We start from the raw sequence: 115,343 nt of genomic DNA, 5'->3' as shown, positions 1-115,343 counted from the left end.
TTAACATTTCCCATCAAACGCTTCTGCATTTCTTTGTCCTGCCTGCCGAGGGCTAAACTTAAAGCAGAACCGGCACCCACCCCGATCAAGGAGCCTAGTCCCAAGCTGATCTGGGTTAAAGGATAAGCTACCGAAACCCCAGCCAGTGCTTCCTCTCCGACAAACCTTCCCACAAATACAGCGGCGATAACCGCATTTAAGCCATAGAGGACCATTGCGATGATAGCGGGCCATGATAACTGGACCATAATATTCCATAGATTACCGTTGAGTATAAAATGCGTCTGCTTGTCTTTGCTGTTGTTTATCTGTGTTACTGTGTTCATAATATGAATTTTCTCTCCTTCTTTTGACTGAATATGCAAAGTCCTCGTTCAAAAACTATACGGGACTCCCTGCATTAACTAGTCTATAAGACATGTTGACTAGCAACTACCGCAAAAAGGATTGTTTCTATCTCATATAGGATTTTATCTTTGAATTTGTAAATCCATACTTGATTCATAATCTTTAGAAGCTTTTACAGCACAAAAAAAGAGCACCTTATACCGCCCGGCTCGGAACTTAAGCCTTAGCAGAAAGGTGCCCCCTTAATACTTCAGAGCAGATTACAGTGCGCTATCTTTAGCCATTGGAGCTAATTTTTCAGTCCCGTCAACGTGATTCCTTCTACGAAATATTTTTGACCAATCAGATAAAAAATGACACCCGGCGCAAAGGACATACACGTAGCCGCCATCGTCAGCGACCAGTCCTGCTTTAGTTGGCCTCTAAAGGCGGTTAATCCCAAGGCTATGGTATACTTATCGCTTGAGTTTATGTAAATCATCTGTTGAAGTAGATCATTCCATAAACCGATAAAGATAAATAATGCGACGACGATCATAGCAGATTTAATAGCCGGCATAATAATGCTGAACAAAATGCGGTAATATCCAGCGCCATCGATCGTTGCTGCTTGATCAAGCTCTCTCGGAATAGACATGATAAACTGCCTAATCAAAAAGATATTAAAAGCGCCACCACCACAGAAATAAGGCAAAATCAACGGTAGATAGCTGTCATGAATTCCTAAGCCTCTCGTCCATCCAATATATAGCGGAATGAGTGTAACCATGGCAGGTAGAAGCATCGAACCGACACAAAGAGCCCAAATCAATTTTTTGCCCCGAAAACGCAGTCTTGCAAAGGCATAACCGCATAAGGTCGCTGTAAAGGTTCCTGCCAAACAAGCGGGTACAATAATAATCATGGTGTTCCATAAATATTTCCAAAACTTAAAAATCTCCAGCGTTTCTGCATAGTTTGAAAACAACCAATTTCCTGGCAGCAGTGAAGGCGGATATTTGTATATCTCGGCATTCGACATGAGCGACGTGCGAAATATCCACCAGATTGGAAAGAGCACGAGTATAGTAAATAAAATAACAACGACAAACGAGATCAGGTTCATCCATTGATTATTACGTTTTTTGCTCTTTAATCTTCCGTATGTGGCTACACTCATTTATCATCGCCTCCTTCATTAAAGATCCATAGGTTGGAGGTTTTGAATAATACACCAGTAAAGCCTGCAAGAATAACAAAAATAACGGCCGTTGTCGCACAAGCATAACCCAATTTATAATTTACAAAAGCTTGATCATACATCAGATAAGTTAAAAATCGTGAAGAATTACCCGGACCGCCATTCGTTAATGAAAGAGCCGGCGTAACAATTTGGAGATTGGCAATCAAGCTCATTAGCAAATTATAAAAGATAATGGGCGACATGCACGGTAAAGTGATATGCAAGAATCGTTTCCATCCATTCGCACCATCCATTTCAGCCGCTTCATGGTAGACAACCGGAACATTCTGCAGCCCAGCTAAGAAAATAACAATTAAGTTACCTGACAGCCAAACCGAGATCAAGGATAGAGATGGAATGACATAGCTGGAATCCGCGATAAAAGAAACTTTGTTCAAACCAATCTCAGAGAGAATAAAGTTAAAAAATCCAAAATTAGCTTCGTATAACCAAGACCATCCTACATATATTGCGGCTGCCGGCAAAACGTACGGTACATAGAAAACAGCTCGGAAAAACCCTCTTGCCGGAATTTTACGATTCAGTAGCATCGCAATAAAAAGTGAATAAATCATACCTCCAACAACCGATAAGACGGCAAAGTAGACCGTAGCTATAATAGAATCTTTAATATAAGGATCAGTGGTAAATAGATTAATATAATTCTCGAAGCCAACAAATTTGGGGTCTGAAAGTCCCGTCCAATTCGTTAAGCTGATCCCGAGCACCCCAATAAGAGGTAGATACGTTAGAAAGATCAGGCCAATGAAGGCAGGGATCAATAATATATACGCGGCTCGTGCCTCACCTGCATGAATACGTGAATTACGTTTCGGAGATTTAATCATTTCCATCTCTATCTCCCCACCTGAAGATCATAATATGGCCGCCACGTGTGTGAGCTTAGCAGCGGCCATTCTTTTACAGACTTTACTTATTGCCTGAATGGGCTGCTTTCAACGCATCGAGATTCTTAGAAATAGCATCCTTAGCGGTCGTCTTTCCCGTCCATACATCCCCTAGCACCGACCCGAGTAAGGTGTTAAACTCCGTCGTATGATTCGTATAGAACCACGCTGCGGGCTTCACAGCAGGTGATTGCGCATAATCGACTACTGCAGATTTATATTCGTCATAAACAGGGAAGTTAGGATTTTCGACCCATTTACGCGTAAGGGTCTCATCCGTGTACCACTTCTCCAGCGTCGGCATCCAGATCCCCGAGCTAATGAGGCCCCAGTTATTTTCTTCTGAGTTGTACCATTTCAGCCACTCCATCGCTTCTTTTGGATGCTTAGTCTGGGAGAAGACGACATTGGCGCCACCCGTGTTGAGAGTAACCTTTTCCTTCATGTAAGGTAATACTGCAACGCCATAGTTCAAGCCTTCATTTTTGGCCGTATTCAGACTAGTTCCCACGTTCCACGCACCGTTAGTAGCCATGGCAACAGTTCCCGCGATGATGGTTCGTTGAATGCCATCATCAGTCTGTCCGACAGACAACGGAGCAACATGATCCTTCAAGTAAAGATCTGCAACCTTCTGAATTCCCTCTATACTGGCGTCTTCTCCAATTCTCACCTCAGTCCCATCACCCGAGTAGAATCCACCACCATTACCAAGCGCCCAGGTCTCAAGCTGCCATGGTAAGTTTTCAACAGATGCGCCAAACTGTACGATACTCTGCTCATTAAAGCCACTCTCATCAGGATGTTTACCATTTTTATCAAGGGTCAGCTTCTTTGCTGTTGTTACAAATTCGTCCCATGTCCACGCTTGGTCTAAAGCGGCAGGGGGATAGGGTACATTGGCTTTGTCGAACATATCTTTGTTGTAATAGAGGAGTAAGATTTCATTGGCAGCCGCGTAGGCTACGGTTTTCCCTTGATATTTGTAGGCTAAGCTATCGAGTGGTTTGCTGTCGCTTCCTTCGTACATTGTATTTACATCATTCAGCATGCCTTGGGTAGACCACTGAACGACCCCATCTTCTCTGAGCATCCCTGTATCAGGCAATTGCTCTGCTGTAGCCATTGTATTCAGCTTAGTCATGTAGTTTTCCCAAGGAATTGCTTGTACTTCTACTTCAATTCTGTCTTGAGAAGCATTAAACTTATCCGCCACTCCCTGGGTTACATTTCCCTCTTCCGCACTTCCCCACATCGAATAGGTAATCTTGACCTTCTCCTCAGGCTTGGAGGTTGCGTTCTCAGATGCTTTGGGTGCATCAGAGGCCTTGGTTGCTGTGTTTGTCTCTTCTTTCGCGCAGCCAATGACACTTAATGCTAGTGCAGTTGAAAGAATACTTACCCCGAATGCTTTACCTACTTTCATTTCCCTCTCCCCCTTCATAATTACATAGATATGTCCAACCGTTTGACCCCCTAAGTGATTGAGTTAAACGTTTAGTACCAACTTTTTTAATAATTTCAACCTTTGCTTGGAATCCGAAATTTCGGCCAGCGGATACGACTTTTAATATCGTAAATATTTTCAAAAAGTGGTATAGAGTCTTCATGAACTTGGGATGTTTTAATGAAGTAAGCGCTTTATTGTTATTGTGTCATGATTTTCTATTAGGGAAAATAGCATTTTTCAACCTGATTTTTAAAAATTCCAACCTTTAAAGAATCATCTTTTTCATAAAAACGGCAGAATCAGCTGATCCAAAATATTCACTTGCAGTAACGACAATAAGCAGAGCCGCCCTCCTACCCCAATGGTAGAAGCACTGCTCTGCCTATTTAGCATTTATACACATACACTGCTGTATGCAGCAATGCCGTTTTTCTCTTCTCGAAACATAACTGCGTGAGATCTCCAGCTCCTTAGTGATTTCCCGCTATGTTATCGAATTTCTTGAGGTTGTGGACACGAACCAACGTCAAGAAAGAGGACGTCTCTTATTCGTTCCCCATCGTGCTGATGTCGATGACAAACCGGTAACGGACATCTGAAGCAAGCACACGCTCCCAAGCTTCATCAATCCGGTCAGCAGAAATGACCTCGATTTCAGAAGCAATATTATGTTCAGCGCAGAAATTAAGCATTTCCTGCGTTTCACGGATTCCGCCAATCATCGATCCGGCAAACGAACGGCGGTGGCCGATCAGCGAGAATACGTTAACTGCCAATGGATCAGCGGGCGCACCAACATTGACTAATGTACCATCCAATGCCAGAAGTGAAAGATAGGCATCAATATTAATTTGTGCGCTTACTGTATTCACAATAAGATCGAATGAACCGGCAAGCTGCTTAAATGTCTCCGGATCACTGGTCGCATAATAATGATCCGCTCCTAATTGCAATCCGTCTTCCTTCTTCTTCAGTGACTGTGATAACACAGTAACCTCAGCTCCCATGGCATGAGCAATCTTCACAGCCATGTGCCCAAGCCCGCCGAGACCCACTACAGCTACTTTTTTACCCGGAGCGGCTCCCCAATGACGCAGCGGTGAATAGGTAGTGATTCCTGCACACAAAAGCGGTGCAGCCGCGTCAAGCGGAATAGCGTCAGGAATCCGGACCACGAAGTCTTCTGTTACAACGATGTGCGTGGAATATCCGCCCTGAGTATAGTGACCATGCCGGTCGATAGCTCCATAGGTGCCCGTATTTCCACTCAGGCAATACTGCTCCTCACCTTTTTGGCAATTACTGCACTCTCCACAGGAGTCAACCATACAACCTACCCCTACACGATCGCCAACTGCGTACTTTGTAACTTCGGAACCGACCTGGCTGACAATACCGGCGATCTCATGCCCTGGAACAAGTGGATACTTAACCGGTCCCCACTCCCCGCGGGCTGTATGAATATCCGAGTGGCAAATGCCCGCGTATTTAATCTCTATAAGAACATCGTGCGGCTGCAGATTCCGGCGTTCGATTGTAGTTAGCTTGAACGGGCCTTCCTGACTAAATGTAGCGCGTGCATTAACTTTTATCATAGTGAAACCTCTCTTCTAGTTAATATAAAAAACTGTAATGCCGACTTTACAAAACCTATGTTATTACTTAAAGTTAACTCTAAGTCAAGCACAAAATATAATTAAGACTGGAGATAGATGATGAAGACATACTCCATAAGTGAAGTTGCAGAATATTTTAATATGACATCACATACCCTGCGTTACTATGACAAGGAGGGGCTTTTGCCTTTTATAGAAAGAACCCCCAGCGGTAAACGCGTTTTCAAAGAAACGGATATGGATGCTTTAAAAGTAATTGAATGCCTGAAGTCATCCGGGATGCCGATTAAGGAAATAAAACATTTCATTGAGTGGTGCTCTGAAGGGGACTCCACCTTGCAGCAGAGATATGACATGTTCCTGGAGCGGAAAGCTTCTGTAGAAGCACAGATGGAAGAATTGAAAAAAACGATGGAAGTCATAGACCATAAATGCTTCTACTACAAGACCGCCTTGGATAGCGGCACGGAAGATGTTCATAAAAAAAATAACATTAAGAGTGCATTTACTCATTAAATATGGACCTTCAAATTACAGTAAAGGCGGGGCAGATTGGTCTGCCCCGCCTTTCTTAATTTGGACGTTTTTTTGCCAGCAGCTTCTCCGTAAAATTCACATCAAAAAAATGAATAATGGGTCCCAGACCAAGTGCAGACACTAGAGTTCCTAAGCCTATAACGCCTCCTGCCAGGAAGCAAATCAAAGCACAAAGAGCATCCGTAAACATCCGGTGCCAAAAATAAGATACTTTCGGGACGTTATCCCTCATAATCAGGGACAAGCTGTCGTAAGGAGCTACTCCCACAGCCGATGTCTGATACAGGGATACCCCAAAACTGCATACCACCACGCCAATCGCTACGACGACCACCCGCTGCCATAACAGCTGAGGTTCGCCCAACAGAGATAGCCAAGTACTATGAAAGAACGTAGCGATATACCCCAAAAAGATTGCGTTTACAAAAGTCCCTGCTCCAATATACCTTCGTCCGGTTATGAATTCGATTACAAACAATACCAGGTTCAGCAAGATCAGAAAATTTGCATATGCTATACCCACGCACTCTGCAAGTGCCATTACCATGCCGCTAAAGGGATCATTCCCCATACCGGACAGCTTAAAAATACTGATTCCCATACCCAGAAATACATTGCCGATAACCATAATAATCAATCGTTTTTTATCCACGTTATAAAGATAACCCTTCATATTGCCCATCCTATTTTTCATATTAAAATTGCACCTTACAACAACCACGTCATTATATCATATATTCTATTATTTGACGGTTATCTTTATTGATAGTATTCAATGACTTGGACAAGCCGATCGGTCAGGACTATATTGTTTTGATGGGAACTGAAAAAAACAAAAGCAACCCGTCCGCAGATAAGTCGCCTTTGTAAAACTTTAGTGTTAATGGATCTAACTTATGACTTTAAGCTAAGCGCTTAGCCTTTTAAAAATCACGATAAAGCTTCATAAGAGTATATTTCATTCCACCGGGTTCTATAAGTTAATTTCAGACTTCTCTACTTCATGCCATTGAAAAAGCTGTCAAATTCGCAAGCCATAGCTCCCCATTCTCATCTAGTTGCATTCTCCACTTTCCGCTGGCAACAACTTTTTCCTGCTCCATAAGGAAACGAGCCTCATCATATGAAACTTCAATTCCTTTATTACGCTCTATGAAATCAAGGGCAGCTTGGTAATTACGTTCTTGCTCTTCTTCTTTTTCTGCAGTAAAAGCTGAATCGTATACCTCTGAGAAATCTAAGCCCTTAAGGACATGTAGTTCCACTAGTTGTTTAAATGCGTCCGTTACAAAAAATTGAACGATAGCTGTTTCCTTTATTTTGAACAGTCTATAATCAACACTACCCAAGCAATCTGTCACTTCTCATTATTTTATTTGTGTTCAAAACTCCCCGTTCTTTGCCAATGATAAGGGTAGAAAAGTCTCCATTGCCCGCCAGCTAGAGGCCGATTCTATCCATCCCTTCAGCAAATGGTTCAAACAAGTGTCTGGCTATCCGCCAGGCAAGTATCGCAGCCGCAACAGGATAATTTAATATAGAAAACTGTGCTGCATCAGTGCAGCGCTGCTGTACCATTGTCAAGTTTGATCACAGCATCCAGCCAACCTCCCTGTAGGCCCTCCAATGCGCCTGAAAAGATAGCGACTGTGCCAGGTGTCATTTCGTACAATGTGTCTAACAGCAGGAAACGAATCTCGATATCCATGCCATAGAGAGGCTCATCCAGCAGCAGAAACCATGGATCAGCAAGCATCGCCTGAGCAATCATAAGCCGTTGCTTGTTGCCGCCTGACAACTGCTGTATGGGCATCTTCCACTCGGGAGTAAGCCCGAGACGTTCACATAGCTCACGAGATCGTTCCTCAATGGTCGCCCGTGGCATCAGCTTCATCTCACCCACATAACGCAAGTACGCCTCGACGTTCATATTGTCATAGTATGCTGCCTGCTGTGGCTTGTAGCCCAGATATGACTTGAAAGCATTCCCTGACAACTCCACGCCATGAAGCTGATAGGTAATCAGGCCGCGTACAGGCTGGTATAGACCAGCTATCGCTTTGAGCAATGCTGTTTTCCCACTGCCATTGGCGCCCTCCAGACCATACCAGCCTGGCGGCAAAGCCAGATTCACATCCCCTAGCAGCAGGTGACCATTATCTGCAAGAAGTTCAACCGCGGTAAGTTTTAGCTCAGCTCCTCGCACCACTCTTCCCTCCTATCCATATTGCTTGTAATAATGCCGATGGCGCAGCAAAATACTTGTTATAACACCCAGCGCTATTGCCAGACTAACAGCAACAAGCTTGCTTGCAAGCCAGTGTTCGGACCCGTATTCGCTGAACAATTGAAATACGCCAAGCCTCTCGCCAGCGGAAAACTGGATGACGCCCACTGCGAGGACAACCGCGGTACCAGGCCATGTCCCGAAACGAAGCATTGCAGCCAGCGCTGCAAAAGCGCTCAGGCAGATCGGCAGTAATAGATCTGTGATCAGTAAAGTAGTGTTAGATCCGAATTCACCGCTGGTACCCGTCATAACGAGTATTCCATAAAACAACAGCGCCAGAAGGAGGTCATATAGCAGTATGGTTCCTATTCTGGCTACCATAAGCTGTACGGGTGTAACAGGAAAGGTCGCCTCAAGCTCACTCATTGGCGTATGCATGGATCGGAGTGAATAGGCCACACTGGCTACAGGAAGCAACAGAATCGTAAATAAAAATACATCCGGCTTGGCAGAGCTACTGAACCATTCACTTGCTACCAGCCCCTCAACGACTGCTCCTATGCCAATCATAAGCGCTGATGTAAGCCAAAACAGCCAATGCATCGTCCTTACCTGAGCTGCCATGCGTTGCATAAGCCTTACTGGTAAAGATATAGCGACAGTTGCTTGCCGCCCAGGCCTGTCGTGTCTTGCCACTCGCTTGGAAGAGGGTACAGCAACCGCCCACTCAGGCTGTGTGGCATATGTGGCGGCAAGCGCCAGCAGAGATTCCGTCTGCTGGCCGTTGGGACCATCGACGGTATAGCGATCCAGTTGGCTGAATACGGCTCCGATCTGGTCATGCTCCCATCGATCCGCTGCTGCTTCACCCTTTTCCTCTAGTTGCCGCTGCTCTTGCAATTCCCTGTGCAGTTGACTGTCGCGACTAGCCTTATCGGCGCTACCGGCTCCGGATATGTAACTCATCCTGATCCTCCCCTTTCTGCAATGTATGGGCCAGTCGCCTGAACGCCCGATACAGCTTGGACTTGACCGTTCCAAGCGGCAGTTCCAGCAACTCGGCTATTTCATCCAGCTTGAGCTCCTCATAAAAACGCAAAATAACAATTTGCCGCTCCTCCTCAGGCAAAGCGCCAAGGGCAGCAATGACTGCTTCACGCTCATATTGCTTGTCTAAAAAAGACGCTACCGTATCCTTACCGCCATCTGCCGCATCATACACTCCGGTATCCTTAGCCGCTACTTCATAACGATAAGCTCCGGACTTCCATACATCACGGCACAGGTTCGTCGCAATTCGATAAATCCATGGTCGAAACCGTTCAGGCAACCGACCATCTTGCAAAGCCGTGAATACTCTGACAAAACACTCTTGCACCAAATCTTCTGCGAGCTGACGCTTGCTGGTCATTCGGTATAAATACGCATAGATGGTCTGATGATACCGATAGACGAACAACTCCAGCACGGCTGTATTCCCTTGCTTGTATTGCTCGAGCAGTTGCTCATCCGTAACAACAGCCCTGCTGTTCACTTGACTCCCTCCTTTTTCGCTCAGCACTATTGCCTGCACACGAGCCAACCTCTGCCTTTCCCCAATAGAAGCATACAGCAGAAAAGCAGTATTCCAGCTGCCGCAAATAATGCGTTAGCGTTATGCGATTTATCTGCGAACCGACTCACCGGCCAGACGGCTTGAAATAAATAGTACCGATTGAGCGGCATACTGGACATAAAATACTCCAGCAGCCACACCGTTACCCCCACTCCTAGCCCGACAGCCATATTGCGCCCTAGCAGACTGCCCAATGCCGCCAGACCGCCAAGGAACATATTCACACTGAGGCTATGTTTAATTATGTAAGCTAGTTGTGCCGTACTTAAAGCGATCGCCCAGCGGTCAATTGCCCAGAGCAACGCTGCTTCATAGATAACTAGCAATAGCGCAGCGACCGCTCCTCGCTCGGCGAACACGAGTAATTGTGAATATGGATAGCTGAAATGATGGGCAAAAGTACCCTCACCGAAATCATCGGCGAACAAGGCCGCACTTAAAGCAATCGTAAGTAAAGGCAGAATAAAAATATAAACCATTTTGACTTGATAAAAACCTGGAGATGGTAACAACTCTGGCAGCATGAGGCAACCAGCTGCTATCAGCGCCGCAATAATAGCTATAGCTAGCAAGTAGCCGCCCCATAGGATGCGCCAAGCATATTTTGCACGGGACAAAAGAATGAGGGCAACCTTCATTGTCCTCCCTCCATTTTCCTTTGCAAATAGCCTCGCAGAAGCGCTTCCATTTGTTCATCACTGTCCTCGATTAGCTGCTCTGTGCCAATACTGTCATAGACAAGCTTGATGACATCGTAGACACTTTCAATACCGTACTGGCTGTATATGGTATTCATAAGGTCATAAACCTGATTCGGTGTACCGTTCAAAAAATAGCTACTAACAGGTTCGAACAGTCGATCTGGCAGTTTCCCTCCGACCAGCTTGAGCTCGTTATAAGCCTGAAAAAAGTTATTCAGTGTATATTGGGCGTTTAAATTTAACATTCTCGCATTTCTAATCTCTCTACGTTTGGCACTGTAATCAAGCCAGTACTGCCCCGTTCTCAGTTGGATATTCCCATTTTTCCCTCGATCAATTTCCGCCCCAAAATAACTTGACACAGACACCTTAGACAAAAAGTGGACATCGCGAGCTTCCGGACCTCCAACTGATGCATCTACCATGCCAAGGGTGCTCATACTCACCATATTCAAACTATAATACGGATAATCGGCAAGTGCCATAGTAACCGTCTGGGGAAAGCTCGTTGCAGCTTCTCCATCCAACATTTTCAAAGTACGCGCCGCTTGGGCGTAATGCCTGGCTGCGAACTGTGCTGCTTCTTCGACAGAACGGGTAGGCAATTGACCAGATGCCAGCAGACGCAACGTCTTGTCGTCTGCTGTCGCTTCTGCAAGTTGCAGATCGCCCCCAAATAATGTAAGTCCGCTTGCTTTATCCAGCTCCAGGAGCGTGACTGTCGCTCCCTTCTCTCCAGCCATCTTACTAGTAATGACAGAGGCGTTGGAGAACAGTTTCAAGCCACTTGGCCCTGTAATAGCAACTTCAAAGCCCGCCATAGGGCGCGGCAATTGTGTGTCCAGAATATCTGTAGCGTGACGCCCCCATTCATAGTGATCGGTAAGCAATTCCGATAGCCGGCTATTGCCGATAACAGGGTACCAGCCATAGAAAGCTGGCAGGAAAATCCTGTTATCGTCGACAACAGCGATCTGCTCCCAGCTATCCCTGCTAGGAGCGACGGAATAATAATGCCGCCAATCATTTAGGGTACCGCTATATGTCATCTCGATCTCCAGATGCTCCCCAGGCATAACATCCGTAGCAGGCTTGATCCAAAGTACATCTGTAGCCTCTTCCCACTCATAGGCAGCAGCAGCACCGTTCACCTTCAGTTCCTGTACATCAAAGATATGTCGCAGCATGATTGGGAATCGCTCTAGTGTTGCCGCTTGTCCATTGCTTGCTTGCATCGTCGCCTGTATTTCTAACCCATGCCGCGGCAGTAATTCCAACTCCAGCTTGTAGCTGTTAATGTGTAGATCCTGGAACTTCATTCCGACAAGCAGATCTTTAATATGCGATACCGAGAGCGGATTGCTGGTATTCCCGTTTGTGTTAAGGGTGATCCGAGACATTTCCTCAATATCCGCCTCCGAATATTTACCCGCTGCAATTCCAGCAACGAGCAGTTGCTCCAATTCACGCTGTTGCGTGATATCATTGGCTGAAGTAAGACGTTCGCGATAGAAACGTTCATTGGCATCCGCAATATCTACCCGTTCCTGCAGGTATCCGTACATCGCACTACCTGCCCATAACAATGCTGCACCTAGAATCAGCATCGTGGGATAGACCAGCCATGCCTTGACCCGTTCCCGCCTGCGTCTACATACTACAAGTAGAACAGTCATGACCATTCCTGCTGCTAAAGCTGCAACGATGCCGCGATGCAGCCAAAATACCGGATCATATATAAATCCCCACATACGTGAGTAAGACTTACCAATATATTTAACTAGTGAATAATCGAACCAAATCTGCGTATGAGGGGGTAATGAAAAAGAAGGGCGATCGGTCTTAAAAAATTCCGGTAAAATAATTGCCAAGCTAAGCAACAGGACGAAGCTGATCAAGTAACTATATCGATTGCGGATAAGGATACCTACTAAGTAGGCAATTACAGTTGCAAATAACATCGGGATGGCAAAGGAAGCCAATACAGCAGAGGTATACCATTCACGCATTCCCCATGAGATGCCATCATTTACGACCAACCATACATAAGCCCCCATCGGCACGAGCGCAGCTGCTAACGGAAGGGTTACAGCACAGAGCAAGCGTGCAGCCTCCATTTCCCATGTTCGATACGGAAAGGTAGCCATCATGGTTGCTGTCTTCCATTCTTCATCCCGCCGTGCTATCGCTGTTGCCAGCAAAGGCAAAATAATGAGGGCTACAAGGCAATACACCTCAGAAATATCCATCACGTTTACTGCACGATCCAATTTGGCATCGGCGGTCTGAAACATCAAATACAGGATGCCGACCACAGTTGCCAGCATTAGATACAAGCCTGGGCCACGCAGCAGTAGCTTGCACTCTGTTTTGTAATAGCGAATCAGGCTCATTGGCTATTCCCCGCTCTCATGACCGCGATATATCCGTCCTCAAGTCCTGCCTTTGCCTGGACTGCTCCAGGTAATGGGACAGAACTGGCAAGAACACGCGCCTCATAGCCGGCTCCTGAACGCTTTGCAGTCACGATGGCTGCAGTTTCTTTGAGCTCTGCAAGCTTCTCATCACCCACTTGGACCGTCCACACTTGTCCCTGCACACGCTGGAGCAATTGTTCTTGCGTACCGTGAAATACGATGCGCCCTCCGCTCATAATCGCCATACTCTTACAGTTATTATCAATATCGGCGACGACATGTGTAGACAGTAGCACAGTACGATCTTTACCCAGCTCAGTCAGCATATCACGAAATCGCATGCGTTCTTCGGGATCAAGCCCTGCCGTAGGCTCGTCCACAATAATGAACTGCGGATCACCTAGCAGCGCCTGGGCAATACCGATGCGCTGCCGCATCCCGCCAGAATATTTGCCTATACGCACATGGCGCTTCTCCTCCAAATTGACTCGGCGCAACATTTCGGCTACTGCTTTCCTCCGGGCTTTTCCATTTGTAATGCCCTTCATGGACGCGACATAATCGAGATATTCTGCGCCTGTCAACTTGCGATATACGCCAAACTCTTGTGGCAGGTAGCCAAGCAAGCCACGAATTTCACGTTCATCCCGCCCAAGCTTGCAATGTCCAATTTGTACATCCCCTGATGTTTTCGGTATTACTGTTGCCAATATTTGCATCAATGTTGATTTTCCCGCCCCATTGGGACCGAGTAAGCCGAACATACCCGTACCCAATGTCAGGTTAATTCCGTTCAGTACTTGTTTACTGCCATATTTTTTGCACAATTGCTGGATAACTACATGCATCATTACCTGCCTCCATTCGTACTTGGCCAACTACCGTGCGCACGAGTAGATTGTCGAACAGTATAACGACCCTCCCTTCTAAAAGTTTAAAAAACAGGTGATTTTTTAAAATAATAGTATCCTTGCGCTGCCAATATGACATTTGTTCGATGTGTCTACTACGACAAAAAAACCTCCAAACCCGTATATGCGGCTTCGGAAGTTATTCATTAACCTGCATTTCGCAGTTACTCTAAGTACAGAACCCCAAAATCACAGCTTCTATGAAATTCTGGTTTGTTCGAATGAACTTTGCTCCATGTTCCAAAGTGCGGATAAACCGTTTCATCGCCGCACTTGTAAAAGTTTCCTCTTATCCTTTTTCCCGGCACTGCCCGAAAATCCGAAAAATAAGATTGTACCCATGCCCATGAGATCGAAAAGCTTAATTCCCAATACGCTTCCCCTTTATCATTAATCTGATCCGTGGTGGATAGGACTTGGAAAAGTGCTGGATTGATAGTGATTGGGAAGCGATCATACCGATCCGCTCCTATCTGCAAGAGAATTGCGCCATTCGCATTAAATTCGAAATTCATATAGCGCTGGTCCGAATCCGGAGTAGGCTGAAAAAAGAACTCGATGCAGCTATCCTTATACACAGGATCATTCATGTTTCTATATGTTCGTATTGGATTCTGTTCGTAAACCTTAAACTGAAGCTTCAGATCCTCCTGACTGTAATTTAATCTTGCTGTAACGACCGGGTTATATCCTTTAAGCCATTGATACTGTTTAATGATCTGGAAATCTTCTGTAACTGAAACATCCGTCTGATTTATCAGGCGGGAAATCACTAAGGTTTCTAATTTTCTTTCCATGGTTCATTCCCTTCGGTTGGAAATCCCACTAGGCTAACACAGCAAAACAACCCTATTAATTAACTTGATTATTTAGACCCGCGACTTACCGGTTTTCCAATACGCAGTCTCGATCCCCGAAATTTCGCACGGCCGTCTGCCGTTACCTGTATTGGCGGATGATGGAACTGCACACTCTATATCCCCTCGGGCGCATCCCCCACTTCCCGATCGATGGTCAGATCCCCCCGTATCCGTTCTCCTGCAATGCGGCGAAATAGGCGTCGAAATCTACCTTCACCTCGCCGAATGGAACCTCCCGGAATATGGCTCCGGAGCTTACTAGCCCTGCAATCCGTTGATGATCCAGCGGGTGGTACCCGACGGCACCGTATACATCCCTCAGTTCGACTGACTGATGTCGGCTGCCGTACTTTGCATGGGTGTGGACAATTTATTCCTCAGCAGGTGTACACCATGCACCGGTTCATCCCCTGTTACCACCACCATGTTGGTCAACCCTTATTTCGCGCAAGGTAACGTAATTCCTTCATGGATCGCCCGGTCGGCTAAGAGAGCGATCTCCATCGCCCGGCAGGCTTCCTCCATTGCCGGTATAGGGGGCAAGTTGTTCTCCAGCATGGACAGGAAATAGTCCAGCTGGGCACCCGTAGGCTTTACGGAGAAGTCCATATTGATCTGCCGGACCGCTCCTTTCTGGTAGTCTTCGACCTCGATCAGATTCCCCAGATGCTGATCCTCTCGCGGTCGTTCGTTCTTGTATATGATGCGAATCCGGCCTGCCGGTCCGATAAATTCCTTCCGGTTATCAGTCGGAAGTCCCTTGCCCCACCCTGTCTCAAAGTAGCCGATGGAGCCGTCCGACAGACGGAGGGTCATGAGTCCGTAATTGTAAGTATACGGCGGGACTTCTTCGTAGAGACGCTGCCCGATCCCATTGACGCTTACTACGTCCGCCCCTGTAGCCCAACGCATCACATCGATATAATGGACGCCGCAATCCACGATCGGCGAGACGTCCCGGAGCAGGGATAAGTGGGAAGCCCAATTTTTGGAGGGCTTCAATTGGGATAGCCGGATGACCAAAGGGAAGCCGATGGCGCCCTCCCGGATCATCTTCATAACCGCCTGGTACGTAGTGTTATGGCGAAGGATGTGACCGATCAGCACCTTGGTTTTAGCTCCACGGGCCAGCTTCATGAATTCCTGTGTTTCCCGTGCATTGCCCGCCATCGGCTTCTCGCATAGGATATGCTTCCCTGCAGCGAGACAATCTTTTGCGATCCCCAGATGGGAGGACGGGTACGTGGCGATAATGACCAGATCCACATCATCACGCTCTATCAAGACCCGGTAATCCGTGCTCCAACACTCAGCTCCGTATTGGCTTGCCACTAAGGAGGCCCTGTCCCGGTTCCAATCCGCCACGCCGATCAACCGGACCCGCACCTGTCGTGATATCGCGTCCAAGTGGAGAGAGCCCATATAACCGCAGCCTATCACGACCGCCCCGTACCTTTTCATGATGCATCCATCCTATCCTTCTCACTCGCGGAGGTTATTTTATGTTGATCCAAGCTCCTTGTTATGATACCTTGTCACCTTTATTATATAGGAATGATGGATATTTTTATTTAGCAAAGAAAGTTACTTTTTGCACGATTCCGTTATTCCTTCTAATTCTATGTAGGGGAGGGGCTCGGTTCATAGGTTCTTTCTTCTATCGTTTGCCGCAAGGTCTGCCATTTTTGTACGATGTATGCGGAACTTCAACCCTATAGATCGCCAATGCTGGGCGCACATAAAAAAGCAACTCCCTTTTTGCAAGTCGCTTTTAAAACACTCTATAGTGAATCTTAAGTTATTATCTAATATCCTCACCGCTTCGCCTTATAAAACTCATGATACAGCTTCAGAGCCAAGGATATCGATAAGTGTAATTTCATTACCTTCTTTGTCCGTCCCAATTGGATCATGCAGAGATACATCTTTACGAGTTTTCTTGAGCGAACGTAGGTGCATTAGGATTTCGTTTTCAATACAACGTGCTGCAAATGTGGCTAGTTTGGTTCCTTTGTTCGGACGATAGCTCTCGATGGCTTTAATCAAACCAATGGTTCCGATGGAGATTAAGTCCTCCATGTCTTCTCCGGCATTATCGAATTTTTGAGGTTGTGGACACGATACGATGTCAAAATCCACTTTCTTGATAGAAAAGCGTTGATAGAAGTATGAAGGTTTTACCGGATGGATGGCTCTTTTTTGTTATTCATTGTCCTTTTTTAATAGTCACTTCGTTTTCTTAAATTTTCACTTGATATCAACAACTTAAAGAAAACAGTTGAAAGACATGATATTTAACATAGTTTGAACATGTTTACAGTCACATCCGGGAAAGAATTAGCTGTGTTACGATATATCTTATTACTCTAGAGGAGTATTAATAATGTCAACAACTTGCAAAAGAGGTGTGTAATTGAAACTTCCAACAATCCAATTCGGACATATTAAATCGAGAGTTCCTGTTATTCAAGGTGGAATGGGTGTAGGCATATCCTTAAGTGGACTAGCCGCTGCTGTAGCCAATGCAGGCGGGATCGGCACCATCTCTGGTACAGGGATCACTCCTGATGAGCTGAGAATGCATATTCGCAAAACAAGAGAACTCTCTAAAGGGAATGGCTACATCGGTGTGAATGTACTATTCGCAGTGAAGGACTTTGCCGAAAAAATGAAGATTGCTTTGGAGGAAAAGGTTGACTTTATTATTTCCGGAGCCGGAATTTCTAGAGATATTTATGCTTGGGGTAAAGAATATGGTACTCCTGTCGTAACTATTGTTTCATCCGCCAAATTAGCCCGAATTTCCGAAAGACTTGGTGCCTCCGCAGTCGTTGTGGAAGGGTTCGAAGCTGGAGGCCATTTAGGTACAGACAGATCCATGTTTGATATCCTTCCTGAAGTCTTAGAGACCGTTTCGATTCCTGTTATTGCTGCCGGTGGAATTCTAACAGGGGATGATATCGCAAAAGCCCTTCGGATCGGCGCATCTGGTGTTCAAATGGGTACCCGTTTTGTGGCTAGCCTTGAGTGTGATGCTCCCTTAGCCTTCAAGCAAAAGTATGTAGATGCTCAGCAAGGAGATACTGTCCTAATCAAGTCTACTGTGGGTCTAGAAGGTAGAGCGATTCGGAATGAATTTACGGACCGGATCAGTAATGATGCCAAATTAAAGATAGTCAAATGCTATAATTGTCTAAAGGTTTGTTCACATCGCTTCTGTACAATGGAATCCCTGCTCACTTCCCTTAGAGGAGATGTTAAGAACGGATTGGTTTTTGCTGGGTCCAGAGTTCATGAGATTAAAGAGATTTTGTCCGTACAGCAGATTATCGACAATTTAATGGATGAGTATCAAGGGGCACTGAACCCGACAACTTAAGGTTGTTATAAGATTCAAAAGCACGATTAACCACTTAAGCAAGCTTGGGATTTCCGAGCATAAGTGGTTTTTTTATTTCGCTTGATACTCAAATTTAGTTATATTTAATAAGCTTTTGTGTTGTATTTAACCAAAGATTTCCGTACCTTTCTTTTTAATTGCAACAACAGCTAAATATCTTCACAGCCAAAATGCAATGTGCCCAATCCCCAGGATAATCGCAAAAGATGACTGGATATATGTACTCTTCAGAGCACCACTTAACAATTTGCCCTCTCCCTTTCTCATGTATTTTTATGAGTTGGTTTAATACAAAAATTCGCTGAACTATATCTTCTCTAAAAAATTCTAATATGGTCCTTGAAGCTTTCTATGTATGCCGGTTAACGGATACTACCTTGTGATTATGAGTTTACCGCTTAGCCTTATAAAACTCATGATAAAGCTTCATGAGCGCCCTCTTCTCTATCCTCGAAACATAACTCCGCGAGATCCCCAGCTCTTTGGCAATCTCCCGCTGCGTCATCCAGAATATCAAGGTTACGATATATCTTACTCTTTTCGATCTTCAGATCGACTTCTTTAATGACATCATCAGCTTCGGAGCCAAGGATATCGATAAGTGTAATTTCATTACCTTCTTTGTCCGTCCCAATTGGATCATGCAGGGATACGTCTTTACGTGTTTTCTTGAGCGAACGCAGGTGCATCAGAATTTCGTTTTCAATACAACGTGCTACAAATGTGGCTAGTTTGCTTCCTTTGTTTGGACGATAGCTCTCAAAAGCTTTAATCAGGCCGATGGTGCTAATGGAGATCAGATCCTCCATGTCCTCCCCATTGTTATGCGAATTTCTCGAGGTTATGGACACGATGTGAGGTCAAAAAAATAAACCAATTACGATCGATTCTGATTCGAATTGGTTTCCTTTTGCATATTATATTTAATTTGTAGTTTCCGATTGAGTTCTTGTGTACATCCTGGTAATCCATTTAAATAACACTTTACTTGATCAATCAACTCTAAGTGAGATATCAGATTATTCATACTTGTTAAATTGCGTCTAACAATATCCTTGGTTTCAATATGATAGCCACCGTTTTTCACACGTAGAGCGATACATTCAATATTTAGCCGAACATTTGCTAGTCCCATATAAAACACAATAATTTCAAAGCCTTGTTCCTTTGCATCCTCATCTGCCTTATAACGTTACCACCCGCTAAAATGGTTTCCACAATGAAATCCCACTTATTCCAGATACACTACCTGGCTATTCTTATGGCTTCTTTCCCAGCAGATATTTTACTCTTTTCAGGATGCCCATTAGTGATCTTACGGCTATGCATCTGGAATCATCAGTGATTCTGCTTTATGCCATACTCCGATATAGAATCTTCCACTTTCATGAAATGAAAAACATAATATTCTCCGTTAATTTTTAGCTATTCCTTTTCTTTTTCATTTCGTCAAATTCACATAGAGATAAGTGAAATTCAAGGTTTTTGGTGATGCAGCTGGATGATGATACTCAATATCCTATGGATTCTCCAGAAACTATCATTAAATGTAATATATTTAATGCATTAGTTTACATATACATTACATAAAATAATTAAAAGAGAAGTCTTTTTCTTTTTACAAACTTAAAATATATTAAATTCATAATATTCATTGACTGAAACAAATACTAGTGTTATATTTCCTAACATTAAATAATAAAATACATACAGGAAAAGGAGATTACGCACATGAATAAGTTCAAACGTCAACGTGAAACTAAAAGAGAGCATTCTGGTTCCACCCGCTCTGAATATTCACCAGCAAAAAAAAATTGGAGTAAAAAGCAATTTATAGCTACTTCAATTGTGTTATCTGTTATTGCTACGAGTGTAATTCCGTTCCAAACAGCTGACGCTTTAACTAGAGTTACTTCAGAAAGTGGCACAGTATGGGAGATTCACGATGTTTTTGCTCCTAGCTTAGACACAGGAAGTTTACGTACAGTTGGTGCTACACAAGTACAAGGTTTCGGCAATATCTTTGTTAAAGTGTCCTCGCCTTCAGCTCCACTGATGAATGGTCAAATGATGCGTGGGTTTGACTTGAAATATGACGGCGTTAATAAGTTTACTTCGGCTCAATCTGTAAATCTAGGAAATGTAACTGTAACACGTGAGGTGTATGTGGATACTATTCATAATCGAACGAGATTCTTTGATACTTTCACTAATAAAAATGATGTGGCAATAAAAGTTGATGTATCATTCGGTGGCTCTTTAGGATATGGTACAACAACAAATGCTTCAGTAGTTAAGGCAACCTATTCAGGCGATCTAAAGGTAACTACAGATGATTCATGGATTGTTGTAGATAGTAGCGCCAAAAACAATAAGCCGCTAGGCGTTGCAGTGGGATCTCCAAAACCGTTTGATAATGGATTAACCGGTCTAGGTAATCAGCAACAGGATCCATTCACAATACCCTTAGCTGAGCATGGAAATGAAGCGAATTTCTATGGGTTCATTAACACATTAAATATTAGGCCGGGTGAGTCGAAGTCCCTAGTAAATTATGTACAAGTTGGAGAAGCTGGTGAAGAAGGATTAAAAAATCTGGTTGCTAGTCTAGATGGACTTAATAGTCTGCTAGACGTAACCGGATTAACAAACGCACAAATTCGTTCAATTAGCAACTGGGATATATCTGCTATAGAGGGACTTGATACTGGAGATCATCTGGTTATTCCAAATGCTCCTGCACCTAAAGAATTAGTAACTTCATCGCCGTATGATGTTAAGAATAAATCCATTGCAGAAATGCAGCAGGATATGGTTACTGGCAAAACTACTTCTGTACAAATTACTCAAGCCTATTTAGATAGAATCAAGGTATACGATGAGGGGCAATTGGGATTCCATGCCTTCCTGCATGTATCTGAAACTGCGCTTAACCAAGCAAAGGCTGCTGACGATGCCCGTGCACAAGGTGTAAAAGGTGATTTATTGGGTATTCCAATTGCGATAAAAGATATTTATGATACAAAGGATATGCCTACTACCGGTGGCAGTAAAGCTCTTGAAGGCTGGCAGCCTGATTCTGATGCATACCAAGTGAAAAAACTGCGGGAAGCTGGAGCTGTAATTATTGGTAAAGTAAACACTTCTGAGTTTGCTAACAGCGGAAGCTTTAGTGAAAGCGGCTGGCAGCAAACATGGAATGCACTCTATCCATCGAAAACATCTTTTGGCTCAAGCGGCGGGTCTGCAGTATCTGTTGCAGCTGATTTTGCAGCAGCAGCAATGGGATCGCAAACAGGGGTATCTCTCTATGCACCAACTACAGGCGCTAGCTTAAAAAGCTTCCGGGGTACAGACGGTATAGCAAGTACTACAGGTGTACTGCCACTCACTTGGGGACAAGATTATGCAGGTCCCATTGCTAAAACAGTAACTGACCTAGCCATTATATTGAATGCTACAACGGGTACGGACCCACAGGATATTTTCACAGTCACTGCTGATGCAGATCATAAGCGTCCAGTGGATTGGAAGGAATCTCTGGATGCTAATGCATTGAAAGGAAAGAAAATTGGATACATTCCTGCATCCTTTGTATCTGCATATGCTGATGATGATACTGGACAGGCAGTGATGGATAAGTTCTCAGAGCTTCAAGCAGCGGGTGCGACTATGGTTGAAATGTCAGCTGTACCATCAGGCCCTAGTCGTCCTTCAGGTATTAATGGATCTACTGAAGGTTGGGCACGTTATATTGAGCTTCATAAGGACTTCCCTTATATTGATGGAGCAAGTGTACTAGCTTCAGATAAAGTGCTTATCTATAACCAAAGAGGATATAGTACCCCAACTCGTATGACTGAACAGGCTGTACAAGATTACATTAAGTATAGAACTGACTATAAGGAAGTTATCAAAGGCTGGATGGACGCGAATGGTGTTGATGCTGTTGTTTATGCAGGTTTTATTAGCGACATATATAACAATGACGCAGCAGCTTCTCAATTAAGTTCAGACCGTAATACAGGCGTATTAACCTCTACTATGGGACTACCTACGGTAGTTGTTCCTGTAGGAACGAATGACAGCGGATATTCTATCTCTATGCAACTGGTTGGTAGAGCATGGGACGATGCAAAAGTTTTAGGCATGAGCTACGCTCTTGAGCAACAAAGTCAAGCTAGACTACTTACAACATTTGCTCCAGCACTTCAATACGTTTCAAACACTACTAATCCTGATCCAAACACAGATAATGGACCAACCCATCCAAATACTGGAGGAGGTACAGTGACACCTCCAGCAATAACAACGCCTATAGAAACACCGGCACCTGCAGAAACAATAACACCAGCAGATAAGCCGAAAGTTGTTAGTTTTGTAGATACAATGAATCATTGGGCAAAAACAAGCATTGACGCACTAATTGCTAAGGGATTATTGACGGGATATTCCGATGGAACATTCCGCCCAAATTCAGGTTTGACTCGTGCGGAAGCCATCAAGGTAATTGCAACGCACATGGGACTTGAAGGACATGAAAGTAACTTTACAGATGTAGCTTCAACTCATTGGGCGAATAAGTTTATCGGTGCAGCTGCCGGATCAGGCTTGATGAACGGATATAGCGACGGAAGCTTCCGTCCAGATGAGAAGATTAGCCGTAGTGAATTAGCGGCACTAATCACTCGAGCCTTTAAGCTAACTGGTACTGGAAACACATCATTCAAAGATGTTAAAAGAAATGCATGGTATTATGATTCCATCGATGCACTCGCATCCAATAATATTATTACAGGGTACGCAGACAGTACATTTAAGCCTGAAAAAGATATTACTAGAGCTGAGTTTGCAACTATTGTATCCAGATTACTAGAAACTAATAATTAAAATAAGTTCAATTATAAATGACAGAGTACTTGAGTAACCATGTTTACAGGAAGGGCCATCCCGAAAGGGATGGCCTTATAACTTGCCGTTACAGATAGTGCGATGAACTGTATCATAAGTAGGGCGAACCCTATCCACACACAAAACGACTCATCCGTAGATAAGTCGCTTTTCAAGTTTTATTATTAATGGATTATTACTGTGTAATTGTCATCAGTCTTACCGCTTCGCCTTATAAAACTCATGATAAAGCTTCATTAACGCCCTTTTTTCTATCCTCGAAACATAACTCCGCGAGATCCCCAGCTCTTTGGCAATCTCCCTCTGTGTCCTCTCTTCTCCACCTGTATCCAGCCCAAACCTACCCACCACAACTTCTTTCTCCCGGTCATCAAGAATATCTAGGTTACGATATATCTTACTCTTCTCGATCTTAAGATCGACTTCTTTAATGACATCATCGGCCTCGGAGCCAAGGATATCGATCAAAGTAATTTCATTACCTTCCTTGTCTGTCCCAATCGGATCGTGCAGAGATACATCTTTACGAGTCTTCTTGAGCGAACGCAGGTGCATCAGAATTTCGTTTTCGATACAACGGGCAGCAAAAGTGGCCAGCTTTGTGCCTTTGTTCGGGCGGTAGCTCTCGATAGCTTTAATCAAGCCAATTGTTCCGATGGAGATTAAATCCTCCATGTCTTCGCCGGTATTATCGAATTTTTTGAGGTTATGGACACGATACGATGTCAAATAATTTCGTTTATTCAATTCAATAAGTTTAAAACCACTGGTAATTCACTTCTGTGATTAAGAAATTCCACGCAGAAATGTATAGTGTATTTCCTCACTGACTTTGGTTTGTTTCATGTCCATCTATGTAATAAACCTCATCGTCTCCGAACATATGGAATACACTGGATTTTCCGCATCATCCTGTTCCAGAACGGATGGTTGTCGATCTGTGATGCATTCACCTAAAGCGTCCAAAACACAAACTCATAAATTCACACTATCTTCTCCAATAACAATCTGTAATCCTTATTCATTTACCGAGAACCTTCATAACTTGAACCGTAAATCATGCGAATCGTTATCAAACAATACTGTCAATTTACAACTGCACCAAGGGATAATTTTTTTCATTTCGATTCATGAGCATAGATTTCCGGATGACATTAGAATATAAAGTGTTAGACTTCATGTGTTGATCATACGATGTTCTTGAAAATTATATTGTCAGAGAGATATATAAGTATTAGACTGACTCCAGAAATAAAACAGAAGCAGCCGGCATCTATTCAAGGTCACCTGTAGCTGCCGTGTCAATCGTTACACGAACCAGAAGCAGCATGAGCACATCAACTCGGAGTCGACCGCTGTCGCCGGCATGTGTCGAGCAGGACATTGTGAGCGCCAAAATAACAAAGTAATCGATCAGTAACAGTTCGGACATGCAGTTGAGCCGGGAAAACCTATGAGATCAATCGCAGATACTCGGAGCTAGCTGCCTGCGCTCTGATCGAAACTGCTCGGGATCCAGGTTGCCGTGCAAATTGAACTAGAGAGAGACACCGATTCTCATGTCAACACGTGATCATCGTGGAAGCTGGGGGACAAGAATCCGAAAGCACGAGTGGCAAGGCATACTGAAAAAAAGGCAAACCAAAAATTCGAGCGATCATCTCATAGAAAATCCTATGACGATGGGTGTAAATTAAAGATGCTAGATCAGCACTTCATGGGACGGTTGCCCCGTCGTGAGCCAGCGAAAACATGTCGGCAAATTCTTCAAAATTTTAATAGATCTTACGAGGTATTGGGACTGATTTGGAAAACACCATCTATCATTTATAATTAGCGATTTCATAAATGCCGTAAGCACTTTAATCGACCAACTATGAGTTAAATTTTAATATATTACTGAATTATTGTACTTAGAAGCAACAGTAGGATTTTTTTAAGGCTACTATTTGTATAGAAAGGGTGGATTTAGTGGGGTATACATTTAAAGATATAACTGATGAGTTGTTTAAGCAAATCAAATCAGAAGACTGGACTGAGCAGGATGTAGTCCATAATTTCTATATCAGTCAAACGAAAAACTTTAAAGAAATAATTAGTACAATTAATTTGGAAGAAGAAATTGAGTGGATAAAAACTGGTGGGAATTTTTCATTTAATGAGAGTGATCGAGATTTTTGGATCAATGTTTTAAAGGATTTCACGAAAAAAATGGATCCGCTAAGACGTGCAGATTATAGTAAAGTTGATAATGGATTCGTTGTTTGGCTATTCGAAGGGGTTATCGAGGTATTCCGTAATGCCGGTTTAGAGGATGACAGACTTGAAATAGTGGCGAAAAAAATGAATACTCGAGTTAATTATTCAATGAGAAAGCGTAGATTTATAATTGAATCTATGCAGGTTAGAATGCAGGAGCTTATTGAAGAAAATGTCGATAGTGTCTCATGCTATTTGGGGGTTACAGAGAAATATCAGTGGCTTCTTGGTTTGGAAAATGATTTTTATCAGTTTATCTCAAAGTGGTTAGATTTGTTTTATCTCATGAAAGAAATAAGGTGCTGTGAAATGGGAGATATTATTGAACAAGCAGCAAATGAAATGAGCCTAGCTGAAACTTATGAGGCACATGTAGATTTTGTTATTGCAGAGGTACTGTCTAAAAGACTCAATGAAAATACAGAATACTCCAGTCTGTATGATCAAAGAAATAGAATGTTAGGAATTTCTGAGAGCATAGAGGAAAACCTTGCTTTATCTAATGGTGAGAGTCTACCTAAAAATAAACCAATAAAGAAGCCACACGTTGCAAAAGTAGAAAGGAAGTTTATGGAGATTAATAAAAGGTTGCAATATCTCTTCATGGACATAAGACAACAAGTTATTAAAGAGTTTTTCCCAAATTACACGAAGGAAGCTTATGAAGAAAAGGATCCGGATTATTCTTCTTTGATGCCTGTTGAAGAACTACTAGAAATGGCAATAAAACAACAGAAAGAAGCACAGGAAGATGATGACATGAGAAAAACGAATCCATCCATAGATCTTCCTGATATTGATTTTGAAGCACTTAGAAAACAATTGGAATATCAGAAGCTGTTGTGAATTCTGCATAAAATTTTCACAATAGTAAATTGTGTTGAGTCGATGATAATATTATTCTTGCAGGTAGGAAGGGCCCCCTACTGTGTAAATTTAGGGAAGTGATTTGCGGCGGATTGCAACTGAAGCAGTTTACGTACCATTATAATAGCTGGGAGGAAACCGAAATGTTTACGCAAACTGATACCTATAACATCGTACTCGCCAAAAAGCTAGAGCTGGATTGGGAGGAACAAGATAATCTGCAGCAAGCATATGACACCTACATTAGTCTCTCAGAAATGAAGCAGAAACAATTCGACAATTTGATAGACCAGGCTCTAAAACAGTGTAAAACTGACTTTGACTGTTTCCCGGAAAGTTATCCTGACGCAGAGTCCATGGAGCAACGCGATGAAATAATTAGTGATATAATCGCAAAGTTAGAGCTAATCTTCGATGAGTATCTTGAATAAAATTCGAAACAAAAACATCGTCATACTGACGATGTTTTTGTTTCGAAAATGGTGTTTTCTGATAATAATATGTTTTTAGATTCCAATAACGACTACACTAAACCTGCGTTCACCTCCGGGACGATTTAATGACCTAAAGTTATAGGAGATTTGTCCATGCTTGTCTTTTCCGCAGCCGACATCGCGCTCATCCCCCTGAAAGTTCTCTAAATTATTAAGAAGATGTTTCATCACCTCCTCTTATGCTGAACTAAACGCAAGTTCAAATTCAAACCTTTTTAGAATATTTAAATATATCCGAAAGTATACGTGGATTCGAGGTTCATTTAACAAGCATCCGTTATACTTAAATAGATAGATAAATAAAAAAACATCGTCCGTATTTGACGATGTCGAATTATAGTTCAAATTCCTTCAGTATTTTCTTCCAACCAGAGACTTAGTTCCCCTAATAATTCAGAATAACCCACTATACTTCCGTCATTAACATCCGGGAACAACTGAATATATACAAGCGGCTGTTCTGTTTGAACGATATCTGCTCTACGATCCCGACTATAGACGCAAATCACTCTATCCACAACAGTACGACGTTTGTTACGACTAGTGGTGTTTTCTCCGCTATAATTGATACTTTGATATTTTGAAAGTTGGGTAAACACATCGTTAGTGTATGACTCATTGTACAAGGATTTGTACCTACGGTGTTTGGCATCCATCGCCACACAGGAAATAAACGTCGGTTCTAGTCCCTTCCTATATAAATCAATACGAATATCTGGCTGGATAACCTGACGAGAATAAAATGGATCTCCAGTGCGCGCAGCATCCTCCCTCATTTCAACGTATCGATCATACCATATATGAACAATCCACCCTTCGTTTTCAAATTTCAAGCAGTATCCGGAATCCAGCTGCTGCAAAAGCTTCAGTTTGGCACCTTCTACCACACTGAATCCGCATCTTTGAATCATATTTACCACCTGAAAAAATACGAATTGTTCATATACTTTCCAGGTTGGCTTTAATACCCGTACAGTATGCTTAGCCGCTTGATTACCAAGCAATACTTTACGTCCGTCTTCCACCCATTTGCTGATTAAACGGTAGTGCAGCTCTTTTAATGGCGGCTTATACTTACCGCGAGGAACTTCTTTAAAATTCGTAGACAACAAAATATAGGTCAAACGCCCAGTCATATTTTCCACTGCTACATTCCATCGTGAGAGAACTCCGATTTCTCGTTGCTTTTTGTTAATTTCTTCCTCTAGACGACTAATTCGAAATTTCATGGCGTTTCTAGATTCAAAAGAGATATCATGGGCATGAAAAAAACGGTGCTTGTGCTCTTCACTGGCTAGCTTCTCTTCTTCTTTATGGCTAATGACAGCTCTCGCCTGGTTCAAATCGGAACTAATAGCCTTTCCAACAGCTAACAACTCGTGTTTCCAAACTAGGAGAATATGTACCATCCAGCGGTTTTGTGGGATGTCCATAGACAGCAATTTACGTTTGTTATACTCAGACTGGCCTCCACGGACATCCTTCCAACGTAAACTTTTATGGTCTTGTTTCTTCTCGAACTCATCGATCGAATAGGCAGTTTTTATAGCATCTAACGGATTTCGCTCTAATTGGATCAAAGAAGATGACAACTGATCCTTCTGATCGATTAGTCGAAGAACATAATCATAATAAGCTTTATTTTTCAATATTTCGTGCTCTTGACTCGTTGAAGTTTGGGTATATATGAGATCATAAATCATCCCATCAATTTCTTGTTCTAAAACAGAATGTATGTGTTGAACTTGTTCTTGTGTCAAATGTATAGGAGACACGGAGATCCCCGAACTATATATCTTATCTTCTAATTGAACTTCAAAAAAATAAACTCCCAAACGCCAGGGAAATTCAGTACTGTTTTGTGAACGATACACATATTCCTGATGATCCCTACTAGTTAGAGGTACAATCATTTCTTTTTGTTTACCATGCTCATCGTAAATACTGGTTTCCAAGACCATCTTCACGCCATCCAATGGCTCTCCATTTTTTGAGTAAAGTCGAATTCCTAGCGACACATTTTCTTTCACGGGAGTTAAAAGATGGATGGAAGTAGGGACGTGTTGTCTACTCCAAAAATATCTGACTGGAATTCGCTCAGAATATTCAGTGAAAAACTCCAAGACAAAAGGCAGATCTTCCGCATTAAAGTGCATAGCCGTTCCTCGTTAATTCCCTTGCTTTTTGCTTCAAGAACGTAAGCGAGGATAGAAAAACTTCTTCACCTTCTCCCTCTTCCATTAGCAACTGCGCAATATATCCCCGTTGATAGCGGTTTTCAGAATCAAACATGCCAATAAGCTCTTGTACCTGCTCCCTATGTCCTCTTATTTTAGTTAGAATGCGTTGCTTAATTTGATAATCAAAAGCTGTACTTCGTGTTATCAGAGGGTTGCCGTCAGAGTCAGTTGGCACATTTGATAGGTACCTTTCTATTCCCTTGTATATCCTGAAACTCACCCCAATTTGGGCATCAAATTCACGCATTCGATCATGAATTCGATCCAATAGTAAAATTTCATGATCTTCCATATCGTTTACTGGCTTAGTCCAAACTGTTCGAAAAACGTCTCGGTTTACTACGGTCGTAAGATCCAACTCAACCTTCTCTTGTTCTTTTGGTACGCTTGCTTCCCCAAAGGTTAATTTTTCCAAAAATATGACATTGGTCCTGTCCAGCATACGGTTAGAGAAATCTTTAGTTGTTTCATCAAAATTAGCCGTTCCGACAAACAAGACGTTATCACGAATAGGAATACAACCCTTTGCCAATTTTTTATTGTGACAAACAGAATTCTGGCTATAAATTCGTAAATCACGCTGATCTTGCGGAAGCTCCATAAGAGAAATAAACGGAGAGAAATAGTGTTCTACTTGCCCTAAATTCATTTCATCAAATAAAACCATGAAAACTTCATCTGGGCATTGACTTGCCTGCTCTAAAAATGATACAAGTCCTGTTTCACTCTCCATAAAAAGCCCCAACTGTGGATTTAAGTATCCCAATATGTCAGCTGGCTCCGTATAAGAGGGTGAGATGGGTACATACAGTAAATTTTCGTCTTTTTTGAGACCCAAAGCTTTAGCATATAAGAGAGCTAATTGAGTTTTCCCTGTGCCGCTCATTCCACCTAATATAGCAATACTCCCGGTTTTTAGGGAGGTGTGGAAATTTATAAGTGCTTCTTCTTCTTGATACACTAGTTTCTCTTCACGTGCATAATGTTTTAGTCGGGCAATAAAGTCGATTTCAGACAAAATATCCCTCGTATCTTGAGACGCTGGTGCCTCTTTCTTATCATCTTCTTTTAATGGAGCGTCTTGTATAAGCAATGGTAAGCCCTTATGATTCAAAATGTCTCTTAATTCACCTGCTTTTTTGTCGGTTATAAACCCAATTTCTCGATAGGCACACTTAAGGTTCCCCCAGAAATCCTCAAAATCGGTAACCGCCATTTTACGTATCGATTCTGGTTTCAAAGCATAGTAAGTTGTCATATTAACTTCGCTACCCTTTAAAATATCTTGTTCCGGGATGAAATACAAAAATCCGTCACACAATATAAATTCAGGTGTTTCCATATGGTTTGGATATTCGGGAAGCTGAAAAGGAGTACCTTCCAAGAGAGCCTTTTCAAAGCGAATAGCCGGCAAACCTTTTTTCACTTGAGGAACGGCCACATAAAAATTCGCCTCACGATTATCTTCCGATACAAAAACAATATCAAAATTGTAATGATACGGGTGTTCTGTATTGTCATGCCTTAGATTTAGCTTTGGTTTAAAGAGTATTAGCTTACCTTCCAAGTGGTCTCGTAAAAACTCCACTTTATTAGTTTGTTCGTAGTATTTTATCGTACGTAAGTATCGCTCGTTACGCTCATCAAAAGAAACGTAACAATCCTTTTCATGTTTAATTTCTTTTACCGGTTTCGGCTCTTCGCTTATCGCCTGTATGTAAAATACAATTCCTCTATCTGACCGATGAGTGAATGTTACACTTTTTCGCTCAAGCCCTAAAGCTGGTATAAATGTTGGGTCATTATCATCGGCAAGCCTACCAACGATGTAACAACTGCTTAATTCACGCTGTGTTTTTGGATTTAATAACATAATTTTTCCTCCATCACTCTGTCCTGTAAGATTCTTGCGCATTCCTGTATTAGTATTATGTCATCATGAAATTCTTCAAATGAAATATCGTTATTTGTAAAAAAAAGACGAAGTTCCATCCACTCTTTCGTATTAGTGAAACAATTTCGATCAATCATCCAAATTGTTTCTTTTATCTCGTCTATGTTCTCTTTCCGTTTTTCGTATATGTATGCTTTCGGGACGATCATTCCCTCGAATAACTTACAGATTCTTTGATCTATTGTCTCTGTAACAATGATAACCTTATTGGATCTAGGTAATAATTCATTCCACAATTGATGAAAGTTTTCTAATTCCATACGTTTAGAATTTTCCTCCCTCAACTGAGTTTGTAATTGGTCTATTAGTTCATTGGAGACATCATCATTTGATTCGGCAATACGAATGTTGGCATAATACGAAAATACTACTGACCCCAATTCCTTAATATCAGGAAGCAAAGCTAACTGCCCTAAAAATCGCCTGTTGCCTGATAATGTGTTTACGTATTCGATCTTTGATATATTGTCTGGCTTACCTTTAAGAACTTCCTTAATCTCTAGATAGTTGAGCTCGAATCCTTTTTCCTCTACAAAGCGTTCATATTGACCTAAGGTTGGATATGTGGTCTCGGAAATCATTAGTTTAACAATTGCTGTCTCATCGACTTGGTACACACCAAGAAACCAATCTACTTTCGCTTGTGCATTTTGTACAATCTGATTGTAATGCATTGTGTAAAACTCCCGATTTCGGTCATACAACACCGCTAATCGCTGATAAGGTCGTAATGAACTATCCATCATTATACGAGGTAGCAATGTGTAAAAATCATCGTGATTCAAATCTGACCTTCCCCTAGTGACATCCATGGCAATATCTTCATAAAACACATTAATTGGGATTGCAGCATTCCTTCTTTTTTTTCTTCCAATTCCTAGTTTTAACGCATTAGAGACTACATTACGTATGTTCATAACAGGCCTTGATGGTAAACTTGCAAGGCGAAAACCATCTTCAGACAAACTTAAAATATTGCAGATATGAATTAACTCAGATTTGAGTAGCACTTTCGGTAGCCAGTCACTTTCATGCATGTCATAACCTCCCTTCCATATCTTATCAACTCTATCAAGATTCGACAATCAAATATCCCAGTTTAATTAGGGTTTTTACACTAAAAAATAAATATTTGATGTTTTGAACTACACTGATAGGTCTCACGTATGTGTAAATACAAAATCTTTTCTTCTAGCACATTTTTCTTAATAAATAACAGTGTTATATCAATGCTCCTATCACCATAGCAAGAAAAAGAAAGAGTAATATTTTTTTAAAAAAGGACTATCTATAAAGGAGATAGTCTCAGAGTGTCGAGAAACCCAGGTCATTTTAAGATCTTGGGTTTCTTTTCATGTTTAGGTAGTTGTAAAATCGGGGGAACAAGGGATTACCCCTGCTTTTCCAGGCGATGCAGGTGGATCGCCATCTTCTTCATGTTCTGCACGGCTGCCGTCATCAGTTCCTGTTCACTGACGTTTCGGAGTCCACGCAAACGGCAATAACGAAACCCATGGAGCTCTTTAGCATCCGCTAAGTTTCGCTCAATCGTCTCTTTTCGTTTGCGGTACAACTGCTTGCCAGACTTGCTGAGCCGGTTGTTCCGGACCCAATCTTTACTGTCCTCCCAAACGTGCCGGGTTACCACCTTCCGGTGATTTCGGGACTGTGTATATTGGCCCAGCAACGGGCAACTCTTGCAATACTCCGGATCGGAAGCATACTGTCGGTAACCCTTGCGGTCTGTGGTTCGGTATTTCAATTCGTGACTAGTTGGACAAACATACAGATTACGTTCGGGATCAAAGGTAAACTTCCACTTTGGAAACAAGCCTTGCTTGGGATGAAACCTCCGGTGAGCAATCACGGCAAAAATCTTTCGACTTTTTAGACCCCCACAAATTGGTGTAGTCAAATATCCTGAATCGAGTGCAACAGCCTCAACAGCAAACCCAAAACGTTCTTGCTGGCGATCTAAACGCGACAAATAGGGCACGGAATCATGAACATTTCCGGGCGTTACGTGCACATCGGTAATGAGATTGTACTTGGTATCGACCGTACGGTGGTCCAAATAAAAGAAGCCTTCTGGTTTACCCTCCCGAATCATATATCCACTGTCTGGATCGGTTGTGCACACTTTAATTTCTTTCTCTTCGTCCACTTCCTCTCTGGGTTTCAGGGCTTTTTTCCATGTTCTTTCCGGTCTTCGGCCACGGCGGCATTGAGTTCGTCTACGTAATCTTTGGTATTTCGTAGCACTTGTTGTTTGGTGTACTGGTGTTTATTCGCATTGGCTTTCACATGGGTCGAATCGGTCACGAGAACACGTCCGCCAATCATTCGGTGTGAAATGCCTTGGAGAACAATCTCATCGAAAATATCCTGAAAGATAGTTGTATCTTTAAACCGGGTCCGCCGGTTCCAGCTAATCGTTGTATGGTCGGGAACCTTATCGCCCAACCCTAGTCCTAAAAACCAACGGTAGGATAAGTTGGTTTGGATTTCTCGCTCCAATTGACGTTCAGAACGAATACCGTAAAAGTATCCAAGAAAAATCATCTTAAATAAAATAACTGGATCTATAGCTGGGCGTCTGTTATCGGCACAGTATGCGGTCGAACCTTTTCATCGATAAAAGAAAAATCGATATATTTATCCACCTTACGAACCAAGTGGTCTTCGGGGGCCAAATCTTCTATGGAAACAAATTCGTAGGATTGTTGTCTTTCTCGGTTGGAACGTAACATTCAACACACCATCCGTTCTATAAATAGTTTCCTATATTTCAGAACATTAACGCGATGTCGTCTTAAATAATTAGAGCGTAAAGAAGGCTGTCGAGAGCTTCTCGACAGCCTGGGACTATCTATAAAAGAGATAGTCTCTTTATCTATTATTTATTTAATAGTTTGATTTTTCCGAATTTTCAAATTCTCACGTCCTCTTTTTTAGACTTAGCTTCCTCATACCCGAATAGAATAAGTTCACGAATAACCTCTTTAATATAGGCTCTATCCATCATAAGTCTGCTTTTCAAATTGACCATACAAGTTACAGTTTCTTTTCCTAAAACTACTCACTGGTCTGTGGTATCACTCCTACCGTGTAGAACATTCTGCTACTATTCACCTTTGCATAACATTACATGGCCAGAGAAGACAGAATTTTCATTTGATTCGTTAATGAGTCTATTATCTGATTATTGCCTTCATAAAAATCTCTTTGAAGTACATTTCCCATAATAAATAATTAGTAGAAATGTAAATCTTCTTTTAAAGTATCTTTCTGAACACCACTTAATCTTTAGTTTTCTACTTTTCTCATGAATTTTTAATAGCTGATTAAGAACAAAAATTCGCAACTATATCTTCAGCTATAAAAAATTGTCTCCTAATTTTTTATTTGTGTCTGATATGGACCTTGGTGTTTTTCACTATTTTCATATACAAGAGACAATTGAATATAATGATCATATATTTCTTTGTATGTCATAATAATACCTTCAGCAGTTAAAAAGTTAATTTTCTGAATATGCTTTCTTATATTTTTTTAGCATCAACTACTCTGACTTAACAAAAAAGCAACTTCCTTGTTGGCAAGTCGCTTTTAAAATGCTCTATTGTGAACCTTTAATTATTATCTAAATTACCGTCTAAATCTTATCGCTTCGCCTTATAAAACTCATGATACAGCTTCATGAGCGCTCGCTTCTCAATCCGTGGCACATAGCTGCGACTGATACCAAGCTCCTTGGCAATCTCTCTCTGAGTCCGCTCTTCTCCACCTGTATCCAATCCAAACCGACCCACTACAACTTCCTTTTCCCGGTCATCCAGAATATCAAGGTTACGATAAATCTTGCTCTTTTCGATCTTCAGATCTACTTCTTAAATGACATCATCCGCTTCTGAGCCGAGGATATCAATGAGTGTAATTTCATTACCTTCCTTGTCTGTCCCAAACGGATCGTGCAGGGAAACGTCTTTCCGTGTTTTCTTCAATGATCTTAAGTGCATCAGGATTTCGTTTTCAATACAGCGAGCCGCAAAAGTGGCCAGCTTTGTGCCTTTCTGCTAACCCGAAATGCTGGAGCCAAACGTATGGGAAATCCTCTATAAACGTGTCAATAAAGGGCACTTAGGCAAGGAACGGACGCTTCAAGAAATTGCGGATGAAAAAGGCATCACACGAGAGTGTATCCGCCAAATCGAGATTAAAGGATTCAAACAGCTCATGTTCCGTCACATGCCATTGCTGTTTACGCTCTATGAATCGGTCAGGGGTAAGCTCAATCTGCTGACAATCGAAGAAATCGTGAACAGCCCAGCTATAGTTCCTCATGCTCTGCAACTAAAATAAAATACATATATTTCTGACTTATATAGAAGTGATTCTGTCATCATTAACGTCCTACTTCCCTTAATATTTTCCCATCCAATTATTTGACTCAAACAACTTCTGTTCATGTAGTATTCTTGCCGATAAAAAAGGACGCTCCCATGCAATTTCTTGGGCTACATCCTCCTACTATATTACCTGTGATGCGACTTCTAAAGCGCTTATTTTCTTGTCAGTCGACGAAATATTTATTTATCCTTGTCAGGTATTCACCTACGCCTTTCTTGTATAAAATAACTTAGCTATTCTTCGAAATAGATCTGCAATATAAGTTTTTAATTTAGCTCTTATTTTATAACAATATCCCTTTCTAAAATCCAGAAAAACTTTTCCTCTTTCTTCACGATAAAGACCATCTAAGATTATGATTCATCTCTAGTCCTAGAATTTTATTGTTTATATTGTTATCACTTTTACATATACTATTCAACAAAGATGGAATCAACTCATTTTCCAACACTACTATTTCATCAATGCCTTCAATAATCCTATTTATAATTGCAATATCTTTAGTAAAGTTATATTTTATAAATAAATTTCTATGTGATAGTGATTTTTTTTCTATCATCTTATAATTTTCTAGAATTTTATCACTCTTAATTATATATCCATTATCGATCATAAATTGTATTCTCATCACCATGATCTTTTTGTGTTCCCATAAAGCATGAAATGGCCTTATATCAAAAATTGCTTCATCATGTGTTAGCAGTGCTATATATTCCTTCAAATTATTATATACTTCTAACCCTTTTACACATCCTGAAAAAGATTTGCTCCAATTAGATGAGCGAATCTCAGGTGAAGCGGATTTCCAATAGCCATGTAGCGTGTCAACTACACGAAGTAAGTCAAATTTTTCATGACTATTAGATTTTTTTCGTAACAAACATATTTTAGAATCTAATCGATCTTTACGTTTTTCTAAAGAAAAATATGCTGATTCAAACTGCGAAAATGAACATTTACTAAATCGGTATTTGCCACTAAGATTGTCTGCAATATAGAAAACTTTCTCGTTTTCATTGAATCCATATAACATTACGTCGTGGGGGTATGAGTACTTCCCAAATCCATAAGATCCAGGAATATAATATTGTTCTAAAACCATAAACAAATAATACCCATCTCTAATTAATGCTTTCATACATTCAACAATATTTGTTTTATTTTCACTCTCAATAATCTCTTTATTCAAGATATTAATATCTAAAAAGGGACAAAAATTAGTCTTAGCTGGAAACCAATCAGGCTCGTCCATATTTATGACCAAACCCTTGTTCTTTTTTACAGGATCAGAGAACAATTGTCCAAAGCGACTTAAAAACCACGGAATATATGAGTCCTCATCAGTACCAATTATTGAAAAAACACTCCCAAAATGAGAATAGCCATTTATTATAGGATGGACTACAGGTAACTTAATTTCGCTTAGCATATCAGTAACTCCCTACTATAGTTTTTAGATTATGTAAAAAGAATTAGATCAGATAACGTTTCTAGAAGAGTCATTTTGAACAGCAGATATTTTGATGTCAGTTGCTCCATCCTCAATAAAATAAGTAAATATAAGTTATTACCTATAATCTCTTCTGGCTGACTTCTATTTCTCATTTTGTAAATAATATATGTATTACTGTTAAGCTCGTTATCTCATCAAGAATAGTTGTGCTTCACCTATCGCTTACGACTTTCAAATAGAATTATTATTGCGGAAAAAATTTGAATAATAATAAGTGAACTGTTCTTTCCTCTACCACTAGCAATTTGTAAATTATTACATGATTATTTTTTTTTGAATTCATCATACCAAGATTCATAATCTACAACTATTATATCATCTACATTTCTTTTCCTTGAGCAAACAGCTATTACATAACCTTCAATAGCATACTGATAAAAATAATAATCATCTATTTGACCTTGATGTTTACAAATAAAATCCTCATCGTTTTTTATTATCGAAAATGAGTTCAAATTAAGAAAAAATCCAGTGCCAATAGTTTTGATGTAACTTTCTTTAAGAGTCCAAATTTCAAAAAAAGCCTTGAATTTATCCAAACTATTATCTATATAGGTATTTTCTTCATATGTAAAGAATCGTTTAGCAATGGTTAAATCAATATTAGTTATTTTCTCGATATCCACTCCTAACGGCTGATTGTCTATGACGACACAGATCCAACTACCTGAATGTGAAATATTAAAATGATACTCCTCATTCTTTAAGAATAACTTTCCATAATCATTACAATAAAATTCTAGTTCATTAATGCTTTTCTGTAATTTTAGACTTAAAATCCAACATGAAAGTGCATTAGATAACAACGACCTTTGCTTATCTATTTCTTTCCTCATTTGTTTAATCTTACTTCTTTTAAATTTAGGTATAATCTCCATAAACTTATCGTCAAGCACCAAATTATTTGGTATTTGCATTAAATATAATTTTGTCAATTTATCATCTTCTTATTTAAGATATTCGGTCTGAGAAAAATTAACTTTATTTTTAGGGATAATTGAGCTAAATAATGGTGTTTTTGAAATATGAATGACTGTTTCAATTAATAAACATGTAAGTTTGTTTGTAATTGACAAGCCAAATTCCTGCTTACCTTTCGAACTGAGATTTCTAAAATAATCTGATACTAATACCGTATTTTTATAAAAATGAGAGATTTATTTCCAGCTTTGGTTTAATTAAAGTTATGTTTATGCGAATTGTCTTTTATACCTTCTGAACATTTAATTTCATAAATCGTAACAAGTTTAAACAAACCTTACATAATAATTCTTGTTGAAAGATGAGTTCCAGCATGTGATTATATTCTGTCATAATTCTTTAAATTGTTCTCACAGAATCAGCAAGGTTTACACACAGAGAACTCATCCTCCCAGTTTTTGAAACGCAATAATCAATTTAAAACAAATAAAAAAAATTTGTCTAATCCATATTAATTAGACTCTCAATAGAACAATTAAGTTTACGTAATGTATTTAGATTTTCGAATTCAAGTTCTTCATCTACAAACTCAATGTTGTATGTTTCCTCCAAAGCAACCAATAGGTGTATAAAATTAAGGGAGTTTATTCCAAAATCCGCTAAATCATCGTCAAGTCCAAGTTCAAGTTCAAGTTCAAGTTCAAGTTCAAAAGATTCTACTTCATGATCCAATACTTCGTTCATCAATTCTTTAATTTTGAGAACATAATTATCTTGCATCTTTTTAATCTCCTTGTTAAATAATAATATTTTGAGCGAACTCCTTCATTTTTGAGAAAAGGACAGGGAGTTTATTTTCGAAAGGCTTTCGAATACCATTGTTTTTTAAAAAAAAATTTATATACCATATTTGTCTTAATAAAACAAAATAAGGAATCATCTCATAATCCTTAGGATTAATTGAATTGTTTTCAGTATAAGAATTTAAATAAGTATTCCAAATCTCCTTTTTCTTCTTCATACTATATTGACAATTAAAATGCAATTCCCAACAAAATACAGAAACGTCATATATTCTCCAAGAAAAACCAACAAACTCAAAATCAAAATGAGTTATATTACCATCCTTTCCAATATGCATATTATAGCCATGTAGATCTCCGTGGCAGATCCCCATGGGAGGATGAGAATCAGTATATAATTTTATTTTTTTTTCAATAGACTGGCAAATTTTCACTAGCACCAGCCGGTCTTCACTAGATATTTCCCTAATTGATTCTTGGATCTCATACAAGCTATCAAGTACATTAATACTATTAATTTTTTTATTATAATTAAAATTGTCTAGTATAGAATGAACTTTAGCAACCGATTCACCAAAAATGTGGGCATCCTTTCTTAAATCGATTTCCCTCCCTTCAGCATAAGAGAACAGTGCAGCATACCTACTACCTTCGGGTAAATATAAATTTGTTAGATAACTACGATCCTGCTTCTGTATAGGATAAGAAACTGTCACACCATCGGTGCTTTTTAAATATTCAAGCAAAGAAATTTCAAAATTGATTTGATCAATTGACCTTGAATTTGTTCCATATAAACGAAATATAAATAAATCGGTGTCTGCTTCTATTAAATATGTGTCATTCACACTAGCACTAATTAATTTACAATTATTAACAATTAATTTATATTCATTAAATAAAAATTTTATAATGAAAGATGGATGCAACAAAGACTGCGATACAACTAGTTTCAATACCTTTTCCCCCATGTCACACATTTGATTGAGAAGAGTATAGTTTTGTGTAGCGACCACCGTTTTTCAAAAGATCTTCATGTGAACCTGATTCAACAATTTTTCCATCTTCTAATACAATAATCATATCAGCGTTCTGGATCGTTGTTAAACGATGTGCAATAATAATTGCAGTCTTGTTCTCAAGAAGATTATCTATGGAGTCATATATCAACTTCTCATTTTCGTGATCTAGTGCAGATGTCGCTTCGTCCAACACAATTATTGGTGATTTCTTAAAAAATGCCCTGGCAATTGCTAATCTTTGACGTTGTCCTCCAGACAGTCTCCTTCCATTTTCTCCAACATTATAATTTAAACCACCCTGTAAATCATAGATAAAATGCGCATTTGCTAATTTTATAGAAGCATCAATTTCATCGGCGCTCTTATTCGAATCTCCATATGCTATGTTTTCAAGTATTGTTCCAGAGAATAGGTATGGTGTTTGGGGAATATAACTAATGTAAGAGCGAGATCGTTCAAGATTTTCAAACAAGTTTCTTCCGAATATCCTGATTTCCCCATTAGTGGGTTTCAATAACCCTAAACAGAGTCGAATAAAAGTTGTTTTACCGGCTCCACTTGCGCCTACCACAGCAATCTTTTGACCTTCATTTATTTGTAGAGTTATATTTTTTAAAGTTGCCCCGCTTTCATACTGGAAATTCACATTAACAAATTCAATAGCCGGGGTGGGTGATATTTGCTTTGAAACACAAATATCAGAAGTTGAATGCATCAGCTCATATTCAGATTGCAAATCTATGATAGAAAACACACGTTTAGCAGCTACTATGCCTTCCTGGGCTTTGCCTAATTCTTTGGTTATTTCCTCAACAGGTTGTTGAAGAGAACGAATAAGTGTAATAAAAACCGCGAAAGCACCAACAGTAATATTCCCATCAATTATTGAGAATCCTAAAATTACAAAAACTAATGTACTTATCAATTTACTTAACGTTTCAATTGACTGGATCATGAGATACTCAGTGATTTTTTGACTCTTGATATTAGAGTTTTCAGCTAATTGAGCATTCAGATATTTAGATAAAAAAACTCCCTGCAAATTATAGCTCCGAATCACTTGCATTCCTTGTATAAGTTCTTGAAGTATAATTCTTACTTGGGCCTTAGATTCTTGAACTCTCAAAGATACATGCACCATTTTTTTACTAAACTTCCTACCAATAAATATCAATAAAGGAGTGAAAACAACAATCATAACTGTTAATTTAAAACTGATTCGAGATAAGTACACAAAACTAGAAACAAAAAACACAACCCAAAATAAAGAATTAAAACTAATATAGCTTATTACTTGCGATGCTTTTTGTACATCTGAATTAAGCCTGCTCAAAAGATCTCCTGTATGATTACTTTGTAAATAAGAGAATGGTAACTTGTTAATTTTATCAAACAACTCTATTGAAATTTCCTTTTGAATAAGCTCATTTATATAGTTATTACAAAAAAATAAGATAAAAAAAAGTAGAATTAAAATAAGGGCTCCTGCGGAATACCACATCAACAAGTTGTTAAGCTGATTTCCATTTCCATTGTTTATAGCATTAAGGAAGTACTCTTGGATTGCCGAGTAGGTAATGTAATAAGTAACCTCAACAAATACAAGTAATAAAGCAAACAAAAATAATAATCTAAATGATCTTGTATAAGAGAACAATCTCAAATATATTTCTCTATTTTTCACACCTTTGTCCATAGTACCTCCCATAAATGTGTAACTTAACTTACCAAAGAAATGTTCATTGAACTATTATATTTTCCTTTCAGACTAATTAATTCTTCATGTGTGCCACTTTCTACTACGATGCCATTCTCCAAATAAATAATATTATCAGCATTTTTAATAGTTGATAAGCGATGTGCAATAATAAGTGTAATTCTATCTTTCATCAATCTCTCTAAAGAATTCTGTATTAATCCTTCACTTTCACTGTCAAGCGAGGCTGTCGGTTCATCTAAGAGTAGGATATTAGAATCCTTAAGAAATGCTCTTGCAATTGAAATTCGTTGCTTTTCTCCCCCTGATAAAGTAATTCCTCTCTCCCCTATAACAGTCTGATACTTATTCTTTGTAGAACAAATAAAATCGTGTATATTTGCTGATTTAGCTGCTTGTACAATTTCTTCGTTAGTAGCACTAGGTTTGCCGAATGAGATATTATCGTAAATTGTACCTGAAAATAAATAAGGATCTTGCTCTACAACCGCAATAGACTGCCGTAACTGGTCTATTGGTACCTCTTCAATAGGTTGATTTTCAATGAAAATATCTCCAGAGTCTTTTTCATAAAATCTTTGTAAAATTTTAAAAAGCGTTGTTTTCCCTGAACCACTTGGTCCAACAATCGCAGTAGTACTACCTTTTTTTGCAATAAATGAGACTCCATTAAGTACTTGACTTGATTCAAAAGAGAAAGTTACATCGGAATAGATAATCGCAGATGTACCTTTACAATTTTCTATTTTCAGTTGCTCATTATTTATATCCTCTTCATCTAAAACCATCATTTCAAGAACACGCTGTGCATTTGAAATCGACTGCTGCAAATTTATCCATGTAGAGGAAATATTCGATATAGGAAGTATCGCTTGATGATAAGAAACTGAAAATGCGATTAGTGCACCTATGTCCATAGAACCGTTTAAAACCTGATAACCGCCATAGCTAAAAATGAATACTAGTCCATAAATTTTAGAAAAAGTGTGCATCCTTGAAACGAAACTCTGCATTAGTATGGTTTTCTTTACTGTTTCCAAACGTTTTTCTATAAATTTCCGATAACGAGAGGACATTTGATCTTCTAATGAATAAGTTTTTACAATTTCATTACCTTGTAACGAATCTTGAGCAAATGCCTGCATTTCTGATTCAGTTCTTTGAATACGATCATAATGATTTCTATTGTAACCTGCACCTTTATTCTTTATTAAAGTTGGAACAACAAATCCAATAACTATTGACCCTAATGTAAGTACTGGGTCAAGAAAACTGAGATATGTAAGCATGAATATAATTTGAATAATATTTCCAAATAGATCAAATAGTGTTGTATTCATACCGGCCTGAGCTTTAGTAGAGGATTCCTGTAAACGGTAAATGATATCCGATGAATGATTTGCATCTAGTTCCTTTATTTTTATTTTTAAGACTTTTTTTATAAGTAACGATTGAATATGATAAGTCGATAAATTATTCAGAATCTGAACTCCTACATTTTTTGAAAATTTAAATATAAAATCCATTAAATTTATACCAATCATGATTAATATACTTTGTACCAACAGCACTGTGTCCTTATTTGTTGCAGCATTAATAATTCTACGTAACATCTCAGCGTAAGCAACAGTTAGAAAAGCCACTCCAAGTATTAATCCAGAAATAAATATATACCTTGGAATAAATTTCTGATTAAACCTTCTAAAGTTATTTAAAGCTGTGAGTGTAGAGTATTTTCCTAAATCATGTTCTTTCAAAATCAACACTTCTTTCCTTGAAATATTGTTCAAGTATTAACATATCTAAAAAATGATTTCAGATCTATATTTTGTGAAAATAATAATGTATAGCAATTATAACTCCTAGAGATTGTAAGTGATGCTTGCATAATATGATTCTTTATATTTTTTCCAATCTCACTATCAACAAATATATTGCCTAGTAGGAGTGTCTCATAAAACCTTATAGCCAATGAATCCATGAATTCCATTCTTGTTGCATTCCCCAGAATTGTTATATGATGTTTTTCTAACAAATAGAGTTTATCCACTTCAAAATTACCGTTACGTCCGATAAATCCACTTTTTGAAAGGTATGGAGTAGCAGATATGTAGTATTTACCTTCCTCTTTAATGAGCAATGCAGTATCATCTGTAATAGCCTCATACTTCGATTTCAATGCAATATTTACTAGTGTTGTTTTGCCCGCCCCATTCTCCCCAAGAAATACATGAGCTTTATTTTCTACTATAATTGCAGCGCAATGAATAAATAACGATCTTCTATTAGTAATAAAGGGCATTACTGCAAATCTTTGGATGGCGTCCCAGAAATAATTTTCCGGGATGCCATTAAACACAATATTAGTATTTTGATTAACTTTTACTCGAGAAACAGTTTTATTATTCTCCCAAGTAACATCAATATCTATGCCCTCTTTTGAAATAAACTGGACATTGTCTTTGGATCTCCATTCTATTGAATCTTCTTGTTGATTTTGAGACCAATTATTAAAGGTCCATTCTTCTATATAACAAGTATGGTCGATACTGAAATCGTCTTTCCCCTGAGTTGAATTTTCCAATACATGGGAATACCAATTTAATGCTTTCTGATATATCTCTTCGGTATATCGATGGAATACTACTTTAATTCGGTATGGACCAAGTTTATAGATAAACATAATTACCCTCTTTATTTTTTTTTGGGAGATCACCAGACTATTTGCAAGTAAATCCCCCGTATTATTTTAAAGAAAATCAATAAATAGTTGAAAATATAATGACTCCATTTTTTCAAGTTCTAATAGTTTTATTTTACAAATTTCAAACGATTTCCTAGTGAATTTCTTGGTAATTAAACATTTATTAAGAATACTTCTCACATTTCCTAATATCTTTATTATCTCTTCTAATTTTTCTAAAAGCATTTGATTTTCTAAATCTAATAACTTTAATTTATGCCTATCGAGTTGCTTCTCGATAATTATATTGTGTATACATTCGAAAACCTGTCCAATGTTTTTTTCATTAAATTTATCCTCCAGAGTTTCTACGAACGTATTTATATGGCTGATACCATTTAAAATAATATCTTTATTCGAGATAACTCTTTCCTTATAATAATTAAACCATTCTTTAAAAGTGAAATTATCAGAACCATTTGATATGTATACCGACCTATTTGTAGGATACATACTTCCATTTGGAAACTGTTCTTTAAAACCATCTATTGCTTCCACTATATTATTATAGGGAATTAAACGTTCTTCATATGTCAATGAATCACTGGTAAGTTGCTCAATCGTATAAAACAACTTTCTCTCGTCATCATATCCATAAATTAATATCGCATGGCTCCAATGTTTTTCATGGTACATATCTTTACGAAGTGGGATATAATAGCTATCAACTGATACGATAACCGGTCTGCTTAGATTCAACTGTTCCTTCAGACTATTTAATAAATTATTTACCCCTGAAATCTCATCAAATGCTAACCCCTGATCTTCTAGCAGTTCACCTATCGTTCTGTTTGCTACATGTTCAATTTTGATCAAACCATTCACCATTGTATAATAATAAATGTCATTAAAAAGAAATGGTATTTCAGACTTGTTAAAGTGTCTGATTACAGGGATTAAGGAATGATAGAAACAGTCACGAGCAAATACTTCATTATAAGGAAGAATATTATCTACAACATGTATTTCTCGATTTTGCCCAATTGTAATAAATTCTTGTAGCGCCTTTTTATATAATAGTTCAAGTGATGTTACTGAATATTCTTTATTCATTTCAGCACTAATACTCAATTGGAAATGAAGTCCATTATTATCAATATAACAGTCGATACTTAAGTCATCAGTCCTCTTCTCACTAGGATCAGTTACCAATCCCGAATTAAAGTATTTTACTTTAAATTGGTTTTCTTCAAGGTTTGAAACTTGTCGATAATCCCCAAGAAAATTATAGGTAATATTAGGGATAACAAGATCAAATTCTTCTTTTGAATTCAAAATTCCAAAACCTACCCCATAGTTAGGTATACTCAACACTCTTTCTTTAACTTCCCTTAAAGATTCATCATGCGAATCAGTCAAGATATTCTTAAACAGGAAAGGATATTCACTCGTAAACCAACCAATTGTGCGGTTAATTGAAATACTTTTATCAAAGGTATATCTTCCATGGCTTTCTAGACTAATTGAGAAGCAATCACGTTCTAGCCATTCAGCAAGTGCCCTGCCGGCTGCAGACAATAATAAATGACCTAATTCTACGTCTGCAATTTTGCAAGTCTTCCTTATGTCTGTTTCAACCGATAAGGGAAATGTAAATGATGAGACATGACTTCTCTTTACAATATCCTTTTTAAAAGGGGTTAAATTATAACGTACAATATCTTTCCAATACTGTATTTCCTTACTGCTCAGCGGGTATTTATCCATGTGCCCTACCCACTCTGCATATGAACTAGTTTTAAGTGGTAATTTCAGTTCAATATTAGTTGTACATTGATTATATAAATCAATAAAATCAGAAATGATAAGCTGCCAAGAAACTGCATCTACAAGTAAGTGGTGAATAGCAAAATGCAAATAATCTCCACTTGATGTAATTATATGTGTTACGACAATTAATGGACCATTTTTAATATTTATTCGCTTGTGTGCCTTTTGAATTATGTCATTTATTATTTCATCATTAGATTGTTCAGATTCTACGATACAATATTTATAAATAGTATCATTAGGTGATTTATGAACTGCCGATATTCCTTTATCTGTTTTGATATAATGTAATCGCAAAGCATCATGATGCTCAATTAATTTCGACAATGATTTTTTTACATGCTTATTATTTAATGGTTCTTCCTTGAAGATTAGAGCATCTTGGTTCCAATGATCTTCATTATTAAATGTTTGGCTAAAGAACCATTTCTGAATTGGACTGAGGTTTGAACTACCCTGAATTATTTTTTGATCTACTGCATCTATTATAGGCACTATTTTCTCACTCAATTGATAGATCGTTGGATACTTAAACAAATCCATCATATCCAGCTTATAGTTATAATCTCTTAAATGTGCAGCAATTTGAATGCCTTTAATGGAATCTCCGCCAAGCGAGAAAAAATTATCATAAATCCCAATTTTTTTTGTTACTAGCACCTTAGACCATACTTTAACCATAAGTTTTTGCGTGTTCGTAACAGCTTCTTCGTTAGTTACATCAGCCTTCATTAAATTAGGTTTAGCTAACAACAATTTCCTATCTATTTTTCCTGAAGAGTTAATAGGTATCTCATCTACTTGATTAATCTGTGCTGGTATCATGTAATCTGGTAATATGCGAGATAAAAATTTATTAATATCCGATTTGCTTATAATTTCCTCAGCAACTATAAATGCTACCAAGGTTGTCGAATCATGGTGTTTATTCGGCAAAATAATTGCATTCTTTATACCATCATATGACAAAATAACAGATCCTATTTCGTCCAACTCGATACGATACCCTCTAATTTTTATTTGGTCATCTGATCTTCCAACAAATTCAATATTCCCATCATTTAATAGTCGGACTAAATCACCGGTCTTATATATTTTTTCAGCCTTATTGAAAGGATTGACAATAAACTTTGCATTTGTAATTTCCTCTTGATTGATGTAACCTCGGGATAAACCCAGTCCACCCACGTATAATTCTCCTATTACACCTTCTGGCACCTGTCTAAAATACTCATCAAGTATATATATCTTATGATTTGGAAGTGGTTTTCCTATTGGAACAGTTTGACCATAGGTTTGTGATAACTCTCCTACGGAACAGAACGTAACATCAACAGTACATTCCGTAGGACCGTACATATTAATAAGCTCCGTATTATTATCAAAATAACTATAGAATTCATTTACAAGAGTGCGACTCAAAGCTTCTCCGCCTACTAAAAACTTTTCAATACTTGGTCGAACTCTCATTTGAGATACCGATGTAATAAATAATTTAAGAAATGTCGGAGTACCTCCAATAATATCTATATGCTTCTTAGCTACATACTCTACAAAATCATTATTATTCTTCTTCATTTCCTCTGATATAATATATAATCTACTTCCAAACAATAAAGTTGTAAAAATAAAAGCAACAGATTCATCAAAAATAAAAGAAGATGTAAATGCAATCTTTTTGAAATCAATTGCGTTTCTATAGATAAGATTTGCTTCACTAAATGCCATATTGATTATATTTTTCTGTTCAATCATAACTCCTTTCGGACGCCCGGTTGTTCCTGAGGTAAAGATAACATATGCTAGTTTATTAACATCTACAGGCATCTCTTTATTTCCACTATTTAATGATTTTAACAATTTATCATTGACATCACAGACATTCATTGTAATCGATATTGCTTTTTCTAATAATGCACTACTTGTTATGATGAAATCCGTTTCACACTCTTTCATCATATAAACAATTCGCTCATTCGGATAGTTCGGATCAATCGGAAGGTATGCCATGTTACATTTTAATACAGCAAATATGCTTATAAACATCTCAAAAGATCTATCCAGCATAATAGCTACGAATTGGTTAGTAGTTTGTACTTGATTATTAATTAAATATGAAGCAAGTTGGTTTGCTCTTTGATTCAAATCCTGATAAGTCATAGTATCATTACCATTCACAAGAGCGATTTCATCCGGACAAATAAGAACTCTCTTTTCAAACAGACTGGAGATAGTTTCAGTTTCTATTGTTGAGATTTCTTTAGTTGTAAAATTATAATCACTTAGTCTTTCACTAACATATAAATTTCCTAATTGACATGTCTTTATTAAGGGATTTTTGAGCACCTGATCTAACAATTGAAGATAGTAATTCTTCATTTCAATAATTGTTTCTTTTGCAAAAAGCGGGTACTTATATTCAAAAGTCATCGATAAATAGTCACTTTTTTCAACTACATCTAAAGTAATATCAAATTTGGCTATTTTCGTTTGATATTTCAAAGCACTAAGTACCAAATTATCATTTTCAAGATATATCTCATCTGAAATTTGCATAGAAAAAAAAGCATCAAATAATGGATTTCTTCCAGCCTCTCTTTTAAGATTCAGGTCATTCTTAATATCTTCAAATGAAAAATCATGGTGTTTAATTGCATCAAGCATAATATCCTTTATTTTGGTTATGTAACTTTTGAAATCAATATCATTAGAAACGGAAGCCCTTATAGGCAATGAATTAACAAACATACCTATAATATGGTCAAGTTTCTCATCACTTCTTCCATAGTATGGAACACCAATTATTATGTCTTCTTCATTACTATATCTTGATAATAATACAGAAAAAAGAGATAATAGAATTACATAAGTAGTACAGTTATTTTCAATTGCTTTTAATTTCAATAATGAGTATTGTTCAGCATTAATTTCAAAACTGTAAGTTTCGCCATATTCGCTTTGAGTGCGTATCGAACTATATGGTAATTGAAGTAATGGAATTTCACCGCTTAATTGATCAATCCAATATTTATTGTGATCTTCTCTTCTTCCCTTTTCTCTCCACAAAGTGTAATCGATAAAATTGATATCTAATGGCTGTAAAGGAGCTTCATTATAAAATTCAAATAAATCTTTAATAAAAATTTGAACCGACTTTTCATCAGCTATGATATGATGAAAATCCAGTAACAACAGATGTTCTTGGTTAGATCTTTTATAAATAGCAGCCCTGAATAAATGTGGCTTTGAAAGATCAAATGGCCTTACAAATGACTCAATAATATTATTTTGATGACCTGTTAACTCAACTACTTCAAAATCAATAGTGACTGCCCGACTTTGCATTGGTACATTTTTTTTATACACAAAATAACTTTTCAACATATCGTGCCGTTGAATTAATTTTCTCATACTTTTTTTCAGTCGTTCAATAGAGAAGTCACCTTTAATGGTAACAATATATGGGATGTTATAATGAATTGTATCTGGTAACAGTTTGTATTGAACATACATGTTATGTTGAGCAGGAGTCAGCGGGAATAACTTTCTCCTTGAATTATTCCTTACAATTCTAGACGTTACTAATTCTGAGTTCCTCACATATTCAACTATCTCTCGGACGATTGGTTTATTAAACAAATCTATGATAGTTAATTCTACTTGCAAACTCTTATTTATTTCATTAATAAGTCGAATGGCTCTTATAGAATCTCCCCCAACTTGGAAAAAGTTATGTCCCAATCCAATATTATCCATTCTTAATATGTTGTTATAAATGTTTATAATATTATTTTCTAAATAATCTAGCTCAGTTTCATTCTCAACCTCAATTGATGGGGCTGAACGGTAAGACAACAATGATAACAACTTTTCTCCAGATGCATTTATTAAAGGCAGAAGAAACTTATAGTGTAGCATTTTCTCAGAATCAATTTGATCATCATACCCCGGATAAACAACGTACGAGTGAGATACTTTTGAATTAACGCTTTCCACTATCAATTCTTGTCGATTGTCTGTATTAGTAATTATTTGTTCCTGTTCTTTAAACTTAATATATTCTTTATTTAGATGTGTTTTAATATGGTCACTACTTATACAAAGATCATTGACATCGATTCCATATCGGGGCTCTAAAATACTTACAAATCCTGCTTCAGACAAAAATATCTTAGCTGGAGTATTCTTTTTAGATGCAATATATATTATTTCAATTTTTAAAATATCGTGTTCTATACAGTATTGTTTTACTGCGTTTAATACTGCACCTTCTATACCTTTCCCTAAGACTCTACAGCTTAACAAGAAGGTATCCATACATAACACATTATTTGTAATCTCGTAAATTATTACACCGACTAGTCCATAATTACCATAGCGATCCTTTGCATAAATACTCCAAGAATAATAACTATCATTTGATATTAACTCATTAATTTCTTTTTCTGTTCTTCTTTTAGTACTCATGTTAAATTGATTGGTTCTAAATGTTAATTGCGATATTCTTTTAAGTTCTAACGAACTTGTTTTACTTATTGTCAATTCAATCTCTAAATCTTTCAAAAATGTCGCTAATGTTAACCCAGAGTTACTAGCAAGGAGTTCGTTTCTTTTGCGTTCAGCTAAGTACATAGAAGAACGTTCCCTATCCTCCTGAGTAACTGTTATTTTGTCAAGTACCCAAAGATGTTCTAGAAATTGTGGTATAAAACTGGTTTTTTCAGGTAACTGAAGAGTCAAGACATCTGGACAATTAGCAATCATTTCAGAACATTCAAACGGATTATCATCAATAAATAAAAAGCTATCCAGACCAATATTTAAATTTTTAGACATTTTCAATAAGTTTTTCCATTTATTATCCCAATTTATTGCATAGTCAACAATGTGCTCTCTTTTCAACAGCATTTGTTGATTATGATCAAAAACATTCCATACATCTTGTTCATTATTTTTACTAGCTAACAAAATTAAAAAACCCTCATTTTGTTTTTCAATTAATTTTTTTTGAAGAAGCTGATGATGTTTGGATACATTCACTTCTTCCTCACCGCAAATACCTTGCCATAATGTATTATCACAATCTAATACGATCACTTTAAATATTGGAAAATGAGCCATAACCATTCTACGAGCTATCATTGTCCCTAATGCTGCATAACAAGCCTCACTATATGGCATATGTGATGTAATATCGTTTCTATTATCAAAAATCACTGACATATGGAATAATTCACTTATTTTTTCTGCATTTATATATTGAACATTAGTTTTTCGAATATCAATTTCAAGCTGTCTATATAATTTATATATTTCAGATGTTATTTTAACCCCGAGAAAACTCTCGGGGTTAAAAGGACATCTCACAAATAGCGTTGAAATACTTAAATCAACTCTATTCAGTCCTTCCATTAAAATATTATAATTACTTCTTAGCAATTCACATTTGGCTTCTTCATTTAGTAAGCTACTGTCACGTAACCAATCCTCAAATCTAATCAAAATAACATTTATGCCATCAGCAGGTCTTCTATAAAACATACTTGAATCATCTAATAACTCTTGGAATACTTGATTATAAGCTGCAAAATTAATGGTATGCTTAATGTCAAAATGGTCTAACCAATATTTCAAGTGATCTGAGATTGGTTCAGATACAAATGAAGATAACAAGTAAATATCGCTGACTTCCGGGTGCACCGATAAAACTATTTCCTCCAAATTCATCTTACTCAATTTATTGACCTCCGTTTCATCTTCTTGAAACCAAGAAGTTACCGATAGCTAAGTAATCAATCTTTGTCTTCATAAAAGTATTTACTGCATCTAAAGGGGAACATACAATAGGTTCTCTATCATTAAATGAGGTATTTAATAAAATTGGTACATCGGTTAACTTGAAAAATTCTTCTATGAGTTTATAATATTTTGAATTTTTACTCTTACTGACCCTTTGTATTCGACTTGTCCCGTCTACATGAACAACAGCAGGTATTTCTTTTTTCTTTTCGGGATGACAGCTATATCCTACCAGCATATACTCAGAAGCTATTGATTCTTTTTTAATATCAAACCATTTATCCGCTTCTTCAGTTAAAACGCTTGGAGCAAACGGTCTAAAGTCTTCCCGATGTTTCACTATTCTATTTAGCTTCTCTCTCATATTAGGGTCCCGAGGGTCTGCTAGCAAACTTCTGTTCCCTAATGCTCGTGGCCCGAACTCCATTGCTCCTTGAAACCAGCTTACAACTGCTCCTTCACTAATCTTTCTAGCGATAACTTCTTCAATATTATTCAAGTATGTATATGAGACTTTATTTTCCTTTAAAATGTCCTCAATCTCTTTCTCCTCAAAAGAGGGCCCCAGATAAGCAGTATCAATGTCAAGTCTATTTTGAATTCCAAGATGCTCATGATAAATAATTAAAGCTGCACCTAAAGACGTACCAGCATCATTCGCAGCAGGAGGTACAAATAAATTGTTATATGGACCTTCTTCAATTAACTTGCCATTCGCAACACAGTTTAGGGCCGTCCCTCCTGCTAAGCAAATGTATTCTGTAGGATTACATTCAAAAGCATATTTTGCAAGATGATTAACAACTCTTTCAGTCAATTCTTGTAATGAAGAAGCAATATTCATATATTTTTGTGTCATTTCATCATTAAAATTACGAGATGGCATACCAAAAAATTGTTCCAGAGAACTGAAATCATTTGACCTAAATTTTAATATTGAATTATCAACCTCAAATGCACCTTCAGGCATAAATCTAACTAACTCTCTAAACTTATCCATGAATTCGTTCGGTTCTCCATATGCAGCTAGTCCCATTACTTTGCATGCGTCGTATTCAGAAAATCCTAGATACTTAGATATTTTTTCCCATAGGAAACCTATCGAATTCGGATAATGTATTTCCTTAATAACCTTCAACTGATTTTTTTCTGCTCTTGCTATTAATGTTGAAGCAGTTTCTGCAATTCCATCAACAACAATAATATTAGCTTCCGCAAAAGGCGAAGCATAATAAGCCGAAGCCGCATGGCAAAGATGATGACTTAACCATTTAAATTCGCCTTTAAACCCCATCTCTTTTAGCTTAATGGGGACATTAAGTAACTTCTCATAAAATATTTCTTCTCCACTTTCACTTCCCCAATCACCCTCAATTACTTGATCTGAGTAATTTTTGTTCTTTCTTCTTTCTTCTGGCAACATAGAGAAACCTATATAATCTACATCCTTCATTTCAATTCCGCCTTGTTTGAGACAGAATGAAATGGCCTCAATTGGGAGTTCATCTGGATTAAATATTGTTGATTCTTTAGCATGTTTAATTCTTGAAAATCTCTCTTCTTCTACTGCAGAAATTAACTTTCCATCTTTGATTAGACAAGCCGACGATTCATGATAGACAGAATTGATACCTAGAATATTCATCGAATTATACTCCCCCAAATAATTAATATGTTCATTTTCCCTCAAAATTAGAACCGATACATCAATAGAGTTACTCACCACTGCGGGGCGACTCCTGTGAAAACGAATTTCAGACTTACTGCTTCCACCAATCATATTAACTCTGTATATCGACCTGATCATCAGGCCTGTATTCCTTTATGAGTGGCAGAATAATTGTGACTTAACCGCCTTTCCCTACGTTTAGAATCCTCTCATCGAAACTAGATGATTCAAAATGAAATCGATTTCAATTTATGCATTCCAATATACACAACAATTTTTTCTGAAATGATCTAAAATAAAAAAATTGAAAGGTAACATATTATCCACTCAACTTTCGCGACTGGAAGATATTTTCACAATCCCATGATGCAGTAAGAAAGAGGGCCAAACGACTTGGAGATCCCTGCATTTAGTAGGAATTTGCCCATTTGAAGGGTTGCCAAAAAGCTTGGAAAAGCGAGACTGTTCAGACATGGAATGTTTTATACAACAAAAAAATGTTAATACACCTATTTATTGCATAAATAATATGGGCAACAGCAGTACTATGACCTATGTAATCAACGAGTCTACCTAGTGTAATTGTAAAACATCCATCTAATTCTTTTAGAATGTAGGATTCAGATTAATTATTTATAGATTCAGAGTTTTCAGAAATACCTGTATCTTTATTAGCAATTCTTGCGTTGTTCATAATACACAATCCTCACTTAATATAGTATCTGTAAAAAACTGATATACTACCCTTTCAGAATTCCGTCTTTTAGTCCTACGTGATTACTCCAAGCATTATTACCCAGATAATTTGGCTTTTTAAATTCCCTCCAATATAATTGGCTTTGAAAAACAATAAAAACGTTTTTATTTTCAAACAAGAATTTTAGTTGTGTTAAAATATTACAAAAACACAAGTTTGATTATAACAGATAAAATGGCAATTTTCAACAAAAATTCAGAATAAAAGATATTATCACTGGACAGGAGATAAAGGACATTGAGCAAATACTCGCTCTGTCGATACGTGTTCATATGATACCAACCTACTAAAAGCTCCTTTAAATGCCAATATACATGCTGTACTCAACACGAAACGCCTTTGGGGAAGGTTTAATATTTTGATCAAACCAAGGATAGTGGCAAAAAGACCAAGTTCTTGTCATTTTCGGCAATCAGTACAAGTTCTTGTCTTGAGAAAGGACAAGAACTTACCGATAAAAGAACAAAATCACCCTAACGGGTGAATAAGCTTTCTAGCCAGCGGTCATTCGTCCGCTGGCTCCTCTTTTCTCACCAAGGTTCCATTACAAACTGGACAAAAAACTCTGGGGATTCTCCGTCTTCCAGTCCATCCGAACATTCTGCCACTATAAATTCAGGCACAGGGTCAATCGTTCCACATTCCACCCAGACATAGTCTATCCATACCTCAGGCTCGTCCTCCCACGCTTCCATTTCTCTGCTTTTATCCTGTTCGTTCTCTTGTCCTTCTGTCTTTTTCATGCTTCCTTATCCCCTATTTCCTTTGATTCTCATACTCTCGCTGTTCATCATAATAATAAATCCGTCCATATTCTGCATGCCAAATCGCCACAAGCAACATCCGGTGCCTGCAGCAGGGACACCTCAGCGGATCCCGGTCATACGCCTCTAGCATTCGCTCACGATACGTTCTCTTCTTCCCACGTGTCACTGGAAATATCATCTCTATCTGTTTATGTATCATATATCTCCACAGGTTAATCACCTGCTACGACTCTTTATTTTTCCCACGACTGTAAAACCCATAGCGTCCCACCATCCGGAAATGCTTCGGCGGTATATGCTGCACCAGATCGTAAATAAACTTCATCACTGGTGACACCACATCTACCCCTTTGCCCGTTCGGTGATCCTCGTACCAGTAATGCACCTGGTAGTAGTCATAGATCACCACTCGGTATACCGCAATCGCTAGACGTGCCAAGTATCGCCCGATGTATTTTGCAGCTCCTCGCGCATCCTTCATCCGCTGCTCCGCGTTCACATAAAAGCCCTGCGGATACCTTTGGTAGAGTTCATTGACCAGCGTTTTCACCCGTGCTTCTTTCGGAAACCATTTCATCATTTAATCCAGCAGTAACTTCTACCACGATTTCCGTAAATACTCATACGAGATGTATTCAACCTTTTTCCATTCTTTATGGATATCCAGCGCCCCTTCTGTTATGAGTGCGTGAATGTGCGGGTTAAACTTCAAATCACGTCCAAAGGTATGGATGACCGTGATCACTCCAACCTCATATTTCTTGCTCTTATTTTTCCGTCGGTAGTAGTACTGTATCACCTTGGCTACCTGGTTGCTCAGTTCATTTAGCTTCCGCCGGTCTTGATTGAACACGTCTCGCAATTCTTGAGGCACCGTAGATACCATATGGCGATGGGGCACATTCAGAAATCGCTCTTGCTGCTTCTCCGCCCATTCATCCGTATATTTTTTCCCGCACCCATGACAAAATCGACTTTTGCATGTGAAGCAAATAAACATCTTGAATAGTTTTATTCTAACGTCATATCTTTTTTACTGAATATGTTAAGAATCACTCATGTTGAAGTCATCTCAGATTCATTATTATGATTAACTATAACCTCCTCTTCCTAAGTTCTCTTTTAATTGTACTTTCACTAATTCTAGTTATATCAACAACTTCCTTCATTGTGCGTGTTTGCAACATCTCAATAGCATGATCCAATTGTCTTTTTGTGAATTTTGGGGGTCTTCCTTCACGGAACCCCTCTTTTTGTTTTGCTAGGGCTTTACCAGCTTGGGTTCTCTCAAGAATCATAGCTCTTTTAAATTCTGCAAATGCGAATAGATTGGTTAACAGCATTTTACCGACTGGTGTATCCTCAACAAGTCCCATATTTAGAATGTATATTATTACACCTCTCCTATGCAGCTCTTCAACATATCGCAACCCCTCTCTTACAGTTCTACAGAACCGGTCAAGCTTTGTAACCACTAGAATGTCTCCGGCGATTAAACTAGCAACTACGGAGTTGAATTTAGGCCGATCTTCTTTAGCACCGCTATACTGCTCCTCAATAATAAATGCGTTATTGTACCTACTTCTAATCTCCAGGATCTGTTGCTCCAAGCTATTACCGTCCAGTTGTGTTCTTGTAGAGACCCTTCAGTATCCAATAATTCCACCCATTTACCCCCACCGCCTAATTTGATTTATGACCCCCAGTTATGACACCCGCTAAACCCCATTAAACCGTCTGATTTTCACTACATAAGGAGGGGGCCAAAACTTAAGAGTTTTGAGCCGCTCAAATGACTCAAATCTGGTCAGGTCAATATTATTAATAGTTTCAGCACCGACGAACGCTTTCATTTGCATTTCTATCTCTGTAAGAATCAGGAAGACTACTACAGTAATAAGGAAATTACCAATTGAACACATTGATGTGAATAGCCAGGAAGAGTTTGCGAAAAAATAATTATCCCCATCTTGCGATCGCAAATGTGAAAAATCATACAGTTAATTCATTAATATCACCACATCAGGGCATTCGAATAATTAAAACGATACTTTCACAAAATCTATGTATCATCTTGGGGGCCCCTAAGGGAATTGTTATCTGCATTCTATCCCTCAATTCAAGGCTTATCTTTCAGATTTGATTTTATTCGATTTTTCAAATGACCTATAAAGATCTGACCAGATTCAGAAGGATCGAATTTCTTGATAACAGCTTTATGAATTAATTCGACTTCTTTAGCAAAATAGTAAGCATTGGGTCCAAAACCCCAGCTCCTCTTTAATGGTCTATAGTATTTGATTAGAATTTTCGTAGCCTCTTCTTCCTCATATCCTAGATGTTTAAGTTCACGAATCACGTCTTTAATGTAAGGTTTATCCATCATATGTCTACTTGTTGGATTGTTCATATATTACCTCCAAGATCCCATGTATTAGTTAGTGACTTAAAAATATGTTTTCATTATTTCCGTATTATTTTCACAACATTGCAACTCTTGTAGATATAAGTCTACCGACATTTATAACTACTCTTTTTTTTGCTAACGATCATTTTAGAGTTATCTATCGCTTATTCCTACACAGAAAACATATATTAAATTTAGGCATTATTTAAAGTATTCTTCTGAACACCAATTTATCTTTATTTCTCTACTTTTTTCATGAATTTTTATTAACTGATTTAGAACAAAAATTCGTTGAACTATATCTTCAGCTATAAAAAACTGTCTCTTAAAGTAAATTATTTGCTTCTGATATGGACCTTGGTGCTTTTCATTGTTCTCATATACATGTAACAATTGAATATGGAGATCATAAATTTCTTTGTATGTCATAATAACACCCCTCAGCAGTTAAAAAGTTAATTTTCTGAATATGCTTTTTTTATGTTCATTTATCCCAACTACTTGAATTAACAAAAAAGCAACTTCCTTGTTGGCAAGTCGCTTTTAAAGCACTCTATAGTGAATCTTCAGTTATTATCTCTAAGACCCTACCGCTTCGCCTTATAAAACTCATGATACAGCTTCATGAGCGCTCGCTTCTCAATCCGTGACACATAGCTGCGACTGATACCAAGCTCCTTGGCAATCTCCCGCTGCGTTCGTTCCTCACCACCAGTGTCTAATCCAAAGCGGCCCACTACGACTTCTTTTTCCCGGTCATCTAGAATATCAAGGTTCCGATAAATTTTGCTTTTCTCAATCTTCAGATCGACCTCTTTAATGACATCATCAGCCTCGGAACCAAGGATATCGATGAGTGTAATTTCGTTTCCTTCTTTATCAGTCCCTATCGGATCATGTAATGAAACATCCTTGCGGGTCTTTTTCAATGATCTAAGATGCATCAGGATTTCGTTTTCAATACATCGTGCTGCAAAAGTGGCCAGCTTTGTGCCCTTGTTTGGACGGTAACTCTCAATAGCTTTGATCAGGCCAATAGTTCCGATGGAGATCAGATCCTCCATGTCTTCCCCAGTATTATCGAATTTTTTGAGGTTGTGGACACGATATGATGTCAAAAATAATTGCTTATTCCTCGTTATATCATCAAACTGTAAGGCCTATTCCTCCGAATCAAGCATGCGTAACAGCACATCTCTCATATCCCCAAGGTTGATTCCCTCTGCATTGCTGAGCAGAATGACCGCTGTCCCCTGAGACATATCTCTCCAAATCTCAGAAGAGAAACCATTGATTGCCCCATTATGTGCGTACATCATCCCCATTGGATCGGGTATCCCCCATCCCAAAGCGTATTCATCCAGATTCGGTTTGCGCATCGCTTCCCATGATGCATCACTGATGATTGTCCCGTTCTCGAGCCCTAGAAGCCATTTATAAAGATCTTGTACGGAGGAATATATACCGCCAGCTGAATAAGGGACGGTCATATCGATAGGCCGGGCTATCTCAGAGATGTCGGGAGTAATAAGTGAATACCCAACAGCAATATCTGTATGGTTGTTGTCTTTTGTTAAATAACCTGATCTTTTCATATCGAGAGGTGTAAAAATATGCTCATTCAGATAGTCGCCATACGACTGTCCGCTAACTTGCTCAATCACAGCACCTAGCAGCACATACCCGGAGTTACTGTAAGAAAATCGGCTGCCCGGTTCAAACTCTAGTGACTTGTCTTTGAATTTGGCAATTAAATCGTCAACGCTAATTTTAATGTTTATTGATTTTAGAAAATCCGGAGAATTGGTATAATTGGGGATCCCGGATGTGTGGGTCAACAAGTGGTAAAGTGTGACTCTATCATTAGGGTAATCCTTAATATATGTATTTACGGGGTCGTCGACACTCAGCTTACCGGCCTCTTGAAGCTGTAAGATAGCTGCAGCGGTAAATGCTTTAGTAAGCGAACCGATTTGATGGATAGTATCTCGTCCATTAGGCAGGTTATTATTATAGTCCGCCATATTGTATCCCTTGGAAATTATAACCTTGTTATCTTTGACGAGAAGCACAGATCCCGAATAGTTCTTGGACATATACTGATCAAGCTTTTCTTCAAAGGCATCCTTGTGGACTATTTCATTCGCTTGCGGCAGCGTATCATTAATACTGTTGACGCTGTTGACACTGTTGTCTGAACAGGAAACCAGTACAAAAACTAAACCGAAGATAGCAACGAATTTAAAATAATTTGACAAAAGAATCCCCCCCCTATAAATACATTGATTTCAGCTTTTAATAAGCAATCCGCTATCGAGTTCCCATCAACTCTCACCTTAATATACCGTACGTTATGCTAGAATTCACGTTCCAATTATGTAAAAAAAATCGCCTCGCAAGCATAAGCTTACAGGGCGATTTGGTAGATATTTCTGGACTACACGCTGGAGAGACAGTTCCTATTCCCTAACCGCTTCGCCTTATAAAACTCATGATACAACTTCATCAGCGCCCTCTTCTCTATCCGCGAAACATAACTCCGCGAGATCCCCAGTTCCTTCGCAATCTCCCGCTGTGTCCTCTCGTCTCCACCTGTATCCAATCCAAACCGCCCCACGACAACCTCTTTTGAAATGTGTTCATGATTTATCATCTCCTCACATTCATTTGTTTCATCTTAGTATACCGCCCTATTTTAGATCTCCCTTCCGTTTTTGTGACCTTCCTTTAGTCGAAAGATGATATTCAAGTCTAAAAAGGGGAGTGACCACAGACAAGCCATTTGCGACTCATCAGCAGTCATTCCCCTTTTGTCATTTCTGGAATAGATTGAATATCAATTGTGCGATTTAGGTACGGTTCAGTTTCTCATCCACAGGACTCTTAATCGGAACCATGTTCTTCACCAGTTAATTCGTTTCTTGCAACGTTACAGCCGCAAGACCGATGCTTCCTCCCCAAGAATTGGTGTGATGATCCGTGACCATACTTAGGCGTACTTTGATTTGGTCTGCCAAATTCAACGCTTTATACTTGATCGTGAATTTACCGATCGTGGAGCCGTTTACTTGCGAGAGTTGATCGCTGTAAAGGACCCTGCCATTGATTAAGAATTCCAACTTCATAACGGAGTCATAGGCCAACGGATATACATGTACTTGCTGTACTTCCTCGCTTGTCGGCAAATCAAATTCAAACCCTGCCGACTCGGAGCCGCGGTAAGTAATGACATGCTGATCCTCTGGCGCAGCTCCGTCAGCATCCGTTGCGTTAAAAGAGATTGGCGAATCAGTTGCGTTCCCGTCTCCGGCACCCAATCGCTTGAAGCCGGCAATGGAATTTGCGCCTTGCTTCCGAGCGAAGACATTCTCGTCTCCACTAAAATATTGCGTCCAATCCTTGGTACCTTCAGCCGTTAGATTCAACGTATTCCCTGTAAAATCTGCGACTGTACCAGCAACATAAGGCGTTGGTTTAGCCTCTTCTTGCAACGTTACAGCCGCAAGACCAGCGCTGCCTCCCCAGGAATTGGTGTGATAATCCGTGACCATACGCAGACGTACTTTGATTTGGTCTGTCAAATTCAATGCTTTATAATCGATCGTAAATTTACCGATCTTCGAACCGTTCACTTGCGAGATTTGATCGCTGTAAAGGACTCTGCCATTGACCAAGAAGTCCAACTGCACAACGGAATCATAGGCCAACGGGTATACATGAACTTGCTGCACTTGCTCGCTTGTCGGCAAATTAAATTCAAACCCTACCTGCCCGGAAGCACGGTGAGTAATGACATTCTGATTCGCTGGCGCATGTCCGCCAGCATCCGTAGCACTGAAAGAGATCGGCGAATCGGTTGCGTTCCCGTCTCCGGCACTCAATCGCTTGAAGCCGGTAATGAAATTCGCGCCTTGCTTCCGAGCGAATACATTCTCGTCTCCACTATAATATTGCGTCCAGTCCTTGGTACCTTCAGCCGTTAGATCCAGCGTATTCCCGGTGAAATCTACGACTGAACCAGAAACAGAAGCTACTTCCTGCGGCGACAGCGCCACAACTGTAATATTCTTCGACATTTGTACCGTTGTCCCATTATAAGTGGACGATATCTTCAGTGTGCCCTCTACGTTGAGGTGCGGCTGGATTGGATTCTTTACGGTACCATCTGACATTACTCCGTAGACATTGCCAGAATTAGTACTTTCAACAATGAGATTGCTGCCATACAGATTGCCTTGCACCGCGAAGTTCAAGTTCCCTGTAATGGCATCAAAGCTCTGGTTTCCATTCAACACGACGTCCCACGCAGCCTCAATATCCTTGGTGGCGCGTTCGCTGTCCGACATCGGCCTTTCTTCCGGTATCCCGCTGACCACATCACTGCGGGTACCTTCTGTTCCTGCCTTTACGCCTGCAACCGCTACGTAATATTTTTTGTAGTTAACCAAATTCGTAATGGTGTACGGCAGATTATTTGCTTCAACGACCTGATTCAATTCGGCCCGGTCTGTACCGTAGTAAATCCGGTAGCTGTCGATCGAATCCATTGGTTGTGCCCCAATGACAAGTTGGCGGTCGCTAGAGCTTACTGTGACCTTATCCATTTGTTGTGGAATCTCACTGCCGCCTTCGTACAAGAAAATACCTTTCAAGGAAATGGTACCGTTCAGGTTTCCGTGTTCAATCACATTTTCGACCTGCAAATAATTGCCGTCAGCGGAAGCTCTGTACGGAATTTCAACCAAGTAGGTTTGTTCTGTATCGTTTCCATACAATACCTGGCTTTGGCGTTTTCTGGAGCCATCGGACAGGCTGCTTTTAATGGTTACTTTAGCATTCTTTACCCCCACCAACACCTTCAATGTTTTCAAGGCGTTATCGGCGGGAACCATGAGCATAAAGCCTTCCTCTCCCTCGCTGTAACCTGCTTTCACAATACTCTTCGCATTGTTGAAGCCTAGCGCGGTCGCTTCTTGATTGTCAGCCAAGCTCATCGGATTTTCAGAAGAATTCGCTCGATAGCCAATGGTGTTGATATTATAGATCAAATTACCTTTTTGCAGCCTGTTCTGGATACCGTCTTTGATCTGCGCATTTGTTTGTGAGGTGAACACCACATAATCAGCCGCGTTAGCATCCAACTGTGCTTTGCTCAGATCGCTGTGTGCCGAATCAAATTTGTGAGCGCCAGCAGCCAGATAAGCTTCTTCCTCATCTTGGCCCGCAATGATGTAGTCATGGGTCCCCGCTTCAACTTGGAACGTTTTTTCCACACCATTGCTAGTTACATTCAGTGTAAAATCGTGTGACGCGGTGACTGTGATCTGCACCGATGAAGCAGCGCTTTTGCGCTTGGCGGCGGACAAGGAAATCCGATTCGCTACACCTTGATGCTTCATATAAAGATTGCTGATGCCGTGTTCTTCAACAAGGTTGATATTCCAATTCACCTTATTGGCCGGCGCATTCAATCTAACACCGATCACATCTTCAATCATGCTGCCTATCACCAAATCTCCGGTCCAACCGACAAAATGGGAGCGGGCATACTCATGGTCAAATTGTCGTTGCCCCATCAACGTATATTCGCTTGAATAATTCTCCCAGAAGGTAGCCTGCCCGATCTTGTCATCGGTTTTGCCAGCCTCATATACGTCGGTCAGCATATTAAGATGACGGATACCCTCCTGGAACGCCAACTCATTGTAACCGTAGTTATGCAATCCCTTCATATATTGATAAGACGTAGGTGCCCAAACAGCGCCTTCCCAATAGTTGCCCATCGGCCAAAACTTGCTGTTGGGGTTATTCGGGTTCGCATAATCATAGGTTACCGTAGATAAGCCGTTCGGACGGAACATTTTCTCCGAGTTCAAGGCGTAATTTCTAATCATCGAATCGGCGCGGTCGGGGGTAGCTACATTCGCGGCCATTGCCCACAATCCCGTTGGCGTAGCGATATTCGTGAAGTTTCCGTTCTGATCCAGGTTAAAATAAAACTTTCCGTCTTCAGACCATAACAAGTCATTAATTTTTTGCTTCAGTTCCTCGTATTTCGCTTTAAACGCCAGTTCTTTATTCGTGTCTCCCAATTCTTTGGATATAAGCGAAATGTAATATGCCGCTTGCGCCTGTTGAATGCTCAGATCATTATACGTTTGCGTCAGGTCGCCATGATCCTGATTCGGCGTATTATCAAGCCCGTTGGCGAGACCGGTCGTTTTACCGTATAAACCGTTGCTCATCGTCCGCGTTCTTTCCACGAAATTAAAGTGGGAAATGAGTCTTTCGAAGATCGTCTTTCCGTTGATCACTTTCGTGAAGCGATCGACATCTCCATGAACAAGGTACTGCTCCCATTCCGCCCACGCCCATAGAGGGGGATTTAGCGATTTCGGGTCATCGTATGCAGCGTTCCATGCCGCGAATTCACCGGTCACCTCGCTGACTTCGCGATCAATAAAGCCGTCATCAGGACCTGCGCTGTCCACTTGGTGATAGTAGAAGTTATCCAGCGAACTTAATGTCGGGAACTGATTCAGACCGTATTTATTAAACATCGTCATGAACATCGTGTCCCAGGCATAAATGTAATCGTTATAAGCTTCATCCACATAATACGAATTTGGAGTGGGATTTAATGCGCTCCTAGCTTTTCTGATATTCCCTTTATGAGTGTCCCAAGCTTTATCAAAGAGTTCTGCCCATTCCGGATGCTCCCCGAAATGCACTTTCGGGAGATCGGACATATCAATCTCATAGCCGCCGGCCACACGTACCGTCTTGTTCTTTGCTCCTGGTGCGGACAATTTGATGTAATCGATTTGCGTATATTGTTCTTTATTGGCAAACTTTAATTTATTGCTCCCTTGCTGGAGATTAACCGTAAAATCCGCAGATCCTCTGCCAAACATGGACCAGTCTCCAGTGTGGGGAGTGAGGATATCTACACCGTAATTTTGGCCGTTCACGAGCAAGATCAGCTTGGCATCGCCTCCGCCGTTAGCGTAGGAAAGATAAACGTTGTAAGGGCCGGCTGCCGGAACATTGACCGTCAACTCCACGTATCTGGACATGTCGTTAGTGGAGTCAATACCACCGACAAATCGGCCGCCGGAAGCCTGTATCGTATCGCCGATCCAGACGCCTTGACCCAATGCCCCATCCTCAGCTTCATAATATTCAGAATATTGGTTGCCGGAACCCTGACCACCAGAACCTTCGCCGCTGGAACCCTGGCCACCAGAGCCTTGGCCACCGGAACCCTGGCCACTATCGCCGATCCATACTCCTTTACTCAATTCCCCGCCCTCAGCTTTATAAATTGGATCGTAAGTCCGCGGCTGATTTGAGATCAAATTGTACATAATTTGCGCGCTTTCCGCTCTACTTTTAGCTTGTTTAGGCGCAATCTGCTCTCTGCCGATCCCTTGCAGCAAACCGAGAGCAGATGCTTTGTCGATGAATACCTTGGCCCAATCGCTGATTTGGGCTACATCCGTGTACACAGCTTTCACATCGGTATAGTAAGGACCGAATTTATACTCATAAGCCCGAACAACCATAGCAATGATCTCTTCTGAGGTAATCGTCCGATTAGGATCGAATGTGTTTGCCGATGTTCCAGTAACGATGCCGGATTCGAAGGCAGCCTCAACTACATCGGCAAACCAGTCTTGCTCCGCTACGTCAGAGAAGTTCGCCTTCTTCCCATTTGCCGAAAGCCCCAGGTAGCGAACCAGCATAGCCGTGAATTGAGCGCGAGTTACGAGCCCATCTGGAGCGAACTGGCCATAGTCGATACCGTTCATGATATGTTTCGCGCTGACAGTCTTAATCGCGTTGGCAGCCCAGTAATTGCCAGGAACATCAGTGAATGCCTGGCTATATTGCATAGCAGCGTAAAGACTGAAATGCGTTACTGCCGCTATCATAGAACCGTTATTCCATTCACCACCGACATATTCAAAGTCGCCGAAATTTGTCAAATTGTAAATTCCCGCTAGTTCAGGATTAGCATCCGAACCCAACGGAAATGATAATTCGATTGGTGCAGCGAAAGCTTCCGACGTTTTAGCGTTGCCGTCCGTATCTATGGCTTTCAACGCGAAGTCGTAGATTTCACTGGCTAAGGAGGCTTTCGAATCTTCCGGCACATTCAGCTTGTTGGCTAAGGAATCCCTCTCCTTTGAGTCCAACTTCTTTGCAATGAAAGCGATATGCGCACCTTTCGCTTTCTCTGCCGGCAACAAATCAGCCACCTGCCGCAGCACCGATGCAGGAATTTGCACGGTTACGCCGCTGCCTCGGATGACAAAAGCTTTCGCTCCTTTTATCTCACTGGCTCCTAGCGGCAGCAGCAGTTGATCAGCTCCGTCCGCCCATTCAATCGAAACTCGGCCATTGCTATCAGGCGCGAGATCATCCAACGGCATACTCCATTTTCCGTCAAGTACTTCGACTTGATGCGCCGTATCACCGGTGACCTCGAACGTGGCCGTGACATAGCTTTTAGGGGATTCTGCCAAATACGCTTTGGCTGTATACTCTCGATTATTGCCCGTTATCGGCGAAGTCCAATTCACCTTCAGCGTTCCGTATGAGGTCTGCGTTGGATAGCTGCCCACCGCAACTTTCTCGTTAAGGTGCCATATTTCCAATTCCAGCTTACTTTGCGTACTTGCCTTTGCATCCAGCTCTATCGTAAACTCGACGGATTCACCCGATGTAAACTTGGTCTTGTTTACGTTCAGCGTTTTCATGGAATGTGCACCCAGCTCCTCCGCAGAAACCCGCGATACCGACCCTAACCAATCGCCAGCCATTGCAAGGCCGCCCTGTATAACTAGCAAGAAACATAGCATTATTAGCAACTGTTTCTTCAACGAAGCATGTTTCTTCTTTCCTTTACTCTGCATTTCCATTTGCCCCTTCCTACTATTATCAACTTCCATTATAGTAGCGATAGAAATATTCGGTAACCGCTTTCATATCTGAAAAGGTGTCTTATATTCCTTGCATTTCTAAAATTCAAGACATTTTTTTCGCAAGGTGTCTTATATTTCGTTTTTACAATAAAAATATCCACTTCCCACTGTATACAAAAAAAGGAACCCAGCCAATAGGGCTGATTCCTTCGTTTTCGATGGATTTTCGGTCCACAGCCGCCGACCAAGAGCAAAGCGCTCAACAGAATTTTGCGTAAGCTATTCAACCTCCCTATGCTCGATTCCCTGACACTGTTCTCGGTATTCGGCAGGTGTCAAGCCGGTCATCTTTTTAAATAATTTACTGAAATATTTCACATCATTAAAACCCGATTCACTTGCTACCTCGTATATTTTCGTTGTTTTGTTTCTTAAAAGCTCTTTTGCCCGCTTCACTCTCAATTGAATCAAATAATCAATAAAATTTAGCTGTGTATGTTTCTTGTATAAAAGACTGAAGTAGTTCCGGCTGATGTGAACATGATCTGCTACAGTCTGAAGCGTAATGTCCTCTGTGTAATGCTCGTGGATGAATTTCATTGCTTTATCAATAACACTGTTCGTCGATTTATACGGCTCATCCGCTTCAATCGCTCTGCAGCATTCGTAAACACCTGAAAGCAAATTAGTCCATAGTTCATGAAAGGTCTCACTCTTCAAAAGCTGCCCACAATATTCAAGTAGAAGGAGCAAATCGATATGTTTACCCACAAGGCCTGAGAATAAATCGCATGCTTCCCTTTTAATATGTTCAGCCTGGATGCTTTCTTTCTTCCATTGCTGTAACCAACTGTTTAAACGGATCTCCATATCCGGTGCAAACTCCTTGATCTTCATTAGCAGTTCGGGATGATATGTATCCTCGAGCTGTGGAGAACCATCGGGACAGCTATGACTGTAATCATATAGGCCTCCGCTCCCATCAAAGAAGTGACGTTCATATACGTTGCAAGTCTTATGATAATTTGATAACCAGTTCTTCGGTTGCGATTCCGTGACATATCCAAAGGTAAGCCGTAAGCCCGTTCTCGTCTCCAGATTCTCTTTTAAATTCACGATGTTTGTTGTCAGCGGCGTCAAAAACACGATTTGCGATTCATTGATAACAATGGACAATCCATCGTTATCATGCAAATAAAACTGTTCCTGCAATTCCACCTTCAGCATACTTAAGTAAAGAAACCCTTTCTTTTCCTGCAATTCTTTGGTCCCGTTCAGTAAGGAAACGATCATCGAATAGCCTTTATCTTGATAAGCTTCTGATAAACATTGCGCAAACGTGTCTTCATCCATGTCTTGTGAAAGTACCTTCTTAAAATCATGCTCGGATTTTCTGCGCTTTACCTCTTGAACGTTTTGTTGAAACCGAGATACGCTCTGATGAAGCAAACGGTCTTTCTCGATCAATTGAATGGCACGCTCCAGCAGCGCTGCAAGCTCCTCTGACTCAATGGTAGACTTCAGTATATAGTCAATCGCCCCTAGCACCACGCTTTCCCGAACATAATCAAAGTCACTATAGCTGCTAATAAGGATCACCTTGATATCAGGCCACTTTTGTTTCGCTTGTCTCGTTAGCTCCAATCCGTCAACCAATGGCATCTTGATATCTGTAAGAAGAATATCAACCGGCTCGACCTCCAAGGCTTGAAGCGCCTCCGCCCCATTGGAATATTCACCGGCAAACTGCAGCCGCTCATCCTCCCAATTGATAGTTGCCTTCACACCAGCTCGAATAATCAGTTCATCATCCACGATCATCACTTTGTACATGACGCTCTCTCCTCTCTTCATGTGTTAGTAATGGCCATTTTTATTAGCTTTAGCTGGACGACTGCACCTTGTCCGGCGTTACTGAATACCTCCATTTCCGAGCCCGGCAGAAAATAAAGATGGATCTACATGCTTCAAACCGATGCCTACCTCGGAAAAGTCGCGTCTATGCTGTAGCCGGGATAGCATTCCAACTGCTCATCACCTATTCCCATCCCATTATTGCTAATCTGTACAACGATATTTTCAGGGGAATCTGTAATCGTAATGTTGATTTCTCCGTTCTGACCGCTTGGGACAATAACATGAAAAATAGCATTTTCCACAATCAGTTGAAAAAACATTCGTGGAATCATAAATTCGAGAGCCTCCGGGTCGACTTCGGTACGCAAGGTAAAAATGAGATCATAACGAAGCTGTAAGATATCCGTATATTTAGCGATAATGTCCAATTCTTCTCTTATCGGTACCATCATACCCGTTTTCCCCATATACGCTTCCATTAGACGGTTAAAGTTTGTGATCCCTTCATATGCTTTGTTTTCATCTCCAAATTTAACCAGCGAGCGAATCGTATTCAGCGTGTTAAACATAAAATGAGGATTGATTTGGTGAGTAACCGCTTGCAACTCCGCTTTCCGAAAAATAAATTCAAACCTATCATCGCGGCGAGTAAGCGATCCCTGATCTTCTGAAAAGGTGCCTGCAATTCAAGCATCTTTTCTTCAAAGCGGCCTCCTAGACCTGAATTGTCAGCAGCACTATGATACTCCATACCTTGTCCGTATGACCTGAGGGCTAGTAAAAAGCGACCACAAGTAAATGAATCTTTAAACAGAACAGCTAGTAAAAAAGAAGCAGCAACAATTTCTGCCGCTTCTTTAAATTAATAGAATCTATCGGTTTATCAGATTCAGCATCCGATCAATTGCTTGTGCAATCTCTGCACGGGTGCTTGGGTTCAGAGGAGAAAACTGACCGTCTGTATTTCCTACAAACAATCCAGATGAAGTTGCGAGACGTACCGCCAGCCGAGCCCATTCAGCAATATCTGAAGCATCAGAATACTCAGCAGTAATATTGCCTGCAGCCTGTCCTCCGGCATATTGATACGCCCGTAAAAGCAAGACCGCCAATTCCTGGCGTGTGACAGGTGCATCAGGTGAGAATTTCTCCGCCGTCCGACCATGAATTAGTCCGTTGCTGTAAGCGGCTGATAACTCCGCCGCGTACCACGAGGAGTCAGGCACGTCTGCAAATACAGCCTTGTCTCCGCTAGTCTGAAGACCCAGCGCACGCACCAGCATAACTGTAACTTCCGCCCGTGTAATGCTTACGGATGGAGAATAATGATTCGCTGTCCTGCCAGTAACGACGTGTTTGGCCACCAGTGAAGATATTGCTTCGTAAGCCCAATGGGTACTAGGCACATCGGAGAATGTTTTCAACCTCTCATAAACAGCGAACTCACCTTGATTGTTCAGTTGGGCCTGCAGGGTGCCGGCAGAAGAATCAAATACTCCCCCTGCGTACCTATATAGCCCATCTCCCTGTTCTATGATGTAGAGCCCCAACAATTTCCCCTTAAGCTTAGCATTCGTTACCTCTAGTTTCACAGTCGCTTGCAGACTCAATCCCGGCGTCGCTAGGCTTTTTCCGTTTTTATCTTTGATTCCTAACACGAGTGTGTACACCTTGCTTTTCAGAGTATACTCCTGAGAAGGGCTCAAAACACCGTTAGACGGAGCCCCCGCCTTGCCTATTCTCAGCTCAAGATAAGCCCCTTTACCGCTAGAATCTGCCGCGGCAATCTCCTTCAGCTTGTCTGCCTTCCAAATCATTGAGAGTCCATCTGTTTGGATGACCAAATTGCGTGAGCCAATTAATTCTCCAGCATTTAGCGGTAGCAGTATGGATTTTATCTGCTCATTTATTACAATATCAACAGTTTCACCTTGAGCGGATTTCAGCTCTTGCTCGGAGATCATCCGTGTTTCACCCATCTGCACCGCAGTCGCTACCGGCGCTGCATCTGCCGAAGTTCCTGGCTTTGCCGGATTTGTTGGCGTTGGTGAAGGTTCTGGTGTTGGTGAAGGTTCTGGTGTTGGTGAAGGTTCGTTCCCTTCATCTGGGAACAGCTTCTGAACCTCTGACTGCCGCGGTTGATAATCCACCACAAGCATCGTCCAGTATTCGACGCTTGGAACATTCAACACAATCTGATCTCCATCCCAAGTGTAATCCAATTCCTGCATCGTTCCCCCGTTTAGATCAGGGGTTGCCGCAAAAACCTTGAGTCCAGAAGCATCTTGAGCAGACAGGCGAACCGGATAAGTCACTTGCAAATTGTGCTGCACATCCGGCTCATTGGCTGAATTTCTCCAGTTAGAGTCATTGTTCAGCAGGTTCACCAGATGGACTACATCATAGGATTGATAACGTTCGTTCTTATTGTCAGATCGAACAGTGTACCATAGCGTATTTTCTGAACCGTCTCGGCTCAGCTCAACCTGCTGTCCCGCGGTATCTTTGACAGCAATCTCTCTATCATTGACTGCCTGGCTGTCATACAAGAGATTTTCATACGCGGCAAAGAATTTGTAATAATCCTTCATTATTGTCTTGGTGCTCTGATTCACCTTTTTACTGCGGTTCGGATAATACTCGTTGGCAAGCATATTGGGCCCTTCAGCGATATGATCTGCCGTTCCGAGTTCAATATGAGTTGCCCCCATAACTGAGAGCGCAGCGTCCATTAACCGAACGGACGGCTCGTTGAAATAGCCTGCAGTCACACCCCGGAGTTGGATCATGCCTGCTGTGTCATCCTCTTCCATTTTCAGCGTGATCTTGTGGTTACCTTCTTCCATATACGGTACAATCACATAGGCCTCTTCGGAATAATCGTCCAGACTGCCTGTGCCGTTAAATGCAACGTCAAGATCATTGCCATTGCTGTCCTTCGCCCGTACGCCATCAATATAAAGGGAGCGGTTTGTATACTCTCCGGCATTGGAGTACGTAAAGATCAGGCTTTGTTCTCCCGATTGAGGAATGGATATCGGATAAGTAACCTGCTGTCCTACCTCGCTGAAGTTGAGTACCGTATCCTTATAAAGGGAGAAGGCCGAATCATTTTTCTCCTGAGTGGATTCCGCTTCGTACATTCTGGTTATTGCTTCCGGCCCATCACTGGTTACTTTCAGTTTGTCCACTTTGATACCGCTGTCTGTCCCTTCCGTCATTTGAATCACAATCTGATTCCACCCTTGAACCAGGGAAATTCCGGTTTGGACTGTTTCCCCCCATTGGCTGCCTGACATTGGTGCAAAAGATGCCAAGGTTCCTGCAGGATCGCCTGAATACACGCTGCGGCTGACTGTTGCTGCTCCATTATTCTGATAGACCCAACCGAGTGTATACAGTCCAGCTTCAACCGCATTTACATTGAATACTATCCGGTCATTCTCATTGTTGAACTCCGAGACATAACCGACAACCGCAACTACACCATTCTTCATTTCTGCGTCGCCTGTACTGTATTCATAATCACCGGCGACAATCCCGCCAACATTAATATACTGTCCGGAGGATTCCATCTTCAGTGTAATCTTGTGCTTCCCGGGCGGAATGTTTACGAACAACTCTTTTGCTTGCATAGGACCATCCCATTCTCCCGGCGTCTTAGCAAAAGTTATATTCTGGGCATCCGGAGCAGGCTCTCCATCAACAAGCACCGACATAACCGGACTGTTGCCTCCATGGTACATAACCGTCAACGTGTTCAGCTGCTGTTCGGCATACACCGAGTATGTTACCGTCTGGCCGCTTTGGCCGAAATTGTCAGTTTTGCTCTCCGTGAAAGTAACGCTGTTGGTCTGCGGCAGTTCAGCTTCAGCTGCTTCATATCGCTGTCCATTAAGGGTCATATAGCGTAACTTAATACCCAAGTCATCTTTGGGAGCCTTCAGTGTAATCGTGTTGACGCCTGCATTCAGATAGACGCTTGCCATATTCTCCTTGCGGGCAAACTTTGTCCAGTCTCCCTGTCCAAGGAAAGAAACTTCGCCTTGGGATAAATTGTTGACCATGAGTGTACGGCTGACTTCCTGCCAATCGGAAGCGTAACTAAATCCGAGCGGGTAGTTACCCTCAGTAGGAACCTGTACATGGAATGTCACATAATCATTTTTGGTATCAAAATAGTAAACATGGCTGTACTGGTCCACCTTTACGGTATCGAGTTTTGCATCCACTGCATCGTAAGATTGCTTAATGTCTTGTCCTTGTACCTCGAGACTATGCAGATTAAGCCACAAACTGTTCGTATTCAGTGTAAGCTTAACCGTATTGTTACCTTCCTTCAGCGTTGCCGTCACTTCGGCTGTCGCCGAAGGATTCCCCCAACCGGTGTTAGCACTGAATGGAATTGCAGCAGCCGCAATTTCATTGTTAACAGTAAGCTTTCCTTCAGGGTAACCTGAGTCGTTACCCTGTCCATAATGGAGAAGAAGCTTATACATACCGGTGGCAGGCGCATTAACCGTAAATGTAACCGCATCCGTATCCTTGCGACCGAAATTCCCTACCCAGCTGTCCTGAACTTTGGAGATCCGGGATTGATAATTTACAGCAGCAGGAACATCCTCGGCTTCCGTTCCACGTGTTTTCACACCTGTAGCCTCTTTCATATTCATATAACCCGCAATTACCATTGCCTTGCCGCCGTTTTTCGCCCGTGTATCCTCCACTACCTTCTGAAGATCACTGTACTGATTACGGTCATGCCATATTTCGCTGTAATCAAAGTCCGTCTTTGTATCCGGATCTGGCACAGCACTGTAATCTAAATTCCCTCCCACCATGTTGAATGTGACATCACTTTTTGCCGGATTATTTTCTACCAGTGATTTTTTAACCGAGTTTATCAGCTTGTCATAATCCAGGGAATAATAGCGTTTATTTCCATTGTAATCATAGAGATGACTATTATCATTGGCTCCCCATTGGTCCAGATGGATGCCGTCAAATCCAAAGACATTTACAGCACGGTCAAACTGTTTGGTAATATAATTCTGCCACTCTACATTCCCAGGATCCTGAAGATAGAGGGCTGTTTCTTTACCGTTGAAATCGAAGTGATAACCGTTTTGGCTCTGCTGCGGATTGGTTTTATCAATATTTTCACTGCCATAAAGCCCCCACTCCGGACTAACGCCATAGTCTTCATAATTTTCCCGAGCCGCATAGTTCATCTCATAAGCCATTGCCGCTGAGCCGTATTTCTGGGCAGCCTCTACCTGCTGTTTAATCGTAAGCGGATACAATTCCCGGTTTAACAGATCCAGATAATGAGTATCAGCGTTGATCTCCTCATCGACAAAATTTCCTTCACTGTCCTTTAGCGGTTTACCATCTGCATCAGTTTTGGAGTAAACGGACACATCGTGTCTCCACATCCAGTCATAAAATTGATAACCATTAAGATAATAATCTTGTGACAACTGTTTTAGTTTGGCATCACTCTGCGCTGCAGTCTCACTGCTGAATTCACTTGTGTACCCGTATCTCGGGTATCTCTTCCAGTCACTTGAAACATCTATAGCCGCCGTAACATAATCATGATCAGCTGCTCCGCTTACCCACGCTTTTACCAGATAACCGGTAAAATCATCATCAGGGGTCTTCCATTTAATCGACAAGTCACCTTGTCCTTTCAAGACGGTAATCGGTTTACTCCCTTTGGCGATCAGCGTATTCAGGTTGTAGATCTCAACGTTCAGCTTTCCCTGCCACTGTTCGTCATCCTTCAATTTGAGGATAAGTTCGGCCTCTTCACCTGGGGAATAACGAGCTTTACTGACCCCAAGGTATGTAATCGCTTTCAAAATTGACTGATTGCTTAATGTGCTCCCACTCTCATTGTCTGCATGCACCGTTGATGGTCCCAGCGGACCCGCAGACAGAGGGAGTGCTAACTGCGCCGAAAGGATAAGTGTGAGTAATGCAATGTAAGGCTTCTTCTTGTTCACCATTATATTTCCTCCATCTTGTGATTTATTTAGAATAGGACACATTGCCCAGTCCTACTTCTATATTGTTTATGAAGCAAGTGTCTTTCCGTCAGCAATTAGATCAACCGTAGTATAAAAAACTATATTTTGACGAGATTTATATTTAGAAAACAACTTTATGTCACATCGTCTGAATGTCTCTGAAATGAATGTAAACGTTTACCCAATAAATAATATAAAAATCAAATTATTGTACGCACTGTTTCCCGCTCAACAATATAATGATTCATGAGAGTGCTGTTTGGTAATTCCAGAGGTTTCTCTATCATAGATAATAACTTTTCCACCGCCAATCGCCCCATTTGATCCAACGATTGATGTACTGTTGTTAAAGGAGGAGATATAATTTTTGATAACATCAAATCATCGTAGCCAATCATAGAAAGATCCTCTGGTATTTTCAACCCTTTCTCAAAGGCCTTTCCCATGGCTCCAATTGCCATTTCATCACTAGCTGCAAATACTGCAGTAAACGGCGGGGCTTCACTCAATAGTTTTTCCATAGCCACACGGCCACTTTCCATATGAAAATCTCCGTAAGCTATTCTGGCCTCGTTAAATATAAATCCTTGTTCCTCGAGCGCTTGCCGGTAACCTTCCACACGAGGAATTCCCGCTATCATATCAGATGGCGTTCCAGCAATCATAGCAATATTATAGTGCCCTTTATTGATTAAATAGGAAGTAGCTTGATAGGCAGCAAGTTTATCATCTACTTTTACAAAAGGGATGGTGTACTTTGAAGAATATGCATTGACGAGCACTAAGGGAGTTTTCTTCTGTCGTAATTGAAGATAATATTCATCCTTCAAAACTTCGCTTGTAAATATTACTCCGTCCACTTGTTTTTCCTGGAGCATCTCCAGACAGTTTTTTGTTCTTTTGCCATCCTCACCAGTATTGCAAACAATGACCATATAATCCTTATCATAGGCAGCCTTTTCAATCCCATGAAGAATACCACAAAAAAAATCACTTGCTACGCTGGGGAAAAGCACTCCTAAAGTTCTTGTTTGTTTATTAATGAGTCCTCTAGCTACTCCGTTAGGATAATAACCCAGTTCTTCCAGAGCCTGAAGTACATTGAGCTTAGTATTATGAGAGTAACCTTCTAGATTATGAATAACCCTTGATACTGTACATACTGAAACATTGGCTGCCTTAGCCACATCTTTAATTGTTGGAGTAATGACACTTTCCTCCTTCTTGCGAATGCATTTAACTATAAAATAAACGTTTGCATCCTCTGAGCCCTTAATCTCAATAACAAACGACTCGCCCTCCTTATCAAGGGAGAGCAAAGTCTTGACACAAAATAATCATGATATGGTGACCATTGTTCACGCTTTAAGGAATAAGTTCCAACGGGGCTACACGTCCGTAAGAAACTTTAGGAAGTTCATCTTTTGCCGCCCAACGAATGCTGTTACTAATGACTTGAAGTACCTCAGGCTGGTGGTATACCGGGAAAGTCTCATGCCCTGGTCTGAAGTAAAAGATATTGCCTTGTCCTCGCTTGTAGCAGCATCCGCTACGGAACACCTCTCCACCTTCGAACCAGGAAATAAAAATAAGCTCATCCGGCGCCGGAATCTCAAAACGTTCACCATACATTTCTTCCTTGTTAATTTCAATATACTCTCCAAGGCCCTTGGCAATCGGGTGTCCCGGCTCAATGACCCAGATTCGCTCCTTCTCACCTTCATCACGCCATTTCAGAGCACCAGTATTGGTACCCATTAAAGATTGAAATATTTTGGAGTTATGTCCAGAGTGGAGAACGATTAATCCCATGCCATTTAGCACCTTTTGACGTACCTTTTCCACAATTTCGTCACTAACCTCATCATGGGCTAAATGCCCCCACCATAACAATACATCTGTTTGTTCTAGCACCTCATCAGTTAATCCGTGTTCGGGATCATCCAGAACCGCTGTTTTTGCTTCCATATCTTCTTGTGTGTTCAAATAGTTGGCAAGTGCCATATGAATACCATCTGGATATATAGCTTTAACTTCTTCGTTGTGTCTTTCATGGCGGTACTCGTTCCATACTGTAATTTTGATTTTAGACATGATATGCCCTCCCCGTTATATTGAAATCCACCGTTGTTCAGTTAATGAGACAATAATTGAATCAATGGCATGTTGGTTTATATATCCGTCTTCCATATTGGCGTCGCATCCGTCGCCCTGTCCATTAACCAGATTAATAAAAGATGTCATTTGATCCACATGAAATTCTTCAGGAATATCTACTTTTATGAAGACCTCGCCGCCATCCTCAGAAGACTTAACATATAGTACATCCTCTTCTTCCAGGTTATAAAGAATCGCTCCCCGATCGCCGAAAATTTCCACTTGCTGAAAGTTTCCCCGCCCGAATGCGAATCTCGAAATGGCCATCGTGGACGAGGCTCCCCCTTCAAGCCGAGCCAGCACATGACAGAAATCATCAACATCCACCTCGCCCATGCCATCGTCTTCAAGTAGGGTGCGATCCTTGATAATCGTATCGGCATCTGCCATCACCCGTTCTACATTGCCCACAAGAAAACGTTGAAGGTCGAGCAAATGCGAACCTAAATCTCCAAGCGCGCCTGAACCGGACAGCTTCTTTCTGAATCTCCAGACTAGCGGAAGCCGCTCGTTAAGCCCCCAGCCTTGTAAATACTGACCGTAGACATGCTTGATCTCTCCTATTTTGCCCTGATTGATTAACCATTTCGCATATCTTACTGCCGATTTGTACCGATAACTGAAACAAATCATATGCGGTAGATGAGCCTCAGCCAGCAGATCACGCAACGCGGCAGCTTCCTGTACATCGAGAGTCACCGGCTTCTCTAGGGCAAACGGCTTACGATGCTTGATTGCCTCACAGGCTATTTCAAAATGGTTATAATTCGGCGTAGCGATCGTCACTGCTTCAAGTTCTGGGTCCGATAACATTTCTTTGTAATTCAAATATCTTCGCGCTTCCGGGATATTAAATTGTTCTCCCCTTCTCGCTAGTACCTCTTCCTTGCAATCACAAATCGCCCATAGGATCGCCTCTTCATTCGCCAACAGACCGGAAATATGCATGTCTGCTATTCCACCTAAACCAATTACACCAATTTTCAGCTTTGCCAATTTCACCACCCTATCCTTTCTCAAAAAAAATCTTCCACCTCTGTTTCATGCTATTAACGAAATTCTTCTATATATAGAAGAATTTAATTATGAAGACAGCAATACCAAAAACCTAAACCGGGCAAGTTAACCTACGCGAGTTTGACAGCAAATGCCTCATAAGGCTGTAATTGTAGTTGCTTAAATTCCACGTTATCTCTAGAATAATTGCAAATAATCATTTCTTTGACCGGCCCCAGCTCTGGTAATTCCAGCTTCGTTATTTCTCCACTAAAATTGGCCGCTATTAACCAGGTCTGTTCTTCATACCTGCGGAGATACATAAATACTTGATCCGGCACGCCCGCCACTAGTTCAAAGTCACCCCATACAACGATTGGGTTATTCTTCCTTAGTTCAATCAATTTACGGTAGCAGTGAAAAACTGAATCTGGATTCTTCAGATTTGCTTCCATATTAATTTCCGTATAATTCGGATTCACATGTAACCATGGCTCTCCTGTTGTAAATCCTCCGTTAGGACTACAATCCCACTGAATCGGGGTTCGGCCATTATCTCTTCCCTTCACATTAATGGAATTAATAATATCTTCTTTGCTGTACCCTTGGGCAATCCGTTCATGGTACATATTAATGGTCTCAATATCTTGCGCTTCGCTGATATCCTGAATCGGATAATTGGTCATCCCGAGCTCTTCACCTTGATAAATGTAAGGTGTACCCTTCATCAAATGTAGAAGAATCGCGAACATCTTTGCGCTCTCTACTCGATATTGCTTGTCGTCTCCCCAACGGGACACAATTCTCGGCAAATCATGATTGTTCCAGAACAGACTGTTCCAGCCCTCGTTTCCCAATTCAGTTTGCCATTTCGCCAGTACCCGTTTTAATTCGCTTACAGCTAAGGGCTTTAGATCCCACTTTTCTCCCCAATCCTGCTGATCCAGACCAATATGTTCAAATTGGAATACCATCGACAGCTCTTTACGGTCCGGATTGGAGTATAGCTTCGCCACTTCTGGAGTCGCTCCCCAAGTCTCTCCTACAGTCAGAACATCATGCTTTCCGAATGTCTCCCGGTTCATTTCTTGTAGATATTCATGAAGCTTCGGACCATTTCCTGTAATTTCCTGATCCGGTATTTTCCCGACCAGATCAATCACATCCATGCGGAATCCGCCAACGCCTTTATCCAGCCAGAAATTCATCATGTCCCATACCTCTTGCCGGACTTTACTGTTCTCCCAGTTCAAATCAGGCTGTCTGCGGCTGAACAAGTGCAAATAATATTGACCGCTCGCTTCGTCGAATTCCCAAGCTGATCCGCTAAATGTCGAACGCAGGGAATTGGGAACGCCGCCATCTACAGGATCCCGCCAGATATAATAATCTCTATAGGGATTGTCCTTTCCCTTACTTGCTTCAACGAACCAGGGATGCTCATCGGAGGTGTGATTAACAACCAAATCCATAATAATTCGAATGTTATGTAGCTTGGCTCTTTCGATTAAATCATCCATATCCTCCATGGTTCCGAATTCGGTCATAATATCCTGGTAGTCGCTGATATCATAGCCGTTATCGTCATTGGGTGATTTGTATACAGGACTAAGCCATATTGCAGTTATGCCGAGTTGCTTGAGATAGTCAAGTCTGTTGATAATTCCCCTGAGATCGCCGATTCCATCCCCGTTCGTGTCTTGAAAACTTCTAGGATAAATCTGATATATAACAGCTGTCTGCCACCATCTTGTATTATTCATATCACGCACTCCTATTCGCTTAATTTCACTACAACCATGGACCAAACCTCCAGAGACGGTAGAGTAAATCTGGCAGCTAGCCCTTGTCCATGAGGTACAATTTCATAATCCAAAAAACATACTTCTTGGTTATGATCATCAGGGCTGGCTGTGAAGATGCACTCAATCGGCTGTTCAATCAGCAATGTGCAGACAACTCCATCTTGAGTTTCAGGACGCTTTTTCTTGCCATGCTCCCAATAATCATCCTCAATGCCAACAAGGTTAATTAGCTGTAAGATGTGATAACCTTGCATCCGTTTAATGATGGTCCATACGGAGCCAATATCTCCATTCGGTGCAAATGGCACTCTGCCTTCGAAGGTGATTTCGGTATTAACCCCTGCTGTATAGGTGTAAGACACATCTTCCAATTGCGTATTGTGTATCAAAGTACCAAACCGCACTATGAAATCATAGTAGCGTCTCACCTCAACGACAAATTCAGGCCGCATCACTGCATAATCGGGATAGTAAGGCATCGTCAGCATTCCATTATCCTCACCTAATAAGAGATGATATCCACCACTAGCAAATATAGATGCCATCGTTAGTAGCGCCCCGTTCTCAGCCCATTCCTTGTCATGTCCAGCTTTCGGGTAAAAAGAGGGAAGATAAGCGGAGAGGATAATCGGCTTGTCTTTATCCAATGATCTTGCATTATCGATAAGTCCTTTAAGCTCACGCAATCGGACTATTGGCGGCCATACTTCAATATAAAGTGCTTCCTGATCTGAAGATGCCGTTTTGCTAATGGGGTAATTACCCACATTATTGAATATGACCCCAGCCTCTGCTTTTATTTCCTTCACTGCCGCGCTGGTTCGATCAATAAGCGCCGGATAACATTCCGCCAGATCAACCAATTCTTCCCTTCCTTCGACCCTACGTATCCCTTTCTTTGGAAAACCGTATTGATCCATATGAATTCCATCAAATCCTACCTTTACTGCTTGACGGAATTGTTCAACAATATGATCAGTCCAAGGGGACCCTGGTGTAATGTCCATAATATAAAATAAGTCTATTAATTGAAACGGCTCACCTTGGCGATTATAAAGCCCCCATTCCGGCCGTGCTTGTAAAAAGTCCTTAAGGCTCGCGTATACAGCCCCATAGGCCAAGGCCGCCATCCCTTTATCGTGCAAGGCTGCCAATTTTTCACGAACAACTTTATAGGACATCATTCGACCCATCGGATCGAGAAATTCATCTTGATGCGGTACAAGATCATCATGTCGGTACATCCAATCATAGAACTGTATAACATTCAAATGGAATTTGTTCATACTTTCGACGTCACGTAATTCTTCGGATTCTTCCTTGCGAAAATCGCTTAAGAATCCATACCGAGGCGCCCGACTCCAATGATCGGCAATATCGTACGAAGTATAAGCTGTTGACACTGCAAATTTATCGTAAAAAACTGTAGCCTTGACCCCGTACCCAGCCCACTCGGTATCTTCAGTGAACAGGGGAATGCGCGCAATTTGTCTCAATCCTTTTTCCAGGCTGATCTCAAATGTTTCTTCAGCAACCTGCTTTTCTAATTTGTAGAACTCAACAACCAGTTCCAGAACCCTATCCTCTTGGGTCTCCAGCTCGACTATAATACTGCCTGCTTGGCCGGATTTGTACTGGGCTTGATCGGGATACATATCTATATAAGTCAGCATCGAATATTCCATATGAATACTCCACTCCTCTTCGCTGTATGATCCATTACAATCAAAAGGGGCATAACTAACGCATTATGCCCCTTTTGTCCGTCAGATCCGTTTAACAAATGAAATTATTGATCACACTCTGCTTATTTCTTGCCGTTTTCAGCCAGCCAAGCATCCAACTGCTTTTGCGCTTCCGCAATTACTTTGTCTGATCCCGCTGCTTTTTGTTTTTCCAGCATCTTAGGAAGAGCTTCTTCCGGATCGAGTTGGCCGGACTTCAACCCGTCAACAAAGGTTTTATTTGCGTTGTCGATCGAGATTAGTTCATTTTTGACCGGCTCCGGATCAAAGATAAATCCAAAAATCCGCGAAGGGTTTGCGGTAATCTGTTCGTTGAATTTCTCATAGTTCTGGTATTTATTCGGGTCTTCGCCTACACGTGTATAGTTAAGCATTTGATTGCCCACTTGCCACATAATATCATGGTAGTAGCCGACATTTTCTGTAGTTTTGCCTTCCGGCAGCGCAATTTGTCCGTCTTTAAGCACATAATGTGTTCCTTCAATACCAAAGTTGAAAAGGGTCAGAAGCTCCTTGTCCTTATAGAAAAGATTAAGCAGCATCATGGCGCGTTCCGGATCTTCAGAGCTTTTTGAAATCGCATACATGGTTGCCGTCATTTTTCCGGTCTGCAGACGGTCAATATTGAGCGGAATCTGCAGCATCTCGCGGCCCGCTTTAATCGAACCATTCGGTGAAACGGCAGCTTTGCCAATCTCCATATCAGCGATAATATCCATGTCAGTAACAAATGCAAATCCTTTACCTGCTTGAATTTTTTTCCAGGCATCCAGACCTGGTGTCAGTGCGTCCTTGTTAATATACCCCGCCTTGTACCATTTGTTGGTCAGCTTGGCAAGCTCCATATAACGTGGAGTAGTGAACGAGTTGATTACAGTATAGTCATCTTTTGCTGTTCCCACGGTGTTAATAACCGCAATGCTTGCAATGGAATCTAGATTCGTAGATGAATAGTAAGCTTCAAGCGGGAAGCTTGGCGCTACCAAGGGCGTAATCCCCGGTTCGTTCTCCTTGATTGTCTGCAGCATCGGTTCCAGATCTTCGACCTTTCCGGACTTCAAGACACTGAGATCAAAGTTGTATTTGTCCACCAACTCTTTGTTCAAATAAACCCCTTGTGTGCCGCCCAGCTCTTGGTGGGTATGGATACCGTACAGCTTGCCGCCGCGTTTAGCCGGATCATGATAATCCTTCTCAACAGCTTCGATATCCGGGCCGTATTTGGCGAGCAAATCATCAAGCGGCAGCAAGCCGCCCTTTGTCACCTGTTGCTGGAATCCGAGCCAATCCGCTGTAAACAGCAGATCCATTTTATCTCCGGAGGCCATCATCAGGTTTGTTTTATCGCTCCATGCGCCCCAGTCGATGGGATTCAATTTGACCGTCATGTTCATTTCCGGATATGTTTTTTTCAGATAATCATTCATTGCATCCTGTACCAGCTGATTGTCATTCTGAGGCGCATCGGGGAATACCATTACGACTTCGTAAGGCTTCAATTCGGAGCTGGCCGTCCCCTCCGGCTGAGCTGTGCCCGCCGGAGAATTCGCAGCATTATTTCCGCCACAGCCGGTTGCCACAACTGAAGTCAGCACCAACGATGTCAGTACAACAGAACTCTTTTTCAACCACTTCATAAATAGTAGACCTCCCTGGAATACTTCTGTTTTTCTTTAAATCCTTTACTTGCATATACTAATCCAGCATTATGCTGGGATCAGCCTTTCACAGCGCCTACGGTAAGACCTTTTACGAAATACTTCTGCAGGAAAGGGAATACCAGCACCAACGGTCCGATTGCAATCATCGCCATCGCCATCCGAATGGATTCCAGCGGTGTTGTGACCTGTGCGGTGGAACTATAAGCCTTATTCGCAATCGTCTGCAGGAACGAAGCGTTCATTAAGGTTTTGGTCAATAGATATTGCAGAGAGAACAGTTTCTCATTCTGGATGAAGACCAGGCTTGTAAACCAGTCGTTCCAGTAGGATACGGTGGTGAATAGTCCAATTGTAGCCATTACAGGCAAGGACAGCGGCAGAATAATGCTGAAGTATGTCCGGAATTCACCTGCACCATCTATCTGGGAAGAATCAATCAGTGAAGGCGGTATACTGTTCGTGAAGAATGTCCGCATGATGATAACGTTGAAGCCGCCGATCAAACCCGGAATAATAAGGGCCATCAACGTATCCTGAACATGCAAGAACCGGGTGTAGATAAGATACCAGGGCAGCAAGCCTCCCGAGAACAACATCGTAATCAGGATGTAGAAGCTCAGCGCCCCCCTGAGCGGAAACTCTTTCCGCGACAGCGCATAGGCCATTGCCGAAGTCACAAACAAACTGATGACAACACCAATCAACGTTACCGAGGCAGAAACGCCATAAGCCCGCAATATTTTTTCGGCATCTTCAAACAAATACTGATAAGCGACAAGACTGAATTTGCCGGGCCAGAAGCTGTATCCATTAACAGTTACCCAGTCTTCATCAGCAACCGAGATCATGAATACAAGCCAAAACGGGATCAAGCAGGCAAGGCTAAACAAAGACAGGAAAATAATGATAAAGGGATTAGTTCGTTTTTTTTCCATGGTTTTCTCCTTTTAGAACAAAGCATTTTCTTTGCTGAATTTACGGACAATCAGGTTGACGGTAATGACAAGTGTAAAACCAACAACAGACTGCAGCAGCCCTGCCGAGGAGGCGAGTCCCGTATCGCCGGTAACCATTAACGCCCTGTATACATAGGTATCGATAACATCAGTTGTCTCTTTGATCATCCCGGATGCCATGGTTGCCTGATAGAACAGACCGAAATCGGCGTTGAAAATCCGGCCAATCGCCAGCAATGTCATGATGATAATGATCGGAGCAATCAGCGGAATCGTAATTTTCGTCATTTGCTTCCAGCGGCTGGCTCCATCAATGACGGCTGCTTCATAATATTCAGAGTCTATCCCGACAATGGCTGCGAGGTAAACTACGGCCGAGTAGCCCACACCCTTCCAGGTGTTGACAATGGTCAAAATATAAGGCCAATGCTGCGCTTCCGCATACCAGTTTCTAGGATCTATCCCGAAGGGCTCCAGAATAAATTTATTGATGAACCCCAGTTCCGGATTTAAAAATCCATAAACGATGTAGCCGACAATGACCATGGAAATAAAGTTAGGCAGGATCACTGTGCTCTGAAAGAATTTGGAGGCAAATTTATTCTTGACCTCGTTGAGGAGAAGGGCCAGCATCACTGCCAATATCGTATTGATAAGCAAAAAGCTAATGTTGTACAGCAATGTATTCCTAATGATCAGCCAAGCATCGTTTGAAGCAAACAGAAACTTAAAGTTGTCCAGTCCGATCCATTTGCTTCCCCATATCCCTGCCGTATAATTCAAGTCCTTGAAAGCCAAGAAAATACCGAACATGGGCAGATAGTTATTGATCAGCATCAACAGCACACCTGGCAGTGCCAGAACGATCAAGGCTCTGTACTTCCATATGGTTTTCCATTTTAATTTGCGCTGCGAGATGCCAGATTGTGTCAGTGTTGCTTTTTCCGAAGCCATAGTTCCACACCTTCTTATTGGGTTATGGCTTTATTATAAGGAGATGCCAACAACTGCTCTGCCGTTTTTATAACCTCAGTCTAATCGTTTTGTGACTTTGCGATATTCCTGAGGATTGACGTCGAACTGCTTGCGGAACATTTTGGTGAAATGTGAAAAATTACTGTATCCTACCTGCTGCGCTATCGCGCTTACCGACATATCCGTGGTATCCAAGAGCTCGCGTGTGCGGTTCATCTTCACTGAGATCAGGAAATCAATGAGGTTCTGGCCGGTCTCTTTTTTGAACAGTCTGGAGAGATACGCCGGGTTCAATCCAACATAATCAGCGACGCTGACCCTGGAGATCTCTTCCTCTATATTCTGCTGGATGTAGCGAATGGACCGCTCAATTACACCGCCCTTTTCCTGCCGCTCGAATTCCGCCTCCATGACCGCCGATACAATCCCTTCTGCCCAATGCCTGTACTGAAGCAGTCCCCGTATGCGGGCGGTTGTCCAGTCTGTAAACAGGACTATGCTTCCCGCATTGATTCCTCTTACCTGCAAGAAGTGATATATAATCTGCAAGGTATCCTGATGCAAGGCGTCTAGATTTCTTCCCTGAAAGCAAGGATTGGCTTCCAGCTTCTCTGTCAGATTATGAATAAACTGCACAGCGGACTCACGCTTGCCATTCAGCATATAAGAGATCAAATCATTGAGCAGGATATCATCCGAATTAGGTGATAATAACATCTGGTCCTGTGGCATGTATAAAAGCACCGATTGTGTGCGAGAAATATTGTCACGCTCCATGATTTTTAAGCTTTCGCACATTCCCGGCAGCTCTTGAAGGGGTTTGAATGAGCCGACATAGCAGGTTACGATGCTGTAAAACAGCTCCCGGCAAGCTTTGATAAAACGTTTACCTATGTCCGTGAGCTGCTGAATTCTGAGCTTCCTAGTCGCCTGTTCTCCCATCGCGTCTTTGGCATACAGCAGAATGAACAAAACCCCATTTTTGTCTGTGATGGCCTCCCCTTGATGCTCTTCTGTAAAAAATTCCTCCGCAGCTTTCTTCACGGCATATTCCATGATTTCCTGATCCCGCGGACTGAGCGGTTTAGACCACTCCTCAATACTGATCAGAATAGGAAGCACCAGATCGTCAGAATTTAACCCCACGCCAGCCTCCGCCAGCTCCCGGTCAACAAAATCCCCAAAAGACAGGATACTGCGGGACAACAAATCCTGCCAGAAACGTTCCACACGCTTCGGCTTTTCTTTTTGCCATAAATTTAGATACTTATGATACATTTGGTTGTATGACGCATACTCTTCCTTCTCACGGTTGGCTGCTATCATACCTGATACGACAGACAACAGCTCATCTGTGTCAACAGGCTTCAGCAAATAATCAAAACTCCCGAGGTTAACGGCTTTCTTGGCGTAGGAAAATTCGGAATGACAGGTCAGAAATATCGATTCCGTCCAGGGAGAATATTCCCTCACCCAGCCAACCAGTGAAAGCCCATCTTCATCCGGCATTTCAATATCGCAAATCAGCAATTCTATTCTGTGTTCATTCATAATCTCCCTGGCCTTGTCGGCTCTATTCGCCGTCAAGACCTCTTCAATCCCATACGCTTTCCATTCGCAGCAGTAGAGAAGCCCCTCCACAGCGAACTGTTCATCATCTACAATCAATAAACGCATCTCTCATCATTCTCCTTCCATATATTCAATGGGCAGGCTAAGCCGCACACGGAATCCGGACGGCTCATTTTCGCTGAAGTGAATGTTGGCTTTGCCCTGATAGCGCATAGCCAATCTTTGTTTCACATTCCAGATACCAATGTGGCCGTCATCAGTTTCTGGCCTATAATCAGGTGAATTCAGCTCTTGTAGTTTTTGTTGAGTACTACCTCTTCCGTTATCCGAGATTTCAATAATCATTGTATCGGTGTTCTCTTCTGACTTGACTGCACAAATTTCCAGATAGAATGTTTCTGCTTTCAAACTTATGCCATGAAGCATGGCATTTTCTACAAAGGGCTGTACAATCAAGGACGGTATAGAAGCGAGGATGATGTCTTCATCTATTGTGATTTGAAAATCAAAAGACTGCTGGTATCGCATCTTTTGAATTTCAAGATAATTGCGGAGATGATCAAACTCCTGTTCCAAAGTAATGCTGTTATCCTTTACCTGAAGCATGAATCTGAAATACTGCACCAGATGCCGTACTGTCTTTTTTACTAATTCAAAGCGTTTCAGATCGGCGAGTTGGAAAATGATATTGAGCGTATTTAGAAAAAAGTGAGGATTAATTTGCATTTGCAAATGCTTCATTTCCGCTTTTTGAGCATTTAGCCGTTCCTCATACACGTCAATTTTCAGATTTTGTATTTCTACAACCATGGTATTGAAGGCCTGATTCAGCGCTTGAAACTCTAACAAGTTAGAAGAAGGAAGCTGGGCTTCCATAGACCCTTTTCTGATGCGGTGAATGCCGCCCAACAAATCCAGAATCGGACGAATGACTATACGGCGAAAATAATATAAGTAAACCAGTAAAATGATCAAAATAAAGAAGGGCAGTACATTAATAATCATTTGGAATGTATTCAAGCCCTGGAGTAGCTCGGAATCGGGGATTACCACAGATAAATTGATCCCCAGGGTGGATGACTGGCTAGACACAACTAACCATTTCCGGCCATCATGCATATAAGAAAATGAAGAATTCTGATTCATCTTCTCGTGTGGCAGCTTGAAGTCGTAGCCCATCGATTTCGAAGAACTGGTTAAGATATTTCCTTCATTATCCACAATAAGCACATCACCGCCTGATTGCAGGTTCAGATTGCCCAGCGGTGAACGCATAGAATCGATTCGGATGAGCGCGCCGATATAACTGGGATTGCTCAGGTTATTACCGACTGTCCGGTTTATATAGTAATCCCCGGCTATATTAACTATTGTCCATTTGTACCGGAGTGGTTCCATTTTATCTTCATTGTGAACCTTGCCCGTGATCCAGGCTCTGATTTCATCCATATATTCCTCCGTGTTCCCTAATACATTGGATAATGTCAACATATCATTGACGCCGGAGTACAGATAGAACATATCCACGCTATGATAATAGGCCTGATAAGCTTGATTTCTTTGCATAATTCCCATACGGGCAAAATAATAATCGGAATCTTTCAGCCCCGGACGGTTGAATTGAAGGAAATTATCGTCATGATCAACAATATCTACCAGATTAATAGTTATATCCTCGAGACTTCTCTCCATCATTTTCAGATTTGAGTTGACCAAATTCTGATAGGATCTGGATACCTGAGCCAATACATTTTCCTTGGCATAGTATCCCCCTGCAAAAAGAACGGAAAGAAGCGGAATCGTTATAGCAGCAAACAGTTGAATAAGCCTTACACCGAGCGAATTTTTCTTATTTTTCATAATTCGTCCTTTCCGTTTGTTTGTTCCACAACAAAAAGAAAGGGCCACTATTGTGACCCCGACAGATTTGTTCCTTCTTCCTTCTGTTGTCACTCCCCGGTAATCCCTGTCTTGTCAATGCTCTCTACAAACCATCTTTGTACAACCAGATACAAGGTAACAAGCGGGATAATGGATAATAACGTTCCCGCAAAGGCCTTCGCCTCGGTAAAATTCAAATTCGGATTCTGGTTGAAGTCCCCGCTTTGGCTGGCTTTGACCGCAGCGCCGTAAGAGTTCTGCAGATCTCCGAGCAGCATCGGAACGGTCCGGATTTTGCCGTCCAGGTAGAACGAAGTCAGAAAGGTCTCATTCCAATAGAGCGAGAAGGCATAGACGCCTACGATGATAAACGCCGGACCCGCCATAGGAATGGCGATGCGCCAGAACGTTCTGAAAGCACCTGCTCCGTCGATAAATGCTGCCTCTTCCAGCGCCTTCGGAATCATTTTGAAGAACTGGAAGAAGATCAGAATAAACAAAGCCGCCTGCTCTCCCTGTCCGGTTAATGCCGGTACAATAAGCGCGCCCAGATTCCCCTTCAGACCGAGCTCCATAAAAACCTGAAACCGCGGAATAAAGAACAAAGTCTTCGGGACGATATAGGTGAACAGCAGCAGGAGCATAACGATATTTTTCCCTTTGAACTGGAAGCGCGCCAGTCCGTATCCCACTAAAGCGGAAGATATGATTACACTTATTGTCGAAGCGCCCGCCACCATAGTCGTTGTCAGGAAAGAGCCGGGCAGCTTCAATGCCTTCCAGGTCATTTCGTAATTGAACGTATACAGACTGCTCGGCAGCCATTTCACGGTGCTGTCCACCAAGTCTACATTTGACATGAAGCTGGCCGATAACATATAGAGCAGCGGATACAGGAATACAAATCCGAAGACAGTCAGAATTGTATAGGTTGCCGCCTTATACACGAACCCGTCGCTGATCTGCATACCGAACAGGAACTTCTTGAGCGGAGGCGTATGTCTTCCGATTTGCTGCTTCAGTTGCTTATACGGCTTGATCTGGACCTGTGGCTCGGTCATTTGGCCACCCCCTCTTTGGAATTTCTGCTGCGGGTCGCATAATACAGGATAAGTATCAGTGCGATTTGAACTAAGGAATACAGCAGGGATAGCGCGGAAGCATAGCCTTCACGTCTGGACCCGTCGAATTTGGACTCCATAATGATCGTATTGATCGGATTCAGATCAAAATTAGCCAAGAAAACCACCAGATAAATTACGCATATGCTTACCAGCGGATAGATAGTAGGCAAGGTAATTTTCCAGAAAGACGTCCACGGCGATGCGCCGTCAATGGATGCCGCTTCGTACATATCCTTGCTGATTTTTTGCAGCGCCGCCAGGAAAATAAGGATCGGCACTGCACTATACCACATCAGCTGCAGGATCAGCTCAAACAAATTCACAATCAGCAGCAAAGCTCCCTTAGAAGGAATAATCGTCCCGAGCGTCTCAAGGATGAAGTGATTGGCAGTGATGGACATGCCCCCATAGGTGCTCATATTCTCAATCAGTTTCCCGTTCAGGATAATAATCGGCAGGAAGAACATCAACCGGTAGAATGCCTTTCCCCTTATTTTCTGGTTAAGCAGCATCGCCACAATAATGGATAGAGCAATAATAACCGGGACATACACTAAAGTGCCGATAAAATAATTTTGTGCTTCAACGACAAAGTCTGGCTCCTCTAACAGGATTCGTTTGTAGTTCTCCATGCCCACCCAATTGTATCTCCAGCCGGACTTCGATCCGAAGGATACCTTGTAGAAGCTCATATAAATCGTTCTGTACAGCGGATAAGCGACAAAGGCTAGAAAACCGACAATCCAGGGACTGATAAAGAGAACGCCCATTAAACCTTGCTTGGTTTTTATGCTCAATTTCATAGGATCACGAACCCTTTTGATTTAATTCTAACGTCTTGATAGCGATACTCCATATCCTTGTAATTAATCACAATTTTGCGGCCATTGTCGTACTCTACGAGGACAACACCATCGTCAATAATCGTATGGTTGATCATTTCACTATCCAGTACATTATCTAAAGCTTCACTTATAACCGTATGGTAATTGTCAATACGTTGCTCCAGATCCTTCAGCTGCGAGACATAGACATCACTTGAACCCGTCCGTTTGATCTCGTACGTCGACTCGCCTGTCAGCACAAACGAAGGGAATACTCCGAATTCAATCAGCTTAAGAATGGCTTCCGTATCATTGGATGAGAAGTTCATATAAGGCGAATACATATCCACATAACCGCTCAGGACTAACGGCACCAATGGAACTGTAGCATCAATGAAAATCAGATTGGAGGATATGACCGGCGTGTCGTAATAAGCGCTGGCATATTTGAACAGATACGCATCAGGCAGATACAGGCCCGTTTTAATTCCGTTGTCGTTCAATTCCTTCAGAGTCTTTTCAGTGTACGCCATTCCCTCATTCGCATAACCGACTGTTCCATGATCATAGTGGGTAAACGGACTATTCCCGAATCCGTCCAGGGCCAGTTCACCGATCTGATTTTTCTTGAAAGCCTCCAGATCCCGTTCAGCGAGCAGGCTATAATACTTAGGGTTATTCAGATAATTGTACTCCGCCTTGTTTTCATTCAGCACATTCACATCCAGGCGGTTAAGTTTGCTCGCCGTATATTTCGTCTTCTCGTACCAGGATCTCGTGTAATCTACATAATGGCTGAACTTGATGTCATTCGCGGAGAAATAGTCTATGGCTTCTTTGAACGCCTTGCTTCCGCCAAGCTGATTCATCATGGTGAAACGGTAAGCCCACTCATCCTTGACGAACGTCTTGAATGAAACATTCAGCCCTGAATACCCCTTCTCCTTCAGTTCACTTACCAGCTCCTGCGCCTGTTTATAGGTTGTTGCCGGAACATTCTCCACGCCCAGTGTTCCCATCGCCACTTCATTATTGACGAAATCAATTTTCATCGGAACCTTGTCGTACCTTCCCTTGGCTTGTTTCAGCAGCCCGTCTTGCTGGACCAGGAAGTTGCGGAAGCCCTTGGCTACTCCGACATAGTTCGATTGGTTGCCCTCCAGAAAAACATAGCGCTGTACAAGATCAAACCGGTTCGGCTCTTCCTGAAAGCTGAGAACAGACTGATCCTGATTCGTCCGGCTCTGCACCTGCGCATACTGTGTACGATAGGTATAAGTGAAGTAGGACTGATAGAAATTCGTCTGCAAGTCACGGGATACATAATTATAATTGGCATACCCTGCACCACCCTCCGCAATTACAAGCAAGCCGGAGCGGCCTTCCTCATGAATAATGCCATAAATCGGCAGTGTTATCCGCTCAAGCGGCTTCACAACAGTTCGCCGGGGGGTGAACTCCGGAGTATCTTCATATCCCGGATCCGGACCATAGACAGGTGCCGAATAACCTGTCGCATATTTCGGAGTTTCTCTCAGCTTCACAATGGCTCCGGCCCCGTCAGGCAGGACGATATAACCGTTCTCTTTATGAGTAACGCTGCCAAAAAACGGATAAGGAATAATCTCGCTAAGCCGGATGTCGTTGTTTCCCGGCTTGCCAAGCTTGGGATTATACTCCTCGATACTGCTGCGCGGGACATGAATAATCAAATCCCCCTCCTGCAGCGCAACAACAAGGTCAAACTTGATCTTAGCCTTGGTAAAATCTATCGTTGCTGTAAAGCCCTCGTCCCTGTACTGGTAAGTCATCTTCGCATGATCTCCCAAAAGAGTTCTTCGGCCGGAGGTGAATTTGTTATACGTAACAATGGAGATGCCGGATTTAATATAGGCCGCAACCTCATTGCTGTACTTGTTCCCTTTCGTATCCGTACTGACATCATAAGAGAACCACGTGCTGCCATTGCACTTGTCCTTAATTGCTATGGCAGCCGTTTCTTCCTCCAGATAAAGCTCCAGCTTCTCGTTGCCGGCGACCTTTCTGAATGCAGCCGGAATTGGAGCGGTACTGCCGGCAGCAGCAGCGCCGCCTCCGCTATTGAAGCAAGTCTGCTGTGCATCGTTCACAATAATATCTTTATAATCATTCTGGGCGGCGGCTATACCGTATTTGACTTTCTGGCTGTCGCCAATTAAATAGTTTACACCGAGTGCCGCCGCAATCAGAAGAACAATTCCGTATTTCAACCATCTCTTTACCATTTTTTGCTCGCCTCCGTAACCACGTCGTGCCCGAAATCAAGTAATTGACTGCCCAGCGAATACAATACAAACAGGAACAATCCAATGATTAGCATTGTAAACGCACTCTTGAACACGACGTTAAACGTCTCTCCAACCTCATAGCTATGAATGTCTTTGATCATAAAAAACATCAAAAAGGCAATCCACAGCATCATGGCCTGAATCGGCAAATGATAGAAGACCGATTGTTCCAGCGTCAAGCCGTTGCTGAACACAACAAGCGGAGGCAACACAACAAGAATTGGACTCAGCGCGTACGCAGTGGCATTATAGACATCCCTGAATCTTCCTTCCCCATCGCTGATGGAGCAAATGAGATAATTGGAAATCATCCATAACACCGCAAGCCCCAAAATGATCCATAACTGATGAAGAAAGTACCCTTGTTTATCGACAAACAGACCGCTGGTGTAATCATGATGCAGAATGAATACGGCGAATACCAGCATATAGATCAGCGTTGCCGATTTTCCGGATACTCTGTTCTGGTATTTAATTTGGTAGAATCCATCCAGCGGATGCCTTAGAAAGGTGAAGATGAACATCAGATCGCTAATGACTTTGACCTTGCAGACAACCTTCAGCCGATCCTTAATCCGGGTCCAGTATTGATATTTCCGGCTCGCAAATTTATGGGCATATCCAATAATCAATAAACCGAGTAACAGCGCGAAAATAACATCCAGATGGTTCTGCAGCCAGGACTGGCGGATTTCCCAGAATGCTTCCGATACGCCTGACTTGTACTGGGCATCCTCGAATTCATCATAGGCCTCATCAGCTTCTCCAGCCCGCAGGTAAGCCTCACCCAGACCAATTCGCGCCTTGTCAAAGGTTGAATTGTATTTCAGCGTATATTCCCATAGCTCCTGACTCTTGCCGTACTCCCCGTTCTGATAGGCGTCCATCGCTTGATGAACCGCACTTGAGAATTCGGAAGAACGGTAGATTTGGAGCAATTTCATCCCTTGATCGACTACGATCAGTTCATCCGCCGAATTGGTGGCAATGCTTACTGGCCGGTTCAGAAGCCCAAGGCGGCTGGAGTTGAAATCCTTCCCTCCGAACATAAAGAGCAGGTTGCCATTGGCATCATATTCAAAGATCCAGCCGTCCGAGCTCACGGAATAGACAGTGTTATGATCTCCAACCCATACACTTTCCATGGAATAGGTCCCGACAATACCATCCGGATAATAATTCGTTCCCGAAACATTGAACTTCTTGATCGGACTCGATTCCACAGAGGATGTAACGGTGTAAATAAAGCCCTTCTTGTCAATCGCCAAATTGCTGGGCACATCGGGAAGAACCTTCTCCAGCTTGTCTTTCTGAGTCTTGGTCAGAAGACTGGACCGCAATTGATCAAGAAAAGGAACCTTTAACGGATTCCCGCCAAAGAAAGTGATAAATTCTCCGTCCCTGTTTAACATGATCAGACCGTTGACCGAGCCGGCGCTTCTTACGTATACATTACCTCTTATATCCACCGCGATATGGGTCGGGCTGAATTCGTAGCCTTCCGTAAAAATAGGCGAATCCGGCTTGCCGATCTCCCTCACAAGCGCATAAGAGGACTTGTCAAAGACATCAATCAGCCCTCCCCCGGCATCCACTACATAGATGGAATCCTTCGTTACAAAGGTGCTTTTGATCGCGGAGAATTTGTCGCTTGAGAGTTCCTTGTAAAAGCGTAATTTCCCGTCCAAAACAAACACCTTGTTCAACGCGCTGTCCGTAATATATACGTAGTCTTGCTCATCTACAAACACATGCTCGGGCGTATCCAGTCTTTGCCCGTTGATTTCTCCAATCTGCGTGACTGGCGTATAGGCGTCCTGCGTCCGGATCGTATACCCTTCACTGTCACTAGTGTAAGTGAAGTAGGGAGCATCCGAAGCCGCATAAGCCTGTGATGTACTGAGAAACACCATGATCAGCGCAACCGTCAACAACTTCAGCGATCTTTGCATTGTCCACTTTCCCATATCACTTAATCCCCGTATGAGCCATGGAATCCATGACCTTATTTTGTAAAATGATAAACAGTATCAGATTCGGCAGGAACATGACCAGTCCGGCTACGGCCGACAAGCCCGCCCCGGCAACGATGTTCCCCGATTGCGCCACCAGGGTGTTCAAGTAGAAGGGCAGTGTGCGCAGAGATTCGTCGTTCATGAAATTGGCCGAGCTCTCAGCATTGCCCCAGCTGGCCTGGAAGGTCAATATCGCGACAGTCACGAGGGCCGGCTTCACCATCGGCAGCATCACGCTCCAATATACACGCCAGTTTCCTCCTCCATCCATTTTGGAGGCTTCGATCAGATCATCCGGAACCTGGTCCATAAATTGCTTGAGCAAGAAAATACCGATTGGCATCGCCAGCATCGGGATAATATGCGCGAAGTAGGTATTGAAAATACCCATTTTCTCGATAATGAGAAAACGCGGAATCGCTACCGCGACCGGTACGAACATCAGGGCCAGTGTGTTAATCTTGTTAAAGGTCTCCTTGCCTTTGAAATGCAGCTTCGACAGGCCGAAGGCCGCCATGGAGCTAACCGCTAATGTCGACAGAATAACAATCGTTGTCGTAAGGACACTGTTAAATACGTATCTGGATAACGGAAGTCCGGATTCCGCCGAAAAATGAAGCAGCAGACGGAAATTCTCAAACGTCGGCTGGCTTACGAAAAACCTGGGCGGATATGCAAACAGCTCCGTAAACGGTTTGAATGAATTATTAATGATAAACACAATCGGAAGGACCATAAATATGGACAATACAAGCAAAAACACATGAAAGCCCAACTGGTCTTTATGCAGTTTATCGGGATTGAACTTGACCATTCTTCTCACCACACTAACGAAAGGATAAACGCTTTTTTTATTCTCCGAACAGCTTGTAGCTGACCTTGTTGAATAAAATAACAATGCATAAAAGAGCTACAGTAACCGCGGAGGCATAACCCATTTCATAACGGACAAAACCGAAATCGTTGGCGTGATCTACGATCAGCCAACCGACATATTGGGGAGGCGGCGTCCCTCCACTAAGCGTTGCGGCCATTCCGGCTGCATTAAACGTGCCGATAATAGCCATCACTGCACCGAACAGCATCTGCGGTTTCATGGACGGGATCGTGATGTAGAAAATTTCCTGCCAACGGTTGCGGATGCCATCGATATAAGCTGCCTCAAACATCGTCTTGTCAATATTAAGCAGACCGGCCAGCATCGCAAGGAAGCCGACCCCCATGCTTCCCCAAAGCGCGATGAATATCATGATCGGCATCAGCAGCTCGGGAGACTGCAGCCATTGCACCGGCTCCTGGACAATATTCAGCCTCAGCAGCCAGTAGTTTAGATAGCCGGCCTGGTCTCCGCTGAACAGTACCTTCCATACCACCGCCATCATGACAGGGCCTGTTATGGATGGGGAGTAAATGATTACTGTATAGAGAGTTCTCATTCTGTGGGTCACCTGGGACAACATCCATGCCAGCATGAAGGCCAGCATGTATCCGAAGGGCCCTACGATAATGCCGTACAGGAGCGTATTCGGCACCGCATTCTGCAGAAACACCGTATCGCCTGTAAACAAATCGATGTAATTCTGAAACCCGATGAATTTCGGGAATTCGACCGTATTAAAGTAAGTAAATGACATCGCCGCGGCAATGACTACCGGGAGTACGATCAATAATATAAACAATACGGCGTAAGGCATAATGAACAGAAACGGAGAATCTGCTATGCGCTTGAAGCGGCCTTCGGTTTTCCCGCTCAGTTCTGGCTTCAATCTCCGGTTCATCGGGGTGCTACTTTCCATTTTCTCTCACCCAATTCTCTACATTATCAATGGTCGGAACCTTGTAGGGCTTGACCAATTTACCGTCAGCAATGTACCCGAATTCCTTCAGCTTCCGTTCAAGCTCCCGGTTGATGGTTTTGACTGCATTATCCAGAGCCGTTCGCGGATTCTGCTTGCTGAAGACGACTGCATTCCAGGCATTGCTGATTTCCCGTTCCACCACGTAATCGCCCGGGACCTTCCCGGTCGTTTGAATCCATTCCCACTGCTCCGTTATCGCGTCCTTCGAATCGGAAGGCCATGCACTATCGGCAAAACCCTTCAAATTAGCAGTCATATAGAGGAACTTCTCTCCCAGAGTGGATTTGATATTGTAGGAGAACTCACTTTGCGTATTCGCGCTTTCCCACCACTGGATAAACTCCCAGGCAGACTGTTTCTTTTCACTTTTCTTAAAAATGATGCTGGAGGAGCCGTACGTGGGGTCCCATCGTTCAATTACACCATCATCGTTTCTGACACCCGGAATCGGAAGCACTCCCCACTGTCCCGCAAGCTCCGGTGCAGCATACTTCAATTGAATGTAGGTATTCGCATCGCCGATACCTACAGGCGCTTTCCCGTTTCTGAAGCTTTGGAAAAATTCAGAGGTCGTTATCGGCACATTGTAGACTGTAAACAGATCGGTCATGAACTCAAATCCCTGGTATGCGCCTTCTTTGTTGATGGCTGTCTTGCTTCCGGTTTCATCGTATAATTGCCCGCCAAACTGATAAATGAACGGCGTCGTGGTATCGAATCCCTTGAAGGAATTGTTCGATCCCAGCGGAGTGTAGAAGTTCATATCATATTTCTGCAGCATCGGAACAAGGCCCGCTACATCCTCCCAGGTCTGCGGAGGCTCTTCACCCAGAAATTTCAGGATATCCTTCCGGTAGAATAGCAGCTTGACATCCTGTGTTTCCGGGAAAGCATAAACACCTTCATCGTAAATAAAAGGAATGAACGCTCCGGGATGGAACTGTTCGGCCAATTTGTAAAAACCATCGTAACCGCGTAAATCCTCAATTATTCCCCGTATAGCCAATTCAAAAGGTTTGCCGAAGCTGACACCCATCGCTGCATCAGGGGTGCTGTTGGCCGCATTGGAGAGCACGATCTTGTTTTCATCCGGCAAAATGGACAAATTGATCTTGATTCCCGTAGCAGGTGTAAACTCCTCATCGATCATCCGCTGCATGATTTCTACATACAATCTGGACTGATTGACCCAAATCTCAACCGTGTCATCATCGATCTCTCCGGCCTTTGCATACCTTGGATTGCCAAAGGAGTAGAAGAAAGCTTTAACATTCTCAACAGAGCTTGTAAGAAAACCGGAATCTGCTTTGGGCAGTTCCCCGCTGTTGCCGACATAAATCTTATCCAGATGCATCGGATTATACACCAGCATAGGCAGGACCGATTTAATCCGTCCGTAAGCGGAGGATTGATCGCCCATGAACTTGCCCATGTAATGAGGCAGCTCGTTCGGATTTGCCATAAATTCCTCTACCAGTTGCTTGGCTACTTCAAGCTGCGACAGCGCAGGCAGATCCTTGTTGCCTGTCTCTTCGATCAGGGCGAGCTTTTGCTCCTCAAGCTTTGCGGCAATTCCTGCCAGATAGGTGGAGATTTCAGGAATATACTTTTCGATATTCCATTTTCTCTCTTTATCGACCAGCCCGCCTGTCAAGCGGTTTACGCTCTGGGCTGTGGAATCGATCATCTCTGCCGTCTTGAGCAGTTCATGATAAATATCTCTTATCCGGGTATTGTCAATGGACAGCGACAGGGTATGTTCCCCTTTTTCCAGATATATTTCATAAGGACTACCTTGTTCATCCTGAAGAGTTGCATTCTTCCAGCCGCTGGAATAGTCGAACGAATAAGACTTCAATTCACTGAAGGGAACTTCTCCGTCAATTTCAACACGCCGGTGTGTCGGCATCCCGTTATTGGTGTCCTGGGAATATTTGAAGGTCAGATGATAGAAGCCGCTTTCCTTAACCTCCAAAGGGTAAGAGACCTTGTCACCGCTCTCTCCGAACGAATAACCATCCAGCACATTTAACAGCCTGTGTTTGTAGGAATAGGGAGTAATACTCGAATTACGGACATATTTGGCCCGGATGCTTTGTCTGCTTTTTACGGCGATATCTTCGGCTTCAATCGTCACAGCAGGTTCTGAAACCGGCTTCTTTCCCACATGTGCCGCGGCATATTCTTTATAAGAAACCTCGGAACTGGCTGTATTGTTTAGCTCCGCCTTCCCGATCAGCACATATCCTTCCTTCAGCGTGAACGATATGAGATTTTTGCCTTTGTTCAAATGGAATTTCATGGGCTCCTTATAAAAGAAGTTGGGATCAGACAGTCCTTCATTCCGCCAGGACGCAGAGATCACCGACCTCGGGGTCAGTTCGTCCCCGTAACGGTCAACCTTGTGCTCCGTATCCTGTGTTTTCCAGTCTATTGCGAGCTTCAGCTCATTCATTTCGTTATACTGCTGCTTGCCGTTGATCTCTACCTGGAGCTCAGGGTTCAAAGTAGATTGCTCTAGAATATAGTCGTCGAGCCAAATCTCATACAGGCCCTCGGCCGGGACCTCTGCTTCATAAGTCAGAACATCCTTTGGTGCAGCGTAGAGGACATCGCCGCCATAGCCTTCACTTCGTGAAGAACTATAGATTTGCCCGCCCTTGACAAGCTTCATCGGAATGCTCTCAGGCAGTTCCGGAGCAGCCACCTGGTCTTTGGTCCATTGTTTAAGAACATTATAATAGTTGATGTCACTGCTTTTGTTAGTCATATAGGCCTCAACAGCCGCTATACTCCGCTGCGATTCGGCTTGTGACAACACCGCTCCGGCACCGTTATCTGTTAAGCTGACGGCAAGTACTCCGGCAGCCACTGCAATGAATCCAAAACCGGCTATGACATAACCGATTTTTCCCTTGGTTTGCACTTGATCACAACCTTACATCGTCAAGTTTTACTAAAGTGACCATAGCTACCGGTCGGATTCCTCCTAACCGGTAGCTGTGGGTATTCCAGTATTTGCTCTATTTCGCGTTATACTCGCCCAGGTAATCATCGAGCGTTTTGTTCATCATTGCATCCCATTCCGCTGCGACATCACTGTACTTTTTGCCTTTGTCTCTAATCTGGTTTCTAATTTCCCACGGGTTCAAGGTATCATAAGCTTTTACGACACCCGGAAGCTGTCTCGGGAAAGGCACCGGATTGGACAGCATTTGCTGGAAGTCAACATTCTGGAACGCCTGGAAGTTAAAGATGGCCAGTTCACTATCTTCCGGGAAGCCCTTAACCAGCGGGTGATTCTTCAAGACTTCAGGATTGGTCGTAACCGGCCAGCCCTGAATGAAGTCCATCAGCTGATCCTCCGCCCGGATTGGCGCATCTTCAGGAAGACCCATATACTCGTCGATTAAAGCCCAGCGGGATTTCAATCCATCTTCACCGTAGGTCAGCCATTTAAGCAATTGATAGGCTGCTTCAGCTTTGACCGGATCTTCATCCAGTGCGCTGGACAAGCTTAACGTGTCATAATATCCGTGCAGATCCGTGATGCCCCCTTCAGGTGCAGTTGGCATCGGGTAAATATCGATATCCATTTTCCGGGTTTTGATCATTTCATTCACATCCGTACTCAGTGAATACAACCAGAAGTTTCCGAGCGCTTCCATGCCGTCTGCCCAAGGGTTCGCAGATTCGCCAACCTTCTTCTTCCGGACATCCTCCGGTAAATCCCAGAACCATAATCCCTGCTTGTCTTCCTTGGCGAACTGGTCCAGCCACTCCCCGTATTTCTTGCTGTTCGCAAAATCAAATCTCTGCGTTTCGGAGTTAAATCCTTTCCAGCCGTTTGGAATACCGTCAAAATAGTGCGGGCCATGGTCGATAAAACCGATGCCTCCCGGGAACACCGGATTATTCGGAGTAAGCTTAGCAACCTCCGAACGCAGATGCTCATAATCCGCATAAGTCCAGTTATAAGGCGGTATCGCGATATTGTTCTCTTTCAGCAGATTCAGGTTTACTGCAGGAAATTCGGACACGGACTGGAACGGAATGCCGTAAACTTCCTTCCCGTCATACGTGGTCATAAAGCTTTTCGCATTTTCAGAGATCCATTTGGATTCCGGGTCTTTGTCGAGATAGGATGTCAAATCCAGCGTAAGCTCACGGTCATAGGATTCGGCGGCATGCGGTGAATAGAAAATATCGGGCAACGTGCCCTCCATCGCTCTCGCTGTCAGAATTTCGAGTTCATCCGTATCCGTCTGCTCAATGGCGAACTGCGAATCACGGACAACCGTGATGTTCGGATACTTCTCCATGAATTTGCGGACGTTCAGGAACATCGGGTTCGTATCATCATTCTCACCGTAGAAGCGCATGGCGTAATCCAGTTCGATCGGCTTCTCCTGCCAGTCGGCTACGCCGTTTCCATCCTCATCCGTCCAGTTCGTTTCGGCTTCCTGGGCTTCTGTATTCTGATTGTTTCCGCCATCAACTTCCGGGGTGTTTACGTTTGCCGAGTTCGTGTTAGCGTTACCGGAGCAAGCGGATAACAGAAGCGCGGAAACTAACAGGATTGAAGAAACAACGGTCATTCTCTTTTTCATAAGACCCTCCATAATTTTCATATTGAATTCGTTGAAGTTTAAGCTGCATCATTCGTAGTCGACGGTGATCAGATCCCAGTATTTCAGTTTCGGCAGCTGCAAGAATACGTTTCCATCCTTCTGCTCAAAACCCAGCGTGATGGTGGAGCCTTGATAATAATCAGGGGAAGCAAACATGATTCTGCTCACCTTCCGATCAGCAGGGAAGACGACGTCCACCTTTTCAAGCTCGGGCGGTTCAGCTTGATCCGCCTGATTGTCCTTCCACTCCATCGTTGTCGCACCGGTGAAATTGATGAAATGAATAATATCCGTATCATCCTTGCGCTTTGTGAACGACCATATTTTCCCTAGCTCAGCTTGCGGTTGAATTTCAGCTTGTGCTGAACCGGTGGCCTTCAGCTCCGATTTCTCCAGACCCTCACGCAAAATATTCTGGTAAGCCGTAAGAAAATCGTAGTAACGAATCAACTGCGCTTCAAGTTCAGGCGGTACAGACAAATTTTTGTTGGGGAAGTATTCGTTTGACAGCATATGTTCCCCAAGCTCCAGATGAGCTCCGCCGGATGCGAATATCACGGCATCGGTCAGCAACACGCCTGGTGCATTGAACATTCCTTGTCCGGCTTTGGAATGATCATAGTTCATATAAGCCGCCAGGACCGTATTCAATTTATTTCTGCCGGCGCGGTAATTGTCATCAATGACTTCTTTCAAGTCCCCGTATTCAGGATAGGACCAGACCTCTGTATAGAGAAAATCAACCGGTGCCAAAGCCGCGAGCAAGCCTTGTCCATACTGATCGACCGCATTCATGACATAATCGACGTCCAGCTCTTTTTTGGCTGCTTTTAGAAATGAAACATAGGCTTGTGGAAGCTTGACGATCTGCCCCTCCGAATTAAAGAGCGTTCCCCGATCCCCCAGCTGATCGACATGCCATCCGTCGAACGGCAAGTGCTCAAGCGCTGCCTTCTCCTTCGCAATCAGATAGCTCTGCCATTCTGGATTGCTCGGGTCATACAGCATAATATCGCTGATCCAGCCCGGAAGCGGATGCTTATCCTGTTCGGTTAGGTCACGGTCTTTAAACAAACCCCATTCCTTACTGACCCCATCTTTGGCCGCATCCTCGTAAGCGCCAAAAATGAGATTATAATTCATGGCCTTCATATTCCGGCTGTGAGCCAGATCGATATAGCTTTTCACTGTATCGAAGGAAATCTTCCTGCTGGCGATATCCTCCCATTCCTCCGCAGGCTTGCCGTCAAAGGTTTTGATCGGGTCATGATGCTTGTATTGCCAATCGTAGAATTGGATTCCATTAATATGGAATCTGTTCAAGCGTTCAATGACTTTCTCCACTTGTCCCTGACCCATACTCGGGAAATCAGACAAGTAACCATAACGCGGAAATTTGCTCCAATCCGAGGAAACGTCAACCGCAATATTCATCTGATCTGTAATCTTGTTATCTCGGGACACAAAAACTTCCACCATGTATCCTTTATAGTCTTCCTTGGGTGGAGTCCAGCTCCAGGAGGCCTGACCTTCATCCGTTTTCACCTTTTGACTGCCAATCTTCTCACCTAAATGCTGGTACTGGATGATCAGCTCCGCCTTAGGCGCCGGCGAACTCAACTGGAGGGAGAAGCTCACAGATTCACCGGGTTTATAGTTGGCCTTATCTGTTGTTAAAGCCTTCACCCCTCCTTGACTTACCACTTGCACAGCGGAAATTTCACTGATCGGCCTGCATCCAGATACTGCGAGCGTCATGAAGCAGGCCAGCAAAATTCGGGAGTGTTTCACTTTCGTCAGATGCAATTTCATCCATTTAAACACCTCTCATATTAATAAAGGAATACTGCTGCAGCTGCAAAACAGCTTTTGCAATCGCTTTCAATTCAATTCGATTCCTATATATTAAGGATACAAGGAAAGGACGGATTCCTAAGATAGGAATCCGTCCCGAGATAAGGTGGATAAATGATTAGTGCCAGACGACATTCCCCCTCCTGATGAGCGACGTATGTCTACCTTCAGATCCTCTTAAGGGGATATTGCCTTTGCAATCCCATCGGTAATCTGCTCGCCTCCCTGGAGCTTCCAATTTTGGACCCACTGATCGAACGTTTCCAGCGGAACCACCCCCATAATGATTTGTGTAAACACATCCATCTCCTCATCCGCAAGATACTTCCATTGTTTCGCGAAAGAATTCCTGCCTTCATTGTAGATGCTGTAAACCTTATTCAAATTCGGATCATACAGGTTCTTTCCTCCGACCAGCAAGGAATAGGCACGTCTGAAATTACCGTCCCGTAGATTCCAATATTGAATATCGGTGTTATCGTAAGGAGGCCGTTTGACATTATAAATAGTTTCCAGATCACTTGCCAGCATCGGATACTCTTCCTTCCCCTGAAAATTGCCCGCCTCCTGCCTTCCGGCCATCACGTCTTGAATAGCTCTTACCGAAAAGGCAATTTCATCCCGTGGTACGAGCATATTCTGTAAAGGTTGAAAAACATCCCCATACTTCTCCCTGTCTCTCAATGTCAAGTTCGCAATTTTGATAATAGCCTCAGGATGTTCATAGCCCTTGCGCACAACAATATAAGATTGCGTCGGCCGGAATATCTTCACATTAAATTTGCCTGCGGTATCAAGTGGCAAGGCGTAAGCCTGCCAGTTCGCCCGCGGATTATTCTTCAGCACTTCCGGGATTGGCCAATCTCCCCCGAAGGAAGGAGCGAAGAATATACCTGCCTTACCCTCGATCACAACCTCCGCCTCCGTCTCACGGATTCCCATTTCACGATCAATCAGCCCCTTGGCATACAGCTCACGAAGTGCGGCCAGCGCAGTTCGGGTTTCCGGCTGAATCGATCCGTAAACTGGCATTCCGTTCTTACCTTTCAGCCAAAAACCCGGGTATGAATCATAGGCAGAGAATATTGGATTCAGGTTAAAACTTCCTGGCCCTGCATTGTATTCGTCATAAAGGGAAGTTCCAGCGGCAATGCCGATTGTGTCCTTTTGCCCATTGCCATCAGGATCTTGTTCAACAAACGCCTTCGCTACACTCTCCAATTCTTTCATTGTGGATGGAGGGGCCAATCCCAATCTGTCCAGCCAATCTTTCCGTATCCACATCATGCTAAAATCTTCAGGATTAGCTGAAGGTAAAGCAAGCATTTTTCCGTTTATCATAACGTCTTCCTTTAATCCCGCGTTAGTGCCTTCAATAATGCGTTTCATGACCGGTGAGGCGTACTCCTCATAAGCTTTTGTCAGATCCTCCAGTTCATCCGCCTCAACCATTTGATTAAATTGATAGGGAGAAACCACCATTGCATCAGGAAGCACATTGCTGGAAATCGCCAAGTCAATTCTTTGATCCATATTCTCATGTGTAGCAAACCAGTCGATATGGATATTCACATTCAACTTGGCTTTAATTGTCTTAATCCACGGATTATTAGCGGGGGTTTCTCCTGTATATGACTTGTAGTTGGGATCAACTCCCATTACGATATTCAGCGTAGTCGGTACTTCGTATTTCTCGAACGCTGGATCCTCCCCCCTTTCCTTGATGATATCGGTTTTGTTCTGACTGCAAGCGGATACAGATAATATTAGCGATATGAGTAACAGAATCATTAAACTTCTTTTCAGCATGCGGTCCTCCTTAAACACAACGATTTATTGGGGAATACGTTTACGAACCCGATATTCACTCGGAAGTAGTCCGGTTAAATCGCGAAAGGTGCGGCTGAAATATTTTTCATCCGTATATCCAGTATGCTCGGCAATCCATTGAATCGTATTGTTCGTATGCACCAGATACTGCTTCGCCTTTTCCATCCGTAATTCACGAACGTAATCCTTGAAAGTACGTCCAATGATATCTTTAAAGCACTGACTAAAATAACTCCGGCTCATATTCATTTCTTTCGCCACCTCGGCAGAGGTCAACGGTTGATCCAATCTCATCCGCACCTTTTTCTCCGCTTTCAGCACACAGTTGACAATCTCCGGGGAGTAATTAGTTTGAAGCGCTGTGTACCGAATCATTGTGCGGGTATCCTCCAGCCATCGCTCAATCTGAAACCAGGAATGAAGTGTCTCATCAAGCTTGATCTTTCCAAACACCGTTCCGGCAAAAGCTCTGTTCCATTCGTTAACAAAAGAATATAATAAACCGATCAGTCGCGTTTGCGGTATACGAAGCATCTTTAATTGTATTAATAGCCGCTGGAACAATACATCATCGTAAAGCCACTCCCCAGACAACAACAGTTCCTTCGGCTCTTCCAGTTGATCTCCTACTCCGCGATTCTGTTCATACAGATCGTCATAATTCTTATTAATGCACACCGACAGAATCGTGTTGTCGGGATTATATTCATAGAATAACTCTCTTTCCGTAAAGCTTCTAACCCATCGCTGAACTTGAGTCAATGTGAATTGTTGCAGATCCGACAATTGAATTAGCACAACGTTCTGCAACAAACGGATACGTTTTGATAGTTCATCAAATAGATCGCGCTCATTTCCATTTAAAGCAAGCACTAACCAGTTGTTTCGATCCACTTCAACCACCTTGATATCAGGGATATATTTCAATTCCTCGGCCCAGTCTTTTAAATCCTTGTGATCAAGAACCACGACGGAATATCCTTGCTCCAATGCCCCATCTTGGTGGACTATTCCTTGACGTGCTTGCCCTTGTATTCTGTCGGCAATTCTTCCGAGCATGTCTTCAAGCTGCTCCTTCTCTAAATCTAGATCGACCTTGGAAATATAATCTATAGCCCCAAGCCGAAGCGCCTCTTGCACATATTCAAAATCCTGATGCACCGTAAGAACGACAACGTGAAGTTCTGAATAACGTTTGCGTAAAACCCGCATTAACTCAATGCCCGACATGACTGGCATGCCTAAGTCAGTCAATACTAAATCAACAGAATGAGACTCTAAAAACTGGAGGGCCTTTTCCCCATTGCTCGCCTCACCAACAACCTTCATATCAAATTCCTGCCATGGCATCATTGAAATTAGTCCTTTACGGACCAATTTGTCATCATCCACAACAAGTACCTTAATCATGTTTATACTCTCTCCTCTTCTAGCGGTAGCGTTAGGAAAATACTAGTTCCTTTGCCTGGTTCGCTTTCAATCTCCAGCTTGGCCAGCTGACCATAACGGGATTCAATCGTCCGTTTAACGTAATTCATTCCGATTCCCATCCCTGACTTCTGTTGCTCTGATGTCTTGTTGGTCAACAGTTTTTGAATATGTTCATCGGACATTCCCACTCCATTGTCATGTACGGCAATCTCTATACCTTGGTTCAGCCTGACAATAACCAGGATGTATCCTTCATCGTCAAGCCCATGGTACAGGGAATTCTCAACGAGCGGTTGAAGGATAAACCGGGGTACCTCTTTTTTTAGCAAGACTTCGTCAACCTGGATACGGACATCGAATTGAAAATCATATCGAATTTGCTGCAGCGTCAAATACTGCTTAATAGCATTAATCTCTTCCTCGATGGTAGAAGGACGGCCTAATTTCCCCAGATTATAATATAATAATTTATTCAAAGCCTGGATGAGGCGGTCAATTTCATGCTGACCGTTCATAACCGCCAGCCAGTGTGCGGTATCTAAGGTATTCATCAAAAAATGGGGGTTGATTTGGTAGAGCAGCTTTTCCACTTCCAGATCAACGCGTTGCTTTTCTTTTTCCTTAACTTCGCCGAACAATTCCCAAATGTTTTTCTTCATATTTTGAAATTGTCGCAGTAAACTGTCGAATTCCGGGATCTTCGTTGACTTAAGAGTCAATTGATGCTCGGCGTGCGTCATCATCTTGATTTCGTTATGGAACAAATTAAGCGGCCTGTAGACCATTTTCCACAAGACCCAGGCCATGATTAATGCCACGCTAAGGAACACTAAAGAGAATAGAGAAATTTGAAGGAACCACCTGTTCTTTTCCCGGTTGAAATCCGCTTCCGCAAAAACTGAAATTGCGCTCCAACCTTGCTTACTCTTTTGTTGGAACCAGTAATAATCGTTGCTATGGCCGGAATTTTTTCCTTTGTCAGATTCAGGGAAAAATGTTCCACTCTTGAACAGACGTGGAACTTCACTGTATATGATCCTCCCCTCTGCATCCAGAAGAATCAAGCGTGAAGAGTTGTTTTGTGCCTCCTCATTATCAAGCATGTTTTTCAATAATTGAAATCCCGATTCAATATAGACATACACATCATCCCGTCCGGGAAAATTCACTTTTCTAAGTACAGACAATACGTATTCATTATCAAGCCGGTTAAAACTTTCGTGCGGCCCGTAGTAAGTAATGCCATAAGATTGGGCAAAAAGAGGCAGTTTGTTGGGAGAAAAACTATACTTTACTGGGAAATTGGTGAAATGATAGGTTTGATCTTTATCAAAATAGTACATTGCAAGGCCGATCTCCGGATTAGTGAAGGTGATCAAATTCAATTTACTTTTGAACTGATGCTGCAATTTCATCCGACGAAACGGTTCCTCCGTTCGCATTAGCTCATCCAGTTCTTTCAGGATGGTGCCTTCGTAAGCAAACTGTTGCGAGATGTGATTAAGGCTACTGAGCGAGTTATCCAAGGATAAGGTCACTTGCTTAAGATTACTTTGGATACCTGTTTCAAGTTTATTTGTTAGAATCGAATTGATCGTATAATATGAGATCAAGCTGATAAAAACAAACGGAATCAACGAACTTATTAAATAAATGAAAAAAATCCTTTTCTTCAAAGTCATCTCAGGAACACCTTGTTTTCTATAGAATCGTAGTCAAGAGATATCAGCGTTTTCAATTCCCTTAGTAGATTGGTATAAAAGCTCTATCACTGAGAAATATACTATCTATGTAAAAGTAACTTATATCTCTGCAATAGATTTAGTGTATTATGACAGACTGGAAACGATACCTTTCCAGATTGTAACATACTAACTATAAGGAGTTGAACTAAGTCAATTAATATTTAGTTATAACTTTCAATTCAACACTTTTGAAAATTAAGGACCTAGATAAGATATTTACTGACCCTATTGTATTGCTCGTAGACCTTCTTTATCAGTGTCTTATCATCAAGATCTCGATCGAATTCTTTGTGTTTTAGAGGAGCGTGATACCCATTTCTTGCGACCACAAAACCTTGCAATGATGAGTAATTAGACATTCATTTCGAATTTTTCAATCTTTTCATACCACTCTTTTTCATGTCCTGCATCCAGACCTACTAGCACTTTTTAGCATTTCTTTCTTCTACTTCAACCGCTCGATTTACCTATTTTGTCGACATATTTCCTCTTAGTCCTCGCTGATCCCCAAGTCCAAACTCTCCAAGTTCCTGATATTCTTAATCCAAGCCTTCAATTGAAGTCTGTTCGTTATTCCAAAACTACTCTATATTTTTGTGATAGATCTTCAACAACTTGAAGATGTATTTCCTTCACCTTTATCTGACATATCACTATAAATCTTTAATAGTTTTCTTTTCAGATGTTCTATTATAGATTCGATTAGGAATCAGAAAAATCAAATTTCCGGTTGATTATTCTACCAATTAAACTAACATACTTATTGAAATTGATATTAACTAAAGAAAGTAAGTTAATCAAATAAGAAAAATTTTCCGAATTATCTATATCTTTAACAAGTCCATCTACTGATCCTTCTAACTCTTCAATGGACCTCCGTCAAGAAAGTGGACACTAAAAAATAAAACTAAGCGAACTTTCGCTTGAATTTGGCTGCAAACTGAACCGGGGAGACGTACCCCAGAGCCCCGTGGATTCGTTTGCGGTTATAAAAAAATTCAATGTACTGGTAGATGGCGTCGTAGGCCTGTTTCTTTGTCTTAAATCGAGTGCAGTAAATGAACTCTTTCTTCAATAGGCTGTGGAACGATTCAATACAGGCATTGTCGTAGCAGTTGCCTTTCCGGCTCATGCTTGCTTTCATTTTGTACTTGACCAGGCGTTTACGGTAATCTTCGGAAGCATACTGGGAGCCCCGATCTGAGTGGTGAATAAGGTCTTTCTTCGGGCACTTCGCCTTATAGGCATCGTCCAAGGCGCCTAGAACGAGGTCGGTAGTCATCCGGTCGTCCAGCCGCCAGCCTACGATTTCACGCGTACACAGGTCAAGTACACTGGCGAGATACATCCGGCCTTCCCGGCAGGGAATGTAGGTAATGTCCGCAACCCAAGCCTGGTTTGGTTTTTGGGTGGAAAATTGCTGGTTCAGTAAATTAGGTGCAATGGGCAAATCGTGGTTGGAGTCGGTCGTATTCACACGAAATTTCTTGGCTACACAAGAGCGGAAACCCAGCTCTCTCATGTATTTTCCTACAGTGCGCTCGCTCACCTTGTGCCCTTCACGCTGCAGGAGAATGGTGATTTTAGGACTGCCATAGCGGCCCTGGGTATCGTGAAAATAATAGGTAATCCGCCGGAACAGCAACGCTTTCCGGGTTGCTTGTGGGCTTGGCATGGCGGTTCTCCACTTGTAATAACCGCTCCTGGATACCCCGAGGCCGCTGCACATCTTCTCCACCGAATACCGGGAGCGATGATCTTCGATAAACTGAAATCTCAGTTCTTTGGATTGCTGAAGATGTGCACTGCTTTTTTTAAGATTTCCATTTCCTCAGCCAGATCAGCCAGTTGCCGATCTTTCTCTTACAGCTGGCGCTCGAGCTCTCTGACTTTTTCTGGACTGGACACAGACTCACTGTGGAACTGCCGGTATTTGCCCAACCATTGATGTAGGGTTTTTGCAGGGATATCCAGCTCCAGGGCCAGTTCCGCCACCGTTTTGGTCTGCTCCTGGATATACTTTACCGTCTGCTTTTTAAACTCGTCGTTGTAGCTTTTTCGCGTTCCACTCATGTGGACACCTCCTCGTTAATCTCATTATCCCTAGTCTCTTAACGGGTGTCCACTTTTAAGACTAACAGCATATTTGCCTTGGTTAAACAACGTGACAGCATTTTGCTCCTGGGCAATATTTTTGGATAAAATACCATCTTTATAATATTTGGTGGAACGGTCAAATGCTTGATCAAACGTTTTGGCATCCCAAGCACCGACAACTTTCTTGTCGCTATTAGAGTAGTAGAACATAGGGACGGAAGTATCGATATCGTTTTGTGCTGTATTTGCGGTATCCGCTCTGCGTCCATCTATAATAAATGGTTTGATGTCCCTTTCCTTCTCTTTGACGGTGTACAGAAATTTTTCTACATCTGCTACTGTTTTCAGTTCGGGCATTCCATACTTCTCACGCAAATCCTTTCGGATTACGAACCCGTAAAGTGTTCCTTGGGTTGTCCCAAGCGGAATTCCCATAGTTTTTCCGCCGAATTTGTTGGCTTCCCACATTTGGTCAGGAATAGACTCCTTCAATTCTTTGCGCGCCGCTACCATATCATCCAGTGGAATAATCGAGCCACTGGCGATCATTTGGGACATGGACAGCCACGGAGCATCCAGATACATATCGAATTCTTCACCGGCGGACATTTTCACGGATACCTAATTTCCGTAGTCGGACCAGGGCAGGAAATTAATATTCAGCGAAGCCCCGACATTGTCGGCTTTCAGCTTCTCATTGACGGCCTTGAGTACATCGTCGAAGCCGGTTGGTTTATCGCCAGGGAAAAAGGCTTTGAGCGCCACAACTTCTTTGGGCGTCTCTGCCGCAGTGGTTGGTTCGGCAGTCTGCGGAGCGTTTGTTGCTTCGGACGCAGCCCCGTTGTTTCCGTTATTGCCGCCACAGCCGGCAAGCAGCATGGAAAGTGACAGGGTCGCAACCAGGGTGGTACTTAGAAATTTTCTTTTCATTTTTATAACCCTCCCTAAATGTGTAATGCTTATATGCGATAACCGGAAATTCCGGTTAATGCCGTGATCAGGTCAGCCTTTGACAGCACCGACGGTAAGGCCTTTGACGAAATACTTTTGCAAAAACGGATACAGCAGAACGATCGGCCCGATCGTCAGGACAGTTGTAGCCATACGCACTCCGTAGGTCGGAGCCTGGGTGGCAATCGCTGCGGAAGCCGGAATCAGATTCTTCGCCGCTTCCATGTTGGAGACCATCCGGCGCAGGATCAATTGCAGCGGGAACAGTTTCTCGTTGTCCACGAACATCAGGCCCATAAACCAGTCGTTCCAATAATACAGGGCATAGAACAATCCTACGGAAGCCAGAATCGGCTTGGAGATCGGCAGAATAATCTGGAAGAACACTCTCATCTCATTGGCACCGTCAATCCGTGCCGCTTCCTCCAGCTCCTCCGGCACGGTCCGGAAGAAGCTGACCAGAAGAAATACCAGGAAAGGCTGGCAGAGCAGCGGAAGAATAAGCGCCCAGATGGTATTCTGCAGGTGCAGCCATTGGCTGACCACAATATAGAAAGGAATAATCCCTCCTGAGAAAAGCATCGGCAGGTAGCAAAAGAGCAAAAACGGCGTCTGCAGCACATTCCGTTTATTGGCCAGTGAATAGGCGAGCATGGCTGATATACAAAGTGCGGTCAGTGTGCCGAGGGCCGTAACGATTAGTGTAACACCATAACCCTGGTACAGGGCATCGGAATGCAGCAGCGCCTGATAGGCGGCAACCGAGAATTTTTTGGGAAAGAGCGAATAACCGTTTACAATCAATTCACCTTCATCGGTGAAGGATCCGATTACCATCAGTAGAAAGGGAAAGATACAGAACAGGGTGAAGAGAACTAGAATAATATAGGCAGCAGCAGTAAAAAAGCGGTCAGACAACGGCTGTTTCATCATTTCCTCCTAGAACAAAGCAGATTCTTTGGACATTTTGCGGGTAACCGCATTGCGATAATTACAAAGATCAGACCCATAACTGACTGGAACAAGCCTACCGCAGAGGACATTCCGAAATCATGGAGCTGCCTCATCGAGCGGAATACGAAGGTATCGATTACATCGGTGGTAGGGTACAGCAGAGAATTATCCCCGATAATAGCATAAATCATGGCAAAGTCTCCGTTGAATATTTTGCCGACTGCAAGCAGGGTCATGATGGAGATCGTCGGTACCAGCAGAGGCAGCGTGATTTTCATCATAATCTGCAGCTTCGAGGCGCCGTCAATCCGGGCTGCTTCATACAGATCCTCGGAAATTCCGGTGATCGCCGCCAAAAAGATAATGGAAAGGTAGCCTGCTCCCTGCCAGACCCGGATAACCGTCAGAATCCATGGCCACAGCACCGACTCAAACATCCAGTTGACCGGCTCAAAGCCCAGATTCTGCAGCCAGGCGTTTACCGGAGGCGATTCACCGCCGAGAAACGACTGGACAAGCATGCCAATCACAATCCAGGACATGAAATAAGGAAGAAAGATCAGCGATTGCGATATTCTTTTGAAATACTTGTTGCGGATCTCATTGAACATCAGGGCTATCAGAACAGCTGCAAGCGTTGTAAACAGGATAAACAGCACATTAAGCAGCACCGTGTTGCGCAGGATCACCCAAAAATCATCTGATGTGAAAAAATAATTAAAGTTACGGAAGCCTGCCCAGTTACTCCCTGTGATTCCCTTGGAGAAGTCGTAATCCTTAAAAGCAATCATAATTCCGTAAATTGGAAAATAACTGAATACAAGAAAGAACAGTAACCCTGGCACCGCCATCCAGTATAAAAAAGGATTTCGCGCTATCTGCCGCAGCTTGTAGCTCATCCCCCGACCTCGTACATGTTGCATTCCCAAAAGACCTCCTAATTTCGTTGTAATGAGTCATGTCTACTTCTTCTTGTCTGAGCTAACCTTAACAAGACCTTATAAACCCCGCAATTGCGGGATTTAACAGGAATTACTATTTGCATGAATCTCCCGTTTCCCGAAAGCATCAGAACTTCAGAAAGCATCAAAGATTGACGTAGCCGCCCTGAAGGCATGCAGAACAGAAGGCTTTGGCACAGCCTTTTCAAGATCGTTCTCCACTAAGGGGTCACACCATGATTAGCGGTTGCCGCTCCAGCAAAGGTCCGCTTGATCCTTCGGCATGGAGAACGGTTCGGCTCTACTACATTTCATAATTATTTTAATTTTCATTTTCCACTCCTCCGACTCACTGCCTCTCCCGCTGCTTTCCCCAACGTTTCCTATCGCTTCTCAACTTTCCTTCTCCCTGCCCTAACGGGCGAATTAAGCACGAGCTTATGCGGCCTGTGCAGCGAATGCTGATTCCTAAGCCACCTCATTATTCAATTCACACTATATCGGGGGAAGCCCCCGGTGAATTCAAGCGCATTTATGTCCTTCATTTTCTCCTTTGGCCCGCTTCTGGCGAAATCAAGTACATTTATGCCCTTCATTTTCTCCTTTGTCCCGCTTCTGGCGAATTCAAGCGCATTTATGTCCTTCATTTTCTCCTTTGGCTGGCTTCTGGCGAAATCAAATACATTTATGTCCTTCATTTTCTCCTTTGGCCCGCTTCTGGCGAATTCAAGCGCATTTATGCCCTTCATTTTCTCCTTCGTCCCTCTTCTGGCGAAATCAAGTACATTTATGTCCTTCATTTTCTCCTTTGGCCCGCTTCTGGCGAAATCAGTGGATTTAACCTTTTAATGACTGAGCTTCCGACTTCCGGGGGATTCTGCAGGACACAATGGACGAAAATCATAATTTCCTAAACAACAAAAAAAGGGATCTCAGCAGTCCTGAAACGGCTGTTGAGATCCCCTGCGAGAGCTATATTAGATTAGGCGAATGTAATATGGACCGTGTGAATTTCATAAGGCTTAAAATCGAGGCGGAAGGCCGGACCGGCCACCGCTTCCGCCTCCAGCGGACGCTCCATCAGATCGCAGGCCTGCCATGAGGCGACGGAGTAATCACTGCTGAGCTCCACGGAGCAGCGTGTTCCCGTATATTCATGGAAACGGACGATCCAGCCGCTGCCATCCTCGGCCTGCTTGACGGCATCAATGGCGATGTTTGGAGCATCGGTGGTGATCAGGGATTTGCCGCTTCCGGCAGTATAAGCCCCTTCAGCAGCAAGCAGTGGATTGTTCAGCGCCCATGCCTCCGGCACCGTGCGCGCTGTGGACCAGTCCCCTGTATGCGGAAGCAAAGCATAAGTGAAGCGGTGTTCCCCCTGATCAGCCAGCGGGTCCGGATTGGTTGCCGATTTGATCAGCGACAGTCTCATGGTGTGATCCTTGATATCATAACCGTATTTGCAGTCGTTCAGAAGGCTTACGCCGTATCCCCGTTCCGACAGATCGGCCCACTGATGGCCGACACTCTCGAACCGCGCATATTCCCAGCTTGTATTCCAGTGGGTCGGCCGCTTCACATTCCCGAACTGAATATCATAGGTTGCTTCTGTTGACCGTACAGCGACAGGGAAAGCTGCCTTCAACAGCTGGTGCTGTTCATGCCAGTCGACCAGAGTATCGAAGTCGATTCGCGCACTTCCGGCATATACCTTTACCTTCTGGATAATGGAAGAATCCATGTACGTCCAGACAAATTCCAGCACAGCCTGCAGCGGACCGCATTCTACGAGTTCTACGGAGCTCAGATCGCTGACCGCCCGCATTTTCTCCTGATAATACAAATCGATATCCCAGGCATCGAACATCTTCGGCTTATCCTCGAATACCTGCAGCTGATTACCGCATTCGCCTGGTGCCAGCACCTCGCGTTCTTCCCTGCGGTCAAAGATCCGGCTCAGCTGTCCGGCCGCGTTCCATTCCAGAATATACAATGGAGTAGTGAGCCGTGAATCCTCCCAGGTAAACGGAACATCTGGTGCAGGATTGCCCGTAGAGGCAGCGGCAGCAGCTCTGATCACCAGGCTGCCCATCGCCGGAACATCCGCCACCTCAACCAGCCACTGTCCGCCGGAGCGCTGGGCTGAAAGCGGGTTGCCTCCGGCATCCGTCCAGACGGCGTTCTCCCCGCTGTAAGGCACGGCTGCCAGCCGGACGCCGTCAAAGAACGCGCTGTTGAACAGCGTATATTCCTGCTGAAGCGCCGAATCCGCCGGTGCAGCCGTACCTGCTGTCTCAGGCAGCTTCACAAGCCCGGCAGCGGCAGCGTCGAGAACAGCCCGGCCAAGGTTCTCCGCCTCCGCATATTCCAGCCGTGAATCCTGATAGACCTCATGGATCGAAGAACCAGGTATAATATCATGGAACTGGTTGCGCAGAATAGTCTGCCAGCCCTCCAGCAGCTGGTCCGCAGGATATTGTGCGAATCCGCCTGTCTCGGCGGCCAGCAGCACCTGCAGCCATTCCGCTTCCCGGTACAGCAGCTCCAGCTTGCGGTTCATCCGCTTGTTATGTGCCTGGCTGGTGTAAGTCCCCCGGTGATACTCCAGATACAGTTCCCCATCCCATGTATGAACATATTGATCCGTGCCTTCAATCGTTTCATGGAGACGCTCGAAGTATTCATCCGCCCGGCCCGGCTTCACCTGGGGAATGCCAGGCATCGTATCGAGCCGCCGCCGCAGCTCCAGCATCTCCCGGTTGACGCCGCCGCCGCCGTCGCCGTAACCGTAAGCGAGCAGTAGCTCGCGATTCAGGTTCTTATCCCGGTAATTGTCCCAGATTCCCTGCACGGAATAAGGCTCAAGAACGCCGTTATACGTATAGTACCACTCGCTGGAATTCGGGTTCACCGGTGTGGTAATGAAATGGGTCAGCACCTCGCTGCCGTCGATTCCTC

General features: G+C 42.3%; 75 protein-coding genes and 7 pseudogenes (2 of these 82 cut by a window edge). 6 read left to right on the top strand and 76 right to left on the bottom strand.

Going from position 1 to position 115,343, the window contains the following annotated elements; all coding sequences use genetic code 11:
• The 5 genes from MKZ09_RS08145 to MKZ09_RS08125 form a co-directional block, all read right to left on the bottom strand.
• Window positions 1–326, bottom strand: the beginning of a protein-coding gene (locus MKZ09_RS08145) for an MATE family efflux transporter (protein WP_076206788.1). The gene continues 1,072 nt to the left of window position 1, outside the view; the window shows 326 of its 1,398 coding nt (coding positions 1–326); it begins with the start codon at window positions 324–326; its stop codon lies off the left edge, out of view.
• Between the two features lie 311 nt (window positions 327–637).
• Entirely contained in the window at window positions 638–1,507 is an 870-nt protein-coding gene (locus MKZ09_RS08140; protein WP_076206785.1) for a carbohydrate ABC transporter permease, read from the bottom strand.
• A complete protein-coding gene (locus MKZ09_RS08135) occupies window positions 1,504–2,424 on the bottom strand; it encodes a carbohydrate ABC transporter permease (RefSeq protein ID WP_081389140.1) in 921 nt (306 codons plus the stop codon). The genes MKZ09_RS08140 and MKZ09_RS08135 overlap by 4 nt, the downstream gene beginning before the upstream one ends.
• 76 nt (window positions 2,425–2,500) lie before the next feature.
• The gene (locus MKZ09_RS08130) at window positions 2,501–3,904 is read right to left on the bottom strand and encodes an ABC transporter substrate-binding protein (protein WP_076206783.1); all 1,404 of its coding nucleotides are present in this window, start codon (window positions 3,902–3,904) and stop codon (window positions 2,501–2,503) included.
• A 569-nt stretch (window positions 3,905–4,473) separates the two neighbouring features.
• Complete coding sequence (locus MKZ09_RS08125; protein WP_076185356.1) at window positions 4,474–5,523, bottom strand: NAD(P)-dependent alcohol dehydrogenase; 1,050 nt, start codon at window positions 5,521–5,523, stop codon at window positions 4,474–4,476.
• Window positions 5,524–5,643: 120 nt separating this feature from the next.
• Between MKZ09_RS08125 and MKZ09_RS08120 the strand changes: the two genes are divergently transcribed.
• Window positions 5,644–6,060, top strand: a complete 417-nt coding sequence (locus MKZ09_RS08120) for a MerR family transcriptional regulator (protein ID WP_076185357.1) — start codon at window positions 5,644–5,646, stop codon at window positions 6,058–6,060.
• Between the two features lie 55 nt (window positions 6,061–6,115).
• Here the strand turns inward: MKZ09_RS08120 and MKZ09_RS08115 are convergent, their stop codons facing one another.
• The 12 genes and pseudogenes from MKZ09_RS08115 to MKZ09_RS08055 form a co-directional block, all read right to left on the bottom strand.
• Window positions 6,116–6,775, bottom strand: a complete 660-nt coding sequence (locus tag MKZ09_RS08115; protein ID WP_232061185.1) for a YczE/YyaS/YitT family protein — start codon at window positions 6,773–6,775, stop codon at window positions 6,116–6,118.
• A 307-nt stretch (window positions 6,776–7,082) separates the two neighbouring features.
• The gene (locus MKZ09_RS08110; protein WP_076206777.1) at window positions 7,083–7,430 is read right to left on the bottom strand and encodes a hypothetical protein; all 348 of its coding nucleotides are present in this window, start codon (window positions 7,428–7,430) and stop codon (window positions 7,083–7,085) included.
• A 206-nt stretch (window positions 7,431–7,636) separates the two neighbouring features.
• Entirely contained in the window at window positions 7,637–8,287 is a 651-nt protein-coding gene (locus MKZ09_RS08105; protein ID WP_076206774.1) for an ATP-binding cassette domain-containing protein, read from the bottom strand.
• A 12-nt stretch (window positions 8,288–8,299) separates the two neighbouring features.
• On the bottom strand, window positions 8,300–9,277 hold the full coding sequence (locus MKZ09_RS08100; RefSeq protein ID WP_076206771.1) for a hypothetical protein: 978 nt from the start codon (window positions 9,275–9,277) through the stop codon (window positions 8,300–8,302).
• A complete protein-coding gene (locus tag MKZ09_RS08095; protein ID WP_076206769.1) occupies window positions 9,252–9,845 on the bottom strand; it encodes an RNA polymerase sigma factor in 594 nt (197 codons plus the stop codon). The genes MKZ09_RS08100 and MKZ09_RS08095 overlap by 26 nt, the downstream gene beginning before the upstream one ends.
• Before the next feature lie 26 nt (window positions 9,846–9,871).
• Entirely contained in the window at window positions 9,872–10,564 is a 693-nt protein-coding gene (locus tag MKZ09_RS08090; protein WP_076206766.1) for a hypothetical protein, read from the bottom strand.
• Entirely contained in the window at window positions 10,561–13,020 is a 2,460-nt protein-coding gene (locus MKZ09_RS08085) for a hypothetical protein (protein ID WP_076206764.1), read from the bottom strand. Before MKZ09_RS08085 ends, MKZ09_RS08090 begins: the two co-directional genes overlap by 4 nt.
• Entirely contained in the window at window positions 13,017–13,895 is an 879-nt protein-coding gene (locus MKZ09_RS08080; protein ID WP_249267678.1) for an ABC transporter ATP-binding protein, read from the bottom strand. The genes MKZ09_RS08085 and MKZ09_RS08080 overlap by 4 nt, the downstream gene beginning before the upstream one ends.
• Before the next feature lie 224 nt (window positions 13,896–14,119).
• A complete protein-coding gene (locus tag MKZ09_RS08075; RefSeq protein WP_076206762.1) occupies window positions 14,120–14,752 on the bottom strand; it encodes a carbohydrate-binding family 9-like protein in 633 nt (210 codons plus the stop codon).
• Between the two features lie 501 nt (window positions 14,753–15,253).
• Window positions 15,254–16,201 (bottom strand): Gfo/Idh/MocA family protein, encoded by a 948-nt coding sequence (locus MKZ09_RS08065; protein ID WP_256719255.1) that lies wholly within the window; start codon window positions 16,199–16,201, stop codon window positions 15,254–15,256.
• Complete coding sequence (locus tag MKZ09_RS08060) at window positions 16,125–16,283, bottom strand: hypothetical protein (protein WP_248547758.1); 159 nt, start codon at window positions 16,281–16,283, stop codon at window positions 16,125–16,127. The genes MKZ09_RS08065 and MKZ09_RS08060 overlap by 77 nt, the downstream gene beginning before the upstream one ends.
• Window positions 16,284–16,660: 377 nt before the next feature.
• Window positions 16,661–16,921: pseudogene (locus MKZ09_RS08055) on the bottom strand (sigma factor); the annotation flags it as partial.
• 307 nt (window positions 16,922–17,228) lie between these two features.
• Here MKZ09_RS08055 and MKZ09_RS08050 point away from each other — a divergent pair.
• Window positions 17,229–18,194 carry an NAD(P)H-dependent flavin oxidoreductase gene (locus MKZ09_RS08050; protein WP_076206759.1) on the top strand — a complete coding sequence of 322 codons (966 nt, stop codon included), beginning with the start codon at window positions 17,229–17,231 and terminating at the stop codon, window positions 18,192–18,194.
• Window positions 18,195–18,606: 412 nt separating this feature from the next.
• Here MKZ09_RS08050 and MKZ09_RS08045 read toward each other — a convergent pair.
• Window positions 18,607–19,039 (bottom strand): annotated as a pseudogene (locus MKZ09_RS08045) (sigma-70 family RNA polymerase sigma factor); the annotation flags it as partial.
• A 907-nt stretch (window positions 19,040–19,946) separates the two neighbouring features.
• Between MKZ09_RS08045 and MKZ09_RS08040 the strand changes: the two are divergent.
• Complete coding sequence (locus MKZ09_RS08040; protein ID WP_081394335.1) at window positions 19,947–23,105, top strand: amidase family protein; 3,159 nt, start codon at window positions 19,947–19,949, stop codon at window positions 23,103–23,105.
• A 219-nt stretch (window positions 23,106–23,324) separates the two neighbouring features.
• Here MKZ09_RS08040 and sigK (MKZ09_RS08035) read toward each other — a convergent pair whose 3' ends face one another.
• Together sigK (MKZ09_RS08035) and MKZ09_RS08030 are read right to left on the bottom strand one after the other, a co-directional pair.
• Window positions 23,325–23,879 carry an RNA polymerase sporulation sigma factor SigK gene (gene sigK, locus MKZ09_RS08035; protein ID WP_143767353.1) on the bottom strand — a complete coding sequence of 185 codons (555 nt, stop codon included), beginning with the start codon at window positions 23,877–23,879 and terminating at the stop codon, window positions 23,325–23,327.
• A gap of 520 nt (window positions 23,880–24,399) precedes the next feature.
• A complete protein-coding gene (locus MKZ09_RS08030) occupies window positions 24,400–24,558 on the bottom strand; it encodes a hypothetical protein (protein ID WP_179089607.1) in 159 nt (52 codons plus the stop codon).
• Between the two features lie 539 nt (window positions 24,559–25,097).
• On the opposite strand from MKZ09_RS08030, the gene MKZ09_RS08025 reads away from it, so the two are divergent.
• Together MKZ09_RS08025 and MKZ09_RS08020 are read left to right on the top strand one after the other, a co-directional pair.
• On the top strand, window positions 25,098–26,231 hold the full coding sequence (locus tag MKZ09_RS08025) for a hypothetical protein (RefSeq protein ID WP_076206756.1): 1,134 nt from the start codon (window positions 25,098–25,100) through the stop codon (window positions 26,229–26,231).
• Window positions 26,232–26,395: 164 nt separating this feature from the next.
• Window positions 26,396–26,683, top strand: a complete 288-nt coding sequence (locus tag MKZ09_RS08020) for a hypothetical protein (RefSeq protein WP_076206753.1) — start codon at window positions 26,396–26,398, stop codon at window positions 26,681–26,683.
• Between the two features lie 75 nt (window positions 26,684–26,758).
• On the opposite strand, the gene MKZ09_RS08015 is transcribed toward MKZ09_RS08020, so the two are convergent.
• From MKZ09_RS08015 to MKZ09_RS07990, 6 genes and pseudogenes are all read right to left on the bottom strand, one after another.
• Window positions 26,759–26,914, bottom strand: a complete 156-nt coding sequence (locus MKZ09_RS08015; protein WP_179089606.1) for a hypothetical protein — start codon at window positions 26,912–26,914, stop codon at window positions 26,759–26,761.
• 173 nt (window positions 26,915–27,087) lie between these two features.
• On the bottom strand, window positions 27,088–28,902 hold the full coding sequence (locus MKZ09_RS08010) for a nuclease domain-containing protein (RefSeq protein WP_076206750.1): 1,815 nt from the start codon (window positions 28,900–28,902) through the stop codon (window positions 27,088–27,090).
• Complete coding sequence (locus tag MKZ09_RS08005; protein ID WP_076206748.1) at window positions 28,892–30,859, bottom strand: McrB family protein; 1,968 nt, start codon at window positions 30,857–30,859, stop codon at window positions 28,892–28,894. The genes MKZ09_RS08010 and MKZ09_RS08005 overlap by 11 nt, the downstream gene beginning before the upstream one ends.
• Window positions 30,850–31,977 (bottom strand): hypothetical protein, encoded by a 1,128-nt coding sequence (locus tag MKZ09_RS08000; protein WP_076206745.1) that lies wholly within the window; start codon window positions 31,975–31,977, stop codon window positions 30,850–30,852. The genes MKZ09_RS08005 and MKZ09_RS08000 overlap by 10 nt, the downstream gene beginning before the upstream one ends.
• A gap of 353 nt (window positions 31,978–32,330) precedes the next feature.
• Window positions 32,331–33,690: pseudogene (locus MKZ09_RS07995) on the bottom strand (IS1182 family transposase).
• Window positions 33,691–34,602: 912 nt separating this feature from the next.
• Window positions 34,603–35,013, bottom strand: a pseudogene (locus MKZ09_RS07990) (sigma-70 family RNA polymerase sigma factor); the annotation flags it as partial.
• Window positions 35,014–35,026: 13 nt separating this feature from the next.
• On the opposite strand from MKZ09_RS07990, the gene MKZ09_RS07985 reads away from it, so the two are divergent.
• Window positions 35,027–35,302, top strand: coding sequence for a sigma factor-like helix-turn-helix DNA-binding protein (locus tag MKZ09_RS07985; protein ID WP_076206743.1), 276 nt, complete (start codon window positions 35,027–35,029; stop codon window positions 35,300–35,302).
• Between the two features lie 379 nt (window positions 35,303–35,681).
• Here the strand turns inward: MKZ09_RS07985 and MKZ09_RS07980 are convergent, their stop codons facing one another.
• The 50 genes and pseudogenes from MKZ09_RS07980 to MKZ09_RS07735 form a co-directional block, all read right to left on the bottom strand.
• Window positions 35,682–36,779 carry a hypothetical protein gene (locus MKZ09_RS07980; protein ID WP_076206740.1) on the bottom strand — a complete coding sequence of 366 codons (1,098 nt, stop codon included), beginning with the start codon at window positions 36,777–36,779 and terminating at the stop codon, window positions 35,682–35,684.
• 347 nt (window positions 36,780–37,126) lie between these two features.
• Window positions 37,127–37,798: a 4'-phosphopantetheinyl transferase family protein gene (locus MKZ09_RS07975; protein WP_076206738.1), complete on the bottom strand. Its 672-nt coding sequence runs from the start codon at window positions 37,796–37,798 to the stop codon at window positions 37,127–37,129.
• Window positions 37,799–38,285: 487 nt separating this feature from the next.
• A complete protein-coding gene (locus MKZ09_RS07970; protein ID WP_076206735.1) occupies window positions 38,286–38,564 on the bottom strand; it encodes a phosphopantetheine-binding protein in 279 nt (92 codons plus the stop codon).
• Window positions 38,565–38,580: 16 nt separating this feature from the next.
• Window positions 38,581–39,543, bottom strand: a complete 963-nt coding sequence (locus tag MKZ09_RS07965; protein ID WP_076206733.1) for a phosphotransferase — start codon at window positions 39,541–39,543, stop codon at window positions 38,581–38,583.
• 16 nt (window positions 39,544–39,559) lie between these two features.
• Window positions 39,560–41,305, bottom strand: a complete 1,746-nt coding sequence (locus tag MKZ09_RS07960; RefSeq protein WP_076206730.1) for an ABC transporter ATP-binding protein — start codon at window positions 41,303–41,305, stop codon at window positions 39,560–39,562.
• A gap of 23 nt (window positions 41,306–41,328) precedes the next feature.
• Complete coding sequence (locus MKZ09_RS07955; protein WP_179089604.1) at window positions 41,329–43,083, bottom strand: ATP-binding cassette domain-containing protein; 1,755 nt, start codon at window positions 43,081–43,083, stop codon at window positions 41,329–41,331.
• Window positions 43,084–43,112: 29 nt separating this feature from the next.
• Window positions 43,113–44,009, bottom strand: a complete 897-nt coding sequence (locus tag MKZ09_RS07950; RefSeq protein WP_076206724.1) for a hypothetical protein — start codon at window positions 44,007–44,009, stop codon at window positions 43,113–43,115.
• Window positions 44,010–44,075: 66 nt separating this feature from the next.
• Window positions 44,076–51,566: an amino acid adenylation domain-containing protein gene (locus MKZ09_RS07945; RefSeq protein WP_341041838.1), complete on the bottom strand. Its 7,491-nt coding sequence runs from the start codon at window positions 51,564–51,566 to the stop codon at window positions 44,076–44,078.
• 25 nt (window positions 51,567–51,591) lie between these two features.
• Window positions 51,592–53,283, bottom strand: coding sequence for a carbamoyltransferase family protein (locus MKZ09_RS07940; RefSeq protein ID WP_076207855.1), 1,692 nt, complete (start codon window positions 53,281–53,283; stop codon window positions 51,592–51,594).
• A 1,311-nt stretch (window positions 53,284–54,594) separates the two neighbouring features.
• A complete protein-coding gene (locus MKZ09_RS07935; RefSeq protein ID WP_076207781.1) occupies window positions 54,595–54,807 on the bottom strand; it encodes a hypothetical protein in 213 nt (70 codons plus the stop codon).
• A gap of 247 nt (window positions 54,808–55,054) precedes the next feature.
• Window positions 55,055–55,831 (bottom strand): annotated as a pseudogene (locus MKZ09_RS07930) (IS91 family transposase).
• A gap of 94 nt (window positions 55,832–55,925) precedes the next feature.
• A pseudogene (locus tag MKZ09_RS07925) lies at window positions 55,926–56,465 on the bottom strand (recombinase family protein); the annotation flags it as partial.
• 485 nt (window positions 56,466–56,950) lie between these two features.
• Complete coding sequence (locus MKZ09_RS07920; RefSeq protein WP_076207787.1) at window positions 56,951–57,241, bottom strand: hypothetical protein; 291 nt, start codon at window positions 57,239–57,241, stop codon at window positions 56,951–56,953.
• Between the two features lie 584 nt (window positions 57,242–57,825).
• On the bottom strand, window positions 57,826–58,380 hold the full coding sequence (gene sigK, locus MKZ09_RS07915; RefSeq protein WP_076107161.1) for an RNA polymerase sporulation sigma factor SigK: 555 nt from the start codon (window positions 58,378–58,380) through the stop codon (window positions 57,826–57,828).
• Window positions 58,381–58,398: 18 nt separating this feature from the next.
• Window positions 58,399–59,496, bottom strand: a complete 1,098-nt coding sequence (locus MKZ09_RS07910) for a serine hydrolase domain-containing protein (protein WP_076099578.1) — start codon at window positions 59,494–59,496, stop codon at window positions 58,399–58,401.
• Between the two features lie 179 nt (window positions 59,497–59,675).
• Window positions 59,676–59,867 (bottom strand): annotated as a pseudogene (locus tag MKZ09_RS07905) (sigma factor-like helix-turn-helix DNA-binding protein); the annotation flags it as partial.
• Window positions 59,868–60,147: 280 nt separating this feature from the next.
• Complete coding sequence (locus MKZ09_RS07900; protein ID WP_179089631.1) at window positions 60,148–66,156, bottom strand: MGH1-like glycoside hydrolase domain-containing protein; 6,009 nt, start codon at window positions 66,154–66,156, stop codon at window positions 60,148–60,150.
• Between the two features lie 288 nt (window positions 66,157–66,444).
• Window positions 66,445–67,998 carry a response regulator transcription factor gene (locus tag MKZ09_RS07895; RefSeq protein WP_076207794.1) on the bottom strand — a complete coding sequence of 518 codons (1,554 nt, stop codon included), beginning with the start codon at window positions 67,996–67,998 and terminating at the stop codon, window positions 66,445–66,447.
• A gap of 146 nt (window positions 67,999–68,144) precedes the next feature.
• Window positions 68,145–68,627, bottom strand: a complete 483-nt coding sequence (locus MKZ09_RS07890) for a sensor histidine kinase (protein ID WP_076207797.1) — start codon at window positions 68,625–68,627, stop codon at window positions 68,145–68,147.
• 267 nt (window positions 68,628–68,894) lie between these two features.
• Window positions 68,895–74,033: a glycoside hydrolase family 66 protein gene (locus MKZ09_RS07885; RefSeq protein WP_076207799.1), complete on the bottom strand. Its 5,139-nt coding sequence runs from the start codon at window positions 74,031–74,033 to the stop codon at window positions 68,895–68,897.
• 221 nt (window positions 74,034–74,254) lie between these two features.
• Entirely contained in the window at window positions 74,255–75,373 is a 1,119-nt protein-coding gene (locus MKZ09_RS07880; protein WP_341040784.1) for a LacI family DNA-binding transcriptional regulator, read from the bottom strand.
• Window positions 75,374–75,419: 46 nt separating this feature from the next.
• Window positions 75,420–76,148, bottom strand: coding sequence for a ThuA domain-containing protein (locus tag MKZ09_RS07875; protein ID WP_042125259.1), 729 nt, complete (start codon window positions 76,146–76,148; stop codon window positions 75,420–75,422).
• Window positions 76,149–76,163: 15 nt separating this feature from the next.
• Window positions 76,164–77,213: a Gfo/Idh/MocA family protein gene (locus MKZ09_RS07870; RefSeq protein ID WP_256719303.1), complete on the bottom strand. Its 1,050-nt coding sequence runs from the start codon at window positions 77,211–77,213 to the stop codon at window positions 76,164–76,166.
• Between the two features lie 125 nt (window positions 77,214–77,338).
• Complete coding sequence (locus MKZ09_RS07865; protein ID WP_076107171.1) at window positions 77,339–78,970, bottom strand: glycoside hydrolase family 13 protein; 1,632 nt, start codon at window positions 78,968–78,970, stop codon at window positions 77,339–77,341.
• 11 nt (window positions 78,971–78,981) lie between these two features.
• Window positions 78,982–80,697 carry a glycoside hydrolase family 66 protein gene (locus tag MKZ09_RS07860; protein ID WP_081394392.1) on the bottom strand — a complete coding sequence of 572 codons (1,716 nt, stop codon included), beginning with the start codon at window positions 80,695–80,697 and terminating at the stop codon, window positions 78,982–78,984.
• A gap of 122 nt (window positions 80,698–80,819) precedes the next feature.
• Window positions 80,820–82,394 (bottom strand): ABC transporter substrate-binding protein, encoded by a 1,575-nt coding sequence (locus MKZ09_RS07855; protein WP_042125256.1) that lies wholly within the window; start codon window positions 82,392–82,394, stop codon window positions 80,820–80,822.
• 80 nt (window positions 82,395–82,474) lie between these two features.
• Window positions 82,475–83,353, bottom strand: a complete 879-nt coding sequence (locus MKZ09_RS07850) for a carbohydrate ABC transporter permease (protein ID WP_042125254.1) — start codon at window positions 83,351–83,353, stop codon at window positions 82,475–82,477.
• A 12-nt stretch (window positions 83,354–83,365) separates the two neighbouring features.
• Window positions 83,366–84,328, bottom strand: coding sequence for an ABC transporter permease (locus tag MKZ09_RS07845; RefSeq protein WP_076207802.1), 963 nt, complete (start codon window positions 84,326–84,328; stop codon window positions 83,366–83,368).
• A gap of 75 nt (window positions 84,329–84,403) precedes the next feature.
• Complete coding sequence (locus tag MKZ09_RS07840; RefSeq protein ID WP_076099584.1) at window positions 84,404–86,026, bottom strand: response regulator transcription factor; 1,623 nt, start codon at window positions 86,024–86,026, stop codon at window positions 84,404–84,406.
• A 6-nt stretch (window positions 86,027–86,032) separates the two neighbouring features.
• Complete coding sequence (locus tag MKZ09_RS07835) at window positions 86,033–87,781, bottom strand: sensor histidine kinase (RefSeq protein ID WP_076207805.1); 1,749 nt, start codon at window positions 87,779–87,781, stop codon at window positions 86,033–86,035.
• An 89-nt stretch (window positions 87,782–87,870) separates the two neighbouring features.
• Window positions 87,871–88,863 carry a carbohydrate ABC transporter permease gene (locus MKZ09_RS07830; RefSeq protein WP_081394393.1) on the bottom strand — a complete coding sequence of 331 codons (993 nt, stop codon included), beginning with the start codon at window positions 88,861–88,863 and terminating at the stop codon, window positions 87,871–87,873.
• Window positions 88,860–89,729, bottom strand: a complete 870-nt coding sequence (locus tag MKZ09_RS07825; protein ID WP_076207807.1) for a carbohydrate ABC transporter permease — start codon at window positions 89,727–89,729, stop codon at window positions 88,860–88,862. The genes MKZ09_RS07830 and MKZ09_RS07825 overlap by 4 nt, the downstream gene beginning before the upstream one ends.
• Complete coding sequence (locus tag MKZ09_RS07820; protein ID WP_076207810.1) at window positions 89,726–92,014, bottom strand: DUF5696 domain-containing protein; 2,289 nt, start codon at window positions 92,012–92,014, stop codon at window positions 89,726–89,728. Before MKZ09_RS07820 ends, MKZ09_RS07825 begins: the two co-directional genes overlap by 4 nt.
• On the bottom strand, window positions 92,008–94,044 hold the full coding sequence (locus MKZ09_RS07815) for a YIP1 family protein (RefSeq protein WP_076207813.1): 2,037 nt from the start codon (window positions 94,042–94,044) through the stop codon (window positions 92,008–92,010). Before MKZ09_RS07815 ends, MKZ09_RS07820 begins: the two co-directional genes overlap by 7 nt.
• 1 nt (window position 94,045) lies before the next feature.
• Window positions 94,046–94,906 (bottom strand): carbohydrate ABC transporter permease, encoded by an 861-nt coding sequence (locus MKZ09_RS07810; protein WP_076207815.1) that lies wholly within the window; start codon window positions 94,904–94,906, stop codon window positions 94,046–94,048.
• 37 nt (window positions 94,907–94,943) lie between these two features.
• Window positions 94,944–95,888 carry a carbohydrate ABC transporter permease gene (locus MKZ09_RS07805; RefSeq protein ID WP_081394394.1) on the bottom strand — a complete coding sequence of 315 codons (945 nt, stop codon included), beginning with the start codon at window positions 95,886–95,888 and terminating at the stop codon, window positions 94,944–94,946.
• Window positions 95,878–98,877, bottom strand: coding sequence for an extracellular solute-binding protein (locus MKZ09_RS07800; RefSeq protein ID WP_076207818.1), 3,000 nt, complete (start codon window positions 98,875–98,877; stop codon window positions 95,878–95,880). The genes MKZ09_RS07805 and MKZ09_RS07800 overlap by 11 nt, the downstream gene beginning before the upstream one ends.
• Before the next feature lie 97 nt (window positions 98,878–98,974).
• Window positions 98,975–100,561 carry an ABC transporter substrate-binding protein gene (locus MKZ09_RS07795; RefSeq protein WP_076207821.1) on the bottom strand — a complete coding sequence of 529 codons (1,587 nt, stop codon included), beginning with the start codon at window positions 100,559–100,561 and terminating at the stop codon, window positions 98,975–98,977.
• Between the two features lie 48 nt (window positions 100,562–100,609).
• Window positions 100,610–102,394 carry a glycoside hydrolase family 66 protein gene (locus MKZ09_RS07790; RefSeq protein ID WP_076207823.1) on the bottom strand — a complete coding sequence of 595 codons (1,785 nt, stop codon included), beginning with the start codon at window positions 102,392–102,394 and terminating at the stop codon, window positions 100,610–100,612.
• 219 nt (window positions 102,395–102,613) lie between these two features.
• Window positions 102,614–104,245 carry an extracellular solute-binding protein gene (locus tag MKZ09_RS07785; RefSeq protein WP_076207826.1) on the bottom strand — a complete coding sequence of 544 codons (1,632 nt, stop codon included), beginning with the start codon at window positions 104,243–104,245 and terminating at the stop codon, window positions 102,614–102,616.
• Window positions 104,246–104,269: 24 nt separating this feature from the next.
• Window positions 104,270–105,676 (bottom strand): response regulator transcription factor, encoded by a 1,407-nt coding sequence (locus tag MKZ09_RS07780; protein ID WP_076107178.1) that lies wholly within the window; start codon window positions 105,674–105,676, stop codon window positions 104,270–104,272.
• A gap of 2 nt (window positions 105,677–105,678) precedes the next feature.
• The gene (locus MKZ09_RS07775; protein ID WP_076207829.1) at window positions 105,679–107,379 is read right to left on the bottom strand and encodes a sensor histidine kinase; all 1,701 of its coding nucleotides are present in this window, start codon (window positions 107,377–107,379) and stop codon (window positions 105,679–105,681) included.
• A 970-nt stretch (window positions 107,380–108,349) separates the two neighbouring features.
• The gene (locus MKZ09_RS07770; protein ID WP_256719304.1) at window positions 108,350–109,207 is read right to left on the bottom strand and encodes an IS3 family transposase; all 858 of its coding nucleotides are present in this window, start codon (window positions 109,205–109,207) and stop codon (window positions 108,350–108,352) included.
• A 98-nt stretch (window positions 109,208–109,305) separates the two neighbouring features.
• Window positions 109,306–109,515, bottom strand: coding sequence for a transposase (locus tag MKZ09_RS07765; protein ID WP_256719299.1), 210 nt, complete (start codon window positions 109,513–109,515; stop codon window positions 109,306–109,308).
• Between the two features lie 30 nt (window positions 109,516–109,545).
• Window positions 109,546–110,154, bottom strand: a complete 609-nt coding sequence (locus tag MKZ09_RS07760) for an extracellular solute-binding protein (RefSeq protein ID WP_143767383.1) — start codon at window positions 110,152–110,154, stop codon at window positions 109,546–109,548.
• A 6-nt stretch (window positions 110,155–110,160) separates the two neighbouring features.
• On the bottom strand, window positions 110,161–110,469 hold the full coding sequence (locus MKZ09_RS07755) for a hypothetical protein (RefSeq protein ID WP_076207836.1): 309 nt from the start codon (window positions 110,467–110,469) through the stop codon (window positions 110,161–110,163).
• Between the two features lie 72 nt (window positions 110,470–110,541).
• Window positions 110,542–111,423 carry a carbohydrate ABC transporter permease gene (locus tag MKZ09_RS07750; protein WP_076207838.1) on the bottom strand — a complete coding sequence of 294 codons (882 nt, stop codon included), beginning with the start codon at window positions 111,421–111,423 and terminating at the stop codon, window positions 110,542–110,544.
• Window positions 111,420–112,367 carry an ABC transporter permease gene (locus tag MKZ09_RS07745; RefSeq protein ID WP_256719300.1) on the bottom strand — a complete coding sequence of 316 codons (948 nt, stop codon included), beginning with the start codon at window positions 112,365–112,367 and terminating at the stop codon, window positions 111,420–111,422. The genes MKZ09_RS07750 and MKZ09_RS07745 overlap by 4 nt, the downstream gene beginning before the upstream one ends.
• Window positions 112,368–112,870: 503 nt before the next feature.
• On the bottom strand, window positions 112,871–113,185 hold the full coding sequence (locus MKZ09_RS07740; protein ID WP_341040780.1) for a hypothetical protein: 315 nt from the start codon (window positions 113,183–113,185) through the stop codon (window positions 112,871–112,873).
• Window positions 113,186–113,367: 182 nt separating this feature from the next.
• Window positions 113,368–115,343, bottom strand: the 3' portion of a protein-coding gene (locus MKZ09_RS07735) for an alpha-mannosidase (protein WP_076207866.1). 1,198 nt of this gene lie beyond the right edge of the window; 1,976 of the gene's 3,174 nt are visible here — the last part of the coding sequence; its start codon lies off the right edge, out of view; its stop codon occupies window positions 113,368–113,370.

The organism is Paenibacillus sp. FSL R5-0908, assembly GCF_038006245.1.
Lineage (GTDB): Bacteria > Bacillota > Bacilli > Paenibacillales > Paenibacillaceae > Paenibacillus_AQ > Paenibacillus_AQ odorifer.
This window is presented reverse-complemented; position numbering and strand designations above follow the sequence as displayed.

What these genes read in the sequence shown, in the direction of transcription:
- MKZ09_RS07830 (WP_081394393.1), bottom strand. Translation starts at nt 88,863, where the DNA reads ATGACCGAGCCACAGGTCCAGATCAAGCCGTATAAGCAACTGAAGCAG.
- MKZ09_RS07850 (WP_042125254.1), bottom strand. Translation starts at nt 83,353, where the DNA reads ATGGAAAAAAAACGAACTAATCCCTTTATCATTATTTTCCTGTCTTTG.
- MKZ09_RS08125 (WP_076185356.1), bottom strand. Translation starts at nt 5,523, where the DNA reads ATGATAAAAGTTAATGCACGCGCTACATTTAGTCAGGAAGGCCCGTTC.
- MKZ09_RS07900 (WP_179089631.1), bottom strand. Translation starts at nt 66,156, where the DNA reads ATGCAGAGTAAAGGAAAGAAGAAACATGCTTCGTTGAAGAAACAGTTG.
- MKZ09_RS08135 (WP_081389140.1), bottom strand. Translation starts at nt 2,424, where the DNA reads ATGGAAATGATTAAATCTCCGAAACGTAATTCACGTATTCATGCAGGT.
- MKZ09_RS07810 (WP_076207815.1), bottom strand. Translation starts at nt 94,906, where the DNA reads ATGGTCAAGTTCAATCCCGATAAACTGCATAAAGACCAGTTGGGCTTT.
- MKZ09_RS08030 (WP_179089607.1), bottom strand. Translation starts at nt 24,558, where the DNA reads ATGTCCGAACTGTTACTGATCGATTACTTTGTTATTTTGGCGCTCACA.
- MKZ09_RS07780 (WP_076107178.1), bottom strand. Translation starts at nt 105,676, where the DNA reads ATGATTAAGGTACTTGTTGTGGATGATGACAAATTGGTCCGTAAAGGA.
- MKZ09_RS08010 (WP_076206750.1), bottom strand. Translation starts at nt 28,902, where the DNA reads ATGCACTTTAATGCGGAAGATCTGCCTTTTGTCTTGGAGTTTTTCACT.
- MKZ09_RS08100 (WP_076206771.1), bottom strand. Translation starts at nt 9,277, where the DNA reads ATGAGTTACATATCCGGAGCCGGTAGCGCCGATAAGGCTAGTCGCGAC.
- MKZ09_RS07795 (WP_076207821.1), bottom strand. Translation starts at nt 100,561, where the DNA reads ATGAAAAAGAGAATGACCGTTGTTTCTTCAATCCTGTTAGTTTCCGCG.
- MKZ09_RS07970 (WP_076206735.1), bottom strand. Translation starts at nt 38,564, where the DNA reads ATGCAAGATAATTATGTTCTCAAAATTAAAGAATTGATGAACGAAGTA.
- MKZ09_RS07980 (WP_076206740.1), bottom strand. Translation starts at nt 36,779, where the DNA reads ATGCTAAGCGAAATTAAGTTACCTGTAGTCCATCCTATAATAAATGGC.
- MKZ09_RS08040 (WP_081394335.1), top strand. Translation starts at nt 19,947, where the DNA reads ATGAATAAGTTCAAACGTCAACGTGAAACTAAAAGAGAGCATTCTGGT.
- MKZ09_RS07745 (WP_256719300.1), bottom strand. Translation starts at nt 112,367, where the DNA reads ATGCAACATGTACGAGGTCGGGGGATGAGCTACAAGCTGCGGCAGATA.
- MKZ09_RS08140 (WP_076206785.1), bottom strand. Translation starts at nt 1,507, where the DNA reads ATGAGTGTAGCCACATACGGAAGATTAAAGAGCAAAAAACGTAATAAT.
- MKZ09_RS07960 (WP_076206730.1), bottom strand. Translation starts at nt 41,305, where the DNA reads ATGGACAAAGGTGTGAAAAATAGAGAAATATATTTGAGATTGTTCTCT.
- MKZ09_RS08080 (WP_249267678.1), bottom strand. Translation starts at nt 13,895, where the DNA reads ATGATGCATGTAGTTATCCAGCAATTGTGCAAAAAATATGGCAGTAAA.
- MKZ09_RS07775 (WP_076207829.1), bottom strand. Translation starts at nt 107,379, where the DNA reads ATGACTTTGAAGAAAAGGATTTTTTTCATTTATTTAATAAGTTCGTTG.
- MKZ09_RS07875 (WP_042125259.1), bottom strand. Translation starts at nt 76,148, where the DNA reads ATGTCTAAAATCAAAATTACAGTATGGAACGAGTACCGCCATGAAAGA.
- MKZ09_RS07920 (WP_076207787.1), bottom strand. Translation starts at nt 57,241, where the DNA reads ATGAACAATCCAACAAGTAGACATATGATGGATAAACCTTACATTAAA.
- MKZ09_RS07805 (WP_081394394.1), bottom strand. Translation starts at nt 95,888, where the DNA reads ATGGAAAGTAGCACCCCGATGAACCGGAGATTGAAGCCAGAACTGAGC.
- MKZ09_RS08005 (WP_076206748.1), bottom strand. Translation starts at nt 30,859, where the DNA reads ATGTTATTAAATCCAAAAACACAGCGTGAATTAAGCAGTTGTTACATC.
- MKZ09_RS07750 (WP_076207838.1), bottom strand. Translation starts at nt 111,423, where the DNA reads ATGATGAAACAGCCGTTGTCTGACCGCTTTTTTACTGCTGCTGCCTAT.
- MKZ09_RS07825 (WP_076207807.1), bottom strand. Translation starts at nt 89,729, where the DNA reads ATGAAATTGAGCATAAAAACCAAGCAAGGTTTAATGGGCGTTCTCTTT.
- MKZ09_RS08020 (WP_076206753.1), top strand. Translation starts at nt 26,396, where the DNA reads ATGTTTACGCAAACTGATACCTATAACATCGTACTCGCCAAAAAGCTA.
- MKZ09_RS07785 (WP_076207826.1), bottom strand. Translation starts at nt 104,245, where the DNA reads ATGCTGAAAAGAAGTTTAATGATTCTGTTACTCATATCGCTAATATTA.
- MKZ09_RS07755 (WP_076207836.1), bottom strand. Translation starts at nt 110,469, where the DNA reads ATGAAAAGAAAATTTCTAAGTACCACCCTGGTTGCGACCCTGTCACTT.
- MKZ09_RS08000 (WP_076206745.1), bottom strand. Translation starts at nt 31,977, where the DNA reads ATGCATGAAAGTGACTGGCTACCGAAAGTGCTACTCAAATCTGAGTTA.
- MKZ09_RS07790 (WP_076207823.1), bottom strand. Translation starts at nt 102,394, where the DNA reads ATGAAATTGCATCTGACGAAAGTGAAACACTCCCGAATTTTGCTGGCC.
- MKZ09_RS08015 (WP_179089606.1), bottom strand. Translation starts at nt 26,914, where the DNA reads ATGAAACATCTTCTTAATAATTTAGAGAACTTTCAGGGGGATGAGCGC.
- MKZ09_RS07935 (WP_076207781.1), bottom strand. Translation starts at nt 54,807, where the DNA reads ATGAAAAAGACAGAAGGACAAGAGAACGAACAGGATAAAAGCAGAGAA.
- MKZ09_RS07820 (WP_076207810.1), bottom strand. Translation starts at nt 92,014, where the DNA reads ATGGTAAAGAGATGGTTGAAATACGGAATTGTTCTTCTGATTGCGGCG.
- MKZ09_RS07950 (WP_076206724.1), bottom strand. Translation starts at nt 44,009, where the DNA reads ATGTTTATCTATAAACTTGGTCCATACCGAATTAAAGTAGTATTCCAT.
- MKZ09_RS07865 (WP_076107171.1), bottom strand. Translation starts at nt 78,970, where the DNA reads ATGAATAATACAAGATGGTGGCAGACAGCTGTTATATATCAGATTTAT.
- MKZ09_RS07835 (WP_076207805.1), bottom strand. Translation starts at nt 87,781, where the DNA reads ATGAAAAATAAGAAAAATTCGCTCGGTGTAAGGCTTATTCAACTGTTT.
- MKZ09_RS08090 (WP_076206766.1), bottom strand. Translation starts at nt 10,564, where the DNA reads ATGAAGGTTGCCCTCATTCTTTTGTCCCGTGCAAAATATGCTTGGCGC.
- MKZ09_RS08115 (WP_232061185.1), bottom strand. Translation starts at nt 6,775, where the DNA reads ATGAAAAATAGGATGGGCAATATGAAGGGTTATCTTTATAACGTGGAT.
- MKZ09_RS08060 (WP_248547758.1), bottom strand. Translation starts at nt 16,283, where the DNA reads ATGCATCATGAAAAGGTACGGGGCGGTCGTGATAGGCTGCGGTTATAT.
- MKZ09_RS07945 (WP_341041838.1), bottom strand. Translation starts at nt 51,566, where the DNA reads ATGAATTTGGAGGAAATAGTTTTATCGGTGCACCCGGAAGTCAGCGAT.
- MKZ09_RS07985 (WP_076206743.1), top strand. Translation starts at nt 35,027, where the DNA reads ATGCTGGAGCCAAACGTATGGGAAATCCTCTATAAACGTGTCAATAAA.
- MKZ09_RS07895 (WP_076207794.1), bottom strand. Translation starts at nt 67,998, where the DNA reads ATGTACAAAGTGATGATCGTGGATGATGAACTGATTATTCGAGCTGGT.
- MKZ09_RS07940 (WP_076207855.1), bottom strand. Translation starts at nt 53,283, where the DNA reads ATGAATATTCTAGGTATCAATTCTGTCTATCATGAATCGTCGGCTTGT.
- MKZ09_RS07740 (WP_341040780.1), bottom strand. Translation starts at nt 113,185, where the DNA reads ATGAAGGACATAAATGTACTTGATTTCGCCAGAAGAGGGACGAAGGAG.
- MKZ09_RS07815 (WP_076207813.1), bottom strand. Translation starts at nt 94,044, where the DNA reads ATGGGAAAGTGGACAATGCAAAGATCGCTGAAGTTGTTGACGGTTGCG.
- MKZ09_RS07765 (WP_256719299.1), bottom strand. Translation starts at nt 109,515, where the DNA reads ATGAGTGGAACGCGAAAAAGCTACAACGACGAGTTTAAAAAGCAGACG.
- MKZ09_RS07845 (WP_076207802.1), bottom strand. Translation starts at nt 84,328, where the DNA reads ATGGCTTCGGAAAAAGCAACACTGACACAATCTGGCATCTCGCAGCGC.
- MKZ09_RS08120 (WP_076185357.1), top strand. Translation starts at nt 5,644, where the DNA reads ATGAAGACATACTCCATAAGTGAAGTTGCAGAATATTTTAATATGACA.
- MKZ09_RS07885 (WP_076207799.1), bottom strand. Translation starts at nt 74,033, where the DNA reads ATGGTGAACAAGAAGAAGCCTTACATTGCATTACTCACACTTATCCTT.
- MKZ09_RS07855 (WP_042125256.1), bottom strand. Translation starts at nt 82,394, where the DNA reads ATGAAGTGGTTGAAAAAGAGTTCTGTTGTACTGACATCGTTGGTGCTG.
- MKZ09_RS08075 (WP_076206762.1), bottom strand. Translation starts at nt 14,752, where the DNA reads ATGGAAAGAAAATTAGAAACCTTAGTGATTTCCCGCCTGATAAATCAG.
- MKZ09_RS07840 (WP_076099584.1), bottom strand. Translation starts at nt 86,026, where the DNA reads ATGCGTTTATTGATTGTAGATGATGAACAGTTCGCTGTGGAGGGGCTT.
- MKZ09_RS08130 (WP_076206783.1), bottom strand. Translation starts at nt 3,904, where the DNA reads ATGAAAGTAGGTAAAGCATTCGGGGTAAGTATTCTTTCAACTGCACTA.
- MKZ09_RS07860 (WP_081394392.1), bottom strand. Translation starts at nt 80,697, where the DNA reads ATGGAATATTCGATGCTGACTTATATAGATATGTATCCCGATCAAGCC.
- MKZ09_RS08085 (WP_076206764.1), bottom strand. Translation starts at nt 13,020, where the DNA reads ATGAGCCTGATTCGCTATTACAAAACAGAGTGCAAGCTACTGCTGCGT.